The 114,267-nt window shown below is 63.8% G+C and carries 104 protein-coding genes, 1 tRNA gene and 2 pseudogenes (2 of these 107 only partly in view); 44 read left to right on the top strand and 63 right to left on the bottom strand.

All coding sequences use genetic code 11. From position 1 onward, the window contains the following. On the bottom strand, window positions 1–99 hold the 5' end (the start) of the coding sequence (odhB, locus tag ACWYRN_RS02030) for a 2-oxoglutarate dehydrogenase complex dihydrolipoyllysine-residue succinyltransferase (protein ID WP_229438699.1). It extends 1,170 nt beyond the left edge of the window; only the first 99 of its 1,269 coding nucleotides appear in the window; its start codon is at window positions 97–99; its stop codon lies beyond the left edge, outside the window. Between the two features lie 87 nt (window positions 100–186). Next, window positions 187–3,051: a 2-oxoglutarate dehydrogenase E1 component gene (locus ACWYRN_RS02035; RefSeq protein WP_488690907.1), complete on the bottom strand. Its 2,865-nt coding sequence runs from the start codon at window positions 3,049–3,051 to the stop codon at window positions 187–189. A gap of 434 nt (window positions 3,052–3,485) precedes the next feature. Between ACWYRN_RS02035 and ACWYRN_RS02040 the strand changes: the two genes are divergently transcribed. From ACWYRN_RS02040 to ACWYRN_RS02090, 11 genes are all read left to right on the top strand, one after another. After that, window positions 3,486–4,151: a PepSY-associated TM helix domain-containing protein gene (locus ACWYRN_RS02040; RefSeq protein ID WP_488690908.1), complete on the top strand. Its 666-nt coding sequence runs from the start codon at window positions 3,486–3,488 to the stop codon at window positions 4,149–4,151. A 45-nt stretch (window positions 4,152–4,196) separates the two neighbouring features. Then, window positions 4,197–4,712 (top strand): DUF2271 domain-containing protein, encoded by a 516-nt coding sequence (locus ACWYRN_RS02045; RefSeq protein ID WP_488690909.1) that lies wholly within the window; start codon window positions 4,197–4,199, stop codon window positions 4,710–4,712. A gap of 17 nt (window positions 4,713–4,729) precedes the next feature. After that, on the top strand, window positions 4,730–5,557 hold the full coding sequence (locus ACWYRN_RS02050; protein ID WP_488690910.1) for a DUF4198 domain-containing protein: 828 nt from the start codon (window positions 4,730–4,732) through the stop codon (window positions 5,555–5,557). 63 nt (window positions 5,558–5,620) lie between these two features. Then, complete coding sequence (locus tag ACWYRN_RS02055; protein WP_488690911.1) at window positions 5,621–6,628, top strand: FAD:protein FMN transferase; 1,008 nt, start codon at window positions 5,621–5,623, stop codon at window positions 6,626–6,628. Further along, on the top strand, window positions 6,625–7,965 hold the full coding sequence (locus ACWYRN_RS02060; RefSeq protein ID WP_488690912.1) for a sulfite reductase subunit alpha: 1,341 nt from the start codon (window positions 6,625–6,627) through the stop codon (window positions 7,963–7,965). Before ACWYRN_RS02055 ends, ACWYRN_RS02060 begins: the two co-directional genes overlap by 4 nt. A 336-nt stretch (window positions 7,966–8,301) precedes the next feature. Then, window positions 8,302–11,055 (top strand): type VI secretion system Vgr family protein, encoded by a 2,754-nt coding sequence (locus ACWYRN_RS02065; RefSeq protein ID WP_488690913.1) that lies wholly within the window; start codon window positions 8,302–8,304, stop codon window positions 11,053–11,055. A 27-nt stretch (window positions 11,056–11,082) separates the two neighbouring features. Next, window positions 11,083–13,119: a phospholipase D-like domain-containing protein gene (locus ACWYRN_RS02070; protein ID WP_488690914.1), complete on the top strand. Its 2,037-nt coding sequence runs from the start codon at window positions 11,083–11,085 to the stop codon at window positions 13,117–13,119. A 3-nt stretch (window positions 13,120–13,122) separates the two neighbouring features. Beyond that, complete coding sequence (locus ACWYRN_RS02075; RefSeq protein ID WP_488690915.1) at window positions 13,123–14,742, top strand: tetratricopeptide repeat protein; 1,620 nt, start codon at window positions 13,123–13,125, stop codon at window positions 14,740–14,742. Between the two features lie 143 nt (window positions 14,743–14,885). Beyond that, a complete protein-coding gene (locus ACWYRN_RS02080; RefSeq protein WP_488690916.1) occupies window positions 14,886–15,140 on the top strand; it encodes a PAAR domain-containing protein in 255 nt (84 codons plus the stop codon). 261 nt (window positions 15,141–15,401) lie between these two features. Continuing rightward, window positions 15,402–16,106, top strand: a complete 705-nt coding sequence (locus tag ACWYRN_RS02085; protein WP_488690917.1) for a hypothetical protein — start codon at window positions 15,402–15,404, stop codon at window positions 16,104–16,106. A 154-nt stretch (window positions 16,107–16,260) separates the two neighbouring features. Beyond that, complete coding sequence (locus tag ACWYRN_RS02090) at window positions 16,261–17,826, top strand: hypothetical protein (protein ID WP_488690918.1); 1,566 nt, start codon at window positions 16,261–16,263, stop codon at window positions 17,824–17,826. Here ACWYRN_RS02090 and ACWYRN_RS02095 read toward each other — a convergent pair. The 3 genes from ACWYRN_RS02095 to ACWYRN_RS02105 all read right to left on the bottom strand — a co-directional run bounded on the left by ACWYRN_RS02095 (window position 17,823) and on the right by ACWYRN_RS02105 (window position 19,411). After that, on the bottom strand, window positions 17,823–18,077 hold the full coding sequence (locus ACWYRN_RS02095) for a hypothetical protein (protein WP_488690919.1): 255 nt from the start codon (window positions 18,075–18,077) through the stop codon (window positions 17,823–17,825). The two genes, ACWYRN_RS02090 and ACWYRN_RS02095, sit on opposite strands and share 4 nt — an antisense overlap. A 93-nt stretch (window positions 18,078–18,170) precedes the next feature. Further along, the gene (locus ACWYRN_RS02100; protein WP_229438713.1) at window positions 18,171–18,425 is read right to left on the bottom strand and encodes a hypothetical protein; all 255 of its coding nucleotides are present in this window, start codon (window positions 18,423–18,425) and stop codon (window positions 18,171–18,173) included. A 455-nt stretch (window positions 18,426–18,880) separates the two neighbouring features. Further along, window positions 18,881–19,411 carry a GNAT family N-acetyltransferase gene (locus ACWYRN_RS02105; RefSeq protein WP_488690920.1) on the bottom strand — a complete coding sequence of 177 codons (531 nt, stop codon included), beginning with the start codon at window positions 19,409–19,411 and terminating at the stop codon, window positions 18,881–18,883. Window positions 19,412–19,561: 150 nt separating this feature from the next. Between ACWYRN_RS02105 and ACWYRN_RS02110 the strand changes: the two genes are divergently transcribed. Next, window positions 19,562–20,569 carry a serine hydrolase domain-containing protein gene (locus ACWYRN_RS02110; RefSeq protein ID WP_488690921.1) on the top strand — a complete coding sequence of 336 codons (1,008 nt, stop codon included), beginning with the start codon at window positions 19,562–19,564 and terminating at the stop codon, window positions 20,567–20,569. Window positions 20,570–20,589: 20 nt separating this feature from the next. Here ACWYRN_RS02110 and ACWYRN_RS02115 read toward each other — a convergent pair whose 3' ends face one another. Next, on the bottom strand, window positions 20,590–21,615 hold the full coding sequence (locus ACWYRN_RS02115) for a hypothetical protein (protein WP_488690922.1): 1,026 nt from the start codon (window positions 21,613–21,615) through the stop codon (window positions 20,590–20,592). A gap of 410 nt (window positions 21,616–22,025) precedes the next feature. On the opposite strand from ACWYRN_RS02115, the gene ACWYRN_RS02120 reads away from it, so the two are divergent. From ACWYRN_RS02120 to ACWYRN_RS02145, 6 genes are all read left to right on the top strand, one after another. Beyond that, window positions 22,026–24,314 carry a catecholate siderophore receptor Fiu gene (locus ACWYRN_RS02120; protein WP_488690923.1) on the top strand — a complete coding sequence of 763 codons (2,289 nt, stop codon included), beginning with the start codon at window positions 22,026–22,028 and terminating at the stop codon, window positions 24,312–24,314. A 138-nt stretch (window positions 24,315–24,452) separates the two neighbouring features. Beyond that, a complete protein-coding gene (locus ACWYRN_RS02125) occupies window positions 24,453–26,033 on the top strand; it encodes an ATP-binding protein (RefSeq protein ID WP_488690924.1) in 1,581 nt (526 codons plus the stop codon). Further along, entirely contained in the window at window positions 26,030–26,695 is a 666-nt protein-coding gene (locus ACWYRN_RS02130) for a response regulator (RefSeq protein WP_488690925.1), read from the top strand. The genes ACWYRN_RS02125 and ACWYRN_RS02130 overlap by 4 nt, the downstream gene beginning before the upstream one ends. A 66-nt stretch (window positions 26,696–26,761) precedes the next feature. Next, the gene (locus ACWYRN_RS02135) at window positions 26,762–27,211 is read left to right on the top strand and encodes a hypothetical protein (RefSeq protein WP_488690926.1); all 450 of its coding nucleotides are present in this window, start codon (window positions 26,762–26,764) and stop codon (window positions 27,209–27,211) included. Between the two features lie 82 nt (window positions 27,212–27,293). Beyond that, a complete protein-coding gene (locus tag ACWYRN_RS02140; protein ID WP_488690927.1) occupies window positions 27,294–27,755 on the top strand; it encodes a DUF421 domain-containing protein in 462 nt (153 codons plus the stop codon). 225 nt (window positions 27,756–27,980) lie between these two features. Further along, the gene (locus ACWYRN_RS02145) at window positions 27,981–28,565 is read left to right on the top strand and encodes a CHRD domain-containing protein (protein ID WP_488690928.1); all 585 of its coding nucleotides are present in this window, start codon (window positions 27,981–27,983) and stop codon (window positions 28,563–28,565) included. Here the strand turns inward: ACWYRN_RS02145 and gluQRS are convergent. Both gluQRS and ACWYRN_RS02155 read right to left on the bottom strand, forming a co-directional pair. Further along, entirely contained in the window at window positions 28,562–29,488 is a 927-nt protein-coding gene (gluQRS, locus tag ACWYRN_RS02150) for a tRNA glutamyl-Q(34) synthetase GluQRS (RefSeq protein ID WP_488690929.1), read from the bottom strand. The two genes, ACWYRN_RS02145 and gluQRS, sit on opposite strands and share 4 nt — an antisense overlap. Before the next feature lie 51 nt (window positions 29,489–29,539). Further along, window positions 29,540–30,034: a nuclear transport factor 2 family protein gene (locus tag ACWYRN_RS02155; RefSeq protein ID WP_488690930.1), complete on the bottom strand. Its 495-nt coding sequence runs from the start codon at window positions 30,032–30,034 to the stop codon at window positions 29,540–29,542. A 121-nt stretch (window positions 30,035–30,155) separates the two neighbouring features. Here ACWYRN_RS02155 and ACWYRN_RS02160 point away from each other — a divergent pair, with 121 nt between their 5' ends. Then, complete coding sequence (locus ACWYRN_RS02160) at window positions 30,156–30,545, top strand: hypothetical protein (protein WP_488690931.1); 390 nt, start codon at window positions 30,156–30,158, stop codon at window positions 30,543–30,545. Here ACWYRN_RS02160 and rnk read toward each other — a convergent pair whose 3' ends face one another. From rnk to ACWYRN_RS02200, 8 genes are all read right to left on the bottom strand, one after another. Next, complete coding sequence (gene rnk, locus ACWYRN_RS02165) at window positions 30,546–30,953, bottom strand: nucleoside diphosphate kinase regulator (protein WP_488690932.1); 408 nt, start codon at window positions 30,951–30,953, stop codon at window positions 30,546–30,548. It abuts the gene before it with no gap. A gap of 428 nt (window positions 30,954–31,381) precedes the next feature. After that, window positions 31,382–32,683, bottom strand: coding sequence for a citrate synthase (gene gltA, locus ACWYRN_RS02170; protein WP_229438971.1), 1,302 nt, complete (start codon window positions 32,681–32,683; stop codon window positions 31,382–31,384). A gap of 55 nt (window positions 32,684–32,738) precedes the next feature. Next, complete coding sequence (locus ACWYRN_RS02175; RefSeq protein ID WP_229438970.1) at window positions 32,739–33,029, bottom strand: FAD assembly factor SdhE; 291 nt, start codon at window positions 33,027–33,029, stop codon at window positions 32,739–32,741. A 406-nt stretch (window positions 33,030–33,435) separates the two neighbouring features. Beyond that, window positions 33,436–34,146, bottom strand: a complete 711-nt coding sequence (locus ACWYRN_RS02180) for a succinate dehydrogenase iron-sulfur subunit (protein WP_229438969.1) — start codon at window positions 34,144–34,146, stop codon at window positions 33,436–33,438. 62 nt (window positions 34,147–34,208) lie between these two features. Further along, window positions 34,209–35,987, bottom strand: coding sequence for a succinate dehydrogenase flavoprotein subunit (gene sdhA, locus ACWYRN_RS02185; protein ID WP_229438968.1), 1,779 nt, complete (start codon window positions 35,985–35,987; stop codon window positions 34,209–34,211). Window positions 35,988–35,989: 2 nt separating this feature from the next. After that, window positions 35,990–36,358: a succinate dehydrogenase, hydrophobic membrane anchor protein gene (sdhD, locus tag ACWYRN_RS02190; protein ID WP_229438967.1), complete on the bottom strand. Its 369-nt coding sequence runs from the start codon at window positions 36,356–36,358 to the stop codon at window positions 35,990–35,992. Window positions 36,359–36,360: 2 nt separating this feature from the next. Further along, window positions 36,361–36,783 (bottom strand): succinate dehydrogenase, cytochrome b556 subunit, encoded by a 423-nt coding sequence (gene sdhC, locus ACWYRN_RS02195; RefSeq protein WP_229438966.1) that lies wholly within the window; start codon window positions 36,781–36,783, stop codon window positions 36,361–36,363. 433 nt (window positions 36,784–37,216) lie between these two features. Beyond that, window positions 37,217–37,984, bottom strand: coding sequence for a GntR family transcriptional regulator (locus ACWYRN_RS02200; protein ID WP_488690933.1), 768 nt, complete (start codon window positions 37,982–37,984; stop codon window positions 37,217–37,219). A gap of 293 nt (window positions 37,985–38,277) precedes the next feature. On the opposite strand from ACWYRN_RS02200, the gene ACWYRN_RS02205 reads away from it, so the two are divergent. The 7 genes from ACWYRN_RS02205 (at window position 38,278) to ACWYRN_RS02235 (ending at window position 48,175) form a co-directional block, all read left to right on the top strand. After that, a complete protein-coding gene (locus ACWYRN_RS02205; protein ID WP_488690934.1) occupies window positions 38,278–39,267 on the top strand; it encodes a malate dehydrogenase in 990 nt (329 codons plus the stop codon). A gap of 122 nt (window positions 39,268–39,389) precedes the next feature. Beyond that, entirely contained in the window at window positions 39,390–40,379 is a 990-nt protein-coding gene (locus tag ACWYRN_RS02210) for an HpcH/HpaI aldolase/citrate lyase family protein (protein WP_488690935.1), read from the top strand. Next, complete coding sequence (locus ACWYRN_RS02215) at window positions 40,379–40,936, top strand: hypothetical protein (RefSeq protein WP_488690936.1); 558 nt, start codon at window positions 40,379–40,381, stop codon at window positions 40,934–40,936. Before ACWYRN_RS02210 ends, ACWYRN_RS02215 begins: the two co-directional genes overlap by 1 nt. Before the next feature lie 98 nt (window positions 40,937–41,034). Further along, a complete protein-coding gene (acnA, locus tag ACWYRN_RS02220; protein ID WP_488690937.1) occupies window positions 41,035–43,743 on the top strand; it encodes an aconitate hydratase AcnA in 2,709 nt (902 codons plus the stop codon). Between the two features lie 286 nt (window positions 43,744–44,029). After that, on the top strand, window positions 44,030–44,905 hold the full coding sequence (pepA, locus tag ACWYRN_RS02225; RefSeq protein ID WP_488690938.1) for a flocculation-associated PEP-CTERM protein PepA: 876 nt from the start codon (window positions 44,030–44,032) through the stop codon (window positions 44,903–44,905). 130 nt (window positions 44,906–45,035) lie between these two features. Continuing rightward, window positions 45,036–45,542, top strand: coding sequence for a hypothetical protein (locus ACWYRN_RS02230; RefSeq protein WP_488690939.1), 507 nt, complete (start codon window positions 45,036–45,038; stop codon window positions 45,540–45,542). Window positions 45,543–45,748: 206 nt separating this feature from the next. Next, entirely contained in the window at window positions 45,749–48,175 is a 2,427-nt protein-coding gene (locus ACWYRN_RS02235) for a TonB-dependent receptor plug domain-containing protein (protein ID WP_488690940.1), read from the top strand. Window positions 48,176–48,454: 279 nt separating this feature from the next. Here the strand turns inward: ACWYRN_RS02235 and ACWYRN_RS02240 are convergent, their stop codons facing one another. Both ACWYRN_RS02240 and ACWYRN_RS02245 read right to left on the bottom strand, forming a co-directional pair. Beyond that, window positions 48,455–49,135: a Fe2+-dependent dioxygenase gene (locus ACWYRN_RS02240; RefSeq protein ID WP_229438957.1), complete on the bottom strand. Its 681-nt coding sequence runs from the start codon at window positions 49,133–49,135 to the stop codon at window positions 48,455–48,457. Between the two features lie 76 nt (window positions 49,136–49,211). Continuing rightward, window positions 49,212–51,533, bottom strand: a complete 2,322-nt coding sequence (locus ACWYRN_RS02245; protein WP_488690941.1) for a TonB-dependent receptor — start codon at window positions 51,531–51,533, stop codon at window positions 49,212–49,214. 331 nt (window positions 51,534–51,864) lie between these two features. On the opposite strand from ACWYRN_RS02245, the gene ACWYRN_RS02250 reads away from it, so the two are divergent. Continuing rightward, window positions 51,865–53,121: a DUF2863 family protein gene (locus ACWYRN_RS02250; protein ID WP_488690942.1), complete on the top strand. Its 1,257-nt coding sequence runs from the start codon at window positions 51,865–51,867 to the stop codon at window positions 53,119–53,121. Window positions 53,122–53,198: 77 nt separating this feature from the next. On the opposite strand, the gene ACWYRN_RS02255 is transcribed toward ACWYRN_RS02250, so the two are convergent. The 5 genes from ACWYRN_RS02255 to ACWYRN_RS02275 all read right to left on the bottom strand — a co-directional run bounded on the left by ACWYRN_RS02255 (window position 53,199) and on the right by ACWYRN_RS02275 (window position 56,988). Then, window positions 53,199–54,356: a serine hydrolase domain-containing protein gene (locus ACWYRN_RS02255; RefSeq protein ID WP_488690943.1), complete on the bottom strand. Its 1,158-nt coding sequence runs from the start codon at window positions 54,354–54,356 to the stop codon at window positions 53,199–53,201. Continuing rightward, entirely contained in the window at window positions 54,353–54,829 is a 477-nt protein-coding gene (locus ACWYRN_RS02260) for a CYTH domain-containing protein (protein WP_488690944.1), read from the bottom strand. Before ACWYRN_RS02260 ends, ACWYRN_RS02255 begins: the two co-directional genes overlap by 4 nt. 15 nt (window positions 54,830–54,844) lie before the next feature. Then, on the bottom strand, window positions 54,845–55,966 hold the full coding sequence (locus ACWYRN_RS02265; protein WP_229438952.1) for a M14 family metallopeptidase: 1,122 nt from the start codon (window positions 55,964–55,966) through the stop codon (window positions 54,845–54,847). A 114-nt stretch (window positions 55,967–56,080) separates the two neighbouring features. Beyond that, complete coding sequence (locus ACWYRN_RS02270; RefSeq protein WP_488690945.1) at window positions 56,081–56,443, bottom strand: hypothetical protein; 363 nt, start codon at window positions 56,441–56,443, stop codon at window positions 56,081–56,083. A gap of 266 nt (window positions 56,444–56,709) precedes the next feature. Continuing rightward, window positions 56,710–56,988: a KGG domain-containing protein gene (locus ACWYRN_RS02275; RefSeq protein ID WP_229438950.1), complete on the bottom strand. Its 279-nt coding sequence runs from the start codon at window positions 56,986–56,988 to the stop codon at window positions 56,710–56,712. A 354-nt stretch (window positions 56,989–57,342) separates the two neighbouring features. Between ACWYRN_RS02275 and ACWYRN_RS02280 the strand changes: the two genes are divergently transcribed. The 6 genes and pseudogenes from ACWYRN_RS02280 (at window position 57,343) to ACWYRN_RS02305 (ending at window position 62,736) form a co-directional block, all read left to right on the top strand. Next, window positions 57,343–58,260 (top strand): hypothetical protein, encoded by a 918-nt coding sequence (locus tag ACWYRN_RS02280; RefSeq protein WP_488690946.1) that lies wholly within the window; start codon window positions 57,343–57,345, stop codon window positions 58,258–58,260. Between the two features lie 309 nt (window positions 58,261–58,569). Beyond that, a pseudogene (locus tag ACWYRN_RS02285) lies at window positions 58,570–58,807 on the top strand (ATP-binding cassette domain-containing protein); the annotation flags it as partial. Window positions 58,808–58,944: 137 nt separating this feature from the next. Then, the gene (locus tag ACWYRN_RS02290; protein WP_488690947.1) at window positions 58,945–59,976 is read left to right on the top strand and encodes a glycosyltransferase family 2 protein; all 1,032 of its coding nucleotides are present in this window, start codon (window positions 58,945–58,947) and stop codon (window positions 59,974–59,976) included. Between the two features lies 1 nt (window position 59,977). Continuing rightward, window positions 59,978–60,931 carry a glycosyltransferase family 4 protein gene (locus tag ACWYRN_RS02295; protein WP_488690948.1) on the top strand — a complete coding sequence of 318 codons (954 nt, stop codon included), beginning with the start codon at window positions 59,978–59,980 and terminating at the stop codon, window positions 60,929–60,931. Window positions 60,932–61,063: 132 nt separating this feature from the next. Beyond that, the gene (locus ACWYRN_RS02300) at window positions 61,064–61,624 is read left to right on the top strand and encodes a D-glycero-alpha-D-manno-heptose-1,7-bisphosphate 7-phosphatase (RefSeq protein WP_488690949.1); all 561 of its coding nucleotides are present in this window, start codon (window positions 61,064–61,066) and stop codon (window positions 61,622–61,624) included. After that, a complete protein-coding gene (locus ACWYRN_RS02305; protein ID WP_488690950.1) occupies window positions 61,621–62,736 on the top strand; it encodes a glycosyltransferase family 9 protein in 1,116 nt (371 codons plus the stop codon). The genes ACWYRN_RS02300 and ACWYRN_RS02305 overlap by 4 nt, the downstream gene beginning before the upstream one ends. Before the next feature lie 151 nt (window positions 62,737–62,887). Here the strand turns inward: ACWYRN_RS02305 and ACWYRN_RS02310 are convergent, their stop codons facing one another. Further along, window positions 62,888–64,387 (bottom strand): SGNH/GDSL hydrolase family protein, encoded by a 1,500-nt coding sequence (locus tag ACWYRN_RS02310; protein WP_488690951.1) that lies wholly within the window; start codon window positions 64,385–64,387, stop codon window positions 62,888–62,890. Between the two features lie 216 nt (window positions 64,388–64,603). Then, window positions 64,604–65,842, bottom strand: coding sequence for an MFS transporter (locus tag ACWYRN_RS02315; protein ID WP_488690952.1), 1,239 nt, complete (start codon window positions 65,840–65,842; stop codon window positions 64,604–64,606). A gap of 126 nt (window positions 65,843–65,968) precedes the next feature. Between ACWYRN_RS02315 and ACWYRN_RS02320 the strand changes: the two genes are divergently transcribed. Beyond that, on the top strand, window positions 65,969–66,757 hold the full coding sequence (locus tag ACWYRN_RS02320) for an AraC family transcriptional regulator (RefSeq protein WP_488690953.1): 789 nt from the start codon (window positions 65,969–65,971) through the stop codon (window positions 66,755–66,757). Window positions 66,758–66,890: 133 nt separating this feature from the next. On the opposite strand, the gene ACWYRN_RS02325 is transcribed toward ACWYRN_RS02320, so the two are convergent. The 4 genes from ACWYRN_RS02325 to ACWYRN_RS02340 all read right to left on the bottom strand — a co-directional run bounded on the left by ACWYRN_RS02325 (window position 66,891) and on the right by ACWYRN_RS02340 (window position 70,188). Further along, the gene (locus tag ACWYRN_RS02325) at window positions 66,891–67,199 is read right to left on the bottom strand and encodes a MafI2 family immunity protein (RefSeq protein ID WP_488690954.1); all 309 of its coding nucleotides are present in this window, start codon (window positions 67,197–67,199) and stop codon (window positions 66,891–66,893) included. 200 nt (window positions 67,200–67,399) lie between these two features. Continuing rightward, entirely contained in the window at window positions 67,400–67,897 is a 498-nt protein-coding gene (locus ACWYRN_RS02330; RefSeq protein ID WP_488690955.1) for a hypothetical protein, read from the bottom strand. A 256-nt stretch (window positions 67,898–68,153) separates the two neighbouring features. Then, a tRNA-Pro gene (locus ACWYRN_RS02335) sits at window positions 68,154–68,230 on the bottom strand. Window positions 68,231–68,301: 71 nt separating this feature from the next. After that, window positions 68,302–70,188 (bottom strand): MFS transporter, encoded by a 1,887-nt coding sequence (locus tag ACWYRN_RS02340; RefSeq protein WP_488690956.1) that lies wholly within the window; start codon window positions 70,186–70,188, stop codon window positions 68,302–68,304. 321 nt (window positions 70,189–70,509) lie between these two features. Between ACWYRN_RS02340 and ACWYRN_RS02345 the strand changes: the two genes are divergently transcribed. Continuing rightward, window positions 70,510–70,716, top strand: a complete 207-nt coding sequence (locus tag ACWYRN_RS02345) for a hypothetical protein (RefSeq protein ID WP_488690957.1) — start codon at window positions 70,510–70,512, stop codon at window positions 70,714–70,716. 28 nt (window positions 70,717–70,744) lie between these two features. Here ACWYRN_RS02345 and ACWYRN_RS02350 read toward each other — a convergent pair whose 3' ends face one another. After that, window positions 70,745–72,064 (bottom strand): homoserine dehydrogenase, encoded by a 1,320-nt coding sequence (locus ACWYRN_RS02350; protein ID WP_488690958.1) that lies wholly within the window; start codon window positions 72,062–72,064, stop codon window positions 70,745–70,747. A 16-nt stretch (window positions 72,065–72,080) separates the two neighbouring features. Continuing rightward, window positions 72,081–73,307: a pyridoxal phosphate-dependent aminotransferase gene (locus ACWYRN_RS02355; RefSeq protein WP_488690959.1), complete on the bottom strand. Its 1,227-nt coding sequence runs from the start codon at window positions 73,305–73,307 to the stop codon at window positions 72,081–72,083. 156 nt (window positions 73,308–73,463) lie between these two features. Here ACWYRN_RS02355 and ACWYRN_RS02360 point away from each other — a divergent pair, with 156 nt between their 5' ends. The 3 genes from ACWYRN_RS02360 to ACWYRN_RS02370 all read left to right on the top strand — a co-directional run bounded on the left by ACWYRN_RS02360 (window position 73,464) and on the right by ACWYRN_RS02370 (window position 76,568). Beyond that, window positions 73,464–73,841, top strand: a complete 378-nt coding sequence (locus ACWYRN_RS02360) for an Mth938-like domain-containing protein (RefSeq protein WP_488692762.1) — start codon at window positions 73,464–73,466, stop codon at window positions 73,839–73,841. A 325-nt stretch (window positions 73,842–74,166) separates the two neighbouring features. After that, the gene (locus ACWYRN_RS02365) at window positions 74,167–74,589 is read left to right on the top strand and encodes a peroxiredoxin (RefSeq protein ID WP_488692763.1); all 423 of its coding nucleotides are present in this window, start codon (window positions 74,167–74,169) and stop codon (window positions 74,587–74,589) included. Between the two features lie 224 nt (window positions 74,590–74,813). After that, a complete protein-coding gene (locus tag ACWYRN_RS02370; protein ID WP_488690960.1) occupies window positions 74,814–76,568 on the top strand; it encodes a PhoH family protein in 1,755 nt (584 codons plus the stop codon). A gap of 293 nt (window positions 76,569–76,861) precedes the next feature. On the opposite strand, the gene ACWYRN_RS02375 is transcribed toward ACWYRN_RS02370, so the two are convergent. The 7 genes from ACWYRN_RS02375 to rpsF all read right to left on the bottom strand — a co-directional run bounded on the left by ACWYRN_RS02375 (window position 76,862) and on the right by rpsF (window position 81,684). Then, window positions 76,862–77,872 carry an inorganic phosphate transporter gene (locus tag ACWYRN_RS02375; RefSeq protein ID WP_229438933.1) on the bottom strand — a complete coding sequence of 337 codons (1,011 nt, stop codon included), beginning with the start codon at window positions 77,870–77,872 and terminating at the stop codon, window positions 76,862–76,864. A 23-nt stretch (window positions 77,873–77,895) separates the two neighbouring features. Further along, window positions 77,896–78,522: a DUF47 domain-containing protein gene (locus ACWYRN_RS02380; RefSeq protein ID WP_229438932.1), complete on the bottom strand. Its 627-nt coding sequence runs from the start codon at window positions 78,520–78,522 to the stop codon at window positions 77,896–77,898. A gap of 78 nt (window positions 78,523–78,600) precedes the next feature. Beyond that, window positions 78,601–79,986: a replicative DNA helicase gene (locus tag ACWYRN_RS02385; RefSeq protein WP_229438931.1), complete on the bottom strand. Its 1,386-nt coding sequence runs from the start codon at window positions 79,984–79,986 to the stop codon at window positions 78,601–78,603. A 140-nt stretch (window positions 79,987–80,126) separates the two neighbouring features. Further along, entirely contained in the window at window positions 80,127–80,579 is a 453-nt protein-coding gene (rplI, locus tag ACWYRN_RS02390; protein ID WP_229438930.1) for a 50S ribosomal protein L9, read from the bottom strand. A gap of 41 nt (window positions 80,580–80,620) precedes the next feature. After that, window positions 80,621–80,911: a 30S ribosomal protein S18 gene (gene rpsR, locus ACWYRN_RS02395; protein WP_036249492.1), complete on the bottom strand. Its 291-nt coding sequence runs from the start codon at window positions 80,909–80,911 to the stop codon at window positions 80,621–80,623. 42 nt (window positions 80,912–80,953) lie between these two features. Further along, window positions 80,954–81,247: a primosomal replication protein N gene (gene priB / locus ACWYRN_RS02400; protein WP_488690961.1), complete on the bottom strand. Its 294-nt coding sequence runs from the start codon at window positions 81,245–81,247 to the stop codon at window positions 80,954–80,956. Between the two features lie 44 nt (window positions 81,248–81,291). After that, window positions 81,292–81,684 (bottom strand): 30S ribosomal protein S6, encoded by a 393-nt coding sequence (gene rpsF, locus ACWYRN_RS02405; RefSeq protein WP_229438928.1) that lies wholly within the window; start codon window positions 81,682–81,684, stop codon window positions 81,292–81,294. Between the two features lie 231 nt (window positions 81,685–81,915). On the opposite strand from rpsF, the gene lexA reads away from it, so the two are divergent. Next, window positions 81,916–82,551 carry a transcriptional repressor LexA gene (gene lexA, locus ACWYRN_RS02410; RefSeq protein WP_229438927.1) on the top strand — a complete coding sequence of 212 codons (636 nt, stop codon included), beginning with the start codon at window positions 81,916–81,918 and terminating at the stop codon, window positions 82,549–82,551. A 192-nt stretch (window positions 82,552–82,743) separates the two neighbouring features. On the opposite strand, the gene ACWYRN_RS02415 is transcribed toward lexA, so the two are convergent. The 20 genes from ACWYRN_RS02415 to ACWYRN_RS02510 form a co-directional block, all read right to left on the bottom strand. After that, window positions 82,744–83,478, bottom strand: a complete 735-nt coding sequence (locus ACWYRN_RS02415; protein ID WP_488690962.1) for a tetratricopeptide repeat protein — start codon at window positions 83,476–83,478, stop codon at window positions 82,744–82,746. Between the two features lie 24 nt (window positions 83,479–83,502). Beyond that, window positions 83,503–84,744: a cystathionine gamma-synthase family protein gene (locus tag ACWYRN_RS02420; protein WP_488690963.1), complete on the bottom strand. Its 1,242-nt coding sequence runs from the start codon at window positions 84,742–84,744 to the stop codon at window positions 83,503–83,505. A gap of 8 nt (window positions 84,745–84,752) precedes the next feature. Further along, entirely contained in the window at window positions 84,753–86,279 is a 1,527-nt protein-coding gene (gene purF, locus ACWYRN_RS02425; protein ID WP_229438924.1) for an amidophosphoribosyltransferase, read from the bottom strand. 37 nt (window positions 86,280–86,316) lie between these two features. Continuing rightward, window positions 86,317–86,805 (bottom strand): CvpA family protein, encoded by a 489-nt coding sequence (locus ACWYRN_RS02430; protein WP_488690964.1) that lies wholly within the window; start codon window positions 86,803–86,805, stop codon window positions 86,317–86,319. A 16-nt stretch (window positions 86,806–86,821) separates the two neighbouring features. Then, on the bottom strand, window positions 86,822–87,832 hold the full coding sequence (locus ACWYRN_RS02435; RefSeq protein ID WP_488690965.1) for an SPOR domain-containing protein: 1,011 nt from the start codon (window positions 87,830–87,832) through the stop codon (window positions 86,822–86,824). 9 nt (window positions 87,833–87,841) lie between these two features. Further along, entirely contained in the window at window positions 87,842–89,140 is a 1,299-nt protein-coding gene (gene folC / locus ACWYRN_RS02440; protein ID WP_488690966.1) for a bifunctional tetrahydrofolate synthase/dihydrofolate synthase, read from the bottom strand. 100 nt (window positions 89,141–89,240) lie between these two features. After that, window positions 89,241–90,116: an acetyl-CoA carboxylase, carboxyltransferase subunit beta gene (gene accD / locus ACWYRN_RS02445; RefSeq protein WP_488690967.1), complete on the bottom strand. Its 876-nt coding sequence runs from the start codon at window positions 90,114–90,116 to the stop codon at window positions 89,241–89,243. Between the two features lie 100 nt (window positions 90,117–90,216). Then, a complete protein-coding gene (locus tag ACWYRN_RS02450; RefSeq protein WP_488690968.1) occupies window positions 90,217–90,495 on the bottom strand; it encodes a hypothetical protein in 279 nt (92 codons plus the stop codon). A 218-nt stretch (window positions 90,496–90,713) separates the two neighbouring features. Beyond that, the gene (gene trpA, locus ACWYRN_RS02455; protein WP_488690969.1) at window positions 90,714–91,514 is read right to left on the bottom strand and encodes a tryptophan synthase subunit alpha; all 801 of its coding nucleotides are present in this window, start codon (window positions 91,512–91,514) and stop codon (window positions 90,714–90,716) included. 120 nt (window positions 91,515–91,634) lie between these two features. Beyond that, complete coding sequence (gene trpB / locus ACWYRN_RS02460; protein WP_488692764.1) at window positions 91,635–92,924, bottom strand: tryptophan synthase subunit beta; 1,290 nt, start codon at window positions 92,922–92,924, stop codon at window positions 91,635–91,637. After that, window positions 92,875–93,606 carry a phosphoribosylanthranilate isomerase gene (locus tag ACWYRN_RS02465; protein WP_488690970.1) on the bottom strand — a complete coding sequence of 244 codons (732 nt, stop codon included), beginning with the start codon at window positions 93,604–93,606 and terminating at the stop codon, window positions 92,875–92,877. The genes trpB and ACWYRN_RS02465 overlap by 50 nt, the downstream gene beginning before the upstream one ends. Window positions 93,607–93,614: 8 nt before the next feature. Further along, on the bottom strand, window positions 93,615–94,415 hold the full coding sequence (gene truA, locus ACWYRN_RS02470; RefSeq protein ID WP_488690971.1) for a tRNA pseudouridine(38-40) synthase TruA: 801 nt from the start codon (window positions 94,413–94,415) through the stop codon (window positions 93,615–93,617). Beyond that, on the bottom strand, window positions 94,412–97,495 hold the full coding sequence (locus ACWYRN_RS02475; RefSeq protein WP_488690972.1) for a motility hub landmark protein FimV: 3,084 nt from the start codon (window positions 97,493–97,495) through the stop codon (window positions 94,412–94,414). The genes truA and ACWYRN_RS02475 overlap by 4 nt, the downstream gene beginning before the upstream one ends. Before the next feature lie 428 nt (window positions 97,496–97,923). Further along, window positions 97,924–99,051, bottom strand: a complete 1,128-nt coding sequence (asd, locus tag ACWYRN_RS02480; RefSeq protein WP_488690973.1) for an aspartate-semialdehyde dehydrogenase — start codon at window positions 99,049–99,051, stop codon at window positions 97,924–97,926. 158 nt (window positions 99,052–99,209) lie between these two features. Next, on the bottom strand, window positions 99,210–100,283 hold the full coding sequence (gene leuB / locus ACWYRN_RS02485) for a 3-isopropylmalate dehydrogenase (RefSeq protein WP_488690974.1): 1,074 nt from the start codon (window positions 100,281–100,283) through the stop codon (window positions 99,210–99,212). An 8-nt stretch (window positions 100,284–100,291) separates the two neighbouring features. After that, window positions 100,292–100,939, bottom strand: a complete 648-nt coding sequence (gene leuD / locus ACWYRN_RS02490; RefSeq protein ID WP_488690975.1) for a 3-isopropylmalate dehydratase small subunit — start codon at window positions 100,937–100,939, stop codon at window positions 100,292–100,294. Window positions 100,940–100,982: 43 nt separating this feature from the next. Then, window positions 100,983–101,105, bottom strand: a complete 123-nt coding sequence (locus ACWYRN_RS02495) for an entericidin A/B family lipoprotein (protein ID WP_488690976.1) — start codon at window positions 101,103–101,105, stop codon at window positions 100,983–100,985. Between the two features lie 29 nt (window positions 101,106–101,134). Continuing rightward, the gene (gene leuC / locus ACWYRN_RS02500; RefSeq protein WP_488690977.1) at window positions 101,135–102,535 is read right to left on the bottom strand and encodes a 3-isopropylmalate dehydratase large subunit; all 1,401 of its coding nucleotides are present in this window, start codon (window positions 102,533–102,535) and stop codon (window positions 101,135–101,137) included. A gap of 233 nt (window positions 102,536–102,768) precedes the next feature. Next, window positions 102,769–104,679 (bottom strand): chemotaxis protein CheA, encoded by a 1,911-nt coding sequence (locus ACWYRN_RS02505; RefSeq protein ID WP_488690978.1) that lies wholly within the window; start codon window positions 104,677–104,679, stop codon window positions 102,769–102,771. Then, a complete protein-coding gene (locus ACWYRN_RS02510) occupies window positions 104,679–105,530 on the bottom strand; it encodes a protein phosphatase CheZ (RefSeq protein ID WP_488690979.1) in 852 nt (283 codons plus the stop codon). The genes ACWYRN_RS02505 and ACWYRN_RS02510 overlap by 1 nt, the downstream gene beginning before the upstream one ends. 385 nt (window positions 105,531–105,915) lie before the next feature. Between ACWYRN_RS02510 and ACWYRN_RS02515 the strand changes: the two genes are divergently transcribed. The 3 genes and pseudogenes from ACWYRN_RS02515 to ACWYRN_RS02525 all read left to right on the top strand — a co-directional run bounded on the left by ACWYRN_RS02515 (window position 105,916) and on the right by ACWYRN_RS02525 (window position 107,556). After that, on the top strand, window positions 105,916–106,383 hold the full coding sequence (locus ACWYRN_RS02515; protein ID WP_488690980.1) for a universal stress protein: 468 nt from the start codon (window positions 105,916–105,918) through the stop codon (window positions 106,381–106,383). Between the two features lie 101 nt (window positions 106,384–106,484). After that, a pseudogene (locus tag ACWYRN_RS02520) lies at window positions 106,485–106,790 on the top strand (response regulator); the annotation flags it as partial. Window positions 106,791–106,839: 49 nt separating this feature from the next. Continuing rightward, window positions 106,840–107,556 (top strand): IS6 family transposase, encoded by a 717-nt coding sequence (locus ACWYRN_RS02525; protein ID WP_488688487.1) that lies wholly within the window; start codon window positions 106,840–106,842, stop codon window positions 107,554–107,556. Here ACWYRN_RS02525 and ACWYRN_RS02530 read toward each other — a convergent pair. Next, complete coding sequence (locus tag ACWYRN_RS02530; protein WP_488690981.1) at window positions 107,491–107,964, bottom strand: type 1 glutamine amidotransferase family protein; 474 nt, start codon at window positions 107,962–107,964, stop codon at window positions 107,491–107,493. The two genes, ACWYRN_RS02525 and ACWYRN_RS02530, sit on opposite strands and share 66 nt — an antisense overlap. Before the next feature lie 93 nt (window positions 107,965–108,057). On the opposite strand from ACWYRN_RS02530, the gene ACWYRN_RS02535 reads away from it, so the two are divergent. Further along, window positions 108,058–108,492 (top strand): MAPEG family protein, encoded by a 435-nt coding sequence (locus ACWYRN_RS02535; RefSeq protein WP_488690982.1) that lies wholly within the window; start codon window positions 108,058–108,060, stop codon window positions 108,490–108,492. 8 nt (window positions 108,493–108,500) lie between these two features. Here ACWYRN_RS02535 and ACWYRN_RS02540 read toward each other — a convergent pair whose 3' ends face one another. From ACWYRN_RS02540 to ACWYRN_RS02555, 4 genes are all read right to left on the bottom strand, one after another. Next, complete coding sequence (locus tag ACWYRN_RS02540) at window positions 108,501–109,223, bottom strand: SMP-30/gluconolactonase/LRE family protein (protein WP_488690983.1); 723 nt, start codon at window positions 109,221–109,223, stop codon at window positions 108,501–108,503. 78 nt (window positions 109,224–109,301) lie between these two features. After that, complete coding sequence (locus ACWYRN_RS02545) at window positions 109,302–110,366, bottom strand: aldose epimerase family protein (RefSeq protein ID WP_488690984.1); 1,065 nt, start codon at window positions 110,364–110,366, stop codon at window positions 109,302–109,304. A gap of 249 nt (window positions 110,367–110,615) precedes the next feature. Continuing rightward, complete coding sequence (locus ACWYRN_RS02550) at window positions 110,616–112,328, bottom strand: methyl-accepting chemotaxis protein (protein ID WP_488690985.1); 1,713 nt, start codon at window positions 112,326–112,328, stop codon at window positions 110,616–110,618. A gap of 21 nt (window positions 112,329–112,349) precedes the next feature. Then, window positions 112,350–112,844, bottom strand: coding sequence for a chemotaxis protein CheW (locus ACWYRN_RS02555; RefSeq protein ID WP_488690986.1), 495 nt, complete (start codon window positions 112,842–112,844; stop codon window positions 112,350–112,352). A 237-nt stretch (window positions 112,845–113,081) separates the two neighbouring features. Between ACWYRN_RS02555 and ACWYRN_RS02560 the strand changes: the two genes are divergently transcribed. Beyond that, a protein-coding gene (locus ACWYRN_RS02560) for a bifunctional diguanylate cyclase/phosphodiesterase (RefSeq protein WP_488690987.1) crosses the window boundary here: on the top strand, window positions 113,082–114,267 show its 5' portion. The gene runs 743 nt beyond the window's last position; only the first 1,186 of its 1,929 coding nucleotides appear in the window; its start codon is at window positions 113,082–113,084; the stop codon falls past the right edge of the window.

The raw sequence follows: 114,267 nt of genomic DNA on the forward strand, positions 1-114,267 counted from the left end.
GCGCGAGACCGGCTCGCCGACTTTCTTGTGCCACGACAGCAGGGTTGCTTCAGCAACCGATTCCGACAACTGGGGGACCTTGACTTCGATTTGTGCCATGTAAAACTCCGTTTGATTATTCTGTTATCTATCTGCAAGAACGCTAAAAAACCGGACGCCTTGCGGCGGCCGGTTTGCGCTGAACATTTACTTAGTCAGGATAAAGCCCTTGAGCTTCGAGAATGCCGTGTCCAGCAGTTCTTTCTGCTGAGCCACGTGTTTGTCCGAGTAGCCGACAGCCGGAGCCGCCGAGGCCGGACGGCCGGCGTAGGCCAGGCGCTGACCTTCGTCCATGTTTTCGAAGATGTTGTGCTGGATCTGGAACCACGGACCCTGGTTCTGCGGCTCGTCCTGCGCCCACACGATCTCGATGGCGTTGCTGAACTTCTTCAGTTCGGCAGCGAAGGACTTGTGCGGGAACGGGTACATCTGCTCGATGCGGACGATCGCCACGTCGCTCGAACCGCGGGTCTTGCGTGCGTTGACCAGGTCGTAGTACACCTTGCCCGAGCAAACGATCACGCGCTTGACCTTCGAGGCTTCGATCTTGTCGTCGCACTCGCCGATGACGGTCTGGAAACCGCCCTTGGTCAGGTCCGACAGCGGCGAACCGGCGTCCTTGTTACGCAGCAGCGACTTCGGCGTGAAGATCACCAGCGGCTTGCGGAACTGGCGCACCATCTGGCGGCGCAGCAGGTGGAAGATCTGGGCAGCGGTGGTCGGCTGCACGACTTGCATGTTGTTGTCCGCGCACAGTTGCAGGAAGCGCTCGATGCGGCCCGACGAGTGTTCCGGACCCTGGCCTTCGTAGCCGTGCGGCAGCATCATGACCAGGCCCGAGGCGCGGCCCCACTTCACTTCGCCCGAGGCGATGAACTGGTCGATGACAACTTGGGCGCCGTTCACGAAGTCGCCGAACTGGGCTTCCCAGATGGTCAGCGTGTTCGGTTCGGCGGTCGAGTAGCCGTACTCGAAGCCGAGCACCGCTTCTTCCGACAGCACCGAGTCGATGACCGTGAACTGTGCCTGGTTGTCCGACACGTTGGCCAGCGGCAGGTAGATGCCCTGGTCCCAGCGCTCGCGGTTCTGGTCGTGCAGCACGGCGTGGCGGTGCACGAAGGTACCGCGGCCGGCATCCTGGCCCGACAGGCGGATCGCGTAGCCCGAGGCCAGCAGCGACGCGAAGCCCAGGTGTTCGCCCATGCCCCAGTCGAGGTTCATTTCGCCGCGGCCCATGGTGGCGCGGTCGGCCAGCACTTTTTCGACCAGCGAGTGCGGCTTGAAGCCTTCAGGCACCTTGGTGATGCGTTCGGCCAGGCGCTTCAGTTCGGTCAGCGGCACGGCGGTGTCGGCGGCGTCGGTCCACTTCTTGTTCAGGAACGGCGCCCAGTCGACGGCGTACTGGTTCTTGAAGTTGGTCAGCACCGGATCGACCGTGTGCTTGCCGGCGTCCATCGCGTCGCGGTAGGCGGCGACCAGCTTGTCGCCTTCGTCGGCGGCGATGGTGTTTTGCGTGGCCAGCTTCTCGGCGTACAGCTTGCGCGTGCCTGGGTGCTTGGCGATCTTCTTGTACATCAGCGGCTGGGTCAGCGCCGGGGTGTCCTGCTCGTTGTGGCCCAGCTTGCGGTAGCAGATGATGTCGACCACGACGTCCTTGCCGAACTCGACGCGGTAGTCGAGGGCGATTTGCGTCGCCAGGACCACGGCTTCAGGATCGTCGGCGTTCACGTGCAGCACCGGCGCTTCGATCATCTTCACGACGTCCGAGCAGTACAGCGTCGAACGGGCGTCGCGCGGGTCGGAGGTGGTGAAGCCGATCTGGTTGTTGATGACGATGTGGACCGTGCCGCCCGTGCCGTAGCCGCGGGTCTGCGCCAGGTTCAGGGTTTCCATGACCACGCCCTGGCCGGCGAACGCGGCGTCGCCGTGCACCAGGATCGGCAGCACCTGCTTGCCCTTGCGGTCGCCGCGGCGTTCCATGCGCGCCTTGACCGAACCTTCGACGACCGGGTTCACGATCTCGAGGTGGGACGGGTTGAAGGCCAGCGACAGGTGGACCGGACCGCCAGGGGTCGAGACGTCGCTCGAGAAGCCCTGGTGGTACTTGACGTCGCCCGACGGCAAATCGTCGGCGTGCTTGCCTTCGAATTCCTCGAACAGTTCCGACGGGGCCTTGCCCAGGGTGTTGACCAGCACGTTCAGGCGGCCGCGGTGGGCCATGCCGATGACGATTTCCTGGATGCCCTTTTCACCGGCGCGCTGGATGGTTTCGTCCATCGAGGCGATGAAGGATTCGCCGCCTTCGAGCGAGAAGCGCTTGGCGCCGACGTACTTGGTGTGGAGGTAGCGTTCCAGTCCTTCGGCCGCGGTCAGGCGCTCGAGGATGTGGCGTTTCTTTTCGGCCGAGAAGGTCGGGGTCGAGCGGATCGATTCCAGGCGTTCCTGGATCCAGCGCTTTTCGGTCGGATCGCTGACGTACATGAACTCCGCACCGATCGAGCGGCAGTAAGTGTCGCGCAGCATTTGCAGCAGGTCGCGCAGGGATGCGCTCTCGCCGCCGAAATAGGTATTGCTGATGTTGAACTGGGTGTCGAGGTCGGCGTCGGTGAAACCGTAGAACGACGGATCGAGTTCACGGATCGGTGGACGCTCCTGGCGCTGCAGCGGGTCCAGGTTGGCCCAACGCAAGCCGAGATTGCGGTAAGCGGCGACCAGCTGGGTGGCGGCAACGCGCTTGCGTGCCATTTCAGGATCGACTTCGCCGGCGGCGGCGGTCACGGTACGGATCGGGCCCTGCTTGGCGCGTTCCGCGAACGAGGCGATGACGGACGAGTGAACCACGTCCGGGCGGTTGCTACCGTCGACGGCAGGCACGTGCTGCATGTTGTCGAAGTAGGCGCGCCAGTTGTCCGGAACCGAGCCCGGGTTGTTCAGGTAGGCCTCGTACAACTCTTCCACGTACGGCGCATTACCGCCGAACAGGTAGGAGTTGGCGTTATATTGTTGCATCATTCTTGCTCACCTTTCTTCGCGCTTCGCGAGTTTGGCGGGTTGGGTTAACCTTCCGCGGCACGGCCTGACCGGTTAGCGGATCGCACTTACAAGACATCAAGTTGTGGGGGAAGGACTGTTGTTGCGACAGAGATAGTTAACTTCGCTGACTTGGCACAATAGCGGCAGGTATTGTAACGCAACATCCGGGTGGCATAGGCGCCACTCTTACTTTTTGTGACATGTCGGGCCGATATGGCGGTAGGGTGGACGGCTCTGCCGTCCACGCGTCCAAATTCCTGCTTGCGCCCCGACATTGCATGCTCTGGCTGAACGCGTGGACGGCGAAGCCGCCTCTCGTGGCCCGGTCCACCCTACGGCGTTTCCGCCTTTCCTGTTGACCGTCTAAATGATAATCGTTATCATTTGCATCGTTCACTCAACAGGAAACTTGCATGTCCGTCCAGAATCCGCCGCGCACCGCAACCGCACCCGCCGCCCTACCCGGCGCAAAGCGCGCGCTCTGGCTAAAACAATTGCACCAGTGGCACTGGATCAGTTCGGCCATCTGCCTGATGGCCATGCTCCTGTTCAGCATTACCGGCTTTACCCTGAACCACGCGGCCCAGATCGAATCCAAGCCCCAGGTTACCCGCCTGTCCGGCACGGTGCCGGCCGCCCTGCTGCCCGAACTGCAGGCCTATGCCGAGCAGCACGCCGACGCCGAGGCGCCGGTCCCGGCGAAACTGGCCGAATGGGCGAACGGCGCCTTCCCGGTCGACCTGCGCGGCAAAGCGGCCGAGTGGAGCGAGGAGGACGGCTACGTCGCCCTGCCCCGCCCCGGCGGCGACGCCTGGCTGCGCATCGGCGTCGATGGCAAAGCCGAATACGAGAAGACCGACCGCGGCTGGATCTCGTGGCTGAACGACATGCACAAGGGCCGCAACACCGGCGCCGTGTGGAGCTGGTTCATCGACATCTTCGCGATTGCCTGCATCGTCTTTTGCATCACCGGTTTCCTGATCCTGAAGTACCACGCAGCCAACCGGCCGTCGACCTGGCCCGTGATCGGCTTCGGCATCGTCCTGCCCATCGTCCTCGCGCTGCTGTTCGTCCATTAATTAAAAACGTTCATTAATTCACCTACTTATATAAGAAGGCACTGCATGAAACTGTCCCCATCGCTCGCCGCCCTGTCCCTGCCGCTGATCTCCAGCGGCGCGGTGGCTGCCGACCTGTCCGTCAAGTTCGAACTGCCGCAAATGAACGTGGCCGAGTACCACAAGCCGTATGTCGCGATCTGGATCGAGCGCGCTGACCAGACTGTTGCTTCTACTCTTGCTGTGCTGTACGACGTCAAGAAGAAAGACAATGCCGGCGAGAAGTGGGTGAAAGACATGCGCACCTGGTGGCGCAAGGCCGGCCGCGAAGCCACCCTGCCGATCGACGGCGTCTCCGGCGCCACCCGCGCCGCCGGCAGCCACACCATGAGCTTCGGCCCTGCCCGTACCGGCATTGACAAGCTCCCCGCCGGCGACTACAAGCTGGTCATCGAGGCGGCGCGCGAGGCGGGCGGCCGCGAACTGGTGCGCGTGCCCTTCACCCTGCCGGCCAAAGGCAAGGTCGCGGCCAGCGCCAGCGGCAAGGAAGAGCTGGGCGCGGTGTCCATCGAAATCAAATAAATAAAACGGAGTCGAACATGCAAACCAACCTGATCAAGCACGGCGTCCTCGCCCTGATCCTGGCCGCCACCGCCGGCGCCGCCAGCGCCCACCGTCCCTGGATGGTGCCGACCTCGACCATGGTCGAAAGCAAGAACGCCTGGGTGACCGTGGACGGCGCCATTTCCGATGGCCTGTTCGACGTCGACCACATGCCGCTGCGCATGAACGGCCTGAGCGTCACCGCCCCGGACGGCACCACCGCGCCGGCGCCCGAAGCCGTGATGGGCAAGATGCGCACCAGCGTCGACATCCCGCTGCCGCAGGACGGCACCTACCGCATCGCCCTGGTCAGCACCAACGTGATGGGCAGCTACAAGGTCGGCAACGAGGTGAAGCGCTTCCGCGGCAGCGAGGCCGACTTCAACAAGCAGTTGCCGGCCGGCGCCACCGAGGTAAAGAAGACCATCACCAACCAGCGCATCGAGACCTTTGTCTCGGCGAATAAAACCAGCGATGGCGCGCTCAAACCCACGAATGCCGGCCTGGAGATGATTCCGCTCTCGAATCCGAACGATTTGCGCAGCGGCGAAACCCTGCGCGTGCGTTTCCTGCTCGACGGCAAGCCGCTGCCGAAGCTGGACTTCAGCATGGTGCCGGGCGGCGTGCGCTACCGCGGCGTGCTGGGCGAAGTGCGCCACACCACCGACGCCAACGGCGAAGCCACCATCAAGCTGCCGGCCCCGAACATGTACTGGGTAAATGCCGTGTATCCGCCGGCACCGGCCAAGGGCGCGCCGCCATCGGACGCACCGGAGACCCGCCGCTCGGCCTATACCGGCTCGCTCGAAATCTTGCCGGAATAAGCCTGCCCGAGTACATCCACCATGCTGCACCGGGCGCCGCCGCGCCCGGTTTTCCTGCCACGAATGCGCCACGTCCTCGTTCCCCTCGACATCGACCCCAGCCCGCCTCCCGCCGCCAGCACCCTGTTCGAAGCGGCCGGCTCGACCATGGGCACAAGTTGGTCGGCGCGGCTGATGCTGCCCGCCGGCGTGCGCAGCAAGCTGGGCGAGCGGATGCAGGCCGAACTCGACGGCATCGTGGACGAAATGAGCCACTGGCTGCCGGAGTCGACGCTGGGCCGCTACAACCGCGCCCCGGCCGGCAGCTGGACCGACATCCCGCCGCGCTTTGCCGAAGTGCTCGACTACGCCCTCGGCGTGCTCGAGGCCAGCGGCGGCGCCTATGACCCTTTCGCCGGCACCCTGGTCAATCTGTGGGGCTTCGGCCCCGAGCGCCGCTACGACCAGGCCGGCTTCTATGCCCCGGCGCCGGCCGCCGTGCAGGAGGTGCTGGCCCAGCGCGCCAGCCTGCACCCGGAATTCGACCGTGCCGCCGCGCGTCTGCTGCAGCCGGGCGGCGCCCTGCTCGACCTGTCGTCGGTGGCGAAAGGTTACGCCGTCGATCGCCTGGCGTTTTGCCTGGAACAGCACGGCGTGCGCCATTACGTGGTCGAGATCGGCGGCGAGCTGCGCGGCGCCGGCACCAAGCCCGACGGCCAGCCTTGGTGGGTGACCCTGGAAGGCGTGCCGGGCGCAAGCAGCGTGGAAACCGTGGCCGCCCTGCACGGCCTGGCGGTGGCCACCTCGGGCGACTACCGGCGCTATTTTCAGCAGGGCAATCGCCGCGCCTCGCACACGCTCGACCCGCGCACTGGCTACCCGATCGCCAACGACATCGCCTCGGCCACCGTGCTTGCTTCCACCTGCATGGCCGCCGACGCCCTCTCCACCACTATCACCGTGCTCGGCGCCGAGGCCGGCCTCACCTTTGCCGAGGAACGCGGCCTGGCCGCGCGCCTGCTGCTGCGCCGCTCTTACCACCCGGGCCTGGAAGAAATCACCACGAGCGCCTGGCGCGCCATGCTGCAATGATGACCATCGATCCCATGCGCTGGGGCAGTGCCCTGGCCCTGCTGGCTGCCTATGGCGGCCTGTGCGCCACCCTGCTGCGCCGCCCGAAAGCCGTGCCCGCGCCTGCGCTCGAAGAAGGCGACTGGCTGGTGGTGTATGCCAGCCAGACCGGCAATGCCGAATACCTGGCCCAGCAGACCGCCGCCACCCTGAACACCGGCGGCCTGCAGGCGCGCGCCGTGTGCATCTCCAGCCTCGATCCGGCGGCCTTCACCGGCGCCACGCGCGCCCTGTTCATCGCCAGCACCTACGGCGAAGGCGACGCCCCCGACTCCGCCGCGCGCTTTGCCGGCGTGACGATGGGCAGCGACGCCGACCTCTCGCAATTGCACTACGGCGTGCTGGCCCTGGGCGACAGCAGCTACACGAATTATTGCGGCTTCGGCCGCGCCCTCGACGCCTGGCTGGGCGCGCGCGGCGCCACCCCGCTGTTCGAACGCATCGAGGTCGACCGCGTCAACGGCGAGGCGATCGCCAGCTGGCAGCACCAGCTCAGCCATCTGGCCGGCACCAGCGACGCGCCCGACTGGGAAGCGCCGGCCTACGGGCAGTGGCGCATCCTGGAACGCACGCAATTGAACCCGGGCAGCATCGGTGCGCCCCTGTACCGCCTCGCCCTGGCGCCGCGCGCGGGCGCCCTGCCCGACTGGGAAGCCGGCGACCTGGTACAAGTGTGCGCACCGCGCGACCCGGACCTGCCGCGCGAGTATTCGATCGCCTCGATCCCGAGCGAAGGCAAGCTGGAACTGCTGGTGCGCCTGCAGCGCCATGAAGACGGCAGCGCCGGCGCCGCGTCGGGCTGGCTCTGCCTGGATGCCACGTTTGACGACACGGTGGCCCTGCGCGTGCGTACCCATGCGCGCTTCCGCCTGGGCGAGAACACGGCGCGTCCGCTGATCCTGGTCGGCAACGGCACCGGCCTGGCCGGCCTGCGCGCCCACCTGAAGGCGCGCATCGACGCCGGCATGGCCGACAACTGGCTGGTGTTCGGCGAGCGCCATGCCGCGCACGACTTCCTGTGCCGCGACGAACTGCTGGGCTGGCGCAATGGCGGACAACTGGCGCGCCTGGACCTCGCCTTCTCGCGCGACGAAGGTGGGCCGCGCTACGTGCAGCACGTGCTGGCCGAACGCGGCGACGAACTGCGCACCTGGATCGCGCGCGGCGCGGCGGTGTATGTCTGCGGCAGCCTGCAGGGGATGGCGGCGGGCGTGCATGAGGCGCTGGTAGGCGCCCTCGGCATGGAAACGCTCGACGAGCTGGCGGCCGACGGTCGCTATCGGCGCGACGTCTATTAGAAGGTTGGCTTATTGCCCCGGTCCGGCTCCGATACGGATGCCACGCCCGACAGCTTTTCCACATGAATCAGCAGCGGTGCCACATCGATACGGTTGCGTTGTGTCCTGCCATCACACCGTTATGTTCTCGTCTTCGTGATGGAATGCCATGTGCGCCAGCTTCAGTTCCAGCGCGGCGAAATCATACGCCCTGACCACACAACGCCCTCGATATGCGCTAGACATAACGCATGAAAATGCGTTGACGCTGATCAAATAACGCGCGGCATCATCACGATAACGTGACCTCTGAACCTTTCCAAGTGTTCTACGGCGAAAGGCCATTGGAGGCAATTAATGGGTGAAATCCAGGCAGTCGTGGCCGGCGCCGCGCGATCGGCATTCAGCGGCGAATCGCAACACAAGCGGCTCATGCGGCTCGACTTTCCGTTCAAGGACGGGCCATCCGCAATCCTCTTGCCTGACAAGCTGCTCGCGCATGAAGAAGTCTCGCGCAGTTTCCGTTTCGACGTCGAGCTGCTGTCGGACGACCCGGGCATCCCGCTGAGAACAATGATGGGCCGAATGGCGACCATTTCCCTGGTGCGTGAAGACGGCTCGCTGCGCTACTTCAACGGCTATGTCACCGAATTCAGCTTCCTGCGCAGCGACGGCGGCTTCGCCTTTTACCGGATGCTGCTCGAGCCCTGGCTCGCCTTCGCGCGCCTGCGCAAGAACTGCATGTCCTTCCACAACAAGAACGTGCTCGAGATCACCCAGGAAACCTTAAGGCATTACAGCCAGGCCAACTGGCAGATGGCCAAGGTCGACGACACAAAACTGACGGTTGCTAACCAGTATAACGAGACCGACTACAACCACCTGCACCGGCGCTGGGAAGCGCTTGGCCTCCATTACTGGTACGAGCATGCATTCGATGGCCACAAGCTCATGATTTCGGACAACAGTTTTCTCGCCAAGCCGATCGACGAGCAAGCCTGCGTGATCTCGTTCCACGACCAGGGCGGCTCACGCGAGGACGATGGCATTCATGCGTGGACGGCAATCCGGCGTATCGGCTCGGGCAAGACCACGCTCGCTTCGTTTAACTACAAGAGCCCTGGAGCACAACGCGTTGAAGCTGCTTCAATGAACCGGCAAGGCGATGTCTTTCCCTACGAAATCTTCGAGGACACCGGCGCCTATGGTTTTCGTCGGTACGCCGACGGCGTACAGCTCGCAGGGCGGCGCATGGACGAGGCGGAGAAGGACACCCAGTACTTCGAGGCGGCTGGCAACGAACGGTGCGTGCTGCCTGGGCGCACATTCAAACTGGGCGGTCACTTCAGTGCCGAATCGCATTCGCGTCGATACGACGCCAAACAGCGCAGCAGCATCAGGGACCGCTACTACCTGATCCTGTCTGCCGACCATGAGGTTTCCAATAATTACCAAGCTGGTCCAGATAAGCCGTCAGAGTACGAAAACCGCTTTACTTGCATCCGCCAGGACATCCGCTGGCGCCCTGGCCGCAACTACAACAGCGAGCCTTGCATCTACACGGGGCTGCATACTGCCATCGTCGTCGGGCCGGCAGGCGCCGATATCCACACGGACGGCCTTGGACGCGTCAAGTTGCAGCTTCACTGGGACCGGCTGGGCAATTACGATGAAAAGAGCTCACCCTGGATCCGGGTATTGAGCCCTGCGGCCGGCAGCGAATTCGGCCATATCCGCTTGCCGCGCGTCGGCGAGGAAGTCGCCGTGGTCTACCCCAACGGGAATGTCGATCACCCGCTTGTACTCGGCGCACTTTACAACCAGCATCACATGCCGCCGTGGGCGTTGCCTGAACAACAGGCGCTCGCTGGCTTGCGCAGCCGGGAACTCGGTGGCGCAACGCGCGGCAACCACCTCGTCCTTGACGACACGAAGGAAATGATCCAGGCGCAGCTGAAGAGCGATCACCTTTGCAGTCAGCTGTCGCTTGGTCACATTTCCCGAATCGAGGACAACGCAGGCCGCAAGGATGCGCGCGGAGAAGGCTGGGAACTGCGCACCGATGGCCACGGCGTGGCCCGTGCGGCCAAGGGCCTGTTGATCACCACCGAGGCGCGGCCTTCCGCGCGCGGACCGATCAAGGACATGGACGAAACGACGAAACGGCTGAATGCCGCGTACAAGCTGCACGACAACCAGGCGACAGCCGCGCTGCAGGGCCTGGCCCAGGAAAGCGGACAGCAGCATGATGTGGCCGATGTGCTGAAAACACAAAACAACAGTTTAGAAGGCACTGGTGAACAGTTTCCTGAGCTTTCTGATCCCCACCTCGTCCTGGCAAGCCCGGCCGGGATTGAGACGACCTCAGCACAATCGACCCATATCGCGAGCGGTGAACATACGGCCCTGACGACGGGCAGCCATCTCTCGATAGCAACGGGCGACAGCCTGTTCGCGAGCATCAAACAGACTTTCCGCCTCTTCGTCCACAAGGCTGGCATGAAGCTGATTGCAGCATCGGGCAGGATCACTGTGCAGGCACATGAAGACGATATCCAGGTCATCGCGAACAAGGTCCTGTCGCTCATCAGCCAAACCGACTGGATCGATTTGAAGGGAAAAAAGGGCGTTCGCTTGCACGGCCCTGAGTGTATGGTCGAAATTACCGACCGCTTGCAAGTCTTCGCGCCCAAGCCGGCGCTATTTCACGGCAACCTCGAAACCCTCGCTTCCCAGAATCGGCCCCAGCCATCGGCCGAGCACAAGATCAGCATTGCAGAGCCAAAGACGCCGGATGATCCGAAGCAGCTTCTCTTCATGCTGCAAACCCATTCCGAAAACGGGCGCCCTTTTTCAAACGTTCCTTACACCCTCTTCAAAAACGGCAGCCAGGTTGACGAAGGCATCACCGACGACCTTGGTCGTATCGCTATCGAGCATACGAGTGGAACGCCGGGTTATACAGTGGAACTTGCGAACGGCGAGAAATTCGAGCTCAAGGCCTGGGAAAAGTTCGATCCAAAAGACAAAGCCTTGTATAGCGAGCAGGTCCTGTCGAACCAGGGGGCGCGCTCGCTCGATGGCTCGGCGGAAGGCCGCACTTACTCCTGACTTGTCAGCAAACACAACGGGAACCTCATGCGCCCTGAAAAAAACTTGCGAACCGAACAGGTTCATATCGACGAAGCCAGCAGCAAAGCGACTTCTACCATCCAGTGGTTTGCTGAAGAGAAGAACAAAAAGGGAAATGCGACCCATCCCATCACCCACAACAACAGGCTCAGCGTCCATATTTGCGGAAAAGATGGTTTCGCTGCCATCGCCAGGGACATCGCGGAGGCAAAGGAGAGCATCGACCTGGTATGTTGGGGATTTGATCCGGGAATGGAATTGGTCCGCGACGGACCGGTCTGGCCGCGGGCGGAAACCTATGGCGATCTCTTGATTGCGGCGGGGAGGCGCGGCGTGCGGGTTCGTTTGCTGGTCTGGTACAGCGTCAGCGGCGGCGCGATTCAAAAGCACATGCCAGGCCATACCCATGGAAAAAATCCTTGGCACATCGCGCGAAGCGATCTGGAAGTCCAGCAAATGAGTGCCCAACACAGCATGGATCGAATACGCGAGCATGCTCGGAATAACCGCCATAAAAAGGAATGGAACATTTCGGGCGACAAGCTTGCAGCCATGGCAAGGGAAGAATATTGCTACAACTGGTACAGGGCCGCCTTCGCGGGACGGTTGGAGGGCATCCGCATCCGTACCCGCGACGGCGATTCCAGCAGCATCGGAAATGCGCTTGAACTGGAGACGAGAAAACCCGATGCCAGCGAGCGCGCGCTCTTTACATTAGGCGGCACCCATCACCAAAAGCCGATCCTGATCGACTTCGCCTATAACAAGGGCAAGAAGGCCGTCGCCTACGTCATGGGCCTGAATTCACTGACCGATTATTGGGACACTCCCGAGCATTTCGTCGAGAACCCATTGCGCGAGCAAGGCGCAGCCAAAACGAAGCAGGAGCATGCGGAAGGCGTCGACGGCAATTTCGATTTCGAGACCCTGAAGCCGTATCGCGACTACGCTTGCCGCATCGAGGGCGGCCGGGCTTTGATACCGGTTCACGAAAATTTCGAAGGGGCCTGGGAACGTGCGGCCGGCGCTGGCTCGCCGAAGCCGTACGTGTGCGGCACACCACCCTCCGCCTTGCTGCGCAAGGCCGGCTCCGCGGACTCGACGGTGCAGATCGTCAGAACGCAGCCCGAGGAAAATGACTTCACGATCAAGGAAATCTACTTCAACGCGACCCGCGTCGCCGCTGCTGGAACAGGCTACCTGTACATGGAGAACCAGTATTTCCAGTACCAGGACTGGGCCGAACACCTGCTGGCGGTTCGCAAGAAGGTCATCGCCGGCTGGAACCGCAACGCCGCAAAGATCGGCAAAAGCAAGGAAGATCTACCGATCATGCATGTCTTCGTCGTCATTCCGGCGCCAGAGAAAGCGCAGATGGTTCCGCGCACCTACGACACCCTGGCCACGCTGGGCCAGCAGGACGGCATGACCGGGCAGGTAAAGATGATCGACCGGGCCAATAAGGATGCGAAGATTCAGCAGGCCGCGTCGAAACAATTCTTCGGGGACGCTGCCGACAGGCGGGCAAGCGTGCCGAACCTCGTGACGGAAGTCGTTGTCTCCGCTGCAAACAAGATCGACAAGCCTACCGCGCTGCTTCTCGAAGACTTGTACGGCCTAAAGGTGTGCGTGGCCGTGCTCAACTCATGCGAGTTCAACCAGGCGAGGCGCGAGTGGCGCTACCGCGAAATTTACATCCATTCCAAGCTGCTGCTGGTCGACGACGGCTTTTTCACGCTTGGCAGTGCCAATTTGAACCAGCGCAGCATGGCGGTGGACAGTGAGATCAACCTTGCCACCAACGATCCACGCCATGCAACTGAACTGCGAAAGCGGGTCTGGTCGCAGCTCGCGACCAAAAAAAATGACGGCGGAAATGCGACACCGCAGGAAATCAAGGAAACCTTTGCCAACTGGGTAAAACTCATGAAAAACAATAAGGAGAAGCAGAAGTCGAAGTCTACCGCACCGAAAATGAAACAAATGGAAGGCTTCATCGTCCCACTGGACGATGGCCGGAGCTCGACGATACGCTTCGGTTAAACCATGGGTACCCTTGCTGTGATTTGCCTAGTGCACTGCCTCCGTCTGGCAATCATCCTGCTCACGTTCTTTTTGCTAACAGCCTGCGACATGGACAAGACAAAACGCCCCGGATACCTGCAAGAATTGGCTCCCTTCGATCCGCACATTACTTCCTTCGAATGCCAAACCGAAGCTAGCAAGGCTCCTCCTATAGATGCTCAGGCTGATGACTGGTTCCTTGAGGCGCGTGCCTTGGAAGATCGTACGACTTTCTACGAAGACCGCGATTACAAGAAGATCGTCAACCTAACCAGGCTGGCCGCCGAGCGACATCATTGGAAGGCGATGCTGAACCTGGCTAGTTTGTACGTCGAAGGACACGATCCGCTCAATGGCGAGGATGCGGCGCTGATGCTAGTGTCACAGGCTGTCGAACTGGGCATCCCGGCCGCTTATGATCGCATGGGTACCTATTACCTCAACGGCACAGGCGTATATGGCGATCACGACCGCGCCTACGCCTTTTTCCAAAAGGCTGCCGCATTGGGAAACCCACGGTCGATGCACTTCCTGGGTGAGAAAATGGATGCCGGTGCAGACAACCTAAAACCGGGCTATTGGGGTAATATCCCGATCGCGATAAAGATGTTCGAATGCGCGCTGGCCCAAGGTTATGGCCCCGCTGCCGAAGAACTTGAGTATATGTATCGCGTACCAAGGGCGCCAGATGGGTCAGAGCTTGGTGAAGTGACTTCGGAAGATCGTGCGCGCGTGATGCGCGCCCTGCACGAGGGCGTGAAAGGTGGCTGCCAGCAGTGCGCGAACAGCTTGCGCTATGAGTTCAACAATCCCGACGACCTAGCAAACATGTTCGTGCCCTTTATCGACAAAGCGCGCGCCCAGCGCTACAGCATGCTAATGGACGCACTCAGCTTCAACCCTGACCGCCGCTTTCCCAACCTCGACAAGATCCTCCCCCTGCCGCCTGCCGTGCTGCCGCCCTGGGACGGCACACGCGAAAGCCTGCTCGCGGCGGCCATGGCCGTCGTGCCCGCACCAGCCACACCGGCACCGACCGAGGCTTCGTTGAGAAAAGGCCGCTACTTCCTCGACAGCGCCTACGCCTTTCGGCCGCTCGCGGAAACGACCGATGCACTGCAGGCGCCGGTCGCTGGCTACTGGCAGCCGACCGCGCCGCAGGAAACGGCCGAGGTGCGCACCTTCATGGCCAAGATCGCGCCCGGCCTCTACGGCAAGGGCGAAGCCTTCGAGCAGCCACGCGCTCCGGACGGCATGGGTTCGAAAGCCATCAACAGCATCGTCTGGCAGCGCGTGCTCACCGTGCGCAACGACGGCGGCGCGGTCGCACCGCGCACCGCGCTCAGGCTGTCGCGTCAGGTCAAGTGGCCGTCACCGCAGGTGGAGTGCACTGGTAATAAACAATGTGCCGTGACAGGCACGTGGCAGCCATGGCTCACGCCGGGCCATCCACTCGAACAGGAAGTCAATCATGCCTGGCGGCAGCGCTGGCTGACCGCTGGACAACCCTTTCCCGATCCGAAGCGCGACTGGATGCTGCCGCTGGACAGTGCGGAACTGAAGTGGCATCTGCTGGAGGCGGAGACGCCGAAGCAAAAATAGTCTGTGCGACCGCGCCGGACGACTTTATTTCGCAAATAACGCTGTTTCTTGCTCAGTGTAATTTTCAACATCCAGATAGCAGCTTTGCTCGACGAGTATCGTAGCGGGCAGGCCTGGCACTTAACAATGAAAGGCTAACGAACATGAAGCATGAAGGACGTGGCGTCATTCGGATGAATGACAAGACGGATCACGGCGGCCAGGTCATCTCGGTTTCATCAGGCACCGTGGTGATGGGTACGGAAGCAGCCCTGGCCGATGACATGACCTTCTGCCCCCAATGTAAAGGAAGGTTTTCCATTAAACCGGATGGTGCCGGTGCCAGGCACGCAGGACAGTCCTATGCGTATGACAACGATCTCACCGCCTGCGGTGCTAAGTTGATTTCCTCTATTTAGAGAACCATAAAGGAATCAATCTTGAACAAAAAAGTCGGGATGCTCAATTCAGAGGCGGCCTGCAAATATTTCTTAAAATCAAAGGCTTAATTCATCACATTAGTAGTGACGCACAACTTTATCCACAGTTTCTGTGAAGAACTTGGCTCTTGACAGCGTTATTCCAGCATGGCGACACAAAAGCGCGCGCTGCGGCATAGTATGGCTGAGCTTGCAACCAAGAGTCGTTTTCCAGTCCGCGTCGCCCAACCGTGAGGCCCCATGCGCTTGATCCCTAAACTCGTCCTGGCCAGCGCCTGCCTCCTTGGCAGCATGGCCGCCACCGCCGCCGAAGCCAACGACCCCATCGGCCACTACTACCTGAGCGGCATGACCGAAGTCGGCTCCGAACTGCTGCTGAAGAAGTCGGGCGAATTCGAATGGGTGCTGATGTACGGCGCAACCGACATGGCGGCGCAAGGCACCTGGAAGCGCGAAGGCCAGCGCATCGTCCTCACCCCGCATACTCCGCGGCCCGGGAAATTCCGGCTCTTCACGGAAGCCGAACTCTCGATTAAGAAAGACCCGCGCCAGGGCATCTGGGTGGCGATTGTCGGCGTGCCGGCGACCGGCCCGGTGGCCGGCATCGAGGTCCGTTTCGAAAGTGCCTCCGGACGCAAGGCCAGCGCGGTCAGCGGTCCGAACGGCGACGCGATCGCCCAGATGCCTGCGGGCGAAACCTGGAAGCGCGCCGGCCTGCGCCGTGCCGACAGCAAGGACGAGTGGACCTGGTTCGACGTGCCGGCCGAGCGCGCCAGCAAGCGCATCGCCGGCTTCGTGGTGCTCAATCCGGGCGAACTGCAGGCGGCGCCGTTCAAGACCCTGAGCCTGTCTTCCAGCGAGGGCCGGCTGAGCATCGACGAGAATCCGATGGGCCTGCGCGGCACCTATGCCAAAGCCCCAGGCAAGGCGGCCTCTACAGACTGAAATTGCCGGCGCTGCACGGCGCCTTCCGAGCATGCGGCCGGAAGACTCCGATACTGGCCCGTCCTTGATACAGCTCGTCTTCTGCGGCCAGGCGACTGCCTACATTGGCCTGACGCCATGCACCACGCATGCGCGAAAACCATGAGAGGCTCACATGCATATCCTGAGAAGCAAGACGCTTCGTGCGGCAGGCGGACTGGTACTCGCCGCACACCTGGCGGGATTCGACGACGGCACCAGGGCCGCGGCGCCAGCGAACGGCGCGCAAGGCGCCGGCGCGCTCCACGCCCCAGCCGACGTGTACGGCATCGTCAATCTGGTGCCGTCCCAGGCCCTGGTAGCCCACATCAACGCCAGCGGCCAGGCCGCCTTCGAGTACATCGGGCTCGACTACAATGCCCATGTCGGCTTCTTCGATGGACAGCGTGTCATCCACCCTATCACGCCAAGCAACACCGTCTCGTTTCTCGGCGCCCTGAACGACCGCGGCGAGCTGGCCTTCGTGTCGCGGTATGTCGACCCCGACGATCCCTGGTCGACGAACCTGCAACCGTATCGCTGGTCGGCGGCCCGGGGGCTGGCCCGCCTGCCCTCGCTCGGCGCCGCTGGCGACAGCTGGATTCCCGCCATCAATAACAACGGCATCGTCGTCGGGGCCTCGTACACGGGTTCCGACCCCGCCACCGGACGCGGGGTGCGCTGGAGCGCGGCCAACCGCTTGACGGTGCTGCCCAGGCCGCCCGGCTTCGACCTGAGCTATGCCTTCGACATCAACGAGCGCAACGTCAGCGTCGGCAGCGTTACCGACGCCGGCGGCATCAACCACGCCGCGCGCTGGGACAGCGCCAACCGGCCCACGGTACTCGGCACCCTTGGCGGCGTACGCGGCGCCATTGCCATGTACAACAACGAACGTGGCGATATCGCCGGGATGCTCGATGGCGGTACGCCGGATGCGCGCGCATTCCTGTGGAGCCCGTCACGGGGCGTGGCCACCCCGGGGCCGAACGCGGTGGTGGTCGGCCTGAACGAGGCAGGCGAAATCGCCGGCCGCATCGTTTCCCCGGACGGCGCCAGCCGCGCCTTCCTGTACTCGCGCGCACGCGGACTGGTCGACCTGCACCCCGCATCGCTCGCGGTGTCCGAAATAAACAGCCTGAACGATGCGGGCGTCAGCGTCGGCGTCGCCTGGGCCAGCCAGGGCGAGCGCCGCGCCTACCGCTGGTCGCGCACGGGCGCGGCCGTCGACCTGAACACGCGCCTGCTCAATCCGCCGGCGGGACTGACCCTCGCTTCCGCACTCGCCATTGCCGCCAATGGCGACATCGTCGCCGAGTCGAGCGCCGGCCTGGTGCTGCTGCGCCGCGGCGGCGGCGGCACCGACGCGCCGGTGCTGGGGCCAATCAACTTTCCCGAGACAGCACTGAACCGCCCGCTGCCGCTTACCCTATCCTTCCGCGACCACAACGTCGGCGACCGCCACAAGGCGACCGTCGACTGGGGCGACGGCCTGGGACCGCAGCCGGCCGTGGTGCGCGCAGCGCGCGGCAGCGGCGAGGTCAGTGCCCGGCATACCTTCACCACGGCGGGCGCGCGCAACATCATCGTCCGTGTCACCGATTCGACCGGCAGGAGTACCGTGCAATACATGGAGGCCCTGATCGGCTTCCGCACGGCACCGGCGCCGCGCGCAGCGCCGGCGCGGCCATACGGGCGCTAGTCGACATACACCCCGGCCCTGCGGACGCGATTGACCAGCAGCGTCCCGGGCCGGGATTCGGGGAGTGCTTGTCGCTCGAATGCGCCACTTGCGACAGCCTGCTCATAGGTGTTGAACCTGTGCTCGGCGATGGGGCTCGGAAAGATCAACAGAGCGAGCACAAGCACGGCAACCAAACCCAGGATGAGCCAAACGAGCCACTTGGCAAATGTTCGCATTACCTGGATCACCTCATGGACCGATGTGTTCAATGAGCGATTCTGGTCGATTACGTCCGTACAGCGTACTCGTTCGACCCCAAGCGAACATCCGGTATCGCGGATCGATTTCCAGATACGTCATCGTTACGCGTCCATGCTTGATTCGTCCCTATCAAGCCCATTCTGCACAAAATGCAGTTCAGGATCCAGCTTCAGCCCGTCTGGATCCTCGGCAATCTGCGAATATTCCGATAGTGCTCGTGCTGGTTTCGGTGGTGGTGCCGGCCCCATGCCCGCAAATGCGGCCATCATCAGTACGGCGAGCCAGCGATATCGCTCTTTCCAGGGCCGCCGCTCAAGAATCGCATTCGAGGAAGGCTCTTTGTTTTCGTCATCCACTGAGAAGATCACTTTCGTTTAAATGCTGTCACGTACCGACCGCTTTGCCGTTCATGTACAGCACACAGGCAAACGGTATAGGCCACTGATTTAGCCCGGTCTACGCCTTCATGCATATATTTTCGATCGCAGGATTCAGCTTTTTCATGGGAATGGCTGTACAGCGATTAATCTGGTGATTTTCTAAACCATTTCAATGGTGAAACAGAATTGAATCATACGACTGCATGATCTCCATTCAGGTTAACAGAACGCCGATCGTTGTCCGTCCTCGAATAACTTGAGGTGACGATTGAACGTCCGCCATTGGCCGATAGTGGGCGGTCGGCATGATCCAGTATACGTTCTGGTTGTTACCTGGACCAATCGCCAACTCGCTGCAGGCCGTGCTTGTTGTAGTAGACCTTATTGTTTTATGGCGATCTTTTATTAGCGTCCCGTGTATCCCAGCAAACCTATACAAGCGAGCCTTCCCGCTTAAGCGTGTAAATGCCGACCGCTTTGCCGTATATCTCAGTCTCCGCTTCATACATCAGGCCGAGGCGCCTGGCAACGCGCAGCGACGATGCATTGCTTGATGCGATGAGCGCCCGGACTGTGGGTTCACCTCGGATGTCAAGCGCATAATCCAGCGCTGCTGCCGCCGCTTCGTTTGCGAATCCCCGGCCCCAGAACGCACGATAGGTATTCCAGCCTAGCTCCATCACCGTGGATTCCTCGCGAAAAAACGCACCAACAGTCCCGACGACTTGACCCGTTTCCTTTTCCTCGACAGCCCACCATCCGGCGCCATCGATGAGCCATAGTCCTGCCTGTGAACAGAAGATTCGCCACGCCGCATGCCGGTCGGCCGAACCCAGGTGGGCCGCGCTGACAGGATCGGCGAGATGCGCTGCAAATGCGGCGAAGTCCTGCCGTTGATATTCACGCAGCACGAGTCGCTCCGTATGCAGGTATGGAACACAAGTGACGAACTCGCTATGCATACGCTTGATCCCCTGTACTGGTGCCGATTGCGAACGATTGTAGCGTTTGCAATTGAGCCATAACGGTCATCGCCAGATTATTTCTTTGATACCAAATGCGCATCCGGCGCATACAATCTCAGCTTTCCTCAACAAACAAGCCGGGGCCCTGTGCAAGAACTCTGGAATTATTATGAACAACTGGCAGCGCGCTTGCCGTCACACGGCCCGGGTTTCAGCGTAGCCATCCTGCGCGATGGAGAAACCGTATTCGAACGCCACCACGGGTTGGCTTCTCTCGAACTGAATGTGCCCTTGTCGCGCGACTCGGCCTATTACCTCGCATCGGAATCGAAGCAGTTCACGGCCGCGTGCATCATGGCCCTGGTGCGTGACGGCCTGATCGGCCTCGATGACGACGTATGCCCTCATCTGCCCGAGCTGGCACGATTCGAACAGGCTTTCCCGTTACGAAGCCTGCTGAATCACAGCAGCGGCATTCCGGATTATTTCCAGTTCCTGCAATGCCAACTGGGGCGCCATGAAGCCGACTACTTCAACAACGACACCATCCTGCAACTGATTGCCCGCATGGACACGGTCGAGTGTCCGGCACAGACCGGGCACCGTTACAGCAACAGCAACTACATCCTGCTTGCCGCGCTGGTTGAACGCCTGAGCGGGCTATCGCTGACGAAGTACGCCAGGAAGATCCTGTTCGAGCCGCTCGGTATCCATCGCCTGGGCTTTGATGACGACCGGTTCAATGTGATTGCACATCGCGTGTTCAGCTACGACGTGGACCCGTCCCGCCCCTTCGGCTACAAACAGCACCTGGGTAACGCCAACACGGTCGGCGATGGCGGCATCTACGGCAGCATCGCCGATTTGTTGCGTTGGGAAGTGGAATGGCACCGCCAGTGGTCCGACAAGTCGAGCCTGCTGCACGCCATGCTGCAACGTTCTCCCTTCCTGGACGGCACGGTGCCTGACTACCGGTTCGGGTTGGAACTGACGCACAGGTTCGGCCAGGACGTCGTGTTCCATAGCGGTGGCCTGTGGGGCTTCAACACCTTGATTGTCCGGCTACCGCAAAGCCGTACGTCGATCATCCACCTGGCCAATTGCGAAGATGCGGGGCCGGAGATGGATCGCATACTCGCCGCCGCGCTCGCGTAGAAGCCGAGCAAGCGGCACGATCAGCCGCTGCAATGGGTCCGTTCAGGCGATGGGCAATTTGGTGTGGGCCCGGCACAGTTCATCGTGCAGCTGCCGCACCGCTTGCGCGGCCGGAACGCTGGCGCCCTTGCCGAGCGACTCGATAAAACGGCAGGCGGCAAACCCTGCGGCGGCGTGGTCATAGCGCTCCAGCCACGCACGCCGCTCCGGCAGCCGCTCGGGCGAGACCGGCCAGGTGCCGGGCCGGGCCGGGTATGGTCTCCGATGCCGATGCGCCAGGGTTTGGCAGACACGCGTGCCCTGAAGCAGTGCTGGTTCAGGCACATGGCCGCGTACACTGGATCAGCCGCCAATGCCCGGAAACACTCGGCCACCTCGGCTTCCAGCGGATCGAACAGGCGATGGGTAGCGAGCAGGCGCAAGCCGGCGGGCGTTCGGTAGAGATGGACCAGCCAATCCGGACGCGTGCCCATGAAGCGCAGGATGTTTGCGCGCGCCACCGCCTCCGGACCACCCCGGGCCTGGACGGCCAGGCGATGGGCACGGTTCGCAATGGGGAACGACAACACCAGGGTCAGCAGCACGCCGATCACAGCCGCGGCCAGCAGGCTGCCAGGGCCCTTGCCGGCTGCCGCCATCAGATACAGCATCACCGCACCGGCTGCGAGCAGGAACAGCGCGCTGCCCCAGACCGTGCGCTTGCCAGGGCCGACATTGAAATCGATATCGACGAACAGCACGTTCGGCGTATTGATGCAGCGTGCGCCGTAGGCGTTGCGGGTGATGACGGTCTCGCCGACGCGGTCGACCACCTCCTCCCGGATCGGTAACCCGTCGCCGCCGTTGTACGGCACTTTGCGCTCGCGTCGCGGCAAGGTTTCGCCGGCGACGGCACGCGCCAGCGCTGCGTCGACACGCCGCTGGGCATTGTGCTGCGCATCGTCCTGGCTGGCGTCGGACCAGCCGAAACGCCTGACAGTGATCTGCTTGCCCTTGCGGCGATATTGCGCCCGGGCTTCTGCCCAGAAGCTGGGAACGATCATCATTTGCCGGCCCGCCAGAGTGTTTGTCGATTCGATGTCATCGTGTGCGTCGTTGTTTCCGAAGAGCTGGCGCCGGCGAGATGCCTTGGCTACCAAACGGCCCGGATCGCAGGCCGGCCGCACGGCTGAGTGTACGAAATTGTTGCCCTCCTGACAAACGAGTTAGCGGCCAGGCATCCACACCTGTTGTTGCACTTCTACCACGCTCCCATCTCCGCGTTTCGCTGCGCGCCTGTCCTGACACAAGACTTTTTGCCCGTGCCGGGTAAATACTCAACCATGCGAACGCGAATGATAACAATTCTCATTTACAAATGTAAAAATGCTTACTAGAATGTTGACCAGTGCACAAAACCGCGCCTCATTCCCCTGATGGCGCTTCCATAAAAACCGAGAGAAGAACAGGAACAGACATGCAAGCAATCAAGAGCCGCAAGCACGGGCACAGCCGTTTTCAACAACACATGAGCGCCGCGCTGGCGACCATGCTGCTGCCGCTTGCGGCCCAGGCTGCCGATACCGTGCCGCCGGCGCCGGACGACGTTTCCGCCCTGCCCGTGTCGAAGGTGGAAGTGGTCGGCAAGACCGAGAACGACTTCAAGGCCGAACGCGCCTCCTCGCCGAAGTACACCGAAAAGCTGGTCGACACCGCGCAGACCGTGCAGGTCATCAAGAAGGAACTGATCGAGCAGCAAGGCGCCCTGACCCTGACCGAAGCACTGCGCAACACGCCCGGCGTCGGCGCCTTCTTCCTCGGCGAAAACGGCAACACGAACACCGGCGACGCCATCTTCATGCGCGGCTTCGACAGCTCGGGCAGCATCTATGTCGACGGCGTGCGCGACGTCGGCTCGATCTCGCGCGACGTCTTCAACTTGGAACAGATCGACGTCGTGAAGGGCCCTGCCGGAACCGACAACGGCCGCAGCTCGCCGACCGGTTCGGTGAACCTGGTCACGAAAAAGGCCCGCCTCGACGACATCTCGAGCGTTTCGCTCACGGGCGGCAGCGCGGAGCAGAAGCGCGTCACGGCCGACGTCAACCGCGTCATCAACGCCGAGCGCGGCATCGCGGCGCGCATCAACGTGATGGCCCAGGATTCCGGCCGCGCCGCGCGCGACGTGGTCACCGACAAGCGCTGGGCGGTGGCGCCGAGCATCGGCTTCGGCCTGAACGGCCCGACCCGCGTGGTGCTCGACTACCTGCACGTCAACCAGGACAACATTCCGGACGGCGGCGTGCCGACCGTCGGCCTGCCCGGCTACACCAGCCCGGACCGCGTCAATAAGCCGGAACTGTCGACCGCCCCGGCCGTCGATCCGAAGAATTTCTATGGCTCGAAGGGCGACTACGACAAGGTCAAGGCCGACATGGCGACCGTGCGCGTCGAGCACGACTTCTCGCCGAACTTCAGGCTGCACAGCATCTCGCGCTATGGCCGCACCAGCCAGGACTACCTGCTGTCGGCCTTCCTGGCCAGCGGCGCCAACGTCACGCTGGTGAACCGCGCCGACCCGTCCACCTGGACCCTGGTGCGCAACACCCGCACCGTGAAGGACCAGGAAAACAAGATCCTGACCAACCAGACCGCGCTGACCTCGATGTTCGACACCGGCTCGCTGCGTCACACCCTGGTGACCGGTATCGAGTTCACCAGCGAAAAGCAGATCACCTATGGTCTCACCGGCCTCGGCACCCTGCCGGCCGCGAACCTGTACAACCCGGACGCCGGCGTCGCCGTCAGCGGCCTGGCGCCGCGCCGCACCGGCGCCTTCAACGAAGGCGAGATCGACACCCAGAGCGCCTACGTCTTCGATACCATCAAGATCGGCGAGAACTGGATCGTCAACGGCGGCATCCGCGCCGACCACTTCAGCGGCGACTACACCGCGGTGACGGCGGCCACGGCGAACAACGTGACCACCCTCACGCCGACCCACTTCAGCATCGGCGACACGGTCTACAACGGCAAGCTGTCGGTGCTGTACAAGCCGACCGCCTACAGCAGCGTGTACGCGCTGGCCGCCAGCTCGAAGCTGCCGCCGGGTTCGAACTTCACGGTCTCGGGTAACGTCAACAGCGCCCAGAACCCGATCTACGATCCGCAGGAAACCCTGACCTATGAACTCGGCGGCAAGCTCGACCTGTTCAAGGGCAAGCTGGGCCTCTCCGCAGCGCTGTACCGCACCGAAGTGAAGAACGAAGTCGAGCAGGACCCGGTCGACCTGACCTGGTCGCAGACCGGCAAGAAGCAGGTGCAGGGCGTGGAGCTGGGCGTGACCGGCGAACTGGCGCGCAACTGGCTGGTCAGCGCAGGCTACACCTACATGGACACCAGCATCGAGTCGGGCCGCCTGCTCACCGCCAATGGCGATAATTCCTTGACCTATACGCCGAAGCAGTCGTTCAACCTGTGGACCTCGTACCAACTGCCGATGGGCGTCAAGATCGGCGGCGGCGCGCGCTTCAACGACGGTCTGCTGCGCGGCACCGACGGCGCCGTCGGCACCCCGGCCTACACGAAGTCGTACTGGGTCTTCGACGCCATGGCCTCGTACGCCATCACCAACAACATCGACCTGCGTTTGAACGTGTACAACCTGGGCGACGAGGAGTATGTGGCCAACATCAACAAGAGCGGCTACCGCTACACCCCGGGCACGCCGCGTTCGGCCAGCCTGACGGCGAACTTCCGTTTCTAAGCGACTTCACGCTTTACAAGTACAGCAAGCTCCTTGCTGGTTTGACGCCCTCGCCCTCGCGGCGCAGGGCGTTTTTTTTGTCCAGTGCCCAAGCGATGGCCTAGAATGGCCTGCTTTCACTCCTGATACGGCTCTGTCTTGAAGATCTCGATCGGCCTGCGTCTATTCCTCTCGGTCCTGCTGGCCATCCTGGCCGTGACGGCGAGCGCCGTCTGGCTGCTGCGCCAGACCGTGCTGGAAGGCTTCGGCGATTACGCGGTGCAGATCGAACTCGACCGGCTGGAGGGATTGTCGAACGAGCTGGCGCGCCGTTATGCCGCGGCCGGCGGCTGGCGCTTCGTGCCGCGGCGCGATACGGCGCGCCGCGCCTGGCTGCGCGACGAGCTGGCGCGTTTGCAGGAGGTCCGCAGCGCCGCCATCGCACTAGCTGCACCAGCTGCACCGGCCGCCCCCGCCTTGCCGGCTGCTCCCGCCGCACCTGCCGCGCCTGCATTGCCGGCTGCTCCCGCTTCGCTTGCAGCGCCTGCGTCTCGCATGGAACCCGTCGCGCCACCCTCGCCTCCTGCACCGGCCCCGCCCGCGCCGCCCGCCGCGCCGCTGCCGCCCCTGCCGCCGCCCGCGCCAGGCAGCGCAAGCCTGCAGGACCGTGTCACCCTGCTCGACGACAGCGGCGCCTGGCTCGCGGGCCGTCCGCCCGGTGCGCTGCCGCTGGTGCGCCGTCCCATCCTGGCCGATGGCCGCACCGTCGGCTACCTGGCGGTCGCGCGCAGCCAGGGGCCGACCGACGCCCTGGCCTACGCTTTCCTCGAAGGCCTGAGCGCCAGCCTGTGGCCGATTGTCGGCGCGGGCGTGCTGCTCAGCGCCCTGGCGGCCAGCCTGCTGGCGCTGCACTTCCGGCGCCCGATCGGCCGCCTGGCCCTAGGTGCGCAGGCACTGGCCGAGGGCCGCTTCGACACGCGCCTGGCGGTCGAACGCAGCGACGAACTGGGCGAACTGGCCCACCACTTCAACCTGCTGGCGGCGCGCCTGGACGACGCCGAGCGTTCGCGCCGCCAGTGGGTAGCGGACACCTCGCACGAACTGCGCACGCCGCTGGCCGTGCTGCGCGCGCAGCTGGAAGCGATCCAGGACGGCGTGCGCCAGGCCGACCCGGAGCACGTCGCCGCCATGCTGCGCCAGGTGCTGGCCCTGAACCGCCTGATCGACGAACTGTACGCGCTAGCGCGGGCCGACGTCGGCGCACTCGAATGCAGGCAGGAGCGCGTCGACCTGTGGGCGCTGGCCGAGGAAGAAGCCACCGGCTTCGGCAACCGCTTCGCCGCTGCCGGCCTGGCGCTCGACCTGCAGCCGCCACCGTCGAATACGCTGGTAGTCGCCGACCCCGACCGCATGCGCCAGGTGCTGCGCAACCTGCTGGAGAACAGCCTGCGCTATACAGGCGCCGGCGGGCGCGTGGCGCTGTCGGCGCAGACGGCCGGCCGCCGCCTGGTGCTCGCCGTCGACGACAGCGCGCCCGGCGTGCCCGACGACGCGCTGGCGCGCCTGGGCGAGCGCTTCTACCGGGTCGATGCCTCGCGCAGCCGCGCCGGCGGCGGCGCGGGCCTGGGCCTGGCCTTGTGCCGGCGCCTGGTCGAAGCCCAGGGCGGCACGCTGGGCTTTGCGCACTCGCCCCTGAAAGGCCTGCGCGTGACGATCACCCTGCCGCTGGAGGCGGCATGAACCGCATCTGCATCGTCGAGGACGAGCCGGAACTGGCGGCGCTGGTCGCCGACTATGTGCGCGCCGCGGGCTACGAGCCCGAAGTCTTCCACGATGGCGCAGTGGCGCTGGACGCGATCCGCCGCGCGCCGCCAGCCCTGGTGGTGCTCGACCTGATGCTGCCCGGCCTGGACGGCCTGGCCCTGTGCCGCGCCTTGCGCGCATTCTCGCAGGTGCCGGTCATCATGGTGACCGCGCGCGTGGAGGAAATCGACCGCCTGCTCGGCCTGGAGGCGGGCGCCGACGACTACCTGTGCAAGCCCTTCAGCCCGCGCGAACTGGTGGCCCGGATCAAGGCCATCCTGCGCCGCGCGGCCATGTCGAACTACGCGCCGGCGCCGGCCCTGGTTGTCGACATCGATGCACGGCGCGCACTGGTGCACGGCCAGGCGCTGGCCCTCACGCCCAGCGAATTCGAGGTGCTGGCGGCGCTGGCGCGGCGTCCGGGCCAGGTGTTCACGCGCGCGCATTTGCTGGACCTGCTGCGCCAGGACGACCTGGACGTGACCGAGCGCGCCATCGACAGCCACGTGAAAAACCTGCGCCGCAAGATCGATGCCGCCGCGCCCGGCCTGGAGCCGATCCGCTCGATCTACGGGCTGGGCTACCGCTACGACCTGTAAGCTCCATTTTTTCTCCACATTGCGCAGGCAGGATGAGGTGGTCGCTTCATCACCCAAGGAGAAACCATGTTCCAGCCACGTTCGATCATCCTGCTTGCCTTGCTGTCTTGCGCCGGCGCCAGCCATGCCGGCGTCCACATCGAATGCAAGCCGGCCAAGACCGGCCCCTGCGCCGAGATGCCACCGCCACCGGCGCCCCCGGCCCCGCCCGCGCCGCCCGCCAGGCCCGCACCGCCGCCTCCACCACATGCCCATGGGCTGGCCATGGCGCCCCTGCCTCCGGCGCCACCGGCTGCCCCTGCCGCACCTGCGGAACCGGCCGTCCCGGCGCCACCTGCGCCACCCGCGCCGCCGCCCCTGCCCGCCATCCCCGACGAACTGCACGCAGCCTGCGCCGGCAAGCAACCCGGCACGCGCCTGAGCCGGACCCTCGCACCGGGTGAAACCATGAGCGGCTTCTGCGAACGCAGCAAAGGGACGATGGTGTTCCGCATGCGCAGCTACCACCGCGAATGACGTGTTTGCCGCGTCGAACCGAGCGGCACACTGTTAATAAAATAATTAGAATCGCCCCATCAACGTGCATTCGGGGGTGGCGATGTTCGACATGGATCTGCCGTGGTGGGAGTTCATCGTGCGCGGGGCGGTGGTCTACCTGGTCCTGCTGTTGATGGTGCGCATCTCGGGCCGGCGCACCGTGGGACAATTCACGCCCTTCGACCTGCTGGTCGTGATGCTGCTGTCGGAAGCGGTGTCGAATTCGCTCTCGGGCGGCGACGATTCCCTGAGCGGTGGTTTGATCATCGCCGCCACGCTCATCGTGCTGAACACGGCGGTGGCGATGATATCGGCCTATAGCCGGCGCATGTCGGTGCTGCTGGACGGCACAGCGGTCCTGATCGGGCGCGATGGCGTCTTCTTCGACAAGGTGGTGCAGCGCTGCCGCATCACCGCCGAAGACCTGGACCAGGCCCTGCGCGCCGCCGATTGCGAGCGCTCGGACATGGGATGCGCCTTCCTCGAGGCCGATGGCGAGATCACCATCCAGAAGAAAAAATAGTCCGCATCGCTTGTTGCAAAAATGATTCGATTTTTGTGGCGTATGCCCCGTAGCTGAATCATATTCCGCGAACTTTTCCCGACGAGATAGCACCCGGACCTGCTCTTATTGCTCAGCAGCCTTTGCCCATCCGTACCGTGTGTATACCCACGAGCCAACGTGCTAGTTTTTTGCGCAGCGTCACGCCGTGACGCGCTGGTTTCTTTCCTGATCAGGAGGTATACCATGAAACGCAGCTTGTCCATTCTTGCCCTGGCCGCCGCCGCGGCCTGCGCGCCAGCCCTGGCGCAGGCCCAGGACGGCATCATCCGGGCCGTCGCCAGCGGACCGGCCGAAAGCCCGCCGAACGGCTCGCCTGGCTCCAGCGTCGCCACCTTCGACATCGAAGGCGACATCATGACCGCCGACGTGCCCTTCCGCGACCTGTTGTCCGGCACCACGATGGCCCACATCCACTGCTGCACCACGGCCGCGTTCACCGGCGTGGCGCCGATCGCGATCCCCTTCACCGATTTCCCGCTGGGGGTCACGTCGGGCAGCTATAGCGCATCGTTCGACCTGAGCGACGCCACCATCTACGACCCGGCCTTCCTGGCGGCCTTTGGCGGCACCCCGGCCTCGGCCGGCGCCGCGCTGATCGAGGCCATCGCCTCGAACGAGGCTTACCTCAACATCCACACCTCGCAATACCCGGCCGGCGAAATCCGCGGCTTCCTGGTGGCGGCGCCGATTCCGGAACCGGCCACCTGGGGCATGCTGGGGATGGGCCTGGCCGGCCTGGGGATGATGACGCGCCGCCGCCGGGCTTAACCGGCTTGAGGAGCACGCCCCTCCCGCTCGGCCAGCATGGCTGACCAGGCGGGAATCGCCGCACGCCAGAAGCTGGCGAGCGAGTCGGGGCGATTCACATGCAGGCCGAGGAAGCGCGCGGCATCGAGCAGCGCCTGAATAGCGGCCGGCTCGTCGCCCGGCTGCACGGCGAGCGCGCCGGTCTGCTTCGACAGCTTTTCGCCATCGGCGTTGCGCACCACCGGCACATGCAGGTAGCGCGGCGTCGGCACCCCGAGCAGGGTTTGCAGGTAGATCTGGCGCGCCGTCGAGTCGATGAGGTCGGCGCCGCGCACGATATCGGTCACGCCCTGGTCGGCATCGTCGACCACCACCGCCAGTTGATAGGCCCAGTAGCCGTCGGCGCGCTTCAGGACGAAGTCGCCGGAATCCAGGGCCAGGTGCTGGGTCAGCGTGCCCATGAAGCGGTCGGTGAAGGTGATGGCGTCCACGCCTTCGTCAGGCACGCGCAGGCGCAGGCTGCGCATGCTGCGCCCCGGCGCCAGGCCATGGCGGCAGGTGCCCGGATAGATCGCCGCCCCGTCCGGCGCCACGCCCAGGCGCGAATCGAGGATCTCGCGGCGGTTGCAGCCGCAGGGATAGACGTGCCGGCCGAGCTGTTCTGCGGCGGCTTCGTACAGGGGCTTGCGCCGGCTCTGCCACACAACCTCGCGGTCCGACACCATGCCGAGGGAAGTCAGCAATGTCAGGATCGCCTGGTCGGCGCCGGCCACGCTGCGGCCTTCGTCAATGTCTTCGATGCGCACCAGCCATTCGCCGTGGTGGGCACGCGCATCGAGGTAGCTGGCCAGCGCCGCCACCAGCGAACCGGCGTGCAGCGGGCCGGTGGGCGATGGGGCGAAGCGGCCCACGTAGGGACGAGAACGAGGACTGGTGTTGCTCACTGTTGTTACCGAATGCATGCTCGAGGGGCATCACAATAACATAGCGCCTTGTCAGCGCTTGCTGGCCTTCCAGCCATCCTTGGCCTCGAAATCCTTGATCAGCTTGGTCACCTGGCCGCCAACCTCGTTCGGCACCGCCATCGACAGTTGGTAATGCACGATCTCGAAGCTGTCGCCCTTGCGCCGCATGATGCCGCTGGCCTGGCACACGCCCATCTGCGTGTCGAGCAGTTCGTCGAACCAGACCATGGAGCCGTCACTGGAAGAATAGACGTGGCGCTTGATGGCCTTGAAGGCCCAGGCCGATTTGCCCTTGAAATAAGGCCGCGCCCAGGCCTTGAACTCGTCGCGGCGCCAGCGTTCGGTCTTGTCGGTGCCGATGTAGATGCCATCCTTGGCGATCTTGTCGAAGTAGGCGGGACGCGCATGCGCCGCATCGTCGTGCCAGCGGTCGACAAAGGCGTCGACCTGGCGCTTCAAGCTGGTATCCGCTTGCGCGGCCAGGGAGCAGAACAGCAGGCAGCAGGCGAGCAGCAGGCGTTTCATGGCGACGTTCCGTTGACTGAAAGTAGCAATTGTACACAGCCATATGCTTGCTGGATTGCCATTTCAGCACGGCCCGCCAACTTCGTGTACATTAGGCAACGTTCCGTCTGTCGAGCCGTTCATGCGCCCTTTCGCTACCTGCCTGCTCTGTCTGTCCCTGGCCGCCCGTGCCGAACCGCCGCCTGTGGTCCAGTCCGAATTGCTACCTGCAGCACAAGCTGCAACACCGCCGCCACAGCCGGGCGCCACGCTGCGCAGCCGCATCAGCGACGACACCATCCGCAAGGCGGTCAAGGAAACGCTGGACACGACCTGGGAAAACCCGCGCCGCTACGAGAACGACACGATTTCCGCCACGCCCTACGAGGGTTTCGGGCGCGAGTTCTCGGAAGCCAGGGTGCCGGACTGCCTGCACCCGGACGGCCTGAAGCGGCAGCCGACCTTCTTCCTGAGCGGCCTGTTCGCCCTGCCTTTCGTTGCCGTGGCCAAGCTGCGCGGCAAGTGTAACTAGTTAGCGGTGCAGTTCGCCCGCGCGCTCGGGCTGGTACACCACCTCGACCACCCGCACCTGGCAGGGCGCGCCGTCCGGCCGCGTCCAGGCGATGCTGTCGCCTGCCTTCAGGCCCAGCAGTGCATTGCCGATCGGCGTGAGCACCGACAGCTTGTCGGCCGCACCGTTCACGTCCTTCGGGTAGGCCAGCGTCATCTCAATGGCTTCAGGCGCGTCGTCGAGAATGAAGCGCACGCGCGAATTCATGCTCACCACGTCCGGCGGCATGGCGTCGGGTTCCACCAGTTCGGCGCGCGCCAGCTCGTCCAGCAGGGCGGCGCAGTTGTCGGCCTGGGCGGCCGGCAGCGAATCGATCAGCGCTTCCAGGCGCTCCATGTCCAGCGACGATACGACGATGTTCGGTCTCATGTTGTTACTCCTTATGTGGCCGCGTCCAGTGCGGCCGAATGAATGGCCATCGCCCGCGGATCGGGGCGAGGTTCGTTACGATGGAGTGGCTCGGGAGGACGGCCGGCGTGGCGCCGGGCGGATGATCCTCACCGAGCCCGGGAGGGCCAGGCGATGTCTTTCGCGGAGGGCGAGAAATGGGAAGCGGAGTTGTGACGACCAGGCGTGCAGACGCCTCCCTCGTTCAGGGATGAACCGCAATGCATGCATGTGCTGTGATGGTTCATGGTATCGGTAGGGTGGATTCTCGAACCCACCAAGAGTTCGGCAGATCGTCCGCACAAGGCGCAAGGGCCCAGTATAACCACCCTGCCCGTTTCGTCAATGCATGCGGACCGCCAATAAAAAAAGCGGGCCGCAGCCCGCTTCCTGGGTACATCGAAAACCGATTAACGCTTGTCGATCGACGGCACGTCGCGTACCGGCGAACCGACGAACAGCTGGCGCGGACGGCCGATCTTCTGCTCTGGATCGGCAATCATTTCGTTCCACTGCGCAATCCAACCAATCGTACGGGCCATTGCGAAAATACCGGTGAACAGCGAGACCGGGATGCCCAGTGCCGACTGCACGATGCCCGAGTAGAAGTCGACGTTCGGGTAGAGTTTACGCGACACGAAGTATTCGTCTTCCAGGGCGATGCGTTCCAGTTCCATGGCCAGCTTGAACAGCGGGTCGTCTTGCAGGCCCAGTTCTTCCAGCACTTCGTGGCAAGTTTCGCGCATCAGCTTGGCGCGCGGGTCGAAGTTCTTGTACACGCGGTGACCGAAGCCCATCAGCTTCACGCCCGAGTTCTTGTCCTTGACCTTCTCGATGAAGGCAGGGATGTTCTCGACCGAGCCGATTTCCTTCAGCATGGTCAGGGCCGCTTCGTTGGCGCCGCCGTGGGCAGGGCCCCACAGGCAGGCGATACCGGCAGCGATACAGGCGAACGGGTTCGCGCCCGACGAACCGGCCAGGCGGACGGTCGAGGTCGATGCGTTCTGCTCGTGGTCTGCGTGCAGGATCAGGATGCGGTCCAGGGCGCGCACGAGCACGTCGTTGACCTTGTACTCTTCGCACGGGTTCGAGAACATCATGTGCATGAAGTTCGCGCTGTACGACAGGTCGTTGCGTGGGTACACGAACGGCTGGCCGACCGAGTACTTGTATGCCATGGCGACCAGGGTCGGCATCTTGGCGATCAGGCGGATGGCGGAGATTTCACGCTGTTCCGGATCGTTGATGTCGAGCGAGTCGTGGTAGAACGAAGCCAGCGCGCCGACGGTGCCGACCAGGACCGACATCGGGTGCGCGTCGCGGCGGAAGCCACGGAAGAAGAAGTTCATCTGCTCGTGAATCATCGTGTGACGGGTCACGGTGTTCTCGAACTTGGCTTTCTGCTCGGCGTTCGGCAGTTCGCCGTTCAGCAGCAGGTAGCAGGTTTCCAGGAAGTCGCAGTTGACTGCCAGTTGCTCGATCGGGAAACCGCGGTACAGCAGCTCGCCCTTGTCGCCGTCGATGTAGGTGATGCTCGAGTTGCACGAGGCAGTCGACATGAAGCCCGGATCGTACGTGAATTTGCCAGTCTGGCCATACAGCTTGCGGATGTCGATGACGTCCGGGCCGATCGTGCCCTTGTAAATCGGCATGTCGACCGATGGGCTGCCGTCGGAGAACGACAGGGTGGCTTTGGTATCAGAGATATTCATGGCACTTCCTTCTTGGGAGTGGATCTACAAAATGTAAAACGAATACGAAATTCGCTCACGCTTGGCGCAGGCGCGCCACCAGGGCGCGCACGTGCGGCAGGTCGGTTTCGCCCTCGGGCTCGGCGCGGCCCAGCAGCAGGTCCATCAGCGGATTGTCCGCCAGGTCCAGCAGGCGGGTCAGCGCGTCGACTTCCTCGTCGCTCAAGGTTTCCTCATGCGCATCGAGGAAGCGCGTGAGGATCAGGTCGTTTTCAAGCAGGCCACGGCGTGCACGCCAGCGCAGGCGGGCACGGTTGGTCGGGTCGGATTGATGCGCAGCTTGCTGCGGATTGTGCTGTGTTTCCACACTAGAGTCCGTTGTTGGGTCAACACTATACTCCGGCTGCCGTTATTCGGCAGTACCGTACTTTTACTGTATTTATTGCAATACTTTGGACGCAATCAGGCGGAGGATATCCGATTTTTGCGACACGGGACGGACGGTAAGTTGTTCGTCGGGTTCTGCTTACGTACGCGGACGGATGTGTCCGTTTGCGTGCGGTATTGCTTGCTTTACGCGTGGGCACATTCGTAATTGAGGCCATTGGCCTCAATTACCCCACCCTACATGTTCAACCGTTTGTTGAACGCGTGGACGGCGGAGCCGTCCACCCTACGGTTGACGTTGTAGGGTGGGCCGGGCCACGAATGGCACCTGTGTCCACGCTGTTTCACGGCCGGCGTTACGGCGCCCGCCGTTTACAACCAATACCTTAAATTGCCCGGCGAACCAGCATTTCCTTGATCTTGCCGATCGCCTTGTTCGGATTCAGGCCCTTCGGGCACACGTCCGTGCAATTCATGATCGAGTGGCAGCGGAACAGGCGGTACGGGTCTTCCAGGTTGTCCAGGCGCTCGTTGGTGGCTTCGTCGCGCGAGTCGGCGATGAAGCGGTAGGCTTGCAGCAGGCCGGCCGGACCGACGAACTTGTCCGGGTTCCACCAGAACGACGGGCACGAGGTCGAGCAGCAGGCGCACAGGATGCACTCGTACAGGCCGTCGAGCTCTTCGCGCTCTTCCGGCGACTGCAGGCGTTCCTTTTCCGGCTTGATCGAGTCGTTGATCAGGAACGGCTTGATCGAGTGGTACTGCTTGAAGAAGTTGGTCATGTCGACCACCAGGTCGCGCACCACCGGCAGGCCCGGCAGCGGACGCAGAACGATCGGCTGGGTCAGCTCGTTCAGGTTGGTGGTGCAGGCCAGGCCGTTCTTGCCGTTGATGTTCATCGCGTCCGAACCGCACACGCCTTCGCGGCACGAGCGGCGCAGGGCCAGCGAATCGTCGACGTCCGACTTGATGCGCTGCAGCGCGTCGAGCAGCATCTTGTCGGTGTCTTTCAGTTCGACGGTGACGTCTTGCATGTAAGGCTTCGTATCCTTGTCCGGATCGTAGCGGTAGATCTTCAGTTGGACTGTGCGTGCCATTTGTTTGCCTATTCAGTCGGGACAGGACCTGTGCCCTGCCCTCATCAATATGTTGTCGTGGATTAGAAGGTACGTGGCTTCGGTTTGAAGGTATCGACCGTCAGCGGCTTGGTCACGACCGGCTTGTAGTCCAGGCGGTTGCCTTCCGAGAAGAACAGCGTGTGCTTCATCCAGTTTTCGTCGTCGCGCTGCTCGTAGTCGCTGTGGGCGTGGGCGCCGCGCGATTCCTTGCGGGCCGCTGCCGAGACGACGGTTGCCTTCGCCACTTCGATCAGGTTGTCGAGTTCGATCGCTTCGATACGCGCGGTGTTGAACACCTTCGACTTGTCCTTGAACGAGATGTGCTTGCGGCGCTCGTCCAGCTGCATGATTTCCTTGACGCCTTCGTCCATCAGCGCTTGCGTACGGAACACGCCGCAGTGCTTCTGCATGGTCGAGCGGATGGCGTTGGCCACGTCCTGCACGCGCTCGCCGCCGGTCGAGTTCTCGAGGGCGTTCAAGCGGCCCAGGGCGTAGTCGGCGAAGTCCTTCGGCAGCGCGCGGTTGCCCTGCGCCTTCAGGTTCTGGCCGACGATGTGGTTGCCGGCCGCGCGGCCGAAGACCACCAGGTCGAGCAGCGAGTTGGTGCCCAGGCGGTTCGCGCCGTGCACCGAGACGCAGGCGCATTCGCCGATCGCGTACAGGCCGTTGACGATCTTCTGGCCGCCGGTGCCGTCAGGAGCGACGACCTGGCCATGAATGTTGGTCGGGATGCCGCCCATCTGGTAGTGGATGGTCGGGACGACAGGAATCGGTTCCTTGGTCGCGTCGACGTTGGCGAACTTGTGGCCGATTTCCAGGATCGACGGCAGGCGCTTCTTGATGGTGTCGGCGCCGATGTGACGCAGGTCCAGCAGCACGTGGTCCTTGTTCGGGCCGACGCCGCGGCCTTCCTTGATTTCCTGGTCCATCGAACGCGAGACGAAGTCGCGTGGCGCCAGATCCTTCAGGGTCGGCGCATAGCGCTCCATGAAGCGTTCGCCGTTCGAGTTGATCAGGATACCGCCCTCGCCGCGCACGCCTTCGGTGATCAGCACGCCCGCGCCGGCCACGCCGGTCGGGTGGAACTGCCAGAACTCCATGTCCTGCAGCGGCAGGCCGGCGCGTGCCGCCATGCCCAGGCCGTCGCCGGTGTTGATGAAGGCGTTGGTCGAGGCGGCAAAGATACGGCCGGCGCCGCCGGTGGCGAAGATGGTGGTCTTCGCTTGCAGCATCATGACGTCGCCGGTTTCCATTTCCAGGGCCACCACGCCGAGCACGTCGCCGTCGCTGTTACGCACCAGGTCGAGGGCTTGCCATTCGACGAAGAAGTGGGTGCGCGAGCGGACGTTGCGCTGGTACAGGGTGTGCAGCAGGGCGTGGCCGGTACGGTCGGCCGCGGCGCAGGCGCGCTGCACCGGCTTTTCGCCGAAGTTGGCGGTGTGGCCGCCGAACGGACGCTGGTAGATGGTGCCGTCAGGGTTACGGTCGAACGGCATGCCGAAGTGTTCGAGCTCGTAGACGACCTTCGGTGCTTCGCGGCACATGAATTCGATGGCGTCCTGGTCGCCCAGGTAGTCCGAACCCTTGACGGTGTCGAACATGTGCCAGTACCAGTCGTCTTCGCTCATGTTGCCGAGCGAGGCGCCAATGCCGCCCTGGGCCGCCACGGTGTGCGAACGGGTCGGGAACACTTTTGAGAGCACGGCGACGTTCAGGCCGGCTTCGGTCAGTTGCAGTGCGGCGCGCAGGCCGGAACCGCCGGCGCCGACGATGACGACGTCAAATTGGCGGGTAGGGATTGCAGAATTAAATGCTGCCACGATTAAACACTCCAGAGAATTTGCACAGTCCACACGGCATAGGCCAGCAGTGCGAGCACGGTGGCACATTGCAGGAACAGCTTGATGCCGGCGTTCTTGACGTAGTCCATCCAGATGTCACGCAGGCCGACCCACACGTGGTAAAACAGGCCGAAGAAGGTGACTGCCGAGAACAGCTTGAACCATTGGCGCGAGAACAGCGCCGCCCAGCCTTCGTAGGTGAAGTTCTGTGCGGTCAGGAAGGTGCCGAGCAGGATGACGGTGTAGACCACCATCAGGATGGCGGTGACGCGTTGCGCCAGCCAGTCGCGCACGCCGTAGTGGGCGCCGACGACGAGGCGGCGCTGGCCGATATTATTCTTGCTTGCCATGATTAGAAGACTCCAAACAGTTTCAGGCCGACGACGACGGTCAGGGCCAGGCTGATTACCAGCACCCAGCGTGCGGTTTTCTGTGCTGCATCCTTGTCCAGGGCCAGGTGGTTATCCATGAACAGGTGGCGGATGCCGGCGGTGAAGTGGTGCAGGTAAGCCCACGACAGGCCGAGCAGGATGACCTTGACGAACAGGTTGTCGACGATCCCGGCGAAATGGGCGAAGGAAATCTCCGAGCGCAGGCTTTCCTGCAGCAGGTAGAGCAGGAAAGGCAGCAGCAAGAACATGCCAAATCCGCTGATACGGTGCAGGATCGACACAATCGCCGACGGCGGCTGGCGATACTTCAGCGTAATGTCTCCAATGTTGACATTACGAATCGGCTGTCCCCTCTTTTGCTGCTTTGTTATGGCTTCGGACATACAACACCTCCTTGACTGACAAAATGTGATTAACCCTTAATTTTCGCCGATTTTTTGATCCGCACCAATATCCGTTTCCAGATTATCGGTCAGTCGCGCGGGGAACAGGGTTTTGTTCGGCGCATTCTAAAAACCAACATATTTTAATCGCGTGAAGCGATTGTTGCAGGGCCCGACCTGGGCCTTGCAAATTCCTGTAAAACAGCCGCGCTTGCGCCCGCTGCGCTTCCCGTACGGTGGGCACCCCGTGCTCACGCGAAACGTCGCGCCAACGAAACGCTTATGCGAATGTTGGCCGATGATCATGTGTTCCGCGTCGAAGAGAGCAGCCACAATGCACACATTCGCGTGGGCACGGAGTGCCCGCCGTACGGTAACCGCCGCCATCCGATCAACCGGCACGACAATGCGCCGTCCGACATACTTTCAACCGTTACGACAACTCATTCTGATAGTGATGTTTCGCCGTCGAATACAACCCGCGCCGCAACTCCACCGCCTTGTCCCCATAAGTAAACGACACCCGCTCCGCGCACAGCAGCGGCGTGCCTTCGCTCACCCCCAGATATTCCGCGGCCGCGCTATCGGCGCCAACCGCGCGGATCTTTTCGGTCGCGCGGATCATGCGCGTGCCGAACTCCGATTCGAACAGGCCATACATCGGTCCCTTGTATTCCACCAGCCGCTCGGCCGTCAGCCCCTTGAACAGTTGCCCCGGCAGCCACAGCTCTTCCAGGATCGTCGGCGCGCCGTCGAAGGACTGCACGCGCTTGATGTAGACGACCGCGTCGCCCGCCTTCAGCTCGAGCAAACGGGCGACCTCGGCCGGGGCGCGGATGCGCTTGACCTCGATGACGCGGTTGTCGGGATGGTGGGGTACGCCCTCGTCGGGCATCAGTTTCAGGAAGCGGAAGTGGGCGCGCTCTTCGTGGTGGGTGGCAACGAAGGTGCCCTTCCCTTGCCGGCGCACGACCAGGTTTTCGGCCGCCAGCTCGTCGATGGCCTTGCGCACCGTGCCCTGGCTGACCTTGAAGCGCGCGGCCAGTTCGACCTCGCTCGGCATCAGTTCGCCCGGCTTCCATTCGCCCGCCTGCAGGCTCTGGGTGATCAGCGCCTTGATCTGCTGGTACAGCGGCCGGAACGACGGCGAACCGTTGCCGACTGTGCCGTCGCTGTTCGGGTTGGACGAATGGGGATTCATAGACCGCTATTTCACCACGAAAGCCCTTCCCCGTCCAGTGTACACATGGCAATGACATGTGTCTTATATAAGACATATGATATCAATTGACAGGTGGAAGTGGCGAGGAATACACTCGCGGTCGATTGGAAGCTTGCCACCCCGCGGGCAGCCTGCTACCGGCAAGGTAAACAGGCCCCGTCCGGCTGCGAGCATCCACTTGAATACGTGCCGCTTTTGGTATCATTGCAGTTTTCCCAAACAGGCGTATTCTCGGCGTCGACCGTTTTCATTCCCACTTTTGGAGATTCATCATGGCTAAAACCCCACTGCGCGTTGCCGTTACCGGCGCGGCCGGCCAGATCGGCTATTCCCTGCTGTTCCGCATCGCCAACGGCGACATGCTGGGCAAGGACCAGCCGGTCATCCTGCAACTGCTGGAAATCGACAACGAAAAGGCACAGAAGGCGCTCAAGGGCGTCATGATGGAAATCGATGACTGCGCATTCCCGCTGCTGGCCGGCATGACCGCCCACAGCGACCCGATGACCGCCTTCAAGGACGTCGACTACGCCCTGCTGGTCGGCGCACGTCCACGCGGCCCTGGCATGGAACGCAAGGACCTGCTGGAAGCGAATGCCCAGATCTTTACCGTGCAAGGCAAGGCGCTGGACGCCGTCGCGTCGCGTAACGTGAAAGTCCTGGTCGTCGGCAACCCAGCCAACACCAACGCCTACATCGCCATGAAGTCGGCTCCTTCGCTGCCGAGCAAGAACTTCACCGCCATGCTGCGCCTGGACCACAACCGCGCCCTGTCGCAAGTCGCTGCAAAAACCGGTAAACCAGTTGCCTCGATCGAGAAGCTGGCCGTCTGGGGCAACCACTCGCCAACCATGTACGCCGACTACCGCTTCGCCACCATCGACGGCCAGTCGGTCAAGGACATGATCAACGACGACGTCTGGAACCGCGACACCTTCCTGCCGACCGTCGGCAAGCGCGGCGCCGCCATCATCGAAGCACGTGGCCTGTCGTCGGCAGCCTCGGCAGCCAACGCCGCCATCGACCACATGCACGACTGGCACGTCGGCACCAATGGCAAGTGGACCACCATGGGCATCCCGTCGGACGGTTCGTACGGCATCCCGGAAGGCACCATGTTCGGCTTCCCGGTCACCATCGAAAACGGCGAGTACAGCATCGTCCAGGGTCTGGAAATCGATGAGTTCTCGCAAGAGCGCATCAACCTCACGCTGAAGGAACTGACCGAAGAGCGTGAAGGCGTGGCCCACCTGCTGGCCTAAGCCCGAGTCGCGGCGCCATGGACCCGGCCAAGCCGACCGTGCGCCGCAGCCGCCGTACCCCTTCAACGGGGCCGGCGGCTTCTTCATTTTCCAACGGACCATCTGCTTCCACCGAAACACACATGCATCCTTCCGAGGTTTTATTCCAGGGCAAACGCCAGCCGCTCCTTCTTCCCGCCTGCGATCACTATTGCGGCTCGGAGAAACTGATGCGCAAGTCGATGGCCCTGCAACAAGAGCTTGGTCCCGTCTTCGACATCACCTTCGACTGCGAGGACGGCGCCGCCGCCGGCAACGAAGCCGCGCACGCCCGGCTGGTGGCCGACCTGGTCAATAGCGAGGACAACCGGCACAAGCGCATCGGCGCGCGCCTGCACGACATCGACAGCCCCTTCTTTGAATCGGATGTGACGACCATCGTCGGCGCCGCCGCCAGCAACCTGGCCTACGTGGTGCTGCCAAAAGCGAACGGCGTGGCCGACGTGCGCCGCGCGCTGGAAATCATCAACCGGGTGGCGATTCCCGCCGGCCGCGCCGCGCTGCCGGTGCACGTGCTGGTCGAGACCCACGGCGCCCTGCGCGAAGCCTGGGACATCGCCGCCCTGCCCCAGGTCGAGTGCCTGTCGTTCGGCATCATGGACTTCGTGTCCTCGCACTACGGCGCGATTCCCGCCAGTGCGATGCGCACGCCGGGACAGTTTTCGCATCCTTTGGTTGTCCGCGCCAAGCTGGAAATGGTTGCGGCATGTCATGCGCACGGCAAGGTCGCCTCGCATAATGTGACGACCGAAATCAAGGACAGCGCGGTTGTGGCGAACGATGCACAGCGCGCTGGGGCCGAATTCGGCTTCACGCGCATGTGGAGCATCCATCCGGACCAGATCAAGCCGATCATCAAGGCGTTCACGCCAAGGCTGTCGGAGGTGAACGAAGCCACCAACATCCTGCAGGAAGCGATGGCGGTAAATTGGGGACCGATCGCTCAGCATGGGCGCTTGCACGACCGCGCCAGCTACCGATATTATTGGACCGTTTTGCAGCGCGCGAAGCTGGCCGGCCTGGCGCTGCCTGAATCCGCGGCGGCAATCGTCAACCAAACGGAAATCCACTAATGGCCACCCCAGTCAAACAATTCCTCGCCGCCGGCACTTTCATGCTCGCGGCCCTCGGCCTGTGCGCCGCTCCGGTAGCGACCGCCGCGGCCTCGGCAGCCCCTGAAAAGAACCATCCAAAAGCCGCCGATGTTGTAAAAAAGGCGCAACCCAAGAAATCGTCCAAAGGTAAAAAAGCGGCCGCCGTTGCAGCCGCAGCCGGCGCCGGCTCCGCAGTCGCAGCCACGATCGATGAACCGGAACCGGACATCACCGACACCAAGGTCACCGACTACGCCTGCGAACTGGGCAACGCGATCACGATCTACACGAACGAAAAAGACGACGCGCACATCGCGCTGCGCTGGAAGAAACGCCTGCACCGCCTCGAGCGCGTGGGCACGACCACCGGCGCGCTGCGCTTCGAGAACAAGAATTACGGTCTGATCTGGATCGGCATCCCGGCCAAGGGCATCCTGCTCGACTCGAAGCTGAACCGCCAGCTGGCCAACGAATGCAAGAACGCGGAGCAGTCCAAGCCGCTGGTGACCGCCGGCCTGGAAGAAAAGAAAGGCTGATGCAAAGTGAAAGCCGGCCCTGCGCCGGCCGATTTCCTTGCTCATGCTGATTATTAGTTTAGTAGCAATAACAAGAGACCCCTACTGAAGGAGAGCTTATGTCTCGCAACACCCTGAACACGCTGAAGGACTTCCCGCTCGCGGGCGGCCAGTCCGGCCAGTTCTATTCGCTGCCGGCACTGGGCGAAAGCCTGGGCGTGAACCTGTCGCGCCTGCCGGTGTCGATCCGTATCGTCCTCGAATCCGTGCTGCGTAACTGCGACGGCAAGAAGGTCACCGAAGAGCACGTTCGCCAGCTGGCGAACTGGGGCGCGACCGCCGAGCGTACCGACGAGATTCCTTTCGTCGTGGCCCGCGTCGTGCTGCAAGACTTTACCGGTGTGCCGCTGCTGGCCGACCTGGCCGCGATGCGTAACGTCGCCGCCAAGACCGGCGCCGATCCGAAGAAGATCGAGCCGCTGGTGCCGGTCGACCTGGTGGTCGACCACTCGGTCACCATCGACCACTTCCGCGAGCCGGGCGCGCTCGACCTGAACATGAAGCTGGAATTCTCGCGCAACAACGAGCGCTACCAGTTCATGAAGTGGGGCATGCAAGCCTTCGACACCTTCGGCGTCGTGCCTCCGGGCTTCGGCATCGTCCACCAGGTCAACCTGGAATACCTGGCACGTGGCGTCATGAAGAACGGCGACACCTTCTACCCTGACACCCTGGTCGGCACCGACTCGCACACCACCATGATCAACGGCGTCGGCGTCGTCGGCTGGGGCGTGGGCGGCATCGAAGCCGAAGCCGGCATGCTGGGCCAGCCGGTCTACTTCCTGACCCCGGACGTCATCGGCGTCAACCTGAAGGGCAAGCTGCGCGAAGGCTGCACCGCGACCGACCTGGTGCTGACCATCACCGAACTGCTGCGCAAAGAGAAAGTCGTCGGCAAGTTCGTCGAGTTCTTCGGCGAAGGCACCCGTTCGCTGTCGACCACCGACCGCGCGACCATCGGCAACATGGCGCCTGAATACGGCGCGACCATGGGCTTCTTCCCTGTGGATGAAGCAACCGTCGACTACTTCCGCGGCACCGGCCGTACCGAAGAAGAACTGACTGCCTTCGAGAACTACTACAAGGCCCAGGGCATGTTCGGCATCCCGCAGGAAGGCGAGATCGAGTACACCCGCGTGGTGACCCTGGACCTGTCGACCGTGACCCCATCGCTGGCCGGTCCGAAGCGTCCGCAAGACCGTATCGAGCTGGGCCACGTGAAGAACACCTTCACCGAACTGTTCAGCAAGCCGACCACTGAAAACGGCTTCAACAAGTCGGCCGACGACCTGTCGAAAGTCTACGAGACCACCAACGGCGTGCGCGTGAAGAACGGCGACGTCCTGATCGCCGCCATCACCTCGTGCACCAACACCTCGAACCCGAGCGTGCTGCTGGCTGCCGGCCTCTTGGCCAAGAAAGCCGTCGAGCGCGGCCTGACCGTGGCTCCGCACATCAAGTCCTCGCTGGCTCCTGGATCGCGCGTCGTCACCGAGTACCTGACCGCCGCCGGCCTGCTGCCTTACCTGGAAAAGCTGGGCTTCGGCGTGACCGCCTACGGCTGCACCACCTGCATCGGCAATGCCGGCGACCTGACCCCGGAACTGAACGCCGCGATCGTCCAGAACGACATCGTCGCTTCGGCCGTCCTGTCGGGCAACCGTAACTTCGAAGCACGTATCCACCCGAACATCCGTTCGAACTTCCTGGCCTCGCCACCGCTGGTCGTCGCTTACGCGATCGCCGGCAACATGACGCGCGACCTGATGACCGAACCGGTCGGCAAGGACAGCAACGGCGTCGACGTCTACCTGGGCGACATCTGGCCTAGCTCGCAGGAAGTGGGCGAACTGATGCGCTTCGCGATGAACTCGGAAGTGTTCAAGAAGAACTACGCCGACGTCAAGGGCAACCCTGGCGCCCTGTGGGAACGCGTGTCGTCGACCGAAGGCCAAGTCTACAACTGGCCTGAATCGACCTACATCGCCGAACCGCCGTTCTTCAGCGACTTCGAGATGACCCCGAAAGCAGCCGCCACCGGCATCCAGGGCGCGCGCGCACTGGGCGTGTTCGGCGACTCGATCACCACCGACCACATCTCCCCGGCCGGTTCGATCAAGGAAGACGGTCCTGCCGGTAAATGGCTGAAGGACCACGGCGTGCTGAAGGCCGACTTCAACTCCTACGGCTCGCGCCGCGGCAACCACGAGATCATGATGCGCGGCACCTTTGCCAACGTGCGTATCAAGAACAAGATGATCCCGGCCAAGGCCGACGGTTCCGCAGTCGAAGGCGGCATCACCATCCACCAGCCGACCGGCGAACAGATGTCGATCTACGACGCGGCCATGAAGTACGTGGCCGAAGGCACCCCGACCATGGTGTTCGGCGGTGAAGAGTACGGCACCGGCTCGTCGCGCGACTGGGCAGCCAAGGGCACCCAGCTGCTGGGCGTGAAGGCCGTCATCGTGCGCTCGTTCGAGCGTATCCACCGCTCGAACCTGGTGGGCATGGGCGTGCTGCCGCTGCAATTCATCGGCAACGACAGCGTCGAGACCCTGGGCATCACCGGCAAGGAAACCTACGACCTGAAGGGCCTGGAAGGCGAGATCAAGCCACAGCAACAGGCGACCCTGGTGATCCACCGCGAAAACGGCGAATCGCAGGAAGTGCAAGTGCTGCTGCGTATCGACACCCCGATCGAAGTCGACTACTACAAGCATGGCGGCATCCTGCCGTTCGTGCTGCGCCAGCTGCTGGCTGCGTAATCGACTGAGCGCGCAATACTGCGCGCTCAGGTAAGCCGAGGGCCGGTTCCCGCAAGGGACCGGCCCTTTTTCCATCTTGCGACTATCTCGCTGCCATGATGGTTAAACCTATCTCAACAGTAATCTTTGTTACTGCTGAGATCGGAAATTCTTACATTCTTGCGTCACCATTTCACAGACGTATTGACAAGCCCTTGATTCGCAAGGCTATCTCGACACGGGTATGCAGTTTGCTTGACCACTCATGCGGTGGCGGCACCGCTCAACCATTGACAAGGATGCGATCATGAAATTTCTGAAGAAATTGGCCCTCGGCACTGCACTGGCAGTCTCGATGGGAACGGCGCAGTCGCAAGAGGTGTTGAATAACTGGGTATTCAATCCGAACGGAGGCGGCTACGAAGCCGGCGTGCGGGTCAACGAATACCTGGACGTGAATGGCAATGCGTTCATCATCCTGAATTCAGAAGAAGGCGAGACCAGCTTTACCTTCCGTGAATATGCCGTGTTTAACCTGGTCCAGGCGGACTCGAAAGGCGCGCTTTTCCCTCTCAATTACCCTGGTGGAAACATCTCCGCCATTTTTGAAGGCGTCGGCACGGGGGAACTGGGCGGCGCATTTACCTTTACCGGCGGCACTATCCGGATGTACCAGAATCCGATCGACGACCAGTACGGCACCAATGTGGGAATCTATGGTGCCGACCAAGGCAACCTGATCGCGACTTTCAACGTGCTCAGGGGAGGCGGTCAGGTCGATGAATTCGGCAACCCCATAGAGAACGGCAGAGTCAGTGTGTTCGCAGAAGCCTCTGCCGGTGACTTGGAAGATGGTTATTTCTTCCGTAGCAACGGCAACGACTTGTCGCAGGAAGACATCCTGGCCTTTGCCTTCACTAATGCGAATGCCATCGCGCAACCGGACGACACGCTGGTAGATGAAGTTGCCTGCCAGTTCGCGAATTTCGGCGGCCCCGGATGCGATGAGAGCGCCGATGAGTACGAGAACCAGCCGGGCCAGTATTTTTTCATTGGCGGCAGTGGGCAGTTCAAGCTGGACGAAGCCGAGGGCGAAGTGCCTGAACCCGGTTCGCTGGCCCTGTTCGGCATCGCCATGCTGGGCGCGGGCCTGGCGGCGCGCAAACGCAGCGGCAAGGCATAAGTGTTATTGACGGCGCCGGAAGAGCGGGCTTGCCCGCTCTGTGTTCGCACGCAGGCATGCATATTCGATTTTGATTGAAAAATAATCAATAACCCGGAGAATGATCGCGACACCTCAACCGGGAGCCGCGATGCGTACCAACGTCACGATGTCGATCGCCATGGCCATGGCCCTGCTGCTCGCCTGGCAGCATGTGCATGGCGGCGTGCCCGCGCACCACCTGCTGGCCGACCCCGGCCTGCCGACCGTCTCGAACTGGTGGGGCCTGCTAACGCTGCCCCTGCTCGCCTGGTTCCTGCTGGGGCGCATTGAGGCCAGGCGCAAGGCCGATCCGGCCTTTGCACCGCGCATCATGGCCGCCTTCGGCGGCGCCCTGCTCTACGGCGCCGCGCTCGCCGCGCTGTTCACCGCCGGCTACACCAGCGTCACGGACAGCATGGCGCTGGCCATCTTTGTGCTGGCGCTGTTCCTGCCGGTGTACCGCGCCGAATTCGTGCTCGGCTTCGTGCTCGGCATGACCTGGAGCTTCGGCGCCATCCTGCCGATGATCGCCGCCGCGATCTTCGCCGGCGCCGGCGCCGCAATCCATCTCGGCGTGCGCTTCGTGTATGCGCGCATGCTGATGCTGCGCCGCTGATCCCCGGCCGCCTGCGCGGCCACATCACCTATCCCCGCACGCCCCTGCATGTCAAGCAACATTGCCGAGTGTATCAGCGCGACCACGTTTTCCATGCAGCATAACTAAAGCTTGCCAATAGATAACGTTTAGTTATGATGGTTTGTCGGTACAAATGACACACGAATGCACTCGATGGCGTAACAAACATTCAGGGGACAAGAACAATGAAGAAACAAACGCTACAACGCGCGCTGCTGGCTTCCGCAATCCTCGCCGCTTTCGCGCCGGCGCAGGCGCAGGAAACCGAGCCGCTGCAACAGGTGATCGTGCTCGGCTCGCGCACCCAGGCCAAGACCGCACTCGACACCTCGGTGCCGGTGGGCCTGGTGAACTTGAAGGACATGCAGTCGACCGGCATGCAGGAACTGGGCAAGGTGCTGCAGGACCTCGATCCGTCGTTCAACTTCACCACCACCTTCATCAGCGACGGCACCGACATCATCCGCCCCGCCACGCTGCGCGGCCTCGGCCCCGACCAGCTGCTGGTCCTGATCAACGGCAAGCGCCGCCACCAGCAGGCGCTGGTGAACGTGCAGCAGACCATCGGGCGCGGCTCGGCCGGCACCGACATCAACGCCATTCCCCTGTCCGCCATCCAGAGCATCGAAGTGCTGCGCGACGGCGCCGCGGCCCAGTACGGCTCGGACGCGATTGCCGGCGTCATCAACATCATCCTGAAGAAAGGCGCGGACCTCGGCCAGTTCAGCGCCAACGTCGGCACCACCGATGAAGGCGACGGCGATACCTATTCGGCCAGCATCCACAAGGGCTTCGCGCTCGGCGCCGACGGCGGCTACCTGAACCTGTCGCTCGAAGGCCGCAAGCGCAACGAGACCAACCGCGCCGGTGTCGACACCCTGCGCGTCGACCCGCCGCGCGTGACCCAGCGCATCGGCGACAGCAATGCCAAGGACGCCTACCTGTGGCTGAACGCGGCGCTGCCGGTGCGCTCGAACGGTGGCGAGTTCTACGTGTTCGGCGGCGCCTCGAAGCGCAAGGGCGACTCCGGCGGCTTCTTCCGACCTGCCGAGGATGCGCGCACCGTGCCCGAGATCTACCCGAACGGCTTCCTGCCGAACATCGTCACCACGGTCAAGGATGCGTCGCTCGCGCTCGGCTATCGTCACGAGCTGGGCAACGAGTGGAGCATCGATGCGAGCGTGAACCATGGCCGCAGCGAGCTCGACTTCCACGAGCGCAACTCGATCAACGTCAGCTACTACTACGAAGACAACCGCCGCGAATCGCCGACCGAGGCCGATACCGGCGCCCTGAAATTCAACCAGACCACGTTCAACCTCGACTTCAAGGGTCCGGTGCAGGTGGGCGGCGCGCCGCTGTACGTGGCTACCGGCTTCGAATGGCGGCGCGACGGCTACGAGATCGTGGCCGGCGACCCGGTCTCCTACCAGTACGGTCGCACCAACAATCCAACCAAGCTCATCCTCGACCGTTTCGGCGGCATCGCGGCCTCCGGCATCCAGGGTTTCCCGGGCTACACGCCGTCGAACGAAGTCGACGATGCCCGCCACAACATCGCGCTTTACCTCGATCTCGAACGCAAGTTCGGCGAGCAGGTGAACGTCGGTGCGGCCGTGCGCCACGAGCGCTATTCCGACTTCGGCTCGACCACCACCGGCAAGCTGAGCGCGCGCTGGGACCCGTCGCCGACCGTCGGCGTGCGCGGCAGCGTCTCCACGGGCTTCCGCGCCCCGGGCGTGCAGCAGAAATTCTACAGCTCGGTGTCGACCAACCTGAACCAGGACGGCACGCTGACGGAAACCCTGACCGCGCGCGAGAGCAGCGCCGTGACCCAGGCCTTCGGCATCTCGCCGCTGAAAGAAGAAAAGTCGAAGAATGCCAGCATCGGCCTGATCCTGCGCCCGAGCAAGAACTTCTCGGTCACGGCCGACCTGTACCGGACCAACATCGACGACCGCATCGTCTTCTCGAGCGTCCTGCAGGCCGAGGACGGCGCCTGTGTCGATCCGGTGCGCTGCCCGATCGGCGCCCTGCTGGTACCGCTGCGCGTGGGCCAGGCCCAGTTCTTCACGAACGCCATCGACACCAGCACCGACGGCTTCGACCTGACGGCCCAGCACACCACGCGCAACGCGGGCTCGACCCTGGTGCTGTCCGGCCAGTTGGGCTTCAACAAGACGAAGGTGAAGGACCGCCATTCGCAGTCGCCGGTGCTGACCGGCGAACAGCTGTTCGACAATGCGCAGGTGGTGCTGATCGAACGCGGCCAGCCGCGCCAGCACCACGTGCTGGCGGCCGACTACACAACCGGCCCCTGGAACGCGACCGCCCGCGCCAATTACTTCGGCAAGGTACAGGGCCAGGGCTTCACGCCGGACGTGCAGACCTGGGACGCGAAATGGATCGTCGACCTGACCGCGCGCTACTCGTTCAGCAAGGCGCTGAGCGTGTCGGCCGGCATCAACAATTTGTTCGACACCTACCCGACGCGCTGGCAAGCCTCCGACACCAATCCCTTCCCGGCGATGGGCTTTACCCACTGCTGGGAAACCTGCCCGTTCGGCATCAATGGGCGCTCGATGTATGCCCGGGTCGACTACTCGTTCTGATCCAGGGGTGTAGCCAGGCCTGGGAGGCAGGAGAGCGCCTCTGTAAACCTGTCTCGTTTGGGGAGGAATAGCTGTCGCGTCCTGTCTTTTCTTGTCGCGTTATTTTCCGCGACAAGACGAGGCAGAATGCGACACGATGCACAGGCTGAACGAGACAGGATTTCAGAGGGGCGCGGCAAAGCCTTCCTGCCCTCTCCTGCCCATTGGTTTAACTCAAAACAATTGCTCTGGCGCCTCGCAAGGCCTGCAAGGCGCGGTTTGCCGCAAAGCGCCGCGTCCTCAGACTTCGGCCCACATCCTGAGCAGGTTGTGATAATGCCCGGTCAGCCCGACCGTGGCGTCCGACTCGCCGTGGGCGCCGCGCAGCGCCTGGATGTTCGTATCGAGCTCGAACAGCATCGCGCGCTTGCCATCGTCGCGCACCATGCTCTGGGTCCAGAGGAAGGAAGCGACCCGCTCGCCGCGCGTCACCGGCAGCACCTGGTGCACGCTGCCCGAGGGATACACGATCGCATCCCCCGCAGGCAATTTCACCTCGTGCGTGCCGTAGGCATCGACCACCACCAGCTCGCCGCCGTCGTACTCGTCCGGGTCGCTCAGGAACACCGTGGTCGACACGTCCGCGCGCAAGGCCGGCATGCCCGGGCGCTGGGCGCGGATGGCGCCGTCCACGTGCAGGCCATAGTGCTCGCCGCCGCCGTAGCTGTTGAAATACGGCGCCAGGATGCGCAGCGGCAGCACCGAGGAAAAGAACAGCGGATTGGCCATCAGCGCCGCGCTGACCGCGTTCCCCAGCTCCACGGCCAGCGGCGAACCCTCGGCCAGCTGGCGGTTGCGTTTGACTTGCGCACCCTGGGCGCCGACGCTGGCGCGGCCGTCGACCCAGTCGGTGTCGTTCAAGCGTTGGCGCATCTGCGCCACCTGCTCCCGGCTCAGGACGCCGGGGATATGCACCATCATGTTCGTATTCCTTTTCTAGAAAACAAAACGGCCCTCCCCGCCGCCAGCAAGGAGGGCCGCGTGCACCATGCCTGTCTTAGAACTTCAGGTTGGCGGTCAGGGTTGCCGAACGGCCGGCGCCGACACCCGCGTAGTGCGGCGACGACACGCGGTCGAAGTAGACCTTGTCGCCCAGGTTCTGCACATTCAGCTGGAACGATACGTTCTTGTTCAGCACATAGCTGGCCATGGCGTCGAAGCGGGTGTAGCTCGGCGCGTACTTCGTGTTGTTGACGTTGGCATACACGCGGTCGACGTAGTTCATGCCGACGCCGGCGGTGATGTTCTTGCCGAAGGCATAGGACGTCCACAGCGAGGCCGCGTTCTTCGGCGTGGTCGGGAAGGCGTTGCCGTTGTACGGCGAGGCGCTCCAGACCGGCGCGGCAGCGGTGCCGGTGTTCACGAAACCATTGTCCTCGACCGTCGCATCCAGGTAGGTGTAGCCACCAAACACTTGCCATGCATTCGACAACTTGCCCGAGAAGCCCAGCTCGACGCCTTTCAGTTCCTTCTTGCCGACGTTTTGCGTGCTGCCGTCCGGCGCCGTCACGCGCGCGTTGTTCATCTTGCTCTGGAAGATGGCGGCGTTCAGCGACAGGCGGTTGTTCAGCACTTCCCACTTGGTGCCCAGCTCAACATTCTTGCTGGTCTGCGGCTCCAGGTTCTGGATCGCCACCGTCAGGCCATCGAGGCCGTCGCCGCCATCGTTGCCCGGCGGGGTAGCCGAGGTGGCATACGACAGGTAGATGCTGCCATTGGTCACCGGCTTGAACACCAGGCCGGCCTGGTAGGTGTCGAAGCTGCTGTCGACGCGGGCACGCGAAGCTGGTGCATTGCTCACGTTCAGTTCGCTCGAGAAGTCGTCCCAGCGCGCGCCCAGGTTCAGCAGCCACTGCGGATTGAATTCGATGGTGTCGAAGCCGTAGACGGCGCGGGTGCGGGTTTCGATGTCGGTGCGGGCCGGCGACAGGGTGCGCGTCGTCACCCATGGGTCGTAGGGATTCGGGTTGTTCAGCGGCGCGCAGTTGTAGCCGGTGGCCGCGCCCGAGGTCGCGCAGACGGTATTGTTGGTCAGCAGGTTGTTGGTGCCCGGCGTGAACACGTAGCTGCCGCGCTCGGTCGTTTCGCGGTTGAACTCGACGCCGACGTTGTAGCTGTGCTTGATGCCGGCGGTGGTCAGCTTGCCGGACAGGCTGGTGGCATTCGCCGCCGTCTCGGTATCGGTAACGCGGGTGTTGGTGCGGCGCCAGACGGTGCCGTACAGCAGGACGTTGCCCTTGGAATCGTCGGGCTGGGTCCAGACGTAGTCGTTCTTCGTCTTGCCGTAGCGCGTGACGTTGCGCAGCACCAGGCCGCCGCCGAAGTCGTGGCGCAGGTCGACGGTGCCGATGTCGGTCTTCGTGTCGCGGAAGTCGCGGTTCACCAGGCCGTAGAAGGTCGAACGGTCGACGCTGACCGGGGTGCCGTTGCCGTTCAGGCGCACGTTGGCGCCGCTCGAGAACGGGTTGTTGAACGGGATGCCGGTGTCCGGGATTTCGCTCGTCTTCAGGTGGTAATAGCTGAGGATCGCTTTCGTCGGACCGTTCAGGCCGAAGGTGACGGTCGGCGCGATGCCCCAGCGGTCGCCGCCGACCACGTCGCGGCCGGCCACGTTGTTTTCGTGGGCCATCACGTTCAGGCGGAAGGCGCTGTCGTTGCCGAGCGTGCGGTTCAGGTCGCCCGTGACACGGCGGTAGTCGTGGCTGCCCAGGCCCACGGTGGCGTTCGAGAAGTTCTCGAGCTGGGCCGATTTGCTGACCAGGTTGATGCCGCCGCCGGCCGAGGAGCGTCCGCCGTAGGCCGAGTTCGGGCCCTTCACGACTTCCACCTGCTCCAGGTTGAAGATCTCGCGCGACTGCGAACCGGCGTCGCGGATGCCGTCGACATAGGTGTCGGTCTGGGCGTTGTAGCCGCGGATGAAGACGTTGTCGCCGACCGGGTTGCCGCCTTCGCCGGCGCCGATGGTGATGCCCGGCACGGTGCGCAGCGCGTCGGCCAGCGACACGGCGGCGGTTTGCGCGATCACTTCCTGGCCGATCACGGTGACCGACTTCGGCGTGTCCAGCAAGGGCGCGGTGAACTTGTCCGAGCTCGACACCACCGGGGCCTGGACGTCGCGGCGGTTGACGCCGGTGACTTCGACCACCGGCACCGCTGGGTCGATGTCCTTGTGGCCGGTATCGGCCAGGGCTGCCGGCGCGCCCAGCGTGGCCAGCACGGCCAGGGCGGAACCGGTGAGAACGGGCGCGTTGCGTACGTGCTTGCGGCTGCGGATGAAGGGAGTGGTGGTCTGGCCTGCTGGCGCTGCTTTGCTATTCATGTCGTCGGGTCGTTTTTGTTATCGCTATGTCGTCGCTGGACACGCGTTATACGTAAATATAATGAGAACGATTCGCATTATGATTTTTATTGCAGTGTTTGGCAAGACGGAAGGATGGCTCCCCCGTATTTCTACGGTAGCGAACATGGACGGGCGTGCGCTTTTCGCCACAACTGTTGAGATAGAACGCTGGTACTCCACACTCGGCGGCGCCGAACCCTTGTGTTCATGGCATGTGGCCGAATCAACTACAATACCGGAGATATGGGTTTATCATGACCCCCTTGGACTTTCGATCCTCACCCATTTAAACAAGAGACTCCCTAGCGCCATGCGTCGTCCTTCCAAAGATTCATCCAACAAACTCTCCGCAGAAAGCCAGCGTCTCTCCAGCATTACCCAGGCCATCGTGCAGTCCGCCAGCCGCGTCGAAGAACGGATTTGGGAAAAGCAACTGGACACGCAACTGCAAAAACTGCTCAAGACCAATCACCAGGACAGCATCGACGCCGCACTCAACGCCTTGTTCAAGGACGAGCTTGCCGCCTACGACGTGCTGATGGATGGCGTCGAGGCGGTCAGCGAATCGTCGACGATGGTGGAACAGCAGGACGGGGCCGAGGTCACCTGGCAGGCCCTGCTGGTAGCCGCGCCCATCCTGGCCTGGACCCGCTTTTCCATCGGCTCGGGCACGATCCCGCCGGACTTGCTCTCCACGCTACAGGCGCACTTCTCGGCCCACCTGCTGGCCGAGGGCGCGCGCATCGCCATGGCGCCGACGCTGTACGCCATCGACCAGCTGCCGCGCACCCATGCCGAGACCTACGCACTCACCCACAAGCTGGCCGCGGCCGCGCACAAGGGCGGCAGCGTCAAGCCGGCCGTGCGCGCCCCGGACACCGCGCCCTTCCTGGCCGACACGCGCTACCTGCTGGTGGCCATCGTCGCCCCGGCCGGCGCCCCGCTGTTCCGCTGGCAGGAGGCCCAGCACCAGCTGAACTTCGCCACCGAGCGCAACAATGCATTGAGCGCCTGGCGCGACCAGGCCACTGCCAACGTGGCGCGCCTGCTGCCGGGCTGCGGCGTCGAGCTGCTGCTGCCGGAAGCGTATTACGTGGCCTGCCGCGAAGCCGATAAACTGATCCGCCCGGTGTCGATCCGCGCCGCCGTCCATTACCTGACGAATACCCTCGACCTCGAACCGTCCGACCTGCGCGCCGTGATCGCCGGCTTCGGCGAGGAAGCGGCCGATGGCCAGGTCGACGAATACCGCGTCGGCTTCACGCTGCGCCAGAGCCCGGAAGTGGTGTACGGCATCGTCTGGCCGCTGTATGGCCAGGAAGACGAGGAAGGCACGCCGATGGAGGGCGGTTTCGGCGGCGCCCTGCCGCCTCCGCTGACCCCGGTCAACGAAATCATCGCTTACCTGAACGAAGCCGGCGTCACCCACGTCAAACGCATCAACGAACGCTACGTGGTCGAGTATTGCGACGACTGCGGCGCGCCGCTGTTTGCCGATCCGTCGGGCGAACTGGTGCATGCCGAAATGCCGGAAGACGCCCCTGCGGGCAGCGAGCACTTCCACTAAAACGCCGGTCTGGAAATGCGTTCGCCCGCTACTGCCTCGAAGGCGGTAGCGGGCGATGTTTTTTGCGCGGTTCTGGCTTAGCGAATCGCGGCGATCACGCGCTTGGTGAACTCGGCCGGATTGCCCGCATGCCAGCGCCACACCACCACCAGGTCGTGGTCCGGCGAGACGACGATCGTGTTGCTGCCCGCGCCCAGCGCCGCATAGGCATTCGCTGGCAGGCCCGGCAGATTCTTGCCTTTCGTGTTCAGCCACCACAGGTAGCCGTAGTCGGGGCCGTTGGCGCTCGGCGCCAGGGCTTCCTTCACGTAGGCCGTCGGCAGCACGGCGCGGCCATTCCACTGCCCGCCGCGCAGCCACAGGTAGCCGAAGCGCGCCATGTCCCAGGAATTGATCCACATGCCGCCGCCCCAGCGCGTGCCGCCGCTCACCGACGGCGCCAGCTTGCCGTTCAGCTCGACGTAGCTGTTGGTGTAAGGCACCCACTTCCAGGTGTTCGAGGCGCCGATCGGGTCCATGACCTGTTCCTGGAACACTTCCGGCACCGGCTTGTCGAACACGCGCAGCAGCGACAGCGCGAAGCGGTTGATGCGCACGTCGTTGTATTCGTAGTGGGTGCCCGGCGCCGCCAGGGTACGCGGCTTGCGCTCGCCCGCGCCGAATTCTTCCTTGCCGACGAAGTCGGCGTTCTTGCCCCACAGGCTGCCTTCCCACTCGGTTTCCTGTTGCAGGTGCTGCTTCCAGGTCACCTGGGCATTGCGCGCCGAGGCGTAGCCGCCGTCGTTCACGCGCCTGGCCACCGGCTCGTCGAGCGGGCCGATGCGGCCATCGCGCACGGCCACGCCGGCCACCGTCGACAGCATGCTCTTCGCCACCGAATAGGTCGGATCGACAAATTGCGTGTCGCCGAACTCGGCCACCACATAGCCCTTGTAGATCACCACGCCGTTGGTATGGGCGCGGCGCGTCGGCATCGAACCGAGGCGCTTGCCGAAAGTCTTGTCCTGGTCGGAAAAGTCGAGCGCGCGTTCGGTTTCGTGCGTCTGCGCATACTGGACCGCCGCGGCCAGCGCCGCCGGGTCCATGCCGAGTTCGGCTGGTGTCTTGCGGGCCCACTCGCCCACCGGCGGGAAATAGGCAGGCTTGTCCGCCGGCTTGTCGGCAGCCCCGGCAACCGCCGGCAGCAACAACGCGAGTCCAAGGGCGAGCGCAGTGCGCCGGGTGAATATGGTCATGCCGGGTCCTTCCATTGCGAATAAGGATGGAAAATCAGTCGGGAGTTGAAATAGCGCGCATCGCCGGTCACTTCGCGGCCGATCCAGTCGGGCTTCTCGAAGGCTTCGTCCTCGGAGCCCAGCTCGATCTCGGCCACCACCAGGCCGGCGTTCGCTCCCAGGAATTCGTCGACTTCCCAGGTATGCGGCCCGCTGGCGATGCGGTGGCGGACTTTCTCGACCAGCGGCTGCTGGCACAGGCCGTCGAGCAGTTCGGCGGCCTCAAGCACGGGAATCGGGTATTCCCACTCGCCGCGGCTGGCGCCCACGCTCTTGCCCTTGATGGTGATAAACGCCCGCTCGCCATCGATACGCACGCGCACGGTGCGTGCAGGGTCAAGGCTGAGGTAACCCTGGCGCAGCAGGGTCGATTGCCCCAGCGTGCGCCAGGCCTCGCCTTCGACCAGGAACTTGCGCTCGATCTCGACGCCCATGCCCGGTTTCCTTTCCTAGTCCAGCGTCTGCAGGATAGGCTGCAGGATGGCCGCGCCCAGGGCCGCGCTGCGCGCACCGTTCCAGCCGGTGTGCGGGTTCGGCAAATCGGCGTTGTCCTTGAACGGCATCTCCAGCGTCAGCGACAGGCACTTGAAGGTGTGGCCGATGTACTTCGAGGCCAGGGTCAGCAGTTCCTCGTTGTACTTGCTGGCCGCATAGCCATACACGTTCTGGAAGTCCGGGCTGGCCGCCATGTAGCGCTGCACGAAAGCATCCTGGCGCGCCTGGCGCTCCGGGCCGAAGTCGGACAGCATCTCGTTGCCGGCCACGAAGTTGTACGGCAGTGCCTCGTCGCCATGGATGTCGAAGAACATGTCGACGCCGGTCTCGTGGATCTTGTTTTTCACGCACAGCACTTCCGGGCTGCGTTCCGGCGTCGGCGTCATCCATTCGCGGTTCAGGTTGGCGCCGGCGGCGTTCGTGCGCAGGTTGCCGCGCACCGAGCCGTCCGGGTTCATGTTCGGCACGATGTAGAACACGGCGCGCTGCAGCAGCTTGCGCGCAACCGGGTTGGCGTCGTCGAGCAGCGCATCCATCATGCCCTCCACGTACCACTCGGCCATGGTTTCGCCCGGGTGCTGGCGGGCGATGACCCAGATCTTTTTCTCGGCGTTCGGGTTGCCGATCACGACCAGGTTCATGTCGCGGCCGTCGACCGTGGTGCCGATATCGAGCACGCGCGCGATCGGGTTCTCGGCGACTTCGCCCAGCAGGCGCAGGTGGCGTTCCCAGGTGTAGGGCTCGAAGTAGGCGTAGTAGACGCTGTCGAGTTCAGGGGTGTGGTTGACGGTCATGACCTGGCCGTCGAAGCTGGTGGGCACGCGGAACCAGTTCTCGGTGTCGTAGCTGGCCGCCACCTGGTAATCCTCGAAGCCCTTGGGGTAGGTTGCCTGCCCGGCATTCAGGAAACGGATCGTGCAGGCCTGGCCGCGCGCGCCTTGCAGGCGGAAGTGGAACCACTGGTGGATGTCCGCGTTGTTGTCGCGGCGCAGGTTCAAATCGATCTGTTTCGCGTTCTCGGCCGACACCACCTCGATGGCGCCGGAGTCGAAATGCTGGCTGATTTTAATAGGCATGGCTGATCCCTTTTTGGCCCGTTCACAAAGTGGAGCATGATACTGGATTCGGCAGCGCCATGCCCTCTCCTGCCGAGCAGCAGTGGCAGCAGCAGAAACGCGCGGTCGGCCTGCTTATGCGTCGAGGTCGATCAGCTCGCGGCTGTACATGATCAGGATCTGGCGCATCAGTTCGACGTTGCCGCGGTCGAGCACCAGCACCAGGTCGGGCTTGCGGTCGAGGTTGAACTGCATGCGCAGCTTGCCCGGCAGTTCGCGGCAATTCAGGCTGATGACGCGCGGGTTGTTCGGGTTTTCCCAGTCGAACTGGGCGATCTGCGGCGGCGCCGGCGGCGGCTGCAGGGTCGGGTCCTGGTTCACCGGCAGGTGCTTGTTCAGCCAGAACACGATACTGGCGGGAATATGCAGGGCAACGTCGCTGGCGCCGTGGGCGGAGAATTTCGCGAGCAGCGAATTGCCCACGCGATCGCAGGACATGGACATGCTCTTGACTTGACGAATGACCGCTTCTTTCACGACGAGGTTCCTCAGGTTGGGTTGATTTGCTTGGAAAAAGGCGCAGCGATTCTACCTGATCCCACCGTCGAATTGTGTGTATTCAGAAACTATCCCGGAAAGAAAACGGGGAGCACGCGGCTCCCCGTTCCCATCCATCACCCATGTGTTTGCCAACCGCACCATCGACGGCTGGAGATGCGTAGCATCATCGCTGCCGCGCGCTTGTTCGCTGCTTGTTCGCTCGCTTACTTCGTGCTGCGGCTCTTCGACGACGTACGCGAGCCGCTGGCCGAACCGGCGCTGGCGGACTGGCGATTACCGTGGCTCATGCTGCCTGCACGGCGTGCTTCTTCCGAAGTGAATTCGTGTGCGGTGCCTTTCTGGTGCGCTGCCTTGCCTCCCTGGCTGGCGATTTCGCGTTGGCGTGCCGGATCCATCGAAGCGAAGCCGCGGTTGCGGGTGCCGCTGCTCTGGCTGTTGGACTGGTTGCCGCCCTGTTTGTTACCTTGATTGCTCGAAGCCATGATCGTGTTCTCCCTGTTCACTTGTGGAAACCGCCGCGTCCTGCGGCAGGCTACCGCCCAGTCCCATCCGCCAACGCCGATGAGTGTTCGGTTGAAACCATCTTAGGCAGGGCGATTGGATGAGGGTATAGGACGTTTTCAGATGACTTTGTAGGACGACACGCAAGAGAAAATGCACTTACGAAAGGTAGTGTCAATAGGCAAAAATGCCCATCAGTTGTAGTCCTACACACTACCGCAACGTCTTCCTATACTGGACATCGGACAGCGCGCGCATCATGGCAGAATCAGGCGGCGCCAGCGGCGAATGGCCGGGCGGCCGCGCCAGCAACCAGTCTTGTGAAAGGAAACGTCATGGACGCGAATCAACGCAGCGAAATGAACAACCAGACCAACAATGGCGGCAACGAAAAGTGGAACGCGAATGCCAAGGGCAAGACCGCTCCCGACGCCCCGCTCGACCACACCTATCCGCAAGGCGCCTCGCAGCAGCAGGGCCGCCAGGGCATCGACCAGATGGGCACCCAGCAAAGCGGCATGGGTCCCGGCCCCTGGACCGAGGAAAGCAGCCGCTGGGACCTGCCGGGCGGCTCGATGCAGACCCAGCAGAGCGGCGGCAGCGGCCCGACGCAGAGCATCACCGACAGCCACCAGCGCCAGATGGAGCAGCGTTCCCAGGCCTATGGCCAGATCGAGCAGCCGGTCGGCGGCCGTTCCGGCGACAGCGGCACCGACCTCTTGCACCGCGAGGGCCAGCATGCCGGGAATACCCAGGCGACCGAGCGCATGAATCCGCAAGATGCGCGCCAGCCCGAACTGCAGGGCGGCTCGCTCGGCCACCACCATGGCGCCGCCCAGCCGGTGTACGGCAGCCAGTCGATGCAGTCGGGGCAGCAAGCCCCGTCGGCGCAAATGGCATCGCCCCAGCAAGGCAACAGCCAGCGTGAAGAAGCCTTGCCGCGTTCGCCTGCGCGGGAAAGGCAGGACAGCACCGACCGCGCCGGCTCGCAGACCGGCGAACAGGGCCGCGAACAGGGCGCCGACGTGCACCAGTCGAACGACGTCGCGGGCGGCCTGCCGCGCAGCCCGGGCAACGCAGGGCCGCGTACCGAAAACCAGGAATGGCAGCCCGGCGCCAGCATGAAGGACGAACCGAATCCGGTGCACCAGTCGAACGACGCCGCCGGCGGCTATCCGAAGAGCCCAGCCGGCGCCAACCGCCTGGCCGGCGACCGCAAGATGGACGACGACACCGGGTTCTCGCGCAAGTAAACCCGATTCACCAGCTCCCATAAGCCCCGGCTCCGGCCGGGACCTTGACCGGCTGCCGCAAGGTGGCCGGTTTTTTTATGCGCACATCGGCGCCGGGCTTACCCGCGGCAAGTTTTCATGCTGCTTGAATCACAGCTGAGCCCGACATTCCAGGCTGTCGGTGTAGGACTAATCTCTCTCACTCGAAGAAATATTGTGAAATGATGTGCGTGCTTGTGCACGTCGCAGCCCGCTGATATGGCGGCTTTGCGCAACAGTGCCGACCTTCTACCGCGGTTCTTTTCTGGTCAAAACGCGCTGCGGCTCCCCACGCCCGTCGGAGTACGCGGCGTGAACATTTCCGGCGGCGAAAAGCAACGCACCGCGATCGCTCGCGCCGTCCTGAAGGGCCCGCCAATCCTGATTCGACGAGGCGACGTCGGCCCTTGATTCAGATTCAGAACAGGCCATCACGCAGGAACTCGGCCGTTTGTCGCGGAATCGAACCACCCTGATTGCGCACCGCCTCTCCACTAGCGTCAATGCCGGCCTCATCGTCGTCATGGACCGCAAGGCGAAGGCTGCTGCAACAGCGGATGGACAAGGACATGGCGCCGCACTGGCTGCGCCGGGTCGATGCGGACCGCCGGATCAATCAGGCAGGTTGAATCAGGCAAGTCGGTCTTTCAACACAGGGAGGCGAGCATGCACGAAACAAATGCGGGAACCGTCGGCACCGGTGTCGGGCCGCCGCTCGGGATGGCGGTTGCCGTCTCGGTCGTGGTGCCCACCTGCGGCCGCATGGACCTGCTCGACCGCTGCCTCGACGCCCTCAGCCGCCAGACCCTGCCCGCGGCCAGCTACGAAATCATCGTCGTCGACGACGAACCGAACCACAACACCCTGCATCTGGTGGCGGGCTGGCGCGCCCGCACCGTCGAGCGCGGGCCGCGCCTCGTGTACATCGCCAATTCCGGCCAGCACGGCCCGGCGGCGGCGCGCAACCTCGGCTGGCGCACGGCCCAGGCCTCCATCATCGCCTTTACCGACGACGACACCGTGCCCTCGCCCACCTGGCTGGCCCAGGGCCTGGCCGCCTTCGGCGAACACGTCGACGTCCTCTGCGGGCGCGTGGAAATGCCGCTGCCGGCCACGCCCACCGACTACCAACGCACCGCGCGCCAGCTCGAAACCGCCGAATTCGTGGCCGCCAACTGCTTCTGCCGCAAGAGCATCCTCGAACGTCTCGATGGCTTCGACGAGCGCTTCACCGAACCCTGCCGTGAGGATTCCGACCTGCACTTCCGCCTGCTCGGCATCGAGGCGCGCATCGTGCGGGCGCCGCAGGCGCTGGTGGTGCATCCGCTGCGCCCGGCCCCCTGGGGCGTGAGCCTGCTGCACACGCGGCGCGCCGTGTTCGACGCCCTGCTCTACAAGAAGCATCCCGGCCTGTACCGCGCCAAGGTGGAACCGGCGCCGCGCTGGGACCATTACCTCGCGCTGGCGGCCCTGCTGCTGGCCCTGGCCGGCTGGCTGGCGGGCAGCGCGGTTGTGTTCGGCGTGGCCGGCCTGGCCTGGCTCGGGCTCACCGCGCGCCTGTGCCTGCAGCGCCTGCGCGGCACCGCGAAAACCGCCTCCCATATCGCCGAGATGATCGTCACCTCGGCCCTGATTCCTCCGCTGACGGTGTTCTGGCGCCTGGCCGGCGCCGTCCGTTACCGCGTCCGCTTCACCTGAGGTGTCTATGCGCCGACTCAAGGTCCTGACCTGGCATACCCACGGCAGCTATCTGTACTACCTGTCGCAGGCGCCGCACGACTTCTACGTCCTCTCCATGCCGGGCCGCCCGCCCGGCTACGGCGGCCGCTGCGGCCACCTGCCCTGGGGCGACAACGTGCACGACCTGCCGGTGGCGCAGGTGCGCGGCCAGGAATTCGACTGCATCCTGTTCCAGGACGACCACCAATGGGAAAAGGACCAGTACGCCTTCCTCACGCCCGCCCAGCGCGCGCTGCCGCGCATCTACCTCGAACACGATCCGCCGCGCGCCCACCCCAGCGACACCCCGCACCCGGTCGACGACCCGAACGTGCTGCTGGTGCACGTCACGCCCTTCAACGAGCTCATGTGGGACAACGGCCGCACGCCCACCACCGTCATCGAGCACGGCGTGCTGGTGCCCGACAACGTGCGCTACCGCGGCGAGCTCGAGCGCGGCCTGGTCATCAGCAATCACCTGGGCCGGCGCGGGCGGCGCATGGGGGCCGATTTGTTCCTGCGCGCGCGCGCCGAACTGCCGCTCGACCTGGTCGGCATGGCGGCCGAAGAGCTGGGCGGCATCGGCAACATCCCGCATGCGCAGTTGCCGGCCTTTGCATCGCATTACCGCTTCCTGTTCAGCCCGATCCGCTACGCCAGCCTGGGCCTGGCCGTGATCGAGGCCATGATGACCGGCATCCCCGTGGTGGCCTTTGCCACCGCCGAAATGGCCACCGTCATCGAGGACGGCGCCAACGGCTATTCCGACACCCGCTTCGCGCGCCTGGCCGAATGCATGCGCGAGCTGCTGCGCAGTCCTTCGCTGGCACGCGACATCGGCCAGGCCGGCCGCCGCCGCGCACAGGAACGCTTCTCGATCGAGCGCTTCAGCGCCGACTGGGACGCCGCCCTGCGCCAGGTCACCGGCAGCTAGCGCGAGGCTGCGTGCCCCAGGTCCACCCGCATTCGCGAAACGCCCAATGATGAGGAGCAGACATGGCAGTGATGCAGGAAAAGACGCAAGAAGCGGCGCTGTTGACGATGAACGACACCACCTGGCCCTGACATGAAAGCGATCTTTCTCGACAAGGACGGCACGCTGATCGACAAGCTGCCGTACAACGTGGAACCGCGCCGCATCCGCCTGGCCGCCGGCGCCGGCCCGGCATTGCGCCTGCTGGTGAAACTCGACTACCGCCTGTTCGTGGTCAGCAACCAGTCCGGCATTGCCGAAGGCCGTTTTCCGGAAGATGCCATGCATGCGGTCGGCGACCGTATCGCCGACCTGCTGTTCCGCGAAAACCTGGTGCTCGACGGCTTTTACTATTGCCCGCACCATCCCGGCGGCACGGTGGCGCCGTATGCCATCGAGTGCCACTGCCGCAAGCCATTGCCGGGCTTACTGCTGAAAGCGGCAGTCGAGCACGGCGTCGATTTGCGCTCGTCCTGGATGATCGGCGACATCCTGCACGATGTCGAAGCAGGCAACCGCGCCGGCTGCCGCACCATCCTGCTCGACAACGGCAACGAAAGCGAATGGCACCTCGGTCCGCGCCGTATCCCCACCCGCATGGCGCCCGACCTGTACGCGGCCGCCGTACTCATCGCCAGCCACGAGAACGAATGACACACCTCTGGACCCAGGCCCGGCACGTGCTGTGCGTGCGCCTCGACGCGCTCGGCGACGTGCTGATGTGCACGCCCGCCATGCGCGCGCTGCGTGCCCAGCACCCCGAGCGCCGCCTGACGCTGCTGACTTCGCCCGCCGGCGCGGCGCTGGCGCCCTACCTCGACGATGTCGACGCCGCCATCGCCTACGAGGCGCCGTGGATGAAAAGCAGCGCCGACCTGCGGCCCGAACAGCACCGAGACTGGATCGCCACGCTGGCCGGGCAAGGCTTCGACGCTGCCGTGATCCTTACCTCCTATAGCCAGAGCGCGCTGCCGGCCGCCTTGCTGTGCCAGCTCGCCGGCATCCCCTTGCGCCTGGCCTATTGCCGCGAAAAGCCGTACCAGCTGTTGAGCGACTGGATCGCCGACCCGGAACCGGGCGCCATGGTGCGCCACGAAGTGCAGCGCCAGCTCGACCTGGTGCGCCACGTCGGCGCCGAGATTGCGGACGAGCGGCTGGCGTTCACCCCCGTGCCCGCCGACATCGATGCGGTACGCGGCAGGTTGCGGCAAGCCGGCATCGATCCGGATGGGCGCTGGCTGGTGCTGCATCCCGGCGCCAGCGCCCCGTCGCGCCGCTATCCGCCGCATCACTGGCAGACCCTGGTGCGGGAACTGGGCGAACGCGTCAAGTGTCCGCTGGTCTTTACCGGTGCGCCGCACGAGGCCGCGCAGATCGCGCAGATCGTGGCGCCCGCCAGGGAGTCAGGCGGCGCCCCGGTCCACTCATTCGCCGGGCAATTGCATATCGGCGAACTCGGCGCGCTGCTGTCCCAGGCCTCGCTGGTGGTGAGCAACAACAACGGCCCCGCCCACCTTGCCGCGGCGGTCGGCGCCCCGGTAGTCGACCTGTGCGCGCTGACCAATCCCCGGCACACGCCCTGGCGCGTGCCGAGCCGCGTGCTGAACCACGACGCCGACTGCCGCCACTGCGAACGCAGCATCCGCCTGCATGGCCACCACGACTGCCTGGAAAAACTGGCGCCAGGTCAGGTGGTGGACGCGATCGCCAGCCTGCTCAAGCAGACCGAGCCATATCGGCGAAAGGAGATGCGCATGGTTTCATGATCCTCGGGCCCTTTGCCCGGCGCACCGCCAACGCCTGGTCACGCCACCTGCCTGCAGCGCGTATGTGCGCGTATGTGCGCGTAAGTGCGCGTACCTGCGCATATTCAGGCCGTATGCGGGCTGCACATCCCGACCGCGTATCCCGGGCCGACTATTTGCGCAGCTTCTGCCCGGCCGGCGCCAAAGCCGCCCCGCTCGAACGGAACAACTCGAGCGGAATCGCATTCGCCATCGCCTGCATGCCCAGGTCGTTCGGGTGCAGGTGGTCGCCGCTGTCGTAGGCCGGCAGCATGCGCGTCGGGTTGGCCGGGTCGCGCACGGCGCGGTCGAAGTCGATCACGGCGTCGAATTCGTCGCCGCTGCGGATCCAGTTGTTCACGGCCTGGCGCACGGCTTCCTTCTCGGGCGAGTAATAGCCGGGGAAGACCGTGCCCTCGAACGGCGTCAGCGTCGCGCCGTAGACCGGAATGCCCTTGGCATGGGCGCGCGCGATCAATTGCCGGTAGCCGGCGATCAGGTCCTGCGCCGTCACGGTTTCCGTGACCGGGATGGTGCCGGTGCCCGGATGGCCGATGTCGTTGATGCCGATCAGGACGATCAAATGGCGCACGCCGCTGGTGGCCAGTACGTCGCGGTCGAAGCGCACCAGGGCAGCGCGGCCGAACAACGGCTGCTCGCCGGGATCGCGCAGCAGGCGGTCGCCGCCGATGCCACGGTTCACCACGCCCAGGCGGCTGTTCAGCGCGCGCAGTGCCGGCGCCACGGCGCCCGGTATGGCCTGGACGGCGCCCTTGCCTGCGTTGGTATTGGCGCTGGCATTCATGCGCGTGCTGGCACCACTATTCATGCCTGCGGCGGTATTTGTGCTGGCGCCGCCGGTCGCGGCATCGCGCGTGGTCTGCAGCCGCAGCGCCAGCAGGTCGGGCCAGCGGCGGTTGGCGTCGACGGTGGTCACCGCGCCATCGGTAATCGAATCGCCCAGGGCAACAATCGCGCCGGCACCCGGGGCGCTGACGTCGACTTCGGTCAGGAAGGGCCAGGAGGTGATGGTGCGCTGGGTCGGCAGCGTGGCCGCGGCAGTGAAATTGCCCGGCAGCGAAACGTAATTCGTCTGGAAGGCCGAGCCGTGGATGGTGGTGGCCTGGACTTCGCCCGGCAGGTAAAGGCTGACGGCGAGGTCGCCCAGGGCCGGCACGTCGAGGTCGACCGGGTCGGACAGCACTGGCGCCCCGGCCGGCACCGTGATCGAGGTCGATCCGCTAAAGGTCAGCGCACGGTCGCTACCGGCCACGATGTCGGCGCCGGCCTGGCGCAGTGCGATGTGAGCGGCGCCGATGCGCAGGGGCGTGCTGCCGAGTTCATTCGACACACGGATGCGCACCTGCTTGCCGCCGATGCTGGTGTGCACGATCAGGCGCAGGGTCTGGTCGGTGAAAGTTTGCGTTTGCGCCGGCAGCGGCGGCCCGGCCGGCGCCGTGCCCCAGGTGCCGACCCATTGCTGGCTCGGGTCCCACAAGCCCTGGTCGGCCTGCGCGCCCAGCGGCAATGCCAGGCTGGCCAGCGCCAGCGTGCCGGCGGCCAGCAGGGTGCGCATCCGGGTGAACAGGCGCGTCGATGGGAGAACGGGGTCGGACAAGTTCAGTGAATGCATGTTTGCTCCTCGTTGTTGGGTGCGCCGCCAGCACCGCGAACGCGGCTGTTTGGCGGAACGCCCAATCTAACGAGCTTAACCGTTGCAAACAAGGTACGCGCGGAGAGCAACATTGCGCGATGTCGAAACCCGCGCAAAAAACCGATGAGTTAAGGGAACTTTATTGAAGCGGCTAAATAATCACCGTTTCCACCCAGTCCGCATCAAGCCCGCCGTTCAGCTTCGGTTTGCCTTGCGCGCATTCGGCAGGAAGGCCGTCGCCAGGCCCAGCAGCGGCAGGAAGGAAATCACGCCGTACACCCAGACGATGCCGTGCTTGTCGGCCAGCTCGCCCAGCCCGGCCGCGCCGATGCCGCCGATGCCGAACATCAGCCCGAACATCAGGCCCGACACCATGCCCACGCGTCCCGGCACCGCTTCCTGGGCATACACCACCAGCGCGGCAAAGGCCGACGACATCGCCAGGCCGATGGCAATCGCGAGTACCGCCGTCCAGAACAGATTCGCGTAAGGCAGCGCCAGCGCGAACGGCGCCACGCCCAGGAAGGAAATCCAGATCACCGCCTTGCGGCCGATGCGGTCGCCCACCGGTCCGCCGGCAAAGGTGCCGGCTGCCACGGCCGCCAGGAACATGAACAGGAACATCTGGCTGTGCTGCACGCTCAGATGGAAGCGCTCGATCAGGTAGAAGGTGAAGTAGTTCGTGAACGAGGCGATGTAGACGAATTTGGCGAACATCAGGATGCAGATCACGGCCACCGCGCGGATCACGCCGGCACGGTCCAGGCCCGCGCCCTGGCCCTGCGACAGGCTTTTCGCCTTGGCCGCGCCATGGTGGCGGCCCCAGTTGCTCAGGCGCGTCAGCACCAGGATGGCGACAATCGCCACCACCAGGAACCAGGCCACCGCCCCCTGGCCGTGGGGAATGATGATCGCCGCCGTCAGCAGCGGGCCGATCGCGCTGCCGGAGTTGCCGCCGACCTGGAAGGTCGACTGCGCGGTGCCGAACTTGCCGCCCGAGCCCAGGCGCGCGATGCGCGAGGCTTCCGGGTGGAAGGTGGCGGAACCGATGCCGATCACGGCCGCCGCCACCAGCAGCATGTGGTAGCTGTTCGCCGTGGCGAGTAAAGCAATGCCGACCGCCGTCATCACCATCCCGGAAGGCAGGAGCCAGGGCTGCGGATGCTTGTCGGTGTAGATGCCGACCCAGGGCTGCAGCAGCGAAGCCGTGATCTGGTAGACCAGGGCCAGGATGCCGATCTGGCCGAAGTCCAGCGCGAAGCTGCTTTTGAGCATAGGGAAGATCGCCGGCAGCATGGCCTGGATCATGTCGTTGAGCAGGTGGGCCACGGCCGCGCCGCCGACGATGGGCAGCAGGAAGCCGTGGGGCTTCTCGGCAGTCAGGGACGTCGGCGCAGCATCCGGCGTACCGAGTTGGGAAGGTTTGGCAGTCATGAAAGATCGAAGTATGAACGGCGCCCTGCCCGGCTGATCCAGGGGAAGCTAGCGCAATCCTGAAGCATAGGGCAGCCGGCGGTGACCGTCTCCCGCTAAGCTGCCACCACCTGTAGAATTCCTGCCATGGCCAGTTCGAACAAACCCTTGCACCCGTCCGAAAAACATCCGCACTTCGACCACCTGCCCCGCCCGCTCGTGGTCATGGAAAACCGCTGGCCGGCGGGTACCTCGACCGGCTGGCATACCCATCCGACCGGGCAATTGCTGTATGCGACCGAAGGCGTGATGCTGGTGAACACCGATGCCGGCTCCTGGGTCGTCACGCCGAACCGCGCATTGTGGATGCTGCCGCGCCTGCGCCACAACGTCACCATGTCCGGCGACGTCCTGATCCGCACGGCCTACATCGACGTGGCGAAAGTGCCGACGCTGCCGCTGGAAAGCTGCGTGATGAACGTCTCGCCGCTGCTGCGCGAATTGCTGGTCGAAGCCGTGCACATTTCACCAAGCGAGGAACCGCAGGGCCGCGACGCCCGCCTGATCGATTTGCTGCTCGACGAAATCCGCATGTCGCCGGTGCTGCCACTGCACCTGCCGATGCCGGATGAAGGACGGCTAAGAAAGCTGTGCCGCGCACTGCGCGACAACCCGGCGGCGGACAATAGCGCAGCCGAATGGGCGGCATCGATCGGCGTTGCCGAGCGCACGCTGCACCGCATGTTCGTGAAAGAAACCGGCATGACCTTCGCCACCTGGCGCGAGCAGGCGCGTCTGTTGCATGCGCTGCAGCGGATCGCGAACGGCGACAAGATCATCGACGTCGCGCTTGATTGCGGCTATGCCAGCCCGAGCGCGTTCGCGGCCATGTTCAAGCGCCATTTCGGCGTGACGCCGACCAGGTTTTTTGCATAAACACCCAGGGATAGCGAACAGGCGATAAAGGTGACTACCCAGCGTGGCGCAGCCTGATTCCAAGTTGACACAAAGACCTGAACGGCTGCTAACGACCCAAAGCGGACTCTGTTCATACGACGGGATAAGGCCTTTAAGTAGATACTTCCCGTCGGGCGAAAACCGCTCGCTCGTCGTCGCGCATGGGGACTGGTTGTGGAGCATCGTGCCGCTCACAGACCAACGAAATATCGTGGTTCGGGAAGCTGGCCATCATTTCGGTCTCAACCTCAAGCATGACTTCTGCGTCGTCCTCACGGATAGGACCGTTGAAGACAGCGCGAACCCGAATTTCGCTCGCATTCCATCTGCACAGAACCTTCCGAACATCAGGTCCAACCGCTCCCAGAAGCGCCACCTGCATTGTGAGCAACACGCCTACGCGTAAATCATTATCTTGCATCGTGACCTCGTCGCGTCTTAGATTCCATTTGATTGCCTACGTTAAGGTCTGCTTATGGCCGGTAGCAGTCGGTCAGCCAGCATAGCAAGTTGCCGAGCTGACAAACTCTCAGACTGTCACGAGGATCGTCTCCCGACCCGATGCGGAAGTCTATGTCCTAGGCTGAGCCGTCGCAGATCGTACATTCGTTCCGTACCGAGCTAGAGGACGCTTTCTGCCCGTTTAAACCGTATGTAGATTGTCTCAATTAGGGCGTGCTTGCCTACAAGTTCGGGATGGTTTGGCCAAGCTGTCACCACCACCCGGACGTATCGCCAGTCGATCAGGTCCAGTAGATCCCAGTCAAAGAAGGAAACAAACGAAAGTACCGCGTCGGCTGTGAACTCGGTTTGCGGATGGTCCCAGTAGCCTGAGGCCGTTTCTCGATTTAGCATCCAGGGCGCGAATTCGCCATGTGCCAATATGAGCGAGATTTGCGTTTGTGGCTTTCCGTAAGCGCCGCATGTCAGTCCAGCCGGCATGGCGACCAGCGCATCGAATAGATGCGCTTCGAGAAGCGAGAAACGCTCTTGAGCATTCCAAGCTCCGTCGTCGTCCTCGCCCGTTCGGAAATAGTTGTTAAACAGTTCTCGACTAGCCAAGCGAAATCTCGCCATCGCTGAGTGAATGTTGAATTCAGAAACTACGAAATTGGTCATGTCGGCGCGCCTCAGTTCTTCAATCAACTCGTCAGAAAACACACCTGCACGACTGTCCGCTCCTGGCCGATTGCGGACATTAGAATGGCCCAGTGTACGATGGTATTACTTGGACAACAAGAATCGAATGCCGTACGCCACGGCGCTACCTTGCAAAGATAAAACTCAGAGGTAAAAACTGTAAGGTGAATGTACGGCAAACCGGACCACAAAAGAAAAAGGCCAATCCGAAGATTGGCCTTTTTCCCTGATTCTTTGGTCGGGGCGAGAGGATTCGAACCTCCGACCCCGTGCACCCCATGCACGTACGCTACCAGGCTGCGCTACGCCCCGACTAGTCAACAATTATACCAGAGACAGGAAAATGTCTTAGGTTTTTGTCACAGTCGAGTCATGTTCCAAACTCACTTCCAGTCTCCGCGCAGCGCGCTCACCTGTTCGTACAGGTACTCCGGCGTCGCCTCCTGCGGCGGCACCGGTGCGCCCACCGCCAGCGCCAGTTTCGAGCGCAGGCCGCGCGTCAGCGAGCGCTCGAACACGTTCCCCGGATCGCGCGTGAACACGCTGCCCCACAGCCCGCGCAGCGCCATCGGAATCACCGGCACCTTGCTGCGCTCGACGATCTTCGAAATCCCGCCACGGAATTCACTCATGTCCCCGGTGCGCGTCAATTTCCCTTCGGGGAAGATGCAGACCAGGTCGCCCTGGTGCAGGGCTTCGGCGATGTCGATGAAGGCGCGCTCCATCAGGAAAGGATCTTCCTTGGCCGGCGCAATCGGAATCGCCTTGGCGGTGCGGAAGATCCAGCCGAGGAAAGGCGTCTTGAAGATGCGGTGGTCCATCACGAAGCGGATCGGGCGCGGGCTGGCGGCGCCGATCACCAGCGCGTCGACGTAGCTGACGTGGTTGCATACCAGCACGGCCGGGCCGTCGTCCGGAATCCGGTCGACGTCCACGGTCTTGACGCGGTGGATGGTGTGGATCAGCAGCCAGGCCAGGAAACGCATCAGGAATTCCGGCACCAGCGAGAAGATGTACAACGCCACCAGGGCGTTCAGCAGCGCGGTGACCAGGAACATCTGCGGAATCGTAAAGCCCTGCCCCAGCAGCAGGATCGCCACGCCGGCGGCGGCCACCATGAACAGCGCGTTCAGGATGTTCATGCCGGCGATCGTGCGCGACACGTGCTTGGGGTCGCAGCGGGTCTGGATCAGCGCGAACAGCGGCACGATGAACAGGCCGCCGAAGACGCCGATCAGCACCACGTCAGCCAGGATGCGCAGCGTGCCCGGCAGCGCCAGCAGGGCCGCCGCGCCGACCGTCGCGGTATTCGTGTACGCCAGGCTGGCAAAGTACAAATCGATGCCGAACACCGACAGGCCGATCGCACCGAACGGCACCAGGCCGATCTCGACCTTATGGCCAGACAATTTTTCGCACAGCAGCGAGCCGGCGCCGACGCCCAGCGAAAACACCGTCAGCAGCAGCACGAATACGCTGTTGTCGCCATGCAGGTAATCCTTGGCATACAGCGGGAATTGCGACAGCACCAGGGCGCCGTAGAACCAGAACCAGGAATTGCCGAGCATGGACAGGAACACGGTGCGGTTCTGGGCCGAGAAGCGCAGGTTGCGAATCGACTCGGCAATGAAATTCTTGCTGACCTGCAGTTCTGGCGCCGGCGCCGGCGAGGCCGGGATGCGCCAGCTGGTCGCCAGGCCGAGCAGCGCCACCGCGAAGCTGGCGCCAGCTACCAGTTCGATGCCCCAGGGCTTGTGCACCACGAGCAGGGCGCCGAGTACCTGGCCCAGCAGGATGCCGACAAAGGTGCCCATTTCGATCACGCCATTGCCGCCGACCAGCTCTTCCGGCTTCAGGTGCTGCGGCAGGTAGGCATACTTTACCGGCCCGAACAGGGTCGAATGCACGCCCATGCCGACCACGGCGGCGATCAAGAGCCACAGCGTGTGGGTCATCCAGCCGATGCCGGCCACCAGCATGATGCCAACTTCGAGCAGCTTGACGAAGCGCGACAGCCTGCCCTTCTCGACCTTGTCGGCAATCTGGCCGGCGGTGGCGGAAAACACGACATAGGGCAGGATGAACAGGCCGGGTATCAGGTTGTTCAGCAAGCCGGGTTCGAGCGTGGTCCAGGACAGGGCGTCATAGGTGAGCGCCACCATCAGCGCCGTCTTGAACAGATTGTCGTTGAAGGCGCCCAGGAACTGGGTCCAGAAGAACGGCGAAAAACGGCGTTGGGACAACAGGGAAAACTGGCTCGATTGGCTCATGCTTCGGTCTCGTAGGCGTCGGTGCGGATGGCGGTGTGTAATTTACAATACCTCGCCAGGCTTGAATACAACTATTTCCCGTGTAGCAATTCAGCCGCTGATAGTAATACTTCTGGTAGCAGCGCGCGATACCGCCGCCACGGTGTCGAACGCGGTCATTGAGGTCGAGCAAGCGCAGCGTCGCCAATCCATGTATCCGGCTCAAGGTATGGCGCAACACTAAAAAGAAGTTCGGTTGACGGCGCCAAAACGCGTTTGAGACAGCGCAAACGCCCTCCCCGTCCACCTTGTTGTGCAGTGCAGCGTGAGTAGAATGCTCGGATGAATTCTCCCAAGCTCCCCAAGCTCCAGCAGCGCGCACCCGATGCGCTGCTCGACGATATCGAGCAAGACCTGCTCGACCTCGCCACCGCCTCGCTCGACGACGACGGCGCCTCGCCCCCCACGGTTACCACCAGCGTCGACGAGTTCGATAACGAATTCCTGGCCGAGCTGAGCCTGACAGACAGCGGCCGCCCGCCCTGCTAGGACGCGGCGGCCTGGGCAAGCCAGCCGCTCAGCTCAGCGTCTCGAGCCTGATCCGGATCACCTTGCCGACCACCGAACCCAGCGCCTCGATGCGCGCAATGGCGGCGTCGACGTTCTTTTCGCGCGTCTGGTGCGTGATCATGATGATGTCGGTGCGGGCGTCGCCGCGGGTTTCCTTTTGCAGCACGGCGTCGATCGAGATGCCGGCGTCAGCCAGGATGCGGGTCAGGTCGGCCATCACGCCGAGCTGGTCGTTCACGTACACGCGCAGGTAATAGCTGGTCGTGATTTCCGACATCGGCAAAATCGCCACATCGGTCATCTGGTTCGGCTGGAAGGCCAGGTGCGGCACGCGGCAGTAAGGGTCGACCGTGGCCAGGCGCGTCACATCCACCAGGTCGGCGATCACGCTCGATGCGGTCGGTTCCGAGCCGGCGCCCTTGCCGTAATACAGGCTGGCGCCGACGGCGTCGCCGTGCACCAGCACCGCGTTCATGGCGCCTTCGACGTTTGCGATCAGGCGCGTGGCCGGGATCAGGGTCGGGTGCACGCGCAGCTCGATGCCCTCGACGCCATCGGTATGCACGCGGCGGGTGATGCCCAGCAGCTTGATGCGGTAGCCCAGTTCCTCGGCGTAACGGATATCGTCGGCCTGCAGCTGGCTGATGCCTTCCACGTGGGCCTTGTCGAACTGCACCGGGATGCCGAAGGCGATCGCCGACATGATGGTCAGCTTGTGCGCCGCGTCCACGCCTTCGATGTCGAAGGTCGGATCAAGCTCGGCATAGCCGAGTTCCTGCGCCTGCTTCAGGACGGTCGGGAAATCCAGGCCCTTGTCGCGCATCTCGGACAGGATGAAGTTGGTGGTGCCGTTGATGATGCCGGCCACCGATTCGATGCGGTTGGCGGTCAGGCCTTCGCGCAGCGCCTTGATGATGGGCACGCCGCCAGCCACGGCCGCCTCGAAGGCGACCATCACGCCCTTTTCCTGGGCGGCGGCAAAGATCTCGTTGCCGTGCAGGGCCAGCAAGGCCTTGTTGGCGGTGACCACGTGCTTGCCGTTGGCGATGGCGCGCAGCACCAGTTCGCGCGGCAATTCGTAGCCGCCGATCAGTTCCACGACGATGTCGATGTCGGGATTGTCGACCACCAGGAAGGGATCGCCGACGATCTCGCAGCGGCCTTCCGTCAGGCGCTCGGCGCGTTCGAGGTTGCGCGCGGCAACCATGGTGATTTCGATGCCGCGGCCGGCGCGGCGGCGGATGTCTTCGCCGTTGCGTTGCAGGACGTTGAAGGTGCCGGCACCGACGGTGCCGATGCCGAGGAGGCCAACTTTGATGGGATTCATGAGCAGTGTGTCAGTTTCAGCGCGCGTGGCGTCGTCGGTAACCGTCGAGGAAGCGGGCGATACGGCCGCAGGCATCGGTCAGGTCGTCGGAGTTGGGCAGGAAGACCAGCCGGAAATGGTCCGGCGTAGTCCAGTTGAAGCCGGTGCCCTGCACCAGCAAGACCTTTTCCTCCGCCAGCAGCTCGCAGATGAACTGCTGGTCGTCGGCGATCGGGTACATCGCCGGGTCCAGGCGCGGGAACATGTAGAGCGCCGCTTTTGGCTTGACGCAGGACACACCCGGAATGTCTGTCAGTAACTTGTACGCGAGATCGCGCTGCTTCAGCAGGCGCCCGCCAGGACGCACCAGGTCGTCGATGCTCTGGTAGCCGCCGAGCGCGGTCTGGATCGCAAACTGCCCCGGCGCATTCGCACACAGGCGCATCGAGGCCAGCATGTTCAGGCCTTCGATATAGTCCTTCGCGTGGCGCTTTTCGCCCGACACCACCATCCAGCCGGCGCGGTAGCCGCAGGAACGGTAGTTCTTCGACAGGCCGTTCAGGGTGACGAACAGCACGTCGTCGGCCAGCGCGGCGATCGACTCGTGCACATGGCCGTCGTACAGCACCTTGTCGTAGATTTCGTCGGCGTAGATGATCAGGCCATGCTGGCGCGCCAGCTCGATGATCTCGAGCAGGATTTCGCGCGGATACAGGGCGCCGGTCGGGTTGTTCGGGTTGATGACGACGATCGCGCGCGTGTTCGGCGTGATCTTGCGGCGCATGTCGGCGATGTCCGGCATCCAGTCGGCCTGCTCGTCGCAGATGTAGTGCACCGGCGCGCCGCCGGCCAGGCTGACGGCGGCCGTCCACAGCGGATAATCCGGGGCCGGCACCAGCACTTCGTCGCCATTGTTCAGCAGGCCCTGCATGGCCATGACGATCAGTTCCGATGCGCCATTACCCAGGTAAATGTCGTCGATGCTGACACCCGCGACTTTCTTTTGCTGGGTGTAGTGCATGATCGCCTTGCGCGGCGCGAACAGGCCCTTGGAATCGGTATAGCCGGCGGCGCCGGACATATTCCGGATCATATCCTGCATGATCTCGTCGGGCGGATCGAAACCGAAGACGGCCAGGTTGCCAATATTGAGCTTGATGATCTTCTGGCCGTCGTCTTCCATCGCGCGCGCTTTTTGCAGTGCGGGGCCGCGGATCTCGTAGCAGACATCGTCGAGCTTGTTCGATTTCAGAATCGGTCGCAAATTGTCACCTTTAATTGGCCCGCATGTTGCAGTGCGAAAAATACCATTCTGCCGAAAGCGCCAGATTTACGCAATACGCATCCGGGAGCAGGCGAAAAGAGCGGGAGGGACGGAAGGCTTATAATGGGCGGCTCTTTTGCTTATCTTTCCGACGCCATGAAGCTGCATTCCGACGACAACCAACAATACCAGACCGTGACCGGCTACGATGCCTCGGGCGTCGAGATCAATGCCGAGCGTTTCAACTACAGCCTGCTGGTGATGCCGGAAACGCCGCCGCGCGCCTGGGACGTGAAGCGCTTCGAAGACCTGACGGCCGCCCATTTCGAGCAGATCGCCGCGGATCAGCCGGACGTCGTCATCCTCGGCACCGGCGAGCGCCAGCGCTTCGTGCATCCGCGCCTGATCACTAGCCTCACCGACAAGCGCACCGGCGTCGAAAGCATGGACAGCCAGGCCGCCTGCCGCACTTATAACGTGCTGATGGGCGAAGGCCGCAAGGTGACCCTGGCCCTGATCATCGACCCGGCGTAAATCCGTGTAAATCCTGCCGGGCGCCTCGGATAGCCGGTGAACGATATTTGCATCGGCGGTTCTTCATGCAAATATCCTTTGCATCGACGTTCAATCGAACACCCCTCCTTTGGCCCCGTCGTGTAAATTCCAACTATTGTGGTTGAAAGGCAATCTTTCGCCCCCATCTGGCGCATCGAGCACCGCCCGGGTGACGTATCAGCACTACCACCCGGCAGCGGCGCAGATTATGATGAGGGCTCCAAGTCCAGCCCAATACCAGTCCAGGAGAATTCACGTGGCCGACAGCCCAAGCGCAGCATCCGTAGAGAACTTTAGCGCCGCCATGACCGGCGACCAGACCTTCCAGCTTGGCGGCCGTCCCGCGAAGTACACGGTGCTGTATTTCTACCCCAAGGACAACACCCCCGGCTGCACCACCGAGAGCATCGCCTTCCGCGAGAAGTACGACGAATTCCTGGCCGCGAATACCGAGATCTACGGCATCAGCCGCGATTCGCTGCGTTCGCACGAAGGCTTCAAATCCAAGCTCGGCCTGCCTTTCGAACTCATCTCCGACCCCGAGGAACTGGTGTGCAACCAGTTCGGCGTCATGAAGATGAAGAACATGTATGGCAAGCAAGTACGCGGGGTCGAGCGCAGTACGTTTGTCGTTGACGCTCAAGGCCGATTGGTGAAAGAATGGCGTGGCGTGAAAGTTGCCGATCACGTCGATGAAGTGCTGGAATTTGTGAAGAGCCAGCCTTGAACGGATGGCTCCAGTCGATCAACCTGCTGGACCCTTATCGCTTATTTTGAGTCGCACCGCTTCATCTCAGCATCATTCCAATCTGGCTGCCTGCCAAGGCGGTTTCCCTACTCCCTTGGCCCGCGCCCCCGCAACATTTTTCCAGTGCATAGAACCCGCCCGGCGGCGCGCCCTTCATGGTGCGCTGGCGCGAGCGTCCTCCACTTTTTTAGATTGAGAACCTGATGCCACTACCAAAAATTCCTAGCAAACCGGCCACGCTGCTGCCGGTAAACGAATACCCCAAGGCCGAACCCGGCAAGTCTCCTGTGCGCGCCGTCGCTGCGCCGGTCGAGGCCGATCCTGTCGAAGACCTCATCAGCGGCAAGGCCGTCCCTGCCGCCAAGTCCACCCGTGCCCGCAAGGGCAAGGCCACGCCGCTCGCAGCGGTACCCGCACCCCAGGCTGCACCCGAGCGCCCATCGCAGCCTGCGACCGTTGCCAAGCTCAAGGAAACGGACATGGACGAGCCGCATCCGGCCAAGCACAAGCCGGTCGAGGTCAACGTCAAGTCCTCCACCAGCCGCAAGGCCGACCGTGCCGGCAAGACCAAGGTCTTCGTGCTCGACACCAACGTGCTGATGCACGACCCGACCTGCCTGTTCCGCTTCGAGGAACACGACGTCTATCTGCCGATGATGACGCTCGAGGAACTCGACGACCACAAGAAAGGCATGTCCGAGGTTGCCCGCAATGCCCGCCAGGTGTCGCGCACCCTGGACGCCCTGATCGCCGACATCGACGACGACACCATCGAAGCCGGCATCGAGCTGGCCAAGCTGGGCAACAAGGACGCCAAGGGCCGCCTGTTCTTCCAGACCAAGCTGCAGAATGGCCCCACCCTGCCGGAAGGCCTGCCGGTCGGCAAGGCCGACAACCAGATCCTGGGCGTCGTGAAAGCCCTGGCAGCCGAACAGCCGGACCGCGCCATCGTGCTGGTGTCGAAAGACATCAACATGCGCATCAAGGCACGCGCCCTGGCCTTGCCGGCAGAAGATTACTTCAACGACCATGTGCTGGAAGACACCGATCTGCTGTACTCGGGCATCGTCCAGCTGCCGGACGATTTCTGGGACAAGCATGGCAAGAACATGGAGTCGTGGCAAGACACGCGCAACGGCACCACCTTCTACCGCGTGACCGGCCCCTTCATCAACAGCCTGCTGGTGAACCAGTTCGTCTACCTGGAGTCCGACGATTCGCCCTTCCAGGCGCAGGTAAAAGAGATCAACGGCAAGACCGCCGTGCTGCAGGTGCTGCGCGACTATAGCCACACGAAGAACAGCGTCTGGGGCATTACCGCGCGCAACCGCGAGCAGAACTTCGCGCTGAACCTCTTGATGAATCCGGAATGCGATTTCGTCACCCTGCTCGGCCAGGCCGGTACCGGCAAGACCCTGCTGGCCCTGGCCGCGGGCCTGGCGCAGGTGCTGGAAACCAAGCAGTACAACGAGATCATCGTTACCCGCGTGACGGTGCCGGTGGGCGAAGACATCGGCTTCCTGCCGGGCACCGAGGAAGAAAAGATGTCGCCGTGGATGGGCGCCTTCGACGACAACCTGGAAGTGCTGAACAAGTCCGATAACGACGCCGGCGACTGGGGCCGCGCCGCCACGCAAGACCTGATCCGCTCGCGCATCAAGATCAAGTCGCTCAACTTCATGCGCGGCCGTACTTTCGTGAACAAGTTCCTGATCATCGACGAGGCGCAGAACCTGACGCCGAAGCAGATGAAGACCCTGGTCACGCGTGCCGGTCCTGGCACCAAGATCCTGTGCCTGGGCAATATCGCCCAGATCGACACGCCTTATCTGACCGAAGGGTCGAGCGGCCTGACCTATGTGGTCGACCGCTTCAAGGGCTGGTCGCACAGCGGCCACGTGACGCTGGCGCGCGGCGAACGTTCGCGCCTGGCCGACCACGCAAGCGACGTGCTGTAAGCGGTTTGTGCTTTGATAAAAAACCTGCGCGCCTCGCGGCCCGCAGGTTTTTTTTCGGCCATGCGTTTGTAGGGTGGGCACTCGTGCCCACGCGGTACGGCGGCTGATACGCAATTGTGTATGCAAACAAATGGATGGCGTGCATACCGATTTCCATTCGACGCCGCCGCGTTTCATGCGATGAGACCGCGTGGGCACGAGTGCCCACCCTACGACGTCAACATCAACGGCAAAAACAAAAACGCCCGGCACATTGGCCGGGCGTTTTTCATTTCAATGCGCGCAGCGCACTCTTACATGATGTGACGACCAATCCACCAGGCAATCGCCGCCACGAAGGCCGCTGCCGGGATGGTGAAGATCCACGCCCACACGATGTTGCCCGCCACGCCCCAGCGCACGGCCGAAGCCTTTTGCGAGGCGCCCACGCCGACGATCGCGCCGGTGATGGTGTGGGTGGTCGAGACCGGGATGCCCCAGAAGCTCGCCATCAGCAAGGTCATGGCGCCGCCGGTTTCGGCGCAGAAGCCGCCAACAGGCTTGAGCTTGGTGATCTTCTGGCCCATGGTCTTGACGATGCGCCAGCCGCCGAACAGCGTGCCGAAGCTGATTGCCGCATAGCAGGAGATGATGACCCAGGCCGGCGGGTGTGCATCGGCCGCGTTGGTGTAGCCGGCGGCAATCAACAGCATCCAGATGATACCCATGGTCTTTTGCGCGTCGTTACCACCGTGGCCCAGCGAGTAGCCGGCCGCCGACACCAGTTGCAGGCGGCGGAACCAGACGTCGACCTTGCGCGGCGTGCTCTTCACGAACACCCAGGACACGATCAGCATGATGATGGAACCGAGCACGAAGCCCAGCAGCGGGGCCAGCACGATAAAGGCGACCACTTTCCACAGGCCGGCTGAGATCAGCGCGCCGGTGCCCGACTTGGCCACTGCCGCACCGACCAGGCCGCCGATCAGGGCGTGCGAGGACGACGATGGAATGCCGTAGTACCAGGTGATCACGTTCCAGACGATGGCCCCGACCAGGGCCCCGAAGATCACGTAGTGGTCGACGATGTGCGGGTCGATGATGTCCTTGCCGATCGTCTGCGCCACCTTCATGTTAACGACGAAGATCGCGACGAAGTTGAAGAATGCCGCCATCGCGACCGCCGACTGGGGCTTCAGGACGCCGGTCGAGACGACGGTGGCAATCGCGTTCGCCGAATCATGAAAACCGTTCATGAAGTCGAAGATCAGTGCGAGCAGCACCAGCATACCCAGCACGTAAATGCTGATGGTGAGATGTTCCATAATTATTTTTGTTCTAAGGAAGCTTACGCGTTCTCGACAATGATGCCTTCGATGATGTTGGCCACATCTTCGCAGCGGTCGGTGACGGTCTCGAGGATCTCGTAGATCGCCTTCATCTTGATCAGGTTACGGACGTCCGGCTCGTCGCGGAACAGCTTGCTCATCGCGGCGCGCATCACGTGGTCGGCGTCGGATTCGAAGCGGTCGATTTCTTCGCAGATGGCGACGATCTTTTGCGCGTTGCCCATGTCGTGCAGCAGGGCCACGGCTTCCTGGACCTTCTGGCAGGCCGACAGGCACAGCTCGGCCAGGCGCTTGGCTTCCGGGGTCACGGCGTGCAGGTCGTACAGGGAAATGGTTTGCGCGGCGTCTTCCATCATGTCGAGGATGTCGTCCATGCGCGTGATCAGCTTGTGGATGTCGTCGCGGTCGAGCGGGGTGATGAAGGTCTTGTGCAGCAGGTCGACGGTGGCGTAGGTGATCTTGTCCGCCTGTTTTTCGATGCTTTCGACGGCGTGGACGCGGTTTTCCAGGTCGTCGAAGTTGGTCATCAGGCCAACCATTTCTTGCGCACCCTTCACGCACAGCGCGGCGTGCTGGTTGAACAAATCAAAAAACTTGCCCTCGGTGGGCATCAGGCGTCCAAACATGTATTTCTCCGTGATAAAACTCTTGGGACTGCGAAGTCCGCTGCGGTGTCGGGTACCGGGCAGCGGCGCAATATCGGCTTAATCGCCCTGGTAGACGGCGAGGTTGCCGCTGTAATTGCCAAACTTGGTGTACTGACCGATCCAGGTGAGGCGGATCGCCCCGATCGGACCGTTACGCTGCTTGCCGATGATGATCTCGGCGGTTCCCTTGTCCGGCGAATCGGGGTTGTACACCTCGTCGCGGTACAGGAAGATGATGACGTCCGCATCCTGTTCGATAGCGCCGGATTCGCGCAAGTCGGACATGACGGGCCGTTTGTTCGGGCGTTGTTCCAGCGAGCGGTTCAGCTGGGACAGCGCGATGACCGGGCAGTGGAGCTCTTTCGCCAAGCCCTTCAGCGAACGCGAGATCTCGGAAATCTCGGCGGCGCGGTTGTCGCCCGGCTGGCTGCCCTGCATCAACTGCAGGTAGTCGACGATAATAAGGCCGAGCTTGCCACACTGGCGCGCCAGGCGGCGCGCGCGTGCCCGCATCTCGATCGGGTTCAGCGCCGGCGTTTCGTCGATGTAGAGCTGGGCGTCGTTCATCTTCTGGATCGCGTGCGTCAGGCGCGGCCAGTCCTCGTCGTTCAGGCGGCCGGTACGCAGGCGGTGCTGGTCGAGCTGGCCGACCGAGCCCAGCATACGCATGGCCAGCTGGGCGCCGCCCATCTCCATCGAGAACACGGCAACCGGCAGGCCCGCTTCGATGGCGACGTTTTCGCCGATGTTCACCGAGAATGCGGTCTTGCCCATCGACGGACGGCCGGCCACGATGACCAGGTCGCCCGGCTGCAGGCCCGAGGTCATGCGGTCGAGGTCGATGAAGCCGGTCGGCACGCCGGTGATTTCGCCCTGGTTTTCGCGCGAATACAGTTCGTCGATGCGCTCGACCACTTGCGTCAGCAGCGGCTGGATCGGATTCCAGCCCTGGGCGCCACGGGCGCCCTGCTCGGCAATGGCGAAGATCTTCGATTCGGCTTCGTCAAGCATCTGCTTGACTTCCTTGCCTTGCGGATTGAACGCGTTGCCGGAGATTTCGTCGGCGACGGTGATGAGTTTGCGCAGCACGCCGCGGTCGCGCACGATCTCGGCGTAACGGCGGATGTTGGCGGCCGATGGCGTGTTTTGCGCCATGGCGTTCAGGTACTGGAGGCCGCCGACGTCCTCGGCCTTGCCGAGCGACACCATGGCCTCGTAGACGGTGATCACGTCGGCAGGCTTGCCGCTGTTGATCAGGCGCACCATCTGTTCGAAGATGATGCGGTGGTCGTAACGATAAAAATCGTCCGCGTGCATGAAGTCGGCAATACGGTCCCACGCCGCATTATCGCGCAGCAGGCCGCCGATGACGGACTGCTCTGCTTCGATGGAGTGCGGGGGGATGCGCAGCGATTCGATTTGCGGATCTGCGGGGGTATTCATGGCGGGCATTATACCTGCTCCGGTCACACGGCTGAAATAATTGGCGACTTTTGGGTCATAAAAAAAGCCGGGCGAACCCGGCTTTTTCCAGAATACAACAACTGATTATGGCTTCATAAGCAGCTGTTATTCAGCTTGACTTAGGCAGCTTCGCCCACGACAGCGATCGTGATTTCCACGACGACGTCGGTGTGCAGCGCGACCGCAACCGGGTGTTCGCCGGTGGTCTTCAGCGGGCCGGTCGGCAGGCGCACTTGCGCCTTTTCGACTGCGAAACCTTGCTTGGTCAGGGCTTCGGCGATGTCGAAGTTGGTAACCGAACCGAACAGACGGCCATCGACGCCGGCTTTTTGAGCGACGGTGATGGTCATGCCGCCCAGCTTTTCGCCTTGGGCTTGCGAAGCAGCCAGCTTTTCAGCAGCAGCTTTTTCCAGCTCGGCGCGCTTGACTTCGAACTCGGCCACAGCGGCCTGGGTTGCGCGGCGGGCCATTTTTTGCGGGATCAGGAAGTTACGTGCGTAACCGTCCTTAACCTTGACGACGTCGCCCAGATTGCCGACGTTGACGACTTTTTCCAGCAGGATAACTTGCATATTATTCTCCAGTATTTACTTGTGCTCGTTGCCGTGGCGACTTAAGCGTTGTGCAGGTCGGTGTACGGCAGCAGGGCCAGGTAACGTGCGCGCTTGATCGCGGTGTCCACTTGACGCTGGTAGTGCGCCTTGGTACCGGTCAGGCGTGCCGGCATGATCTTGCCGTTTTCCTGGACGAAGTCTTTCAGGGTGTCGACGTCTTTGTAGTCAACTTGTTCAACGCCGGCGGCGGTGAAGCGGCAGAACTTCTTGCGCTTGAACAGCGGGTTCTGCTGTTTGCGCTTCAGTTTTTCCTTGGCTTTGTTTTTGTCGAACTTTTTACCGAATGCCATTTTGAGGCTCCTGTATATCTAAAAGGTGGGCCGCTGAATTATTTAAGCGGCGGCACTGAAATCAATGATGTGAAACACCAGGGCTTTGCTGTTGCGGTTCTTCTTGGCCAGGAATCCCGTGAACCGGTGGGCGGCGCCCAACTCGGCGCTAGCGAAGCGGCCCGAAATTTCTCCCGCGGCGAACGCGGCTATTTCGAACTCCACCAGCCTTGCCACCCCTGCCTCGACCTGCTGCGAACTGTGCAGCAGGATTGCCGAAACGATCGGCACGCCGGCCGGGGTATAGCGCAGTACGTCGCGTTCAGCGATGGTGGCGACGACTTGTAGCTGGTTCACTTCACTTCGGGCTCACGCCCGTTCACGAATCCTGGGGAAAGAATTTAGGCAGCAGCAGCTGGGGCAGCAGCAGCCGCTGGGGCTTCTGCGCGGTGGCTCTTGGCTGCGTCTTCGCGCTGGACCGACTTCATCATTGGCGATGGAGCGGTTTCAGCTTTCTTCATCTTCACGGTCAGGTGACGCAGCACGGCATCATTGAACTTGAATGCGGTTTCCAGCTCGACCAGGGTCTCGTTGTCGCATTCGATGTTCATGCAGATGTAGTGTGCCTTCGGCAGCTTCTGGATCTGGTAAGCCATCTGGCGACGGCCCCAGTCTTCCACGCGATGGATGTTACCGCCGCGCGCGGTGACGCTGGCCTTGTAACGCTCGATCATCGCCGGGACTTGCTCGCTTTGGTCCGGGTGGACGATAAAAACGATTTCATAATGACGCATGCAACACTCCTTGAGGACGTTTAAACAAATGCCCACCTCGGCGTCAAGACGAGTGTGGGAAGGGAAAGCCGGCAATTATAACGCGAAGCCGGCGGCATGGCAATCGCGGGGGTTTGTACCGCTCTTGCGACAACCCGGCAAGCGAAAAGTGGGATTTATTTGCATTTACCCTTGCATTATGCGAAGCACTGTACAAAAATACAGTCTGAATCGATAACCAGTGGTATACCCATGCTCAAGCTCACTGCAAGGCAAGAACAGATCCTCAACCTGATCAAGGAAGCGATCGACAACACCGGCTTCCCGCCGACCCGCGCCGAGATCGCGAAGGAATTGGGCTTCAAGTCGGCCAACGCGGCCGAGGAGCACCTGCAAGCCCTGGCGCGTAAAGGCGCGATCGAGATCGTGTCGGGCACCTCGCGCGGCATCCGCCTGATCGGCGCCTCCAGCGAACCGGCGCTGCCGGTCATCCCGCCTGCCCTGCTGATGTCGCTGCCGCTCGTCGGCCGCGTGGCGGCGGGTTCCCCTATCCTGGCGCAGGAACACGTGGAAGCGACCTACAACGTCGACCCGGCCATGTTCGCGGCCCGTCCCGACTTCTTGCTGAAGGTGCGCGGCTGGTCGATGCGCGACGCCGGCATCATGGATGGCGACTTCCTGGCCGTGAAAAAGGTCGACAGCGCCAAGAACGGCCAGATCGTCGTTGCGCGCCTGGGCGAGGATGTGACGGTGAAGCGCTACCGCAAGACGGGCGAACTGATCGAGCTGCTGCCGGAAAATCCGGACTTCAAGGTGATCCAGGTTGCGCCGGGCGACGAGTTCGCGCTGGAAGGCCTGGCGGTGGGCTTGATGCGCAGCTGGCACTGATTTTGTGCTGACGTAGAAAAGGCCGCTGACGCGGCCTTTTTGCTTTTCGTAGGGTGGGCTCTCGAGCCCACGCGGTAGAACGCTTAATCAGTCGAAACACCTTGCGTCGCACCGTACGGCAATCCTGACGGGATTTTGTTCGACATGCAGGTGTCGTACCGCGTGGGCTCAAGAGCCCACCCTACAAAAGCGTTACTTGCGCTTGCTCGAGATCGAATCTTCCTTCGGCGCCTTGTTCACGATCGCATTGTGCTCGGCGATATAGGCCTCGGTCGCCGAACGCCACACCGCCACGTCCGCCAGCGTCATCTTGGCGCCGACCTTGGCTTCTTCCGACACGTTCTCCTGCACCTGCGCCAGGTGGGCCTTGGCCTTTTCCATCTCGGTCGCGTTCATCAGCTTGGCCACATCGGCCGGAATCCGGTTCGACAGGGGCGACACCGCATTCAGGTTCTGCACGAAGCCGTTGTAGCAATCCTGCCATTTGTTGATCGCATTCGCGACCCGGTCGATCTCGTCGCTCTGCTTCGAGATCGGTGGCACGCGCGGCGCCGGGCAGTGGAACTTGCCGGACTTCAGGTCTTCGCCATCGTACTTCGACACCCAGTAATCGATGTCGGCACGGCGCGCGACGCGCTGCTGCATGATCACCAGCGAATCCGCAGCCACCTTGTTGCCCTTGGCCGCTGCCTTGGTGAACCACGCCGTGGCCTTGGCCTCGTCGACCTCGCCCGCTTCGCCATACCAGTACATCTGGCCCAGGCTCTGCTGGGCCTCGACGTTGCCGGCATTCGCCAGCTTGGTGTACAGCTTCATGGCTTCGGGATACTTCTTCTGCTCGAACAAGGCCTTGGCGTCTTCCAGCTCGCCCGCGTGAACAAATCCTGCCAGCAGCAGGCCGGCAAACAGCAGCGCAGTTTTCTTCATGTTGTCGCGTCTCTTCAGTATGGATTACGCGCCAAGTGCCGCGCGGAAGTCTTCCAGCAAGTCCTCGGTGTCCTCGATGCCCACCGAGACCCGGATCAGCGACTCGGCAATGCCCATGCTGGCGCGGCGCTCGGCGCCCATCTCGAAGAAGATCGTGTGCGCCACCGGAATCACCAGGGTACGGGTATCGCCCAGGTTACTCGCCGGGATGGCCAGCTTCAGGCGGTTCAGGTAATCGAAGCAATCGATGCCGTCCTTCAGCTCGAAGCTCAGCAGCGAGCCGCCGGCGCGGAACAGTTCCGTCGTCACCCCATGCTGCGGGTGCGATGCCAGGCCCGGGTAGTGCACGGCTGCCACGCGCTCGTCCGCTTCCAGCATGCGCGCCAGCGCCAGCGCATTGCCCGTGGTGCGCTCCATGCGCAGCGCCAGCGTTTCGGCGCCGACCGCGATGTGGTGCGCAGCTTCCGGCCCGAGCGAGGCGCCGAAGTCGCGCAGGGCCTTCGCGCGCAGCTGCGCCATGCCCTGGTTGGCGGCCGGCTGCTTGCGGAAGTTGTCGGCGATATTCGGATAGGCGCTCCAGTCGAACAGCCCGGTATCGGTCAGCGCACCACCCAGCGCAATACCGTGGCCGGCAATCGACTTGGTCAGCGAATTCACGACCAGGCCGGCGCCCACGTCCTTCGGGCGGAAGAGATACGGCGTGGTCATGGTGTTGTCGACCACGTACAGGATGCCGCGCGCACGGCACAGCTCGCCGATGCGCTTGAGGTCCGCCACCTGGGTGCGCGGGTTGGCAATCGTCTCGACGAACACGAAGCGCGTGTTTGGCGTCAAGGCCGCTTCCACGTTGGCCACGTCGGTGGCGTCGACAAACGACACGTCCACGCCCTGCCCTGCCACCGTCTGCCACAAGCTGTTGGTGTTGCCGAACAGGAAGCTCGACGAGACGATGTGGTCGCCCGCCTTCAACAGCGCCTGGAACAGCGCGCCGATGGCCGCCATGCCGGTGCCGAAGCACAGGGTGGCGACGCCGTCTTCCATCTTCGTGACCTTGTCTTCCAGCGCGGACACGGTCGGGTTGCCCTGGCGGCCGTAGCGGAAGCCCGGCTCCTTGCCCTGGAACACCGAGGCCAGCTGGCGCGCATCGTTGTAGCCGAATGCCACCGAGGTGTGCACCGGCTTGTGCAGCGAGCCCTGCTCGATCGTCTTGCGGCGATCGTTGTGCAGGATGGTGGTGGTGAAACCGTAGTTCTTTTTATCGCTCATGGTGCACTTTATTCCGCGGCGACCGGTGGGTTCAGGTTCAGCTGGGTACGCACGGCATCCTCCGCCGGCGCCGGCTTGCCGCCGTTGTGGCGCGCCGATTCCAGGTTGTCCAGGTAGGCCGGGGTCACGTCGCCGGTCACGTACACGCCGTCGAAGCACGAAGCCTCGAAGTTGGTCAGTTCCGGGTTCACGTCCGAGATCGAGCGCTTCAGCGCATCGATGTCCTGGTAGACCAGGCGGTCGGCCGTGATTTCCTTGCACACTTCCTCGACCGTGCGGCCGTAGGCGATCAGCTCGTCGCGGGTCGGCATGTCGATGCCGTACACGTTCGGGAACAGCACCGGCGGCGCCGCCGACGCGAAGAACACCTTGCGGGCGCCGGCTTCGCGCGCCATCTGCACGATCTCGCGGCTGGTGGTGCCGCGCACGATGGAGTCGTCGACCAGCAGCACGTTCTTGCCCTTGAACTCGGAGCCGATCGCGTTCAGCTTCTGGCGCACCGACTTCTTGCGCATGCCCTGCCCCGGCATGATGAAAGTACGGCCGATGTAGCGGTTTTTAATAAAACCTTCGCGGTATTCGACGCCGAGTTTGAGCGCCAGCTGGATCGCAGCGGGACGCGAGGAATCGGGAATCGGCATGACGACGTCGATTTCCTCGACCGGGATTTCCTTGCGGATCTTGTCGGCCAGGTATTCACCCATTTTCAGGCGGGTGGCATACACCGAGGCGCCGTCGATCACCGAGTCCGGGCGCGCCAGGTACACGTATTCGAAGGCGCAGGGGTTTAGCGATGGGTTTTCCGCGCACTGGCGCGCGTGCAATTGGCCATCGTCGCCGATGAACACGGCTTCGCCCGGCGCGATGTCGCGCACGAAACGGAAGCCGATGCCTTCCAGCGCCACCGATTCGCTCGCCACCATGTATTCGATGCCGTGCTCGCCCTCGTTCATGCCCAGGCACAGCGGACGGATGCCGTAGGGGTCGCGGAAGGCCAGCATGCCGTGGCCGGCGATCTGGGCGACGACAGCGTAGGCGCCGCGCACGCGCTTGTGCACGATGCCGACCGCCTTGAACAGGGCCTCGGCGTCGAGCGAATAGCCATTCGCCGCGACCTGGATCTCGTGGGCCAGCACGTTCAGCAGCACTTCCGAGTCGGAATTGGTATTGATGTGGCGGCGGTCGTTACGGAACAGCGCGTCTTTCAGCTCGGCCTGGTTCGTCAGGTTGCCGTTGTGGGCCAGGGTAATGCCGAACGGTGCGTTCACGTAGAACGGCTGCGCTTCTTCCTCGCTCGACGAACCGGCGGTCGGGTAGCGGCAGTGACCGATGCCGGTGTTCCCCTGCAGCGAACGCATGTTACGGGTGCGGAACACGTCACGCACCAGGCCGTTGGCCTTGTACATCGAGAACATGCTGCTGTGATTGGTTGCAATGCCCGCCGCATCCTGGCCGCGGTGCTGCAGCAGCAGCAATGCGTCGTACAAGAGCTGGTTGACGGGAGTTTGCGAGACGACGCCGACGATGCCACACATGGTGTGCTCCTAAGAACTGAATGCAGTTACAGAAAGATCAAAACTGAACATGCTGCGCCAGGGCAGCGGGAAGGAAAGGCTTGACCGTGCGTGCACCGGTCTCCGCCAGGGGCGATAAAAGCGCTTCTTTCCAGAATGCTTGTTGGGGAATGGAAGTCATCGAACACAATATGACGGCGGCCAGCACCATGACAATACCGCGCGCCAGGCCAAACAGTCCACCGAGGCCGCGGTCCGCCAGGGTCAGCCCGGCCGCCTCGATCAGCGAACCGAGCGCCAGCGCCAGCAGCCCCATCAGGATGCGCACGCCTAGGAATAGAGCAACAAAGGCCACCATCAGGCGCACCGTATCGCCGGGAATCATTTCCGGCAACAGCGGCGCGAGCTGGGCGCCGTAGGCGTTCGCCACCACGAAGGCGACGACCCAGCCCAGCAGCGACAGGATTTCCTTCACCAGGCCACGCATGGTGCTGATGATGACGGAGGAAATCAGCACGAACAATACCAGATAATCGAAAATCGTCACGCTGCCCCGACCACGCTTACACCGGAACCAGGAAACCGCTGAAGCCCTGGCTGCTCAATTTAGCACGGGCTTTTTCCGCTTCTTCGCGGCTGCCGAAGGGCCCCACCTGGACCCGGATCAGCTCGCCCGACTTGCGGGTATGGGCGCTGACGCCGGCGGCGCGCAGGCGCGCCTGCAATTCGGCCACCTTGTCCTGGCTCGCCAGTGCGGCTACCTGGACTACGAAGCGCCCGCTGCCCTCGGGCTTGGCGGCGGCCGGCTTCTCGGCCTTTTCAGCCGGCTTGCCTTCGAGCAGGGCCAGCGCACGCGCGGCGTCCTGGTCCTTCGCACGCGGCTTGTCCTCGGCCTTCTTCTCTTCCGCCTTCTTCGGCTCGGGCTTTTTCGGCTCCGGCTTCGGCTCGGGTTTCTTCGGCTCGGGCTTGTGCTCGACAGGCTTGGGTTCGGGCTTCTTCGGCTCGGGTTTTACCTCAGGCTTGTGTTCCACCTTGGGCGCCGGCTTCGGTTCCGGCTCGGCATACACCAGCTCTTTCGGATCGAACTTCGGCGCCTGGGCCATCCGCACCGGCGGCGGCGTCGTTCCCTGGTTCGTAGCTGGATTCGTACCTTGCGTGGCGGCAGGCGGCGCCGGCGGATCGATGATTTCCTCGTCCCCATCGACGCTGTCGGCAGCCGGCACCGGGTTTGATGGCACCGGCAGGGCCGGCGCCTTGTCCTTGGCCGGGATGTCGATGGCGATGTCGCCTACCAGCGGACGCGGTTCCGAGTCGAGCAGCATCGGCAGGCCGACGGCGGCGGCCAGCGCCAGCGCAATCGCGCCTACCAGGCGGCGCCGTGCGCGCTTCTTTTCGGGCAGCATGGGGTCGCCACCGCTGCGGCTGCGGCGCGAGGCGCTGGCCGCTTCGCCCGCGTAGGCAGCCCGCTTGGCACGGGCGCGCTCGGCAAGATTGTCGTCGTCGCGGGAGAAATGGCCACTGTCCTGGGCAGTGTTTTCTTGCTTGTTTTTACTAAAGATCGAGAACAAGCCCATGCGTCTTAATCAGTGAAGAGAGTTTTTTCGGGCCGCCATCACGCCGGCGACGGTATAGAACGAGCCAAAGACCACAATTCTATCATTCTCCCCGGCACGGCTCACCGCATTTGCGAATGCGGCGGCGGGATCGGCGAAGGTGGTGACGGAAAAATCCTCTTCTTTCGCGCCGCCAGGCTTCAGGGCACCCACTTGTGCAGCCAGTTTTTCGCCCTTTGCCGAGCGCGGCGACGGCAGGTCGGCCAGGCACCAGTGGTCGATCAAACCGGCCATGGGGGCCAGCACGCCCTCGATATCCTTGTCTTCCATGATGCCGAACACGGCGTAGGTGTAGCGATGGAAACCCATGTTGCCGAGGTTCTGGGCCAGGGTGGCCGAGGCATGTGGGTTATGCGCCACATCGAGCACCGTGGTCGGGCGGCCCGGCAGCACCTGGAAGCGGCCCGGCAGTTCCACCAGCGCCAGGCCCGTGCGCACTTCCTGTGCGCCAGCCGGCAATTGCATGCGCAGGGCCTCGAGGGCCGCCAGCGCCGCCGAGGCGTTCAGCAACTGGTTCGCGCCGCGCAGGGCCGGATAGGCCAGCGAATTGCGGCGCATGCTGCGCCCGCCCCAGCTCCACTGCTGCTGGTCGCCCTGGTAGTTGAAATCGCGGCCGATCAGCCACAAGTCGGCGCCGATGTCCTCGGCGTGCTTGATCAGCGTGCTTGGGGGCACCGGGTCGCTGCAGATCGCCGCCTTGCCGGCGCGGAAGATGCCGGCCTTTTCGAAACCGATGGCCTCACGCGTGTCGCCCAGGTAGTCGGCGTGGTCGATGTCGATGCTGGTGACGATGGACACGTCGGCGTCGATCACGTTCACCGCGTCCAGGCGCCCGCCCAGGCCTACTTCCAGGATCGCCACATCGACGCCGGCCTTCGAGATCAAGTGCATGATGGCCAGCGTGGTGAACTCGAAATACGTCAGCGAAATGTCGCCGCGCTGGGCTTCGACATAGGCAAAGGCGTCGACGATGGCCTCGTCGCCCGCCATCTCGCCATTGATGCGGGCGCGCTCATTGAAGTCGAGGAAGTGCGGCTTGATGTAGAGGCCGACGCGGTAGCCGGCGTGCAGCAGGACCGATTCGAGCATGGCGCAGGTTGAGCCCTTGCCGTTGGTGCCGGCCACCATGATCACCGGGCAGTTGAAGGCCAGGCCCATGCGCTCCTTGACGGCGCGCACACGGTCCAGGCCCATGTCGATATAGGTTTCGGCGTGGCGCGACTCGATCAGCGCCAGCCAGTCAGGCAAGGTGGTGGGAAGGTTTTGCATGGAATTGAACACGGGGCTGTGAAGAGGAACGGCCGGCGGCCCGCTAGGCGGACGGCCGGCCGTCAGGATGGTTCGATCTTGCGCCGGGTTGACTCGGAGCTTACTCGGCGACGACTTCCGCAGCCTGGTTCTGCAGCAGGGCCAGCAGGCGCGCAATTTCTTCGCGCATCTTGCGGCGGTCGACGATCATGTCGACGGCGCCCTTCTGCACCAGGAACTCGGCGCGCTGGAAGCCTTCCGGCAGCTTTTCGCGCACGGTGTTTTCGATCACGCGCGGGCCGGCAAAGCCGATCAGGGCCTTCGGCTCGGCGATCACGACGTCGCCCATGAAGGCGAACGAAGCCGAGACGCCGCCCATGGTCGGGTCGGTCAGCACGCTGATGAACGGCAGCTTTTTCTCGGACAGCTTGGTCAGCATGGCCGTGGTCTTGGCCATCTGCAGCAGCGACAGCAGGCCTTCCTGCATGCGCGCGCCGCCGGTGGCGGTGATGCAGATGAACGGCACTTTCTGTTCCAGCGCGACCTGGGCGCCGCGGGCGAAGCGTTCGCCGACGACCGAGCCCATCGAGCCGCCCATGAATTCGAATTCAAAGCAGGCAACGACCACCGGCAGGCTCATGATCGAGCCGCCCTGCACGATCAGCGCGTCGGTTTCGCCGGTGGCGTCCATGGCGGCCTTCAGGCGGTCCGGGTACTTTTTGCTGTCCTTGAATTTCAGGGTGTCGACCGGCAGCGCTTCCTGGCCGATTTCATAGCGGCCGCCGGCGTCGAGCAGCGCGTCGAGGCGCTCGCGGGCGCGGATGCGCATGTGGTGGTCGCACTTCGGGCAAACGTGCTGGTTCGCGTCCAGGTCGGCGCGGTACAGCACGGCTTCGCACGATGGGCACTTGACCCACAGGCCTTCCGGCATGGTCTTGCGATTGGCGGCATCGGAGCGCTGGATCCGTGGGGGCAGCAGTTTTTCCAACCAACTCATGTTATCTCCTTTGCGGCGTGTCTGAAGTTGGGGCGTAGTGTAGCCGCTAGCGCCGGGCTTGTCGACCGCTTGGCTTTCTGACAATCGGTCCGCAGCCCGCTTATTGACTGACCTCGACCGTCGTGAACTCGAAACCGCCGATGCGGGCCGCGATCACGTTATACACCCAAGCGCCGACCAGCGTGAACACGAATCCGATCAGGGTATAGAGCAGCGGCATCAGGACCAGCATCACGAGCGAGAAACCGGCGCCCTGCCCCTGCCCCATCATGGTCGGGATGACCATCAGCAGCGTGAACGGGAGCGAGATGGCGAAATACAGGGCCGCCATCACCTTGGCGTTCTGCAGGATGGAAACGCTGACGACTTGCTTTTTCATGGGAGAGCCCGTTCGTACGAGAGTTGTAGTTGACGTAATGTAACGTACGCGATGACAACTGGACAAGTCATCAAATGCAGTCGTTTTGTCTTCGACGCCTGGGGAACAGGATCGGTTCAAGCCGATGCGCAGGCAAGGCGGCGATAAAAAAACCGGCGGCAGACATGTCTGGCGCCGGCGTGCATGTGATCCGGGCGAACCCGGAAGGTGCGCCTGGCTCAGGCCGCGTCGAGCGCCGTGCGGATGCCGCCGACGAAATCGCGCACCGCCGCCACCGCATGGTCCGCGCCGACGTTCTCGATTTCCTGGATGATGCGGCTGCCGATCACCACCGCATCGGCCACCGAGGCCACTGCCCTGGCCGTTGCCGCGTCGCGGATGCCGAAGCCGACGCCGATCGGCAGGCTCACGTGTTCGCGGATCGCGGCCACGCGGCGCGCCACGTCCTCGGTGTCGATGCTGCCGGCGCCGGTGACGCCTTTCAGCGACACGTAGTAGCTGAAGCCGCTGCCATAGCGCGCCACCTGGCGCACGCGCTCCGTGGTCGAGGTCGGCGCCAGCAGGAAGATCAAATCCAGGCCGGCCGCGCGCATGGCGTCGGCAAAGGCTTCGCACTCTTCCGGCGGGTAGTCGACCACGATGGCGCCGTCAGCGCCGGCTTCCCTGGCGCAGCGGATGAATTCGTCGGGGCCGATGCGCTCGATGGGGTTGGCGTAACCCATCAGGACCACGGGCGTGCTGGTGTCGGTCTTGCGGAACTCGCGCACGAAGTCGAAGACGTCGGGCAGGCCGATGCCGAATTTCAAAGCGCGTTCGCAGGCGCGCTGGATGACCGGGCCTTCGGCCATCGGATCGGAGAAGGGAACGCCGAGTTCGAGGACGTCGGCGCCGCCTTCGACCAGCGCGTGCATCAGCGGCACGGTAAGGCCGGGACCGGGATCGCCGGCGGTGATGAAGGTGACGAGACCGGTTTTATCTTGTTCGCGCAGGGTCGCGAAGGTTTGTTCGATGCGGGACATGGTTTTTATCCGATAAGTTTGTGGCGGTCGGGTTTGCATGGGACGGTTGAACGCGTGGACGGGAAACCCGTCCACCCTACGTAGGGTGGTCGGCTTCGCCGCCCACGCGTTCCGCAACAGTCAGCTAAAATCCAAGCCCATTCGTTGCGCCACCGTGTGCATGTCCTTGTCCCCGCGCCCCGACAGGTTCACCAGGATGATCTGCTCCTTCGGCAGCGTCGCCGCCAGCTTCACGCCGTAGGCGATCGCGTGCGAGGACTCCAGCGCCGGAATGATGCCCTCGATGCGGCAGCAGTCGTGGAAAGCCTGCAGCGCCTCGTCGTCGGTGATCGACACGTATTCCGCGCGCGCCGAATCCTTCAGCCAGGCGTGCTCGGGCCCGACGCCCGGATAATCCAGGCCGGCCGAGACCGAATGGGTCTCGATGATCTGCCCGTTCTGATCCTGCAGCAGGTAGGTGCGGTTCCCGTGCAGCACGCCCGGGAAGCCGGCCGACAGCGAGGCCGCGTGTTTGCCCGAGGCTATGCCCTCGCCCGCCGCCTCGACGCCGACCAGTTTCACGCCCGGCTCGTCGATGTAGGGATAGAAGATGCCCATTGCGTTCGAGCCGCCGCCGATGCAGGCCACCACGTAGTCGGGCTGGCGGCCGGTCATTTCCGGCATCTGCACGCGGCATTCCTCGCCGATCACCGACTGGAAGTCGCGCACCATCATCGGGTAAGGATGCGGGCCGGCCACGGTGCCGATGATGTAGAAGGTATTTTCGATGTTGGTGACCCAGTCGCGCATCGCTTCGTTCAGCGCGTCCTTCAGGGTCTTGGAACCCGACTCCACCGGCACCACGGTCGCGCCGAGCAGCTTCATGCGGTACACGTTCTGGGCCTGGCGCTTGACGTCCTCGGCGCCCATGTAGACGATGCACTCCAGCCCGAAGCGGGCGCAGATGGTGGCCGTGGCCACGCCGTGCTGGCCAGCGCCGGTCTCGGCGATGATGCGGGTCTTGCCCATGCGCCGCGCCAGCAGGGCCTGGCCGATCACGTTGTTGATCTTGTGGGCGCCGGTGTGGTTCAGGTCTTCGCGCTTGAAGAACACTTGCGCGCCGCCGGCCAGCTCGGACCAGCGCTTGGCGTGGTAGACCGGCGACGGACGGCCGACGAAGTGGGCCAGCTCGTAGCGGAATTCTTCGAGGAATTCAGGGTCGTGCGAATAGCGCGCGTAGGCCTCGTTCAGTTCGGCCAACGCGTGGCTCAGCGTCTCGGCGACGAAGCTGCCGCCGTAGGGGCCGAAGTGGCCGCGCGCGTCGGGAAACTGGTACTCGGTGGTCTGGAACAGGGCGTTAGCGCCGCGCTCAGTTGCTGCTTCAATGAGGGGTTCCTGGGCTTCCAGGGCGACTTCCTGGATTTCTTTCATGGTCATGATCGGTCTCGCTATGGGTGATGGCATCGGCTGCCCGCACCGCGGCGACAAAGGCCGCGATCTTGCGGGCGTCCTTGATCCCCTTCGCTTCCTCGACACCACTGCTGATGTCGACGGCGTAGGGGCGTACGCGGACCGTTGCGTCAGTCGCGTTTTGCACGCTCAAGCCACCACTCAAAACGACCCGAGGCGCGAGCTCTTTTGGAATAAGAGACCAATCGAAGACCTTTCCTGCGCCGCCATACACATCCACGTGGGCATCGAGCAACAGGCTCGAGAACCAGGGACTGGCAGCGCGGTATGCGAGTTCGCATTCTAGCAGTTCGGCATGCGCCGTGTCCGGCTTGACGCGGAAGGCACGCACGAAGGGACGTTTCACCACAGCCGCGATCCGCGCGCATTCCTCAGGCGTTTCGTCGCCGTGGAACTGCAGCAGCGCGACCGGCGCCGCATCGATTACCGCCTTCACCTCCTCCAGCGTCGCATTCACGAACAGGGCGGTGGCGCTCACATACGGCGGCACCAGCCGGCCCAGTTCGGCGAAGCGTTCGGGGGTGACATAGCGCGGACTCTTCGGGTAGAACACGAAGCCGAGGGCGTCGGCGCCGGCATTGACTGCCGCGTGCAGGTCTTGCTCGCGGGTGATGCCGCAAATCTTGATGCGGGTGCGTTTCATGGTGAACCTTACAGCCAGGGCAAAGGCGAGACCGCCTCCTGCGGCAGCCCCCACTTCGGATCGTAATCGATTTTGGCGAAGTACAGGCCGTCCGGCATGAAGGTCGGCGCGGCGGCGTCGCGGTTGCGCGCAGCCAGCACCTCGGCCATCCAGCCCGGCTCGTTGCGGCCGGTGCCGACATACACCAGGGCGCCGACGATGTTCCGTACCATGTGGTGCAAAAAGGCGCTGGCGCGCACGGTGAACACGATGATGTCGCCGCGGCGCTCGATGCCGATGTGCTGCATGTCCTTGATCGGCGTATTCGCCTGGCAGCCCGAGGCACGGAACGACGAAAAATCGTGCAGGCCGATCAGGTGGCGGGCCGCTTCGCGCATGCGCTCGACGTCGAGCGGACGGAACACCCAGCCGGCGCGCCCGGCCAGCAGCGCCGACGGGTTGGCGTTGTTGTACAGGACATAGTGGTAGGTGCGGGCCCGTGCCGAAAAGCGTGCGTGGAATTCCTGGCCTTCGGGGTCGGGCGCCACTTCGTGGGCCCAGCGCACCGTGACCGAATCGGGCAGGAAGGTGTTCGTGCCGCGCACCCAGCTCTGCATTGAGCGATCGAGTTCGGTGTCGAAGTGGACCACCTGCTCGACCGCGTGCACGCCGGCGTCGGTGCGGCCGGCGCAGGTGGTATGCAGTTTCGTGGTGGCGAACTTCTCGAGGGCGATCTCGAGGGCGTCCTGCACGGTGTCACGGCTCGGCTGTTTCTGGTATCCATTCCAGCCGGTGCCGACGTACTGGAGTCCTAGTGCGATGCGCCTCACGCCAGCTGTGCACGCATGGCGCTCGCGCGGGTGGCCTGCTCGCTGCTGCCGCCCTTGATGACTTCGTCGAGCAGCTCGCGCGCGCCTTCCTTGTCGCCGATTTCCTGGTAAGCGATTGCCAGGTCGAGCTTGGTTTCCATTTCCATCTGGGCCGGGGTGAGTTCGCCTTCGGAAGCAGGCTGCGTGGACTCGGCAAACTGCGGCGCGGCGCCGGGCTCGCCGGCCGGCAGGTCGAGGTCGAAGCTGTCCATGTCGAAGCGCGGCACCGGGGTGCCCGGGTTCGGGATGGCAGGCACGTCGTCGAGCGCGAACGGATCGTCCGTTGGTGCGGCAGGCGCGGCCGGCTGGCCGAAGTCCAGAGTGTCGAGGTCGAACAGCGGGTCTTTCGCCGGTGCCGGCGATTCTGCCGCCGGCGTGGGCGCGAAGTCGAGGTCCAGGTCGTTCGCGAAGTCGAGGTCCTGGCTTGGCGCTGCCGGCGTGGCCGGGGTCACCGGGGTGTCGTCGGCCAGGCTGAAGTCCATGGCATCGAGGTCGAACAACGGGTCCTTCAGGTCCGACGCGGCCGGGGACTGCGGTACTTCCGGCAGCGGCGGCAGCTCGAATTCCTTGGCCAGTTCGGCCATGTCGATATCGGTGGCCGGGCCGTTCTTCGACAAATCGAGCACGAAGCCGTCGTCGTCGTCCAGCGGCGCCAGGGTCGCCGACTGGGTGCCGTCCTGGCGGTCGAAGTCCATGTCGAAGGACAAATCGTCCAGGCTGCTGGCGGCGACGCTGCCGGCCGGGGTGGCGTCCGGTTCGAGCGGCGCGAACGGCTCCATGTCGAACTCCAGGTCCGGCACGGCGGAATCGACGGCCGGCACGGCGGTGATGTCGTTGCGGCCGAACGAGGCCGGCTCGCTGGCCGGGACCGGCTCGAAGCTCAGGCCACCCAGGTCGAAGTCGAGGAGATTGTCATCCTTGGCGTCCTGCGCCACGGCGGTCTCGGCTGCCTGCGGCAGCGCGGTGGCGTTCTTGTCAGGGCTCACGCTGCCGAGGCCGAAGCCGGTGTCAAGCGGCGCGCCGGTGAGGGCGTCGGTGGTGGACACCGGCTCGATGAAACCGGTGTCCTCGGCGCGGCTGCGGAAAGCCTGCTCCAGCTGCTGCGACAGCAGGGTCTGCGGGTTGTTGTCGTCTCCCGCGGCAATCGCTCCGGCGGCGATGCCGGCCGCGCCCGCCGCCACTGCGCCGGCGCCAATGCCGCTGCCGGCCGCCGCGGCGTACATCGGGTTGGCCGGATCGAGGGCCAGGCCCATGCTGGCCGCCTGCGCCCATTCGTCACCCTTGCCGCCGGTGAGGCTGTACAGCTCGGTGGCCTGGGTCTCGAAGGCGCGCACGTCCTTGCGCGCGGCGTAGATTTCCAGCAGTTTCAGGCGCACCGGATGGCGCAGCGGATCGTTGCGCAGCGCTTCCTTGAGGATGTCCTCGGCCTGGGTGTCGAAGTTATAAGCCAGGTACAGCTCGGCTTCGGCCAGGGGATCGACCTCGTTCGTGTCGAGCTGGCTGGCCGAAGGCGCGAAGCTGGAATTGAAGACGCTGTCGTTGGTGTCGACGCTCTGGCCGCCGGTCTCGGCGTACAGCGATTGCGACGACGATGGCTGGGCGGCGGCGCCCAGGATGCTCGGCTCGGCGGCAGGAGCGGCGGCGCCCTTGCCTTTCGCTGCCGGCTTCTGCTTGCGCCGCTGCGACAGGCCGAGGGCGGCCAGCGCCAGCACGGCCACGCCCGCGCCGATGTAGGTGATGTTGTCCATCAGCGTGTCGAGCAGCGACTTTTCCGGCGGCGGCGCCGGCTTGGCGGCCTTGGGCTTGATCTTCGGTGCCGGCTGGGCAGGCGCCTCGTTGGCCGCCTCGTCTGCCGGCACGAGCGGCTTGATGCCTTCGGCGGCCGCACCGGCAGCGGCGGCGCCGGCGCCGTTCTTTACCGTGATCAGCTCTTCGAGCTTGTTGACGTTGGATTCCAGTTCCTTCACGCGCTGCTGGGCGTCGGCCAGTTCCTTTTCGCGGGCGACCATTTCTTCGGTATTGGCGCCGGTGGCGTTGGCGCCGCCGGCGGCGCCGGACGCCGGGGCCGGCGTGGCCCTGGACAGGCGCAGCTGGTCCTGCGATTCGTTGGCGGCGGTCGGGCGTTCCTGCACCCTGGCCGTGATGCGGCCGGTGGCGCTCTGCCCTGCCGCCGTCTCGCGCGCCGGGGTGCTGGTGGCCACCTGGCCGGCCAGCTTGGCGCGGTAGGCGTCGAAGTCGGCCGCATGCGCGACCACGGTGCCGCGCGCTTCCTCGGCATCGCCGCCGCGCAGGGCGTCGCCGGCGGGCACGTTCAGGATCTGGCCCGACTTCAGGCGGTTCATGTTATTGCCGATGAACGCGTCCGGGTTCGCGCGGTAGAGCGCGACCAGCATCATGTCGAGCGAGACGTCGGTGGGCTTCAGGCGCACAGCGATGTCACTCAGGGTGTCGCCGCGGCGGACGCGGTAGCGCGAGGCGGCGTTCGGCGAACGCGGGGCGCTTTCGGCGGCGGCGGCGCGCTCGCTGGCGCGTGCGCCGGCCAGTTCCTCGGCGCGTTCCTGGGCGCGCGCGGCGCGCTCGGCACGGCCGGCCGGCGCTGGCTGGGCCAGGGCCTCGGCTGCAGGCGCGGCGGCGCGCTGGCGTCCGGCGGCGGGCGCAGCGGCCACTTGCGCCGGCTGCGGCGCGCGCAGTTCGGCCGGGTCGAGCAGGAAGGTGTATTCGCGCACCAGGCGGCCATTGTCCCAGGCCAGTTCCAGCAGCAGGTCGACGAAGGGCTCGTTCAGCGGCTGCGTCGAGCTGATGCGCACGAACTGGCGGCCGCCCCGCTGTTCGACATTGAAGCGCAGCGACAGCAGCGCCGGGTTGAATTCGATGTTGGCGGCGCGGTAGGCATCAGGCGATGCCAGCTTGGCCACCAGGCCGCTCGCCTCCTCGTTCGACACCGCGGTCAGCTCGATCTCGGCGCGCAGCGGCTGGCCGAGGGCGGACAACACCGTCAGCTTGCCCAATCCCGCTGCCGACGCCGCCGAAGACAGAAGCACTGCACTGGCGACCGCGGCGGTGAGTGTTTTCAGCGCGGACGACAGGATCTGAGGACGGCGGTTCAGTGGCATAGTGGGGATGGGTAGGTTAGCTGGGAAAGGACGGATTCCCGGAAGTCTGAACATATCATCATGCACTAGAGCATGCAAGCGCTGCGGGGCGTAGAGGGGTGTTTCTGTGGGGTAAAAGCGTGTTTGGTAACGATTCGATATCGTTACGCGAGGCGGAAAATTAGTGCGGGGATAACAGGTGTGAGCGCGGAGATAACGTTCGTGAAAATGGGTGGGGGGGGGTCGTAGGGTGGGCTCTTGAGCCCACGCGGTATGGCGCCGTAATGGATCGAAACGGCATATCGACCAATCAAGCATGGCACCGCGTGGGCTCAAGAGCCTTGCGCGGCCCGGCCCACCCTACAAATGCGAACGGCTTACTTCTCCAGCACGATACGCAGCATGCGGCGCAGCGGCTCGGCGGCGCCCCACAGCAGCTGGTCGCCGACGGTGAAGGCCGACAGGTACTCGGGGCCCATCGACATCTTGCGCAGGCGGCCGACTGGAATCGTCAGGCTGCCGGTCACGGCGGCAGGCGACAGATCATGCACCGACGCTTCGCGCGTGTTCGGCACCACCTTCACCCACTCGTTGTGCGAGGCGATGATGTCGTTGATCTCGTCGAGCGGCACGTCCTTTTTCAGCTTGATGGTCAGCGCCTGCGAGTGGCAGCGCATGGCGCCGATGCGCACGCACAGGCCGTCGACCGGAATCGCCGCCGAACCGAAGGCTTCGCCCAGGCCGAGGATCTTGTTGGTCTCGGCGCCGGCCTTCCACTCTTCCTTCGACTGGCCGTTGCCCAGGTCCTTGTCGATCCACGGGATCAGGTTACCGGCCAGCGGCGCGCCGAACTGCTTGATCTCGTCAGGGCCATAGCCATGCTGGGTGGCCAGCACGGTACGGTCGATTTCCAGGATGGCCGAGGCCGGGTCGTCGAGCAGCGGCTTGACGGCCGCGTTGATCGTGCCGAATTGCGTGAGCAGTTCGCGCATGTGCTGCGCGCCGCCGCCGGATGCCGCCTGGTAGGTCATGGAGGTCATCCACTCGACCAGGCCCTGCTCGAACAGGCCGCCCAGGCCCATCAGCATGCACGACACGGTGCAGTTGCCGCCGATGTAGTTCTTCACGCCGCGCGAGAGCGCATTCTGGATCACGTCCTTGTTCACCGGGTCGAGCACGATGACGGCGTCGTCGTTCATGCGCAGGGTCGATGCGGCGTCGATCCAGTAGCCGTTCCAGCCGGCGGCGCGCAGCTGCGGGTACACCTCGGTGGTGTAGTCGCCGCCCTGGCAGGAGATGATGATCTCGCACTTCGACAGCTCGGCGATGTCGGTGGCGCTTTTCAGTTTGGTTTCGTTCTTCGCCATCTTCGGGGCGTCGCCGCCCGGGTTCGACGTCGTGAAGAACACCGGTTCGATGTGGGCGAAATCGCCCTCGTCCTGCATGCGCTGCATCAGGACCGAACCGACCATGCCGCGCCAACCAACCAGGCCTACTAACTTCATTATTTTCCTTTAGGGGTTATTCATTGATACGTTAACGATGACGAGGGCGTATTGGTGGACATGGGAGCCAACAATGCCCGGCGTTCACGCGTGGGCACAGAGTGCCCACCTTACGATTCGTTGCGAGCACACGCGTTAGGGGTGTGCGAATTGCGCCATTAATTGAGGGCGCGGACTACCGCGTCGCCCATCTGGACGGTAGAAACGCGCTGCGTGCCATCCTCAAATATATCCGGTGTGCGCAATCCTTGCTGGAGGACGCTCTTTACGGCGTTCTCGATGCGGTCGGCCTGTTCGGCCTTGCCGAGCGAATAGCGCAGCATCATCGCGGCCGACAGAATCGTCGCCAGCGGATTCGCCACGCCCTTGCCCGCGATGTCGGGCGCCGAGCCGTGCGAAGGTTCGTACAGGCCCTTGTTGTCCGCGTCGAGCGAGGCCGAAGGCAGCATGCCGATCGAGCCGGTCAGCATGGCGGCGGCGTCGGACAGGATGTCGCCGAACATGTTACCGGTGACGATGACGTCGAACTTCTTCGGCGCGCGTACCAGCTGCATCGCGGCGTTATCGACATACATGTGTTCGAGCGCGACGTCCGGGTACTCCTTGTGCACATCGGTGACGATGTCGCGCCAGAACTGGAAAGTCTCCAGCACATTGGCCTTGTCGACGCTGGTCACGCGCTTGTCGCGTTTCTGCGCGGCCTGGAAGGCGACGTGGGCGATGCGGCGGATTTCGCCTTCGGCATAGCGCATCGTGTCGAAGCCTTCGCGCTGGCCCTTGAAGGGGCCGTCGGGGCATTCGCGCACGCCGCGCGGCTTGCCGAAATAGATGTCGCCAGTGAGTTCGCGGATGATCAGGATGTCCAGGCCCGACACCACTTCCGGCTTCAGGGTCGAGGCGCCGGCCAGTTCCGGGTACAGGATCGCCGGGCGCAAATTGGCGAACAAACCGAGCTCCTTGCGCAGGCCGAGGATGGCCTGCTCTGGGCGCAGCGCGCGCTCCAGGGTGTCGTACCGGTAGTCGCCCACGGCGCCGAACAGCACGGCGTCGGCTTCCTTCGCCAGCTTCAGCGTCGTTTCGGGCAGCGGGTGGCCGTGGGCCGCATAGCCGGCGCCGCCGACTGGGGCCCGTTCCATTTCAAAGCGTTCGCCCAGCGCGTCAAGCACGCGCACGGCCTGGTCGATGATTTCGGGACCGATGCCGTCGCCCGGCAGGATTGCGATCTTGGTCATGCGTTCTTTCAGATGGTGTTGGCCAGCCAGGGCTGGCGCGCCAGGTGGCGTTCTTCAAAGGCGCGAATCTCGTCGGCGTGGCGCAGGGTCAGGCCGATGTCGTCCAGGCCGTTCAGCAGGCAGTACTTGCGGAAGTCGTCGATGGGGAATTCGAAGCCGATGCGGCCGTCAGCCGTGCGCAGCACCTGGTTTTCCAGGTCGACCACCAGCCTGAAACCGCTGAAGGCTTTCACTTCATTGAACAGCTGGTCGACCCGCGCTTCGCTCAAGACGATCGGCAGCAGGCCGCTCTTGTAGCAGTTGTTGAAGAAGATGTCGGCGAAGCTCGGCGCCACAATCGCGCGGAAGCCGTACTGCTGCAGCGCCCAGGGCGCATGCTCGCGCGAGGAACCGCAGCCGAAGTTCTTGCGCGCCAGGAGGATCGAGGCGCCCTGGTAACGCGGCTGGTTCAGCACGAAATCCGGGTTCAGCGGGCGGCGGCTGTTGTCCTGGCCCGGTTCGCCGTGGTCGAGGTAGCGCCATTCGTCGAACAGGTTGGGGCCGAAGCCGGTGCGGCGGATCGACTTCAGGAACTGCTTCGGGATGATGGCGTCGGTATCGACATTGGCGCGGTCGAGCGGCGCCACCAGGCCTTCGTGTACGGTGAATTTATCCATGTGCTGTTCCTGATTCGCCGAAAGACGGCTTGTTCGAATGTGCTTATTTGCCGCCGGCGCTGGTAACGACCTGGCCGACCTTCTGTACATCGCGGCCGATGCCGGAAATGGTGTTGCAGCCAGCCAGAACAATGGCGACGAGGGTGAGTGCGAATGCTTTTTTCATGGTGATCGAAAGAGTCAAAAATCTGGATTCTACAATGCGCGCACATCGACGAAGTGGCCGGCGATACCGGCGGCGGCGGCCATCGCCGGCGACACCAAATGGGTGCGGCTGCCCTGCCCTTGCCGGCCTTCGAAGTTGCGGTTCGAGGTCGAGGCGCAGCGTTCGCCCGGCTCCAGGCGGTCGGCGTTCATCGCCAGGCACATCGAGCAGCCCGGCTCGCGCCATTCGAAACCGGCGGCCTTGAAGATGGCATCCAGCCCTTCGCGCTCGGCCTGTTCCTTCACCAGCCCGGAACCCGGCACCACCAGCGCCAGCTTCACGTTCGAGGCGCGCTGGCGTCCGCGCACCACGGCGGCGGCGGCGCGCAAGTCCTCGATGCGCGAATTCGTGCACGAGCCGATGAAGACCTTGTCGATGCGGATGTCCTCGATAGCGGTGTTCGGTTCAAGCGCCATGTAGGTCAGCGCCTTTTCCATGGCGTCGCGGCGCACGGCATCCTTTTCCTGCTCGGGATCGGGCACGCGGCCGTCGATGGCGATCACCATCTCGGGCGAGGTGCCCCAGGTGACTTGCGGGCGGATGTCATCGGCGTTCAGGGTCACGACCATGTCGAACCTGGCGCCCGGGTCGGAATGCAGGGTGCGCCAGTAACTCACCGCCTGCTCCCACTGCGGGCCGACCGGCGAGAACGGGCGGCCCTTCACGTAGTCGATGGTGGTGTCGTCGACCGCCACCATGCCGGCGCGCGCACCGGCCTCGATGGCCATGTTACAGACCGTCATGCGGCCTTCCATCGACAGCGCGCGGATGGTCGAGCCGCCGAATTCGATGGCGTAGCCGGTGCCGCCGGCGGTACCGATCTTGCCGATCACGGCCAGCACGATGTCCTTGGCGGTGACGCCCTTCGGCAGCGCGCCGTCGACCTGCACCAGCATCGATTTCGACTTCTTGGCCAGCAGGGTCTGCGTGGCCAGCACGTGCTCGACTTCCGAGGTGCCGATGCCGTGCGCCAGGCAGCCGAAGGCGCCGTGGGTCGAGGTGTGCGAGTCGCCGCAGACCACGGTCATGCCCGGCAAGGTCGCGCCCTGCTCCGGCCCGATCACGTGGACGATGCCCTGGCGCTTGTCGTTCATGTTGAAGTAGGTCAGGCCGTAGCTCTTCGCATTCGCATCGAGCGTCTCGACCTGCAGGCGCGAGGTTGGATCGGCGATGCCGTCGCGGCGGTCGGTGGTCGGCACGTTGTGGTCGGCCACCAGCAGGTTGGCGGCGTTGCGCCAGAGCGGACGGCCGGCTTCGCGTAGCCCCTCGAAGGCCTGCGGGCTGGTGACTTCGTGTACCAGGTGACGGTCGATGTACAGCACCGTCGTTCCGTCGGCATCGGCACGCACGACGTGGGCGTCCCAGAGTTTGTCGTAGAGGGTCTTTAACATGCGGTTTCCTGTGGCAGGCGCTTTAAAAAGGGGAAGCGTTTTTTGATTATGCCCACAATTGTGCAGTGCGGCAAGCGCCCCCATTTGCACGATTCTGCCAATAACCGCCTATGAATGCAAATTTCGTTTGCACGTAAATACCGGAATGCAAATAAAAAAAGCCTGCGCAGGGAATGCACAGGCTTTTTGTTGCAAGAGCCACGGTGGGCCCTCTTCACGGGTTTGGTGCGTTGTTACGCCGCCATGCGCACCGTGCTGCGGCAGCCATCCATCAGGAAGGACAGGCCGACCACCAGCACCAGTTCGCCTTCGGCCGAACGCGCGGTACCGGTGATGCCTTCGACGGTCAGCGCCGTCATCGGCTTGATCACCAGGTCGGCCGTGCCGTCGACTGCTTCCACTGCCAGGATATACGGCTGCGGGGCGTTGATGACGATGCCGACGCGTTCCGGCGCTTCCTCGTAGCCGAGCGCGCCGGCCAGCGAACGCACCGGCAGCGGACGGCCCTGGTCCTTCAGCACCGGGGCGCCGCCGACCATCGAGAACTCCTCCGGCAGCTCGACCACGCGCTCGACCACCGCCATCGGCAGCGCCAGCGAGGCGCCCGAGGTGGAGACCAGCATGGTCGGCACGATCGACAGTTCGATCGGCAGGCGGATCGCGAACTTGGTGCCGGAACCCAGCTGGGAATCGATGCGGATCGCGCCGCGGTTCTTTTCCACCGCGGTCTTGACCACGTCCATGCCCACGCCGCGGCCCGAGACCGAGGAAGCGACTTCCTTGGTCGAGAAGCCCGGCAGGAACACCAGCTGGTAGGCGTCTTCGTCGTTCGGGGCGCCGTTCTCGCTGATCAGGCCCTTTTCGAACGCTTTCTTGCGCAGCTTGGCCGGGTCCATGCCCTTGCCGTCGTCCTGCAGCACGATCATGACGCTGTTGGCTTCCTGCCAGGCTTTCAGCAGGATGAAGGCTTTCGCAGGCTTGCCGGCGGCGACGCGGTCTTGCGGCGATTCGACGCCGTGGTCGAGCGCGTTGCGCAGCATGTGCACCAGCGGGTCGTACAGGCTGTCCACCACCACGCGGTCGACTTCGGTCTCGGCGCCTTCGATGGTCAGCTCGACGTCCTTGCCCAGGTCTTTCGCCAGTTCGCGCACCAGGCGCGGGAATTTCTGGAACAGGCGGCCCACCGGCTGCATGCGGGTGGCCAGCGTGGCGCGCTGCAGTTCGGCCGAGTAGCGCGAGGCGCGTTCCAGGGTTTCGGTCAGCGTGGCCATCAGGGTGGCGGCCTGGCCCTCGAACTTGAACTGCGACAGGCGTTCCAGCAGCACGGCGGCCTGGTTGGCGGCCTGCACCGATTCGCCGGCCACTTCCAGCAGCGCGTCCAGTTTCACCGCATCGATACGGATGCTTTCGTCTTTCGCCGGCGCGGCGGCGGCGCGGGCGTCGGCCGCCTTGTTGTCACCACGGCGCTCGACGCCGTCCCAGCCCGACTTGGCGCCTGCGGCTGGTGCAGCAGGGGCGGCAGCAACCGGGGCAACTTCGGCCGGTGCGGCGGCAGCCGCGGGTGCGGCGGCTGGCGCAGGCGCGGCGCTCACGGCGATCGCATTCGCGGCCGGCACCACGGCGTTGTACATCGCGGTCCAGTCGAGGCCATCTTCGCCAGCGGCTGGCGCGGCAACCGGAGCGGCTTCGACAACCGGTGCGGCCACCGGTGCAGGCGCGGCAGCGGGCGCAGGTGCAGCAGCGGCCGGTGCGGCCTCGGCCTTGCCTTCGATCGCATCCATCAGGATGCGCTCCAGGTCCTGCGGCATGGGCGCGAGCTGTTCCGGCGCGGCGCCGTTGTTCAGGTCGTTCAGCTGGTCGGCCACGAAGCCCGATGCCTGCAGCGCCGCTTCGATCGACAGCGGCGTGACGGGCGCGGCGCCGGTGCGCAGCGCGTCGAACAGGTTTTCGGTCAGGTGGCAGGCCGCGACCAGCGCGGGCAGGCCCATGAAGCCGGCGCCGCCCTTGATGGTGTGGAACGAGCGAAACACCGCATTCAGCGTTTCCTTGTTCTCGGGGTCGCGTTCGAGGCGCAGCAGGTGCTCTTCAACATTGACTGCCAGATCCATCGCCTCGACGACGAAGTCCTTGAGCATATCGTCCATTAGAATCCCAGATCGGCAAGAAGGTCGTCGACATTGTCCTGGTCCAGCGCCACGTCAGGCACCGACGGGCCTTGCATCAGCGGCGCCGGTGCGGCTTCTTTCTCGGCCAGCTTGGCGCGGGTTTCAGGCGGCGCATTGTCGCGCAGCAGCTGGGCCAGCTCGTTTTCGACGGTCTTGGTGATGGTGACCACTTTCTTGATCAGCTGGCCGGTGATGTCCTGGAAGTCCTGGGCCATCATGATGTCGAGCAGGCGCGCCTTTTCGGCTTCGGTAGCCACCGACACGGCCTGCGCGAACTGGCGCGAATCGCCGGCCAGGGCCTTGAATTCGTCCAGGCCGAGCTTGCCGGAGAACAGATCGTTCCAGCGCGTTTCCATGTCCTGGGCCTGCTTCGACAGCTTGTCCTGGGCCGGCATGCCTTCGTCCAGGGTGTTCAGCACCTTGTTGGCGGCCTGTTCGGTGAGGGTGGCGACGTATTCCAGGCGGTCCTGGGCGTCCACGATCTGCGACGAGGCTTCGGTCAGCGCGCGGTCGTAGCCGAGCTCGCGCAGCGAGTCGTGCAGCAGGCGCACGATGCCGCCCAGGCGCTCGTACATGTTGCCGCCCTCGCCTTCGGCGGCGTCGCCGGAAGGGACTGCGGACGCCGCCACCGCGGGGGCCGCGGCAGCTACCGGTACTGCGGCTGCCGGCGTAGCGGCGGCCACCTGGTCGAACAAGGCCTCGAGGTCGTCCTCGTCGGCGGGTTGTGTTGCGGGAGCGGCTGCGGGGGCGGCAGGAGCCGGCGCCGCGTTGGCACGCTGGGCCGCCACTTCCTCGAATAGTGCGTCGAAATCGTCAGCGGCGTCGGTCATAATCCCTGCTTCTCCATAATATAAATGTCGCGGTCTGCGTGCTTCGGTCCGTTGGTATTGCGGACTTCCGCGCGCATTACTTTCCTCGCAGGAAGCCCAAAATTCAGTTTGCGAGTGTAGCAGTGTGGTTGCCGTAGGTAAATGTCGGCGATCGCGGTACAACAAAATGGACAGGGAAACTTAATTCCGCGACAATAAAACCATGCGGTTCCTGAATCTTTTCACAAGCCAGGTGTTGTTTTGTGGTCGCGTCGATTGTGCACGGTTTTCCGGACCGGTCCGATGCTAGCGAGCTCATGTTTGAGCAAACTCAAGGACTTGCGTTATCGCAATCACACGGCTGCACAGTGAGGTAATAATACGTTGCGTCTGGGAGGACATAACCATGTACCGGAAAATCCTGATTACCACCGACGGCTCGGCCGTCTCGCAACATACGGCCTGTGCCGGCGTGAAGTTCGCGCAACAGATGGGCGCCGAAGTGCTGGCCCTGTTCGTCGCGCCCGAGTACCAGTACCCCGTCTACGTCGAAATCATCCCGCCCTCCTATCCGAGCGAGGAAGAATACGCCGAGCAGATGAAGCGCATGGGCGAGGACTACATGGGCCGCATCATGCACTCCTGCGCCAGGGCCAACCTGCAGCACAGCTGCATGACGGCGTTTTCCGACGCCACCGCCACGAAGATCGTCGAGGTCGCCGAGCAGCAGGGCTGCGACCTGATCTTCATGGGCTCGCACGGGCGCAGCGGCTGGGGCCAGCTACTGCTGGGCAGCGTCACCAACAAGGTGCTGGCGCAAACCACGCGCCCGGTGCTGGTGCACCGCCTGATCAGCGAGCCGGCGCCGGACTGAGCGACCGGACGGGTGCGCGCCGTCGTGCGCACCCGTGCACCTGCGTTTATATAAGGTGGAAGCAACCGCCACGGCTTGCCTGGAACTGGGGAGACTGCAACATGATCAGAATCGTCATCGCAGATGATCACACCATCATGCGCGAAGGACTCAAGCGCATCCTCGACGGCGCGCTCGACGTCGAGATCGTCGGCGAAGCCACCAACGGCTTCGAGGTGCTGTCCCTGGTGCGCCAGGGCGGCTTCGATTTGCTGCTGCTCGACCTGTCGATGCCCGGGCGCAGCGGGGTCGACCTGATCCGCCAGGTGCGCAGCGAGGCGCCCAAGCTCGCCATCCTGATTCTCACCATGCACGAGGAGGAACAGTACGCGGTGCGGGCGATCCGTGCCGGGGCCCAGGGTTATCTGGCTCTGGTGCAAACCTGCAGCTCAGCTAGAATGACGGCCTTTGCCTAACATGCGTAGTCACGCGAGCACGAGCGACCTGTTCAAGGGCCGACACTTCGAACAAGAGATCATCATCCTTTGCGTGCGCTGGTACCTGCGTTATAAGCTGTCGTACCGAGACCTGGTCGAGATGATGGCTGAGCGAGGCCTGCCGATCGCTCACACGACAATCCTGCGTTGGGTTCAGCGGTACGCACCGGAGTTCGACAAACGCTGGAGCCGCTTCGCGACGTCGGCTGGCACCTCCTGGCGGGTGGACGAGACCTACGTCAGAATCCGCGGCCAGTGGGCTTATCTCTACCGGGCTGTCGACTCGGCCGGCAATACCGTCGACTTCCGGCTCAGCCCGCGGCGCAACGTCGCTTCGGCCAAGGCATTCTTTCGTAAAGCCATACGTTCTCAAGGCCGGTCACCCGAGACTATTACGCTGGACGGTTATGCCGCTTCCCACCGTGCCGTTCGCGAACTTCAAGAGCAGGGACGTCTTCCTGACTTAACGAAGCTTCGCTCGTCAAAATATCTGAACAATCTGATCGAGCAGGACCATCGCAATGTCAAATCCAGACTTGGAACGATGCTGGGTTTAAAAAGCTTCACTTCCGCTACCACGACAATACAAGGTATTGAGCTCATGCATCGCATTCGCAAAGGGCAGTTCGACCTACGAGGTCTGGGAACTCAGGGGCAAACTCCGTCCGAAATCTGGGCAGCTGTTCTGGCTGCGTGAACTCAGCCGGCGCACCGGCAGGTTGGCGTACCTTTGTCCATAATTTGCACCAGAGCCCAAGCCGCCTCCTGCCGCGTAGGCCGCGATGGCCGCCTGTTCCGGCCCGAGACTGTCGAGCACCTTCGGTAGCTCATGCGGCGCATCGTGGGCAACCGCCGGCACGATCAGGGCGTCGATCTTCGCCGCTTCCAACGACGCCAGCGAAAACACCAGCCCATCGACCGCCAGCGTTGGCTCGCCGCGCGCGCCCAGCCACCGGCATTCGAAACGCAGGCGTTCCTTCGCCGGCCGGTAGCCGGTCATGGCGTTCGCGATGCGCAACACGTCGAGCGGCACCACCGCGCTGCTGCGCAGGCAGCCGGGATAAACCAGCACGCTGACCTGGATCGTCCTGGGCGGATTTTTCATGTGGCGGATTACACCATAAGATTGTCGATTTCGCTAATGGCCGGGCTGGCGCAAGGCTTTGATAATCACTCCCATCAACTACCTGGAGAACCGATGTCCACTTATCCCGCCTGGCCAGCCTTTGTCTGCGCCCTGCTCGCCCTGTTCATCAAGACTAGCGCCACCAGCGTGCTGCAGGTCGTCAGCCGCCTGCGCGCCCGCACCTTCGTGCTGCCGGAAGATGCCGCCATGCTGCGCGTGCGGCCCGTGCCCGAAGAAGCCGCGCTGGTGCGGCGCTGCGCCGCCGTCTGGCGCAACGATGTGGAGAACCTGCCGCTGTTCCTGGTGCTGGCCTTCAGCTGGACGCTGTCGGGTGCGGGGGCCTTTGAGGCCTGGCTGGCGTTCGGCGTCTATGTCGTCTTGCGTTGGCTGCACAGCGGCGCCTACCTGATGGGACTGCAGCCCTGGCGCGCGATCCTGTACCTGGGCAGCCTGGCCGTCTGCTGGACGATTGCCGTGCGCCTGGCCTGGCGCGTGATGGCTGCTTGAAGCGCCCGTCAGCGTGATGGCAGGCGGCCGAGAAAACGCTGCTCCGCCAGTCCATGCACGCCGGGGGCACATTCGGCGATGCCGTCCGCGCCCGGCAGGTACAGCGTGCCAAAGTCCGCGCCGCCGAATACCGGCCAGCCCGCGCACGCCGCCTCCAGTGGCACGGAGGGCCGGCTGCTGCCGTCCGCCGCGATGCGCTGCAGCCCCATGGCGCCCCGGCGTGCGGTCCACAGGCCGCCTTCGGCATCGACCGCCGCGCCTTCCCCGGCGCCTTCGCCGGCAAACAGCCGCGGCCGCGTGATCTCGCCGGAACAGGGGTGATAGTCGCAGCAGCGGATCGCCTCTTGCGCAGCGTCCGCGTAATACAGGGTGCGTCCGTTCGGACTGAAGCAGATGCTGCCGGCAACGCCGACCTCTTCCAGCGGCAGCCGTTCGAGCGACAGGTCGTGGTTCAGGCGCCAGAAGGCGCCGCGCACACCCTTGCCGATGCCGGCGCTGCCGAACACGAAGCGCCCCTGGCGGTCGCAGCGTCCGTCGCACGGCACCGTGGACGAGTCCACCTCGCAGATCGGCGCAGGCAGTCCAGTAGTGAGGTCGAGGAAGACCAGCCGCGATGCAAGCGCCAGCAGCAGCCGTTCGCGGCTGGCGGTAAGCGCAAAGCAGCACAGCGGCTCGGGCATGCGCCAGGATTGGCGCTGTCCCGTTGCCGGCGTCCAGGCCCACAGCTGCATGCCCCCGCCATCGGTCCAGAACAGGCGCCCCGTGCGGTCACACCAGATGGCATACCCGCCCGGCGCCCGCATGGCGCGTTACTCCACCGAGAAGCGGAAGCGCGATTCGGTCTCGTAGACCTCGCCCGGTCGCAGGATCGTGTTCGGAAAGGCCGGCTGGTTCGGCGAATCCGGGAAGTGCTGGGGCTCCAACGCGAAGCCGCTGCGGTGGCCGTAGGTCTGGCCCTTGCCGCTCAGCGAGCCATCGAGGAAGTTCCCGCTGTAGAACTGCACGCCCGGCTCCTGGGTGATCAGTTCCAGCACGCGCCCCGATTGCGGGTCGACCACGCGCGCGGCCACCCGCATCGCGCCTTCCAGCGGCTTGTTCAGAACGAAGCAGTGGTCGTAGCCGCCGCCGTGGCGCAGCTGTTCGTCGTCTGCCTCGATGCGTTCGCCGATAGGGCGCGCTGCGCGGAAGTCGAAGGGCGTGCCGGCCACCGGCGCCAGCGCGCCGAAGGGAATCAGGTCGGCGTCGATGGCGATGAAATGGTCGGCGTCGATGGCGATGCGGTGCTCGAGGATGGAACCGCCGCCGGCCAGGTTGAAATAGCTGTGCTGGGTCAGGTTGACCGGGGTGGCGCGGTCGGTGGTGGCGTGGAAGTGCACCGCGAGCTCGTTGTCCTCGTCAAGGCTGTAGCGCACGGTGGCGTCCAGGTTGCCGGGGTAGCCCTGCTCGCCGTCCGGGCTGCGGTAGGTGAGCACCAGTGCCTGCCCGTCGATGCGGGCCTGCCCGTCGATGCGGGCCTGCCACTTCACGCGGTCGAAGCCGGGGACGCCGCCGTGCAGGTGGTTCTTGCCGTTGTTGACCGGGAGCGTGTATTCCTGGCCGTCGAGCGTGAAGCGGCCGCCGGCGATGCGGTTGCCGTAGCGGCCGATCAGGGCGCCGAAATACGGGCTGTCGCCGAGGTAGGGTTCCAGGGTGTCGAAGCCGAGGGCGACATCCGCGAATACGCCGTCACGGTCGGGGACGTGGATTTCGGTAATGATGCCGCCGAGGTCGAGGATTTTCACCGTCATGCCGGCGGCGTTGGTCAGGGTGAAGACGCTGACTTCTTCGCCGTTGGGGAGAGTGCCGAAGGGGGCTTGCTGGATGGGGGCTTGCACGGGGATCGGATCCTGTGGTGATGGTGGATCGATCCTAGCATGGAGCTGGCGGGGGATTGCGCAGCTTTGCCTTTGGGTAATGCAGGGCTGCGGGTAACACGTAGGGTGGGTTCTCGAACCCACCTGGCTGTACTGGCGCCTGGCGCGGTGCACTTTACGAAAACCGGGCAGTGGCGGGGGCCGGGTTATGCAGGCTGTGCAGTGGTGGGTTCGAGAACCCACCCTACCGTTCTGATTCCTTCCCAGGAATCAGAACTCTTCCCAATCGCCGTCGGCGCTGACCTTGGCGGACGGCTTGGCCGCGGTCTTGCGTGGTGCAGGCGCAGCCGCACGCGTCGCGGGTTTGGCCAGGGCCGGGCGTGCCGGCGCTGCGCGAACAACCGGCTGCACGGACGCCTCGACCGGCGCCACTGCCGAACCGTCGATGCGGAACACGCTCACCGCTTCCGCCAGCTTGGCGGTCTGCTCCTGCATCGAGGCCGAGGCGGCGGCGGCCTGCTCCACCAGCGCGGCGTTCTGCTGGGTCACCTGGTCCATCTGGGCCACGGCTTCGTTGATCTGCTCGATGCCGGCGGTCTGCTCGCTGCTGGCGGCGGTGATTTCGCTCATGATGTCGGTCACGCGGCGCACGCTGTCGACGATCTCGCTCATGGTGGCGCCGGCGTCGTTCACCAGCTTGCTGCCCGCTGCCACGGCCTCGGTCGAGTCGCCGATCAGGCCCTTGATTTCCTTGGCGGCGGCGGCCGAGCGCTGGGCCAGGTTACGCACTTCGGTGGCGACCACGGCGAAGCCCCGGCCCTGTTCGCCGGCGCGCGCTGCTTCGACGGCGGCGTTCAGCGCCAGGATGTTGGTCTGGAAGGCGATGCCGTCGATGACGCCGATGATGTCGGCGATCTTGCCGGCCGAGCTGTTGATGCGCTCCATGGTGCCGACCACTTCGCCGATCACCTGGCCGCCGCGTTCGGCCACGCTCGACGCCGCCTCGGCCAGGGTGTTCGCCTGGCGTGCGTTGTCGGCGTTCTGCTTGACGGTCGAGGTCAGTTCTTCCATCGACGAGGCGGTTTCTTCCAGCGAGCTGGCCTGCTGCTCGGTGCGGCTCGACAGATCGAGGTTGCCGGCCGCGACTTCGCCCGAGGCGGTGCCGATGGTCTCGGTACTCGTGCGCACGGTGGTCACGGTGCGCACCAGGTTTTCGTTCATGGTCTTCAGGGCCTGCAGCAGCCTGCCGGTTTCGTCGCGCGAGGTGACCTCGATGCGGCTGGTCAGGTCGCCGGCGGCAACTGTGTTCGCCACGTCCAATGCACGCGCCAGCGGACGGGTGATCGAGCGGGTATTCCACCAGGCGACCAGGATCGCCACGGCCAGCGATGCCAGCGACAGCGCCAGCATCAGCAGGCGGGTCGATGCTTCGGTGGCGCGCGCGTCGTCGGCGCGCCTGGTCGCGATCTCGCGCTGCAGCGCCAGCTGCTCGTTGACCGCGCCTTTCAAATCGCCCAGCGCCGGGCGCATCACCTCCGTCAGGAAGGCGCGCGCGCCCTGCTCGTCGCCGGCCTGGATGCGCTTGATCAGCTCTTCCTGGCCCTGCACGTACTTGTCGTTGGCGGCCAGCATGCGGTCGAGCACCGCCAGGGTGTCGGGCCTGTTCAGGTTCTTGCGCAGCTGTGCGAGCTGCTCCTGGCCGGCCTTGCGCGAGGAAGCGATTTCCTCGAGCTGCTTCTGGCGGTCGGCCGGATCGGCATCGAGCATCATGTTGCGCAGGGCAACGGCGACGTCGTTGATTTCCGCCAGCACGGCGCTGGTGGCATTGATGTTCGGGATGCTGCGGTCGGCCAGTTCGGCCGTGCCGGCGCTGACGCGCGACACCATGGTGATGCCGAAGGTCTGGCTGCCGAGCAGCAGCACGCCGATGATGCCGAAGCCGGCGGCCAGGCGCTTTGCGATATTCATGTTCGAGAGATTCATGGAAATTTTTCTTGAAAAAGGTCAGGCCGCGTCGGCCACCGTGGCCACCAGGCCCATCTCGGGCGAGGCCATCAGGCGCTCGATATCGAGCAGGATCAGCATGCGTTCGCCCACCGTGCCCAGGCCCAGCAGGTGGTCGGCATCGATGCCGCCGCCGATGCTCGGGGCCGGACGCACCTGCTCGGGCGCGAGCGTGATCACGTCCGACACGCTGTCGACCACCATGCCGATGACCTGGCGGCCGATGTTCAGGATGATGACGACGGTAAAGGCGTCGTACCCGGCCTGGCCGAGCGCGAACTTGATGCGCATGTCGACGATCGGCACGATCTGGCCGCGCAAATTGATCACGCCCTTCAGGAAGGCCGGGGCATTGGCAATGCGCGTCACGGCGTCGTAGCCGCGGATCTCCTGCACCTTCAGGATGCTGATGCCGTACTCTTCCTTGCCCAGGCGGAAGGACAGCACTTCCATTTCGTTGTTGCTTGCTTCGCTCACACTCACTCCGGTATGCATTAAGTCACTGCGAGGGCATAAATTGCCGCACGGAAAGTAGATTACGGCCTCCCCGCACGGAACTCGATGGAGAACTGTTAAGTTCGCGAAAAAAAATGTGAATCCGACGGATGTGATTGCCGAAATGCGACAGTCCTGATCGAAATGGCAACGGCGGTCCGGCGCTGCCTGCCTGTGTTTACGCGAGACAACTGCCGAGCGGGGCAACGGCGCCAATCTGCTACAGTGAGGGTGCGAATGTACCAACAACGTGACAACATGGTGTCCGCCCGCGCCGGACGCCGGACGCCGGACCAGGAAACCATGCCCGCAGCCGCTTATCCGCCCAACGAAGCCGAACGCCAGGAACTGCTCGATTCGCTCCGCCTGCTCGACACCGAAAACGAGGAGGTATTCGACCGCATCACGCGCCTGGTGGCGCGCCTGCTGAAAGTGCCCACGGCCCTGTTTTCGCTGGTCGACGCCGACCGCCAGTGGTTCAAGTCGCGCGTCGGCCTGGACGCGCTTGAAACCCCGCGCGAACAGGCTTTCTGCGCCCACGCCATCCTGCAGGACCAGCCGCTGGTGGTGCCCGATGCCACCCACGACGAACGCTTCGCCGACAACCCGCTGGTCACCGGTGCACCGAACATCCGCTTCTATGCCGGCGTGCCGATCCGCTCCTCGGGCGGCCTGCCGATCGGCACCCTGTGCGCCATCGACGACCACGCGCGCGTGCTCAGCGCCGACGAGCTGTGCATCCTGATCGACCTGGCCGACATCGTGCAGAAGGAAGTGCAATACCGCGAGCGCCTGGCCGTGGCCGGGCGCCACCTGGAGCATTCGGAGGCCGTGCTCGACGCCAGCGAGGCGCGTTTCCGCACCATCTTCGACCTGGCCAGCATCGGCATTTCCATGCTCTCGCCGCATGGCGGCTGGCTCAGCGTGAACCGCGCCCTGTGCGGCATTGTCGGGTATACCGAAGAAGAACTGATGTGCAAGACCTTCCAGGACATTACCCACCCCGACGACCTCGACATCGACCTGGCCCAGCTGGAACAGCTGCGCGCCGGCGCCATCTCCCAGTACCAGCTCGAGAAGCGCTACATCCGCAAGGACGGCGCCACGGTGTGGGTGAACCTGAACGTCAGCGCCAAGCGCGGCGCGGGCGGCGCCATCGACTACCTGATCGCCGTGGTCAAGGATATCGGGGCCCAGAAGGAAGCGCAGGCCGCGCTCGACGAACTGCATGCCGACCTCGAAATGCGTGTTGCCACCCGCACCAACGAATTGCGCGAGCGTGAGGCGGAACTGCGCAGCGTAATCGAGAACGCCAACGATGCCTACATCGGGCTGAACGAAAAAGGCGCGGTCACGGTCTGGAACCGCGCCGCCGAAGAAACCTTCGGGTTCTGCGCCCTGGAAGCAGTGGGCCGTCCGCTGG

It is taken from the genome of Massilia sp. BAP21, assembly GCF_057801335.1.

Coding starts and splice junctions, on each gene's coding strand:
- ACWYRN_RS02530 (WP_488690981.1), bottom strand. CDS start 107,964: ATGAAAAATCCGCCCAGGACGATCCAGGTCAGCGTGCTGGTTTATCCC.
- leuC (WP_488690977.1), bottom strand. CDS start 102,535: ATGTTAAAGACCCTCTACGACAAACTCTGGGACGCCCACGTCGTGCGT.
- rplI (WP_229438930.1), bottom strand. CDS start 80,579: ATGCAAGTTATCCTGCTGGAAAAAGTCGTCAACGTCGGCAATCTGGGC.
- ACWYRN_RS02505 (WP_488690978.1), bottom strand. CDS start 104,679: ATGGACGATATGCTCAAGGACTTCGTCGTCGAGGCGATGGATCTGGCA.
- ACWYRN_RS02325 (WP_488690954.1), bottom strand. CDS start 67,199: ATGCAAGATAATGATTTACGCGTAGGCGTGTTGCTCACAATGCAGGTG.
- lexA (WP_229438927.1), top strand. CDS start 81,916: ATGCTCAAGCTCACTGCAAGGCAAGAACAGATCCTCAACCTGATCAAG.
- rnk (WP_488690932.1), bottom strand. CDS start 30,953: ATGAGACCGAACATCGTCGTATCGTCGCTGGACATGGAGCGCCTGGAA.
- ACWYRN_RS02465 (WP_488690970.1), bottom strand. CDS start 93,606: ATGAAACGCACCCGCATCAAGATTTGCGGCATCACCCGCGAGCAAGAC.
- ACWYRN_RS02340 (WP_488690956.1), bottom strand. CDS start 70,188: ATGAGCCAATCGAGCCAGTTTTCCCTGTTGTCCCAACGCCGTTTTTCG.
- leuD (WP_488690975.1), bottom strand. CDS start 100,939: ATGGATAAATTCACCGTACACGAAGGCCTGGTGGCGCCGCTCGACCGC.
- ACWYRN_RS02495 (WP_488690976.1), bottom strand. CDS start 101,105: ATGAAAAAAGCATTCGCACTCACCCTCGTCGCCATTGTTCTGGCTGGC.
- ACWYRN_RS02210 (WP_488690935.1), top strand. CDS start 39,390: ATGCATCCTTCCGAGGTTTTATTCCAGGGCAAACGCCAGCCGCTCCTT.
- ACWYRN_RS02230 (WP_488690939.1), top strand. CDS start 45,036: ATGCGTACCAACGTCACGATGTCGATCGCCATGGCCATGGCCCTGCTG.
- ACWYRN_RS02305 (WP_488690950.1), top strand. CDS start 61,621: ATGACACACCTCTGGACCCAGGCCCGGCACGTGCTGTGCGTGCGCCTC.
- ACWYRN_RS02050 (WP_488690910.1), top strand. CDS start 4,730: ATGCAAACCAACCTGATCAAGCACGGCGTCCTCGCCCTGATCCTGGCC.
- folC (WP_488690966.1), bottom strand. CDS start 89,140: ATGCAAAACCTTCCCACCACCTTGCCTGACTGGCTGGCGCTGATCGAG.
- ACWYRN_RS02385 (WP_229438931.1), bottom strand. CDS start 79,986: ATGAATACCCCCGCAGATCCGCAAATCGAATCGCTGCGCATCCCCCCG.
- ACWYRN_RS02365 (WP_488692763.1), top strand. CDS start 74,167: ATGACCGGCGACCAGACCTTCCAGCTTGGCGGCCGTCCCGCGAAGTAC.
- gltA (WP_229438971.1), bottom strand. CDS start 32,683: ATGAATATCTCTGATACCAAAGCCACCCTGTCGTTCTCCGACGGCAGC.
- ACWYRN_RS02330 (WP_488690955.1), bottom strand. CDS start 67,897: ATGACCAATTTCGTAGTTTCTGAATTCAACATTCACTCAGCGATGGCG.
- ACWYRN_RS02155 (WP_488690930.1), bottom strand. CDS start 30,034: ATGAAACGCCTGCTGCTCGCCTGCTGCCTGCTGTTCTGCTCCCTGGCC.
- ACWYRN_RS02070 (WP_488690914.1), top strand. CDS start 11,083: ATGCGCCCTGAAAAAAACTTGCGAACCGAACAGGTTCATATCGACGAA.
- ACWYRN_RS02345 (WP_488690957.1), top strand. CDS start 70,510: ATGAATTCTCCCAAGCTCCCCAAGCTCCAGCAGCGCGCACCCGATGCG.
- accD (WP_488690967.1), bottom strand. CDS start 90,116: ATGAGTTGGTTGGAAAAACTGCTGCCCCCACGGATCCAGCGCTCCGAT.
- ACWYRN_RS02250 (WP_488690942.1), top strand. CDS start 51,865: ATGCGTCGTCCTTCCAAAGATTCATCCAACAAACTCTCCGCAGAAAGC.
- ACWYRN_RS02215 (WP_488690936.1), top strand. CDS start 40,379: ATGGCCACCCCAGTCAAACAATTCCTCGCCGCCGGCACTTTCATGCTC.
- ACWYRN_RS02055 (WP_488690911.1), top strand. CDS start 5,621: ATGCGCCACGTCCTCGTTCCCCTCGACATCGACCCCAGCCCGCCTCCC.
- ACWYRN_RS02290 (WP_488690947.1), top strand. CDS start 58,945: ATGCACGAAACAAATGCGGGAACCGTCGGCACCGGTGTCGGGCCGCCG.
- ACWYRN_RS02265 (WP_229438952.1), bottom strand. CDS start 55,966: ATGCCTATTAAAATCAGCCAGCATTTCGACTCCGGCGCCATCGAGGTG.
- leuB (WP_488690974.1), bottom strand. CDS start 100,283: ATGACCAAGATCGCAATCCTGCCGGGCGACGGCATCGGTCCCGAAATC.
- ACWYRN_RS02275 (WP_229438950.1), bottom strand. CDS start 56,988: ATGGCTTCGAGCAATCAAGGTAACAAACAGGGCGGCAACCAGTCCAAC.
- ACWYRN_RS02375 (WP_229438933.1), bottom strand. CDS start 77,872: ATGGAACATCTCACCATCAGCATTTACGTGCTGGGTATGCTGGTGCTG.
- purF (WP_229438924.1), bottom strand. CDS start 86,279: ATGTGTGGCATCGTCGGCGTCGTCTCGCAAACTCCCGTCAACCAGCTC.
- ACWYRN_RS02060 (WP_488690912.1), top strand. CDS start 6,625: ATGATGACCATCGATCCCATGCGCTGGGGCAGTGCCCTGGCCCTGCTG.
- ACWYRN_RS02120 (WP_488690923.1), top strand. CDS start 22,026: ATGCAAGCAATCAAGAGCCGCAAGCACGGGCACAGCCGTTTTCAACAA.
- ACWYRN_RS02420 (WP_488690963.1), bottom strand. CDS start 84,744: ATGAGCGATAAAAAGAACTACGGTTTCACCACCACCATCCTGCACAAC.
- acnA (WP_488690937.1), top strand. CDS start 41,035: ATGTCTCGCAACACCCTGAACACGCTGAAGGACTTCCCGCTCGCGGGC.
- rpsF (WP_229438928.1), bottom strand. CDS start 81,684: ATGCGTCATTATGAAATCGTTTTTATCGTCCACCCGGACCAAAGCGAG.
- ACWYRN_RS02315 (WP_488690952.1), bottom strand. CDS start 65,842: ATGACTGCCAAACCTTCCCAACTCGGTACGCCGGATGCTGCGCCGACG.
- ACWYRN_RS02380 (WP_229438932.1), bottom strand. CDS start 78,522: ATGTTTGGACGCCTGATGCCCACCGAGGGCAAGTTTTTTGATTTGTTC.
- ACWYRN_RS02145 (WP_488690928.1), top strand. CDS start 27,981: ATGAAACGCAGCTTGTCCATTCTTGCCCTGGCCGCCGCCGCGGCCTGC.
- ACWYRN_RS02035 (WP_488690907.1), bottom strand. CDS start 3,051: ATGATGCAACAATATAACGCCAACTCCTACCTGTTCGGCGGTAATGCG.
- pepA (WP_488690938.1), top strand. CDS start 44,030: ATGAAATTTCTGAAGAAATTGGCCCTCGGCACTGCACTGGCAGTCTCG.
- ACWYRN_RS02310 (WP_488690951.1), bottom strand. CDS start 64,387: ATGCATTCACTGAACTTGTCCGACCCCGTTCTCCCATCGACGCGCCTG.
- ACWYRN_RS02065 (WP_488690913.1), top strand. CDS start 8,302: ATGGGTGAAATCCAGGCAGTCGTGGCCGGCGCCGCGCGATCGGCATTC.
- trpB (WP_488692764.1), bottom strand. CDS start 92,924: ATGAAAGAAATCCAGGAAGTCGCCCTGGAAGCCCAGGAACCCCTCATT.
- trpA (WP_488690969.1), bottom strand. CDS start 91,514: ATGTCCCGCATCGAACAAACCTTCGCGACCCTGCGCGAACAAGATAAA.
- ACWYRN_RS02245 (WP_488690941.1), bottom strand. CDS start 51,533: ATGAATAGCAAAGCAGCGCCAGCAGGCCAGACCACCACTCCCTTCATC.
- ACWYRN_RS02040 (WP_488690908.1), top strand. CDS start 3,486: ATGTCCGTCCAGAATCCGCCGCGCACCGCAACCGCACCCGCCGCCCTA.
- ACWYRN_RS02540 (WP_488690983.1), bottom strand. CDS start 109,223: ATGCAGCTGTGGGCCTGGACGCCGGCAACGGGACAGCGCCAATCCTGG.
- sdhC (WP_229438966.1), bottom strand. CDS start 36,783: ATGTCCGAAGCCATAACAAAGCAGCAAAAGAGGGGACAGCCGATTCGT.
- ACWYRN_RS02160 (WP_488690931.1), top strand. CDS start 30,156: ATGCGCCCTTTCGCTACCTGCCTGCTCTGTCTGTCCCTGGCCGCCCGT.
- ACWYRN_RS02535 (WP_488690982.1), top strand. CDS start 108,058: ATGTCCACTTATCCCGCCTGGCCAGCCTTTGTCTGCGCCCTGCTCGCC.
- sdhD (WP_229438967.1), bottom strand. CDS start 36,358: ATGGCAAGCAAGAATAATATCGGCCAGCGCCGCCTCGTCGTCGGCGCC.
- ACWYRN_RS02090 (WP_488690918.1), top strand. CDS start 16,261: ATGCATATCCTGAGAAGCAAGACGCTTCGTGCGGCAGGCGGACTGGTA.
- ACWYRN_RS02350 (WP_488690958.1), bottom strand. CDS start 72,064: ATGAATCCCATCAAAGTTGGCCTCCTCGGCATCGGCACCGTCGGTGCC.
- ACWYRN_RS02085 (WP_488690917.1), top strand. CDS start 15,402: ATGCGCTTGATCCCTAAACTCGTCCTGGCCAGCGCCTGCCTCCTTGGC.
- ACWYRN_RS02435 (WP_488690965.1), bottom strand. CDS start 87,832: ATGGGCTTGTTCTCGATCTTTAGTAAAAACAAGCAAGAAAACACTGCC.
- ACWYRN_RS02260 (WP_488690944.1), bottom strand. CDS start 54,829: ATGGGCGTCGAGATCGAGCGCAAGTTCCTGGTCGAAGGCGAGGCCTGG.
- ACWYRN_RS02450 (WP_488690968.1), bottom strand. CDS start 90,495: ATGAAAAAGCAAGTCGTCAGCGTTTCCATCCTGCAGAACGCCAAGGTG.
- ACWYRN_RS02180 (WP_229438969.1), bottom strand. CDS start 34,146: ATGGCACGCACAGTCCAACTGAAGATCTACCGCTACGATCCGGACAAG.
- ACWYRN_RS02105 (WP_488690920.1), bottom strand. CDS start 19,411: ATGCATAGCGAGTTCGTCACTTGTGTTCCATACCTGCATACGGAGCGA.
- ACWYRN_RS02320 (WP_488690953.1), top strand. CDS start 65,969: ATGGCCAGTTCGAACAAACCCTTGCACCCGTCCGAAAAACATCCGCAC.
- ACWYRN_RS02115 (WP_488690922.1), bottom strand. CDS start 21,615: ATGATGATCGTTCCCAGCTTCTGGGCAGAAGCCCGGGCGCAATATCGC.
- ACWYRN_RS02370 (WP_488690960.1), top strand. CDS start 74,814: ATGCCACTACCAAAAATTCCTAGCAAACCGGCCACGCTGCTGCCGGTA.
- ACWYRN_RS02075 (WP_488690915.1), top strand. CDS start 13,123: ATGGGTACCCTTGCTGTGATTTGCCTAGTGCACTGCCTCCGTCTGGCA.
- ACWYRN_RS02080 (WP_488690916.1), top strand. CDS start 14,886: ATGAAGCATGAAGGACGTGGCGTCATTCGGATGAATGACAAGACGGAT.
- ACWYRN_RS02235 (WP_488690940.1), top strand. CDS start 45,749: ATGAAGAAACAAACGCTACAACGCGCGCTGCTGGCTTCCGCAATCCTC.
- ACWYRN_RS02240 (WP_229438957.1), bottom strand. CDS start 49,135: ATGATGGTGCATATCCCCGGCGTCCTGAGCCGGGAGCAGGTGGCGCAG.
- ACWYRN_RS02205 (WP_488690934.1), top strand. CDS start 38,278: ATGGCTAAAACCCCACTGCGCGTTGCCGTTACCGGCGCGGCCGGCCAG.
- rpsR (WP_036249492.1), bottom strand. CDS start 80,911: ATGGCATTCGGTAAAAAGTTCGACAAAAACAAAGCCAAGGAAAAACTG.
- ACWYRN_RS02360 (WP_488692762.1), top strand. CDS start 73,464: ATGAAGCTGCATTCCGACGACAACCAACAATACCAGACCGTGACCGGC.
- ACWYRN_RS02135 (WP_488690926.1), top strand. CDS start 26,762: ATGTTCCAGCCACGTTCGATCATCCTGCTTGCCTTGCTGTCTTGCGCC.
- ACWYRN_RS02140 (WP_488690927.1), top strand. CDS start 27,294: ATGTTCGACATGGATCTGCCGTGGTGGGAGTTCATCGTGCGCGGGGCG.
- ACWYRN_RS02415 (WP_488690962.1), bottom strand. CDS start 83,478: ATGAAGAAAACTGCGCTGCTGTTTGCCGGCCTGCTGCTGGCAGGATTT.
- ACWYRN_RS02200 (WP_488690933.1), bottom strand. CDS start 37,984: ATGAATCCCCATTCGTCCAACCCGAACAGCGACGGCACAGTCGGCAAC.
- ACWYRN_RS02300 (WP_488690949.1), top strand. CDS start 61,064: ATGAAAGCGATCTTTCTCGACAAGGACGGCACGCTGATCGACAAGCTG.
- ACWYRN_RS02510 (WP_488690979.1), bottom strand. CDS start 105,530: ATGACCGACGCCGCTGACGATTTCGACGCACTATTCGAGGAAGTGGCG.
- ACWYRN_RS02045 (WP_488690909.1), top strand. CDS start 4,197: ATGAAACTGTCCCCATCGCTCGCCGCCCTGTCCCTGCCGCTGATCTCC.
- ACWYRN_RS02555 (WP_488690986.1), bottom strand. CDS start 112,844: ATGCATACCGGAGTGAGTGTGAGCGAAGCAAGCAACAACGAAATGGAA.
- ACWYRN_RS02550 (WP_488690985.1), bottom strand. CDS start 112,328: ATGAATCTCTCGAACATGAATATCGCAAAGCGCCTGGCCGCCGGCTTC.
- ACWYRN_RS02130 (WP_488690925.1), top strand. CDS start 26,030: ATGAACCGCATCTGCATCGTCGAGGACGAGCCGGAACTGGCGGCGCTG.
- ACWYRN_RS02255 (WP_488690943.1), bottom strand. CDS start 54,356: ATGACCATATTCACCCGGCGCACTGCGCTCGCCCTTGGACTCGCGTTG.
- ACWYRN_RS02280 (WP_488690946.1), top strand. CDS start 57,343: ATGGACGCGAATCAACGCAGCGAAATGAACAACCAGACCAACAATGGC.
- ACWYRN_RS02270 (WP_488690945.1), bottom strand. CDS start 56,443: ATGTCCTGCGATCGCGTGGGCAATTCGCTGCTCGCGAAATTCTCCGCC.
- ACWYRN_RS02515 (WP_488690980.1), top strand. CDS start 105,916: ATGTACCGGAAAATCCTGATTACCACCGACGGCTCGGCCGTCTCGCAA.
- ACWYRN_RS02525 (WP_488688487.1), top strand. CDS start 106,840: ATGCGTAGTCACGCGAGCACGAGCGACCTGTTCAAGGGCCGACACTTC.
- asd (WP_488690973.1), bottom strand. CDS start 99,051: ATGAAGTTAGTAGGCCTGGTTGGTTGGCGCGGCATGGTCGGTTCGGTC.